Origin of the sequence: Serratia sp. CY82433 (genome assembly GCF_052166535.1) — a bacterium.
Taxonomy (GTDB): Bacteria; Pseudomonadota; Gammaproteobacteria; order Enterobacterales; family Enterobacteriaceae; genus Serratia; species Serratia sarumanii.
This window is the reverse complement of record NZ_JBJNOR010000001.1, coordinates 1,573,902-1,689,244: the sequence shown is the minus strand read 5'-3', so window position 1 is coordinate 1,689,244 and position 115,343 is coordinate 1,573,902. Positions and strand designations below refer to the sequence as shown.

The window sequence follows — 115,343 nt, the reverse complement described above, 5'->3', positions numbered from 1 at the left end:
AAAGAAGTCGGCGAGCCGATTGGTTTGCATCCGGATATTGATATGGTGAGCTTTACCGGCTCCACCGCCACCGGACGTCGCTTCCTGCACTATGCGGCGGAATCCAATCTCAAAAAGGTCGTGCTGGAGTGCGGCGGCAAAAACCCGGCGCTGGTGTTTAACGATGCCGACGATATCGCTGCGGTTGCCGAACATGTGCTTAACGGTGCGTTCTGGAACATGGGCGAGAACTGCTCCGCGACCTCGCGCCTGCTGGTGCAGGAAGATGTGAAGGAAGCGCTGTTGGCGGAGATGGCGAAGCAAATCGGTAACTGGACGATGGGTAACCCGTTCGATCCGCGCAATCGGCTGGGTGCGATGATCTCTCCTGAGCACTTTAGTAAGGTGAGCCGCTATCTTGATATCGCGCGCCAGGAAGGGTTACCTATTCTGCACGGAGGTAACACGAAGCAGGGGGCTTACGTGCAGCCGACCATCATCGATGGCGTGACGCCGGAAAGCGCGCTGTTCCGGGAGGAGATCTTCGGCCCGGTGCTGTGCGTCACCACGTTTAAAACCGAAGGCGAGGCCATCGCGCTGGCCAACGACACCCCATACGGCCTGGCGGCGTCGGTTTATACCGGCAAGCTTAATCGCGCCATCCGCGTTTCTCGCGCTATTCGCGCCGGAACAGTGACCGTGAACTGCTTCGGAGAGGGGGACGCAACCACGCCGTTTGGCGGCTACAGGCAGTCCGGTTTTGGCGGTCGCGATAAATCAGTGTTTGCGCTTGACCAGTACACCGAGCTGAAGACCATCTGGGTTGATGTTGCTGAAGACGACGCCTGAAGCCGTGCTTCGCGGCCTGGAAGACAGAATCCATTTCTATTTCTGTCTTCTGGTGGCGGTGGGGCTGTCGAAGAAGCTGGGACGCATTACCTCCAACCGGCAAAAAAATGCCTTTATTATTAAATGGCTAAAGAATGCTCGGGAGATGGGATCTTTCCATCAGCGCGCCGACAGTGAAATTGTCTGGCTGCGTGGGGAGATCCTGCGTCATTCGCCCGATCGGGACCCGGAACCGGTTCTGATGCTGATTTACCGGACAGCCAGTAAAATGCACAGAACGTGATCGCCGTTGCGGATAAATTTTGCCGTAGCTTACCTTTATCTGTAGGTTAAGCAGCATCATAGTTAAGCATCACGGGTCGATTTTCAGGAGGCGGTAATGAGAACGGGTAAGACAGCGCTGTACGAGGATCTCAAGCGGCTTATCTTAACGATGGAACTCGACCCGGATGAGCTGCTGGATGAAGCCAGTCTGACCGCTCAGTACGGCCTGTCACGGACACCGGTGCGCGAAGTGTTTCAGCGCCTGGCAGGTGAAGGGTATCTCGAGATCGTTGAAAAGCGTGGCGTACGCGTGATTCCCATGAGCCATGCCACGCTGCGCAACTTTTTCCTGGTGGCACCGATGATCTATGCGGCCACCGGGCGCCTTGCAGCTCAGCACTACAAACCCGCGCAGTTGAAGGCGCTAAAAGAAACTCAAAAGCGCTTTCGCAAAGCGGTTCAGAGCCATGATGTCGAAGCGTTGGCTCTGGAGAACAACCGCTTTCACGAGATCATGGGGGAAATGGCGGCTAACCCCTATTTGCAACCGAGCCTCGGACGCTTGCTGATCGATCATTGTCGTATCGGTCACACCTTTTTCCGTCCACGTAATGATGACATGGAGCGGCGTTTACAACTGGCTGCCGATCATCACGATGCGTTTATCGTCGCACTGGAAGCGCACGATGAGCAGGCGGTAGTAGATCTGGTGTTCGAACACTGGGAACTCTCCCGGGAAAACATGGAGATCTTTATTGCGCCGCAGGGACTCAAGGCCGATGAGCGCATCCAGTCACCTGAATAACCCCACCTGATGGCGTGCTCCCAGGCATTCGCTTGGGGGCTACTTTCAAATCGTAACACGCCCTGAGCGTTACTCGCTCGGGGTTTTTCTACGTCTAAATTAACCTGGATTTAACTATTTTTATACTTGTTGTATACATGAGATATTCATCACGTATTCATTTTTTCGACATGGATAACATGAGTTCATACCGCGCTTACTGACCTGCTAAGCGCAAAAGAAAAATAACAGCGAACCGGAGTAAACAGCGTGCAAAAGATCACTTCTCTCCCTGCTGATGACGCCCTGCCAGGGTGGTATCACACCAGCCCATCTCGCCCCCCACGGCCTGCTCACGTGGGGCAAAAACACGCTCGCTGGGCCATTGTGGGGGCCGGGTTAACCGGGCTGGCAGCCGCCCGCCAGATGGCGATCCACTTTCCTGACGATGAAATTGTACTGATTGAAGCGCAGGAAGTGGGCTATGGCCCCGCCGGGCGCAATGCGGGTTTTGCCATTGATGTGCCGCACGATATCGGCGCCAAGGACTACATCGGCGATGTCAAAACCGCCAGGCTTATCCTGCAGCTCAATACGCTGGGGCAGAACTATCTGCGTGCTATTGTGCAGGAGCACGGAATTGAGTGTCAGATGTCAGAATCCGGGAAATATCAAGCTGCCGTGGGCGAGCAGGGCGTGGCGATTCTTGAGGCCTACCGCCGCGGGCTAGAGAAGATTGGCCGCGAAACGCAGATGATAACGGGCGAGGATCTACCTGACCACATCGGCACCCGTTACTACAAACAGGCGCTTTATATTCCCGGCACCATCCTGCTGCAACCGTCGGCGCTGGTGAAAGGGCTGGCGAACAATCTGCCATCGAACGTGACGCTTTACGAGTATACGCCGATCACGGCTATTAATTATGGCGACAAAGTGACGCTGGTGCATGACAAAGGCAGCATCACGGCAGATAAGTTGATTCTGGCGAACAACGCATTTGCGTCGCACTTTGGCTTCCTGCGCGGACGCCTGCTGCCGACCTTCCTGTACGGTAGCCTGACCCGTCCGCTGACCGCCGATGAGCAGACCCGGCTGGGCGGCAAACCGGTCTGGGGCGTTATCCCCGCGCATCCGTTTGGCAGCACCGTACGCCGGACGGTAGATAACCGCATACTGGTACGCAACAGCTTCAGCTTCCACCCTGATGGTCGTCCGCGCGAGCACCATCTGAAGAACTTTATCGCTAACCACCGTAAATCCTTTGAGCGCCGTTTTCCGACGCTTGACCAGGTTGATTTCGCCTATTCCTGGAGTGGGGCTATTTGTCTGTCGGAGAATCATGAGGGTTTCTTCGGCCAGCTGGCACCCAACGTGTACGGCGCGCTGTGCTGCAACGGGTTGGGCATCACGCGCGGCACGGCTACCGGCAAACTGCTGGCGGATATGATTGCCGGTGAGCGCAATGAGTTGATCGACTTCCTTGTGGCGTCACCGGGCCCGAATAAAACCCCGCCGGAGCCGTTCCTCTCCATCGGCGTTAATTCGGTACTGAAATGGGGACAATATAGAGCAGGTTCAGAAGTTTAGTCTTTTTCACCCGAACCACCATCGTTGCCGCGCGTTTACTGGAATGCCCACGAAACCAACCAGACCGCCATGCTGCTGTATGACCAGATGGCGGAGCGCCCCGGTTTTGTGATGTACCGCAAGGCGCTTTGACGTGGGGGGAAAAAATCTCCGCACATCACCCAATCTTATTTTACTTTTTAGGAACAAGACGGCGGTTTTTGCCGGTGTCAGGCCGGCTTGGGCGTGGCTGCTTCAGCAGTTTCTGCGCCAGACGAGCAACTGCCGTCAATACATTGATACACAAATATATTTTCCCTTGATGAATAAACAGGTGCTCGGGCCGCTAAAACTGGCAATAATAGGCGGGTCGGCCGCTTATCTTCTCCTCATCGTCGACGGTTGTGACACGAACAGATTGTCACCTTACACAGCAGAAGTCTCTGGATCCAAGATGCAAACCACCTCGTTGTCCGATACCCGGAAAATCTGGCCCGCACTCACCGTCTTTTTGTTGGTGTTCGCGGCTTGCCTGCTAGGCATCGTCAGCCGTCCCGTCGGATTTTTGGCGGTATTCTGGCCGGTCAACGCCGTTCTACTGGCGGTTCTGGTGCGCTGCCCGCAGTGGGCTACGCGCGCCGGCTGGGGCATGGCGGTGCTGGGGTATCTGGCGGCGGATTTGCTGACCGGCAGCTCGCTGCAAAAGGCGTTGCTGCTGAACGCCGCCAATCTGACCGGCGTGGTGGTGGGGTATCTGCTGTTCATGCGGCTGTCGCCGCCGGCGCGCATGCTGCAGCGCGGCGCCTCCAGCATGTACCTGTTCGGTATTTGCCTGGCCGCCGCCGCCGCGACCGGTGTGGTGGGCGCGGGAGTCTCGCAGTGGCTGTTCGGCAGGCCCTATTTAACCTCGCTGGCGCTGTGGTTCTCGTCCGAATTCACCAACTACGTCACGCTGATGCCTTTCATTCTGGCGTTTCCCGCTGATTGGCGCTATCGCCTGCGCGTGGCCTGCGCCATGTTGACGCAGCGCAGCCAATGGCCGCAGGCGGGGCGAAAAATGGCGGTGTTGGCGCTGCTGGCGCTGGCGGCGGTCTGCAGCGTGCTGATCGGCGGCCCCGGCGCGGTGATCTTTCCCATGCCGGTGCTGCTGTGGCTGGCGATGTCCTTTTCGCTGTTCAGCACCATGATCGCGGTGCTGGTTTATGTGCTGTGGTGCCATCTGGCGATCGATTTCGGGTTGCTGAGCACCACGCTTGACATGAAGGTGCTGCAGAACACGGTATCGATGCGTTTGGGCATCGCGCTGCTGGCGCTGGGGCCGATTGCCGTCGCCAGCATGAACTATGCGCGCAACGCGCTGTTGCGCACGCTGGAGCACGTGGCGAGTCACGATGCGTTGACCCACGTGCTGACGCGCAATGCGTTTATGCAGCGCGGCGAGCGAGTGATAGACCAGAAAGGCGAGCTGGTGTGCGTCATGATGCTCGACATCGATTACTTCAAATCGATCAATGATCGTTTCGGCCACGCCGGTGGCGATCAGGCGCTGATGGCGTTTACCCGTGCGATTGCCGCCGATCTGAGCGTCGATGATCTGTTCGGCCGCATGGGCGGGGAAGAGTTCGCCATCGTCTCGACGCTCGGCCAGCCGCAGCAGGGGGTGCAGCTGGCCGAACGGCTGCGGCAACGCATTGAGGCGGAATCGATCACCATGCCGGCCGGCCATCCGCTGCAGATCACCGTCAGCATCGGCATGGTAACCTGCCCGGGCGGTTCCGGCCACAGCCTGGCCGACCTGCTCAAACTGGCGGATCTGGCGGTATACAAAGCGAAAAACGCCGGCCGTAACCGGGTCGCCACGCCGGAATCTTGCCCGCCGAACGATCCTGACCGCTGAACTTCCGATCCGTGCCGCACGCCCGCCGTCTAAACTGGTAGGGGGCGCGGACTACTTTGCCCGCGCTGAACCGACTGTCCTTAATCAGACAAGAGGATATCAGAATGAAATACGTAGATGGGTTTGTGGTGGCGGTGCCGGCCGCCAATAAGGAGGCATATCACCGGTTGGCGGCCGCAGCGGCGCCGCTGTTTAAAGAGTTTGGCGCCACGCGCGTCGTGGAGTGCTGGGGCGATGATGTGCCCGACGGCAAACTTACCGACTTTCGCGGCGCGGTGAAGGCGCAGGAAGGCGAAGTGGTGGTGTTCAGCTGGATAGAGTACCCCTCCAAGGCGGTGCGCGACGCCGCCAACGAGAAAATGATGAACGATCCGCGCATGAAGGCGCTGGGCGAGATGCCGTTTGACGGCAAGCGCATGATCTTTGGCGGGTTCGCGCCGATCCTCGATACCTGAAGGAGGCGCAGATGGCCAGAATTACGCAACATCTGTGGTTTGAAAAAGACATGGAGGCGGCGCTGAATTGCTATGTCGCGCTGATCCCCGGTTCGTCCGTGAACTGGTTTTCCGATCTGCCGGCGGATACGCCGAGCGGCCCGGCCGGCAGCGTGAAGCTGGCTTCCTTCACCCTGGGCGACCAGCGCTATGCGGCGATCGAAGCCGGGCCGTTGGATCCGTTCAACCACAGCTTCTCCGTGATGGTGGAATGCGACGACCAGGCGGAGGTCGACCGGCTGTGGGACGCGTTGTGCGTGGGCGGCGAGGCGGAGCAGTGCGGCTGGCTGCGCGATCGCTGGGGGTTGTGCTGGCAGATCGTGCCGCGGCGCCTGACCGAGCTGATGAACGATCCTGACGCCGCCCGCGTGCGGCGGGTCACGGAAGCGATGCTGCTGATGGGCAAAATCGACATCGCCGGCCTGGAAGCGGCGGCGCGGGGTTAGCGGATAAAAGATGCATTGAGAGCGCAGCACTTAACACATCGGCGCTGGTTTCCTTCGGCATTCCCGGCGGCACCGCCGCGAAAACCGGCGGTGCGCCGATTTTGCCGGGCGTGGCGGGTATTCTGATTTGGTTTGGCGTCGCGGCCGGGTAGCGCCGCGCTTGCATCAATCTGTTGCATCTCAAGCTCAGTATTTATCATTTGTCAGCCGCCGGCGTTCGCGGCATGGTGACGGCAACGCCAAATCAGTCAGGGACACTTATGCAAAAATCACAGATTCAACCGTGGGTTGCGCAGCATCCGCTGTTGCAACGAATGGTCGCCCTCGAGCCTATCACCTGGTTCAATCCGCGCGCGACAACGCTGGCCGCAGGCTTGCCCCATGTCGGCCTGACCGCCGCCGACGTCGCCGCCGCGGAGCAGCGCCTGGCGCGCTTTGCGCCTTATCTCGCCGTGGCCTTCCCGGAAACCCGGCCGACAAAGGGGATCATCGAATCCGAGCTGGTGGCGATCCCCGCCATGCAGCAGGCGTTGGACCGGCGCTATGGGCTGCGGCTTGGTGGGAAGCTGCTGCTGAAAAAGGACAGCCATCTGCCGATCTCCGGCTCAATTAAGGCACGCGGCGGCATTTACGAGGTGCTGACGCACGCGGAGACGCTAGCGCTGGAGGCGGGGCTGCTGCAGATCGGCGACGACTACGCCCGGCTGTTTTCCGACGAGTTTCGCCAGTTCTTCCGCCAGTACCGCATCGCCGTCGGTTCGACCGGCAACCTGGGGCTCTCTATCGGCATCATCAGCGCCCGACTGGGGTTTGACGTCAGCGTCCACATGTCGGCGGACGCGCGGGCGTGGAAGAAGCAAAAGCTGCGCGACAACGGCGTCACGGTGGTGGAGTACGCCGAAGATTACGGCGTGGCGGTCGAGCAGGGGCGCAAGCAGGCGGCGAGCGATCCGCGCTGTTTCTTTATCGATGATGAAAACTCGCAAACCCTGTTTCTCGGCTACGCGGTGGCCGGCGGCCGCCTGAAGCGGCAGTTTGACCAACAGGGCATCGTGGTGGACGCACAGCATCCGCTGTTCGTGTATCTGCCGTGCGGCGTCGGCGGTGGGCCGGGCGGCGTGGCGTTTGGCCTCAAGCTGGCCTTCGGCGACCATGTTCACTGCGTTTTCGCCGAGCCGACCCATTCGCCCTGCATGTTGCTCGGCGTTTACAGCGGGCTGCACGACGGCATTGCGGTGCAGGATCTTGGCATCGATAACCGCACCGCAGCGGACGGGCTGGCGGTGGGACGCGCCTCCGGCTTTGTCGGGCGGGCGATGGAGCGCCTGTTGAGCGCATTTTACACCCTGAGCGACGAAGAGATGTTTGCGCTGCTCGGGCTGTTGGACAAGCACGAACATCTTCAGCTGGAGCCGTCCGCGCTGGCCGGCATGGCCGGGCCGTGGCGCGTTGCGGCCCAGGCGCGGCAGCTCAGCGAGCAAGGCGTGAGCACAGAGAGCCTGGCGCAGGCGACGCACCTGGTGTGGGCGACCGGTGGCGGCATGGTGCCGCCGGCGGAAATGGCGAAGTACCTCGCCGCCGGCCAGGCGTCTCTGAGTCAATAAGGGCGTTTCTTGCGCTCGCTCCCTTTTTAGGGGGCGAGCGCCGTTCGAAAAGCGTCTGTGCCTTCAGGCCGATGGTCAGCGCCAAACAGGGTAGCGGCAATGTTTCTGAAATGTTAATTGAATCACAAACCCTCATTCTGTGGTAACGGAAAAAACAATCTCATCCCATTAATAGTAAATAAAATTATTTTATTTACCGTCCTCTGATGTTCGTTTATCGCACGCTTATTGTTTTAACAATATTGAAGCATTCGCCGTGGGGTGGTTTGATTTAATTGTCGATTAACGAACTATGTTCCGATAATCGCACAAATTAACCCTCTTGCCGGTACGCAACCGGCTGTTCTGTGCGGTGAGGGTTGCCGCACCCCCTGAGGAGCAAGCCATGCCACACGATAACAACGTAGAAATCCGAGGGTTTATCGATGACCAGCCATTTTCTCGCTACCAGTGGTTGATACTGGTTTTGTGTTTCTTGGCGGTAGCGCTGGACGGCTTCGATACCGCCATTATCGGTTTCATTGCCACGTCGCTGGTGCAGGAATGGGGAATAGAAAAAACCTCTCTGGGGCCGGTGATGAGCGCTGCTTTGGTCGGCCTGGCGGTGGGCGCGTTGGCCGCCGGGCCGTTGGCGGATCGTATCGGGCGCAAGAAAGTGCTGGTGATCTCGCTGCTGCTGTTCGGCGGCTTCAGTTTGCTGACCGCCTTCGCCGGCTCGCTGTCGACGCTGACGCTGTTGCGTTTCCTGACCGGGCTGGGATTGGGGGCGGCCATGCCCAATGCCGCCACGCTGATGTCGGAATATGCGCCTCAGCGCTGCCGGGCTCTGATGGTGAATCTGATGTTTTGCGGTTTTCCTCTCGGCTCATCGCTGGGCGGCTTTTCTTCCGCCTGGCTGATCCCGCATTTCGGCTGGCAGAGCGTGATGGTGCTGGGTGGCGTCATGCCGCTGCTGCTGGCGCTGGTCTTGATCGCCGCCTTGCCTGAATCCGCGCGCTTTATGGTTGCGCGCGGCTATGCCGCAGAACGCATCGCCAAAGTGTTGAAGCGCATTGCGCCACTCCCAAAGACGCCGCATTTCATGTTGCAGGAAGAGGGGCAAATAAAGGCGGCCTCGCCGCTGGGGATGATTTTTTCCCGTCGCTATCTGCTGGGCACCTTGATGCTGTGCCTGACTTACTTTATGGGGTTGATGATTTTCTATCTGCTGACCAGTTGGCTGCCCCTGTTGATCCGTGAAACCGGCGCTTCCGTCACGCAGGCGTCGCTGATCACCGCGCTGTTTCCGCTCGGCGGGGGGCTCGGCGTATTGATTATCGGTTGGTTGATGGATCGCATGAACCCGCACAAGGTGGTGGCCGTCGGCTATTTGCTCACCGGCCTGTTCGTCGGCATCATCGGCTTTGTCTATGCCTACCCGCCGCTGATGGCGATCACGGTGTTCATCGCCGGCACCTGCATGAACGGCGCGCAGTCATCCATGCCGGCCCTGGCGGCCGGATTTTATCCCACCCAGAGCCGGGCGACCGGCGTGGCATGGATGCTCGGTCTTGGGCGTTTTGGCGGCATTCTGGGGGCGATGAGCGGTGGTGCGCTGATGCAGATGCAGCTGTCGTTCAGCACCATATTCACACTGCTGGCCATCCCGGCGCTGATCGCGGCGCTGGCGTTGATCGCCAAGCACCTTTCCGGCTACCCGGCGCTGCCGGCGCCGCTCAATAAAAATGCTGTGAGGGAATAATACTATGCGCACACAGGTTGCGATAATCGGTGCCGGCCCGGCCGGCTTGATGTTGTCTCATCTGCTGCATCTGCATGGCGTGGAATCGGTGGTGTTGGAAACGCGCAGCCGGGCGGCGGTGGAATCGACCATTCGCGCCGGGGTGCTCGAACAAGGGACGGTCGATCTGCTCAACCAGGTCGGATTGGGAGAGCGGATGCGGCGGGAAGGGGCGCGGCATCAGGGCATCCGGCTGGCATTCGGTGGCCGTCAGCACCGCATCGATCTGGCGGGATTGACCGACCGCGCCGTCACCGTTTATGCCCAGCACGAAGTCTTGAAAGACCTGATCGCCGCGCGTGTGGCGGCGCAGGGGCAACTGTTTTTCGAGGTGGAGCAGGTTGAATTGAAGGCGCTGGACAGCGCGCAGCCCGAGGTTCACTACCGTCACGCAGACCAGCCGCGCCGGCTCCGCTGCGACTTCGTCATCGGATGCGACGGATTCCACGGCATCAGCCGCGCGGCGATGCCCGGCGGGCTGCGGCAGGATTACACCCGCATCTATCCGTTCGGCTGGTTCGGCATTCTGGTCGAAGCGCCGCCGTCCAGCGACGAGCTGATCTACGCCTGCCATCCGCGCGGCTTTGCGCTGATCAGCACCCGTTCGGCCGGTGTACAGCGCATGTATTTTCAGTGCGATCCGGCGGAACAGGTCGATCAATGGTCGGACGACCGCATCTGGCACGAACTGGAACAGCGTCTGGAAAACCATGAAGGCTGGGCGCTGAAAAAGGGCCGTATCTTCCAGAAAAACGTGGTCGGCATGCGCAGCTTCGTTACAGAGCCGATGCGCTACAGACGCCTGCTGCTGGCGGGCGACGCGGCGCATATCGTGCCGCCGACCGGCGCCAAAGGGCTGAATCTGGCGATGGCCGATGTCTGCCTGTTGTCCCAGGCGCTGGAAACGTTTTACCGGCGAGGCGACTGGCAACGGCTGGACGAGTACAGCGACACCGCCTTGCAGCGGGTCTGGCGCGCAGAGCATTTTTCCTGGTGGATGACCCACATGCTGCATACTCGTCGGGACGACACGCCTTTCGAGCATCGGCTGCAACTGTCAGAATTGCAATACACGGTGAAATCGCGCAGCGCCATGACGATGCTGGCGGAGAATTATGTCGGGGCGCCATTCCCGGCACTATAAGCGAAAATGCCCATGCCGTGAGGCATGGGCGGCGTGCGGCGAGCAGGGTCCCCTGATTGCCTGCGTGCGGTTACAGCTGTTCGCCGTTGCTGGCGATCACCCGGCGGTACCAGTCGAAGCTCTTCTTGCGCGAACGTTCGAGCGTGCCGGTGCCGTCGTCGTGTTTGTCGACGTAGATGAAGCCGTAGCGTTTGCTGTACTCGCCGGTGGTGAACGACACGCAGTCGATGCAGCCCCACGGCGTGTAGCCGATCAGGTCTACGCCGTCTTCAATCACCGCTTTCTTCATCTCTTCGATATGGGCGCGCAGATAGTCGATGCGGTAGTCATCGTTGATCTGACCGTCCGCTTCCACCTTGTCGAAGGCACCGAAGCCGTTCTCCACGATAAACAGCGGCTTCTGGTAGCGTTCATACAGCACGTTCAGCGAATAGCGCAGCCCGATCGGATCGATCTGCCAGCCCCAGTCGGAGGCTTTAACGTGCGGGTTTGGCACGTTGCCCGGGAAGCCGAACATGCCGTCGCTGCCGTCCACCGCGTTAGCCTGCAGGGCGTTGCTCATGTAATAACTGAAGCCGATGTAGTCGGTGCAGCCCTCGCGCAGGATCTGCGCGTCCTGCGGCTGCATCTCTATCTTCAGCCCTTTGCGTTCCCAATCGCGTAGCAGGTAGCTTGGGTAGTAGCCGCGCATCTGCACGTCGGTATACAGATAGCGCTGGTGCATCGCCTCGACGGCGTACATCACGTCGTCCGGCTTGCAGGAGTACGGGTAGAACGGCACGCAGGCCAGCATGCAGCCGATCTTGAATTCCGGGTTGATCTGATGGCCGAGTTTGACCACCTGCGCGCTGGCGACGAACTGGTGGTGCAGCACCTGATACAGCGCCTGTTCCGGGTTGTCTTCCCGGGTGTAATCCACACCGGAGCAGCAGTAGCCGAACAGCGGATAGCGGTAGTTGCTCTGGTTGTTGATCTCGTTGAAGGTCATCCAGTACTTCACTTTTTCGCGGTAGCGGCGCATCACCACCTCGCTGAAGCGCACGAAGAACTCCACCACCCGGCGATTTTTCCAGCCGCCGTAGGCCTTCACCAGATGGTAAGGCATTTCGAAGTGGGACAGGGTGATCACCGGCTGGATGCCGTATTTCAGCAGTTCGTCGAACAGGTCGTCGTAAAACTGCAGGCCGGCTTCGTTCGGCGCCGCTTCGTCGCCGTTCGGGAAGATGCGCGTCCAGGCGATCGAGGTGCGGAAGCATTTGAAGCCCATCTCGGCGAACAGCGCCACGTCCTGCTTATAGCGGCCGTAGAAATCCACCGCTTCGTGGTTGGGGTAGCGATAGCCGTCGAGCACGCCGTCGGTCATCACGCGATCCACGCCGTGCGAGCCGCCGGACAGCACGTCGGCGATGCTTGGCCCTTTACCGCCCCGATCCCAACCGCCTTCAACCTGGTGCGCGGCGACCGCGCCCCCCCACAGAAAATCCTTCGGCAACTGTTTCATCGTCAATGTCTCATCGGTTTATTTAATGAAGGGTAATAACGCTGCGTTGAGAATAGAGTAGCAAGAGCGAAAGAAATGTCACGATATAACAAATCACCGTGGAAAGTGATTTGTCACAATAAAAAAACAGCCTGTTTTATTTGGCCGAATTAATATGTCCAAGCCGTTTGCCGATGGTTTCAATAATGTAAAGCACGGGGATCTGCGTGGTGATATTGTGATGCCCGCCGATCAAATGCTGCGGAACGTGGTAGGAGAGGTTGAAGTCCGCCAGCCGCGCCAGTGAAGAGGTTTCGTTGTTGGTAATGCTGATGATCTTGCAGTGGTGCAGGCTGAACTGGCTGGCCAGCCGCAGGATCTCTTCGGTTTCGCCGGTAACCGACAGCACGATCGCCACCGCGTTTTTATACATGTCGCTGTTGACCGGATAATAAGGATCGTCGATGTGGGTACTGAATTTCCCGACGTTGGAAAAAAAACGCGCGCCATATTTCCCCAATGCGCCTGAGGTGCTGATGCCGACGAAAATAATTCGCTCGGCGGCGGCGATATGCTGCACCGCCTGATCGATCAGCTGATTAAACTCATCGTTGCTGACGCTTTTAAAAAAGCTGAGGATTTCGCCGATGCCGGAATCGACCGGCGGCGCATCGCTCTGTTCGAGATACAGCTTGAAACGGATGCGAAATTCCGAATAGCCATCACAGCCCATTTTCTTGCAAAACCGCAGCACGGTGGTGGTGGACACGCCGGCGGCCTCGGCCAGCTCGCGGATGGTCATGTACATCACTTGATTCTTGTGTTTGCTGACGTAGTTATAAACCATCAGCTCCAGTGCGTTGAGCTCGGCGATTGCTTTATGGGTAAACATGAGTCGGTCCGGCGGCTGAAAACGGGAAGCGTATCTGCGGCTTAACATAGCAAAATTCACCGCCGCTGGCACTGCCGGGCAAAAAGAAAAGCCGCACCAGTCAGGCGCGGCCCAGGGTTCACGACGAACAAATAAAGCAAAACGTTCCGGAAGACATGTCATGAAAACGCGTTTCATCACACCGGGTTAGCATAAGTCAGCGGATCCCGGCGGCAAAATGCCGGTTTCTGCTTTCTAAAGTGAAAGATCGGCAAAGTTATGGCGCCGAGGCCGCGTTGACGAACGCCAATAATCGCGGCGCGCAATCATAAAACCGAGCTTATCTATAGGAAATTTATAGAAAATACCCACTTTTCGTTAAAGCCATGGCGACTACATTCCCTTAACATTATCAAGTCTTTTGATGATAATTATTAGCACGCTGCGCAATTATTCGTCGCAGTGATGTTACGGATTAAATCCGTTTGTTTAAGGGATAGTTTCACCATGGAAATCAATGTTAATGGCCGGGTGGTTCCACTCGGCGATATCTCGCCCGAGACCCCGCTGCTGTACGTTTTACGCAACGATCTGCAATTGAACGGCCCCAAATACGGCTGCGGCCTGGGGGAGTGTGGCGCCTGCACGGTGCTGATCGACGGCGTCGCCGCACGCTCCTGCTCAATGCCGCTGTCCGCCGTAGGAAACAAATCCGTCACCACGCTGGAAGGCCTGGGCACCGCGGAAGCGCCGCATCCGGTACAGCAAGGGTTTATTGATGAGCAGGCGGCGCAGTGCGGTTACTGCGCCAACGGCATGATCATGACGCTGGTCGCGCTGTTCGAACGCGAGCCGCAGGCCGACGAACAAACCATCAAGAAAGAATTGGCTTACAACCTGTGCCGCTGCGGCACGCATATCGAGATCTTGCACGCCGCCGAGCGCGCCCGCGATCTGCTGGCCGCGCGGAGGCAAGCATGAGCCGCCTCGAACTGACCCGCCGCCAGCTGCTGCAGGCCGGCGGTGTGGTGATGGTCAGCAGCCTGCTGCCTGCGCCATTGAGCGCCTTCGCCGCCGAGTCGGTTGCATCGCCCGCCGATCTGCCGCTGGATCGGGTGGACAGCTTTATCAGCCTCACCGCCGACGGCCGGGTGACGGCGTTCAACGGCCACGTCGATCTGGGCACCGGCATTCGCACCGCGCTGGCGCAGATCGTCGCCGATGAAATTTGCGTGCCGTTTGATCACGTCACGATGATCCTTGGCGATACGCAACGCACGCCGGATCAGGGGCCGACCATCGCCAGCGCCACCCTTCAGGTGACCTCAGTGCCGCTGCGGCAGGCGGCGGCGCAGGTGCGGCACCTGCTGATGGCGCTGGCGGCCAAAGCCTTCGAACTGCCGGCCGAACAGCTGACGGCGGCGGCGGGGCAGGTATTTGTGACCAGGAGCCCAGGGCGATCGCTGAGCTATGCGCAGCTGGCGAGTGGGCAAAATCTGCACGTGATGCTGGATAAAAACGTGCAGCTGAACAGCGAACGGCAGAACCACTACGTGGGCCGCGCCGTGCCCCGGGTCGATATTCCGGCCAAGGTCAGCGGTGGGCTGACCTACGTCCACGACCTGCGCTTGCCCGGCATGCTGCATGGCCGCGTGGTGCGCCCGCCATACGTAGGCGCCGACAGCAGCGCGCCGTTGGGCGGCGGCCTGCTGTCGGTGGATGAAAGCTCGATCGCGCACCTGCCGGGCATCGTGAAACTGGTGGTGATCAACGATTTCATCGGCATCGTGGCCGAGCGCGAGGAGCAGGCGATCGCCGCCATGCGCCAACTGAAAACCGAATGGAAACCCTGGGCCGGGTTGCCGGATCTGTCGCCGGAAGCGCTGCCCGCCGCGCTGGAGGCCAATCCGAAAACCGACCGCGTGCTGCGCGACGACGCGGGCACGGACGCCGCGCTGGCGGCGCTGCATACCGCAGTGCAGGCCGACTATGTCTGGCCTTACCATCAGCACGCCTCGATCGGCCCTTCCTGCGCGGTGGCGGAAGTCAAAGACGGGCGGGCGCAGGTGTGGTCCGGCACGCAAAACCCGCACGATCTGCGCAAAGACATCGCCAGGCTGCTCGAGCTGCCGCCTGGGCAGGTGCACATCACCCGCATGGAGGCCTCCGGCTGCTATGGCCGCAACTGCGCCGACGACGTCTCGGCGGATGCGGCGCTGCTGGCGCGGGCCACCGGCCGGCCGGTGCGCGTGCAGCTGATGCGCGAACAGGAATCCGGCTGGGAGCCGAAGGGCACCGGCCAGCTGATTCGGGTGCGCGGTGGCCTCGACGCGCAAAACCGGGTGGCGGCCTACGAATTGAAAACCAGCTATCCCTCCAACAATGCCGTGACCTTGCCGCTGGTGCTGACCGGCAAAGTGGCCAACCGGGCCGACGTGCAGCAGATGGGCGATCGCACCGCCATTCCGCAATACGAGTATCCGCACATGCGGGTGATCTGCCAGGACGCCGCGCCGATCGTGCGGGCTTCGTGGATGCGCGGCGTTTCGGCGCTGCCCAACGTGTTCGCCCATGAGTCCTGGATCGACGAGCTGGCCTGGCGCGCCGGCGAGGATCCGATCGCGTTTCGTTTGCGCTATCTGAACGATCCGCGCGCGGTGGCCTTGATTGAAGCCCTGAAACGGCAGGCGAACTGGCAAGACGGCCCGGCGCACCGCTCGCGCGCCGCCGGCGCCGAAGTGGTTAGCGGCCGCGGCTTCGCCTATGCGCGCTATTTTCACAGCAAATTCCCCGGCTTCGGCGCCGCCTGGGCGGCCTGGGTGTGCGATCTCAGCGTCAACCGCCGCTCCGGGCAGATCACGCTCGATAAAATCTTCGTGGCGCATGACTGCGGCCGCATGATCAACCCGGCCGGGGTGCGCCATCAGGTGCACGGCAACGTCATCCAGTCCGCCAGCCGGGTGCTGAAAGAGTTCGTGACCTTCAACAAGACGGGGGTGACGTCATTGGACTGGGGCGGCTATCCGATCCTGCGTTTCGACGAGCTGCCGCAGATCGATATCCAGCTGATCGATCGCCCGGAGGAAGCGCCGATGGGCGCCGGAGAATCCGCCTCGGTGCCGAGCGCGGCGGCGATCGGCAACGCGCTGTTTGACGCGCTCGGCGTGCGGCTGCGCGAGGTGCCGTTTACGCCGGCGCGGGTGCTTGCCGCGCTGCGCGCCCAGGCCGGCCATTAATCCCCGTCACGAACAAGGACAGCAAAGATGAGTAAGATGAAAAAGATCGCCGGGTGGGGCGGGGTTACGGTGCTCGCCGTGGTGGTGGCCGGCGTTGTCGCCAGCTGGCAACCGGAAATCGCGCCGCTCGCCGCCGATGCGACGAACAGTTTTAGCGAGGCGCAGATCGCGCGCGGCAAAACGCTGGCCGATCTCGGCGATTGCGCGGTGTGCCACACCCGCTCAGGCGGCGAGCGCAACGCCGGCGGGCTGGCGATGGCGATCCCCTTCGGCACCATTTACAGCACCAACATCACGCCGGACGTGGAAACCGGCATCGGCAGCTGGAGTTACGCGGCGTTTGAACGCGCCATGCGCCACGGCGTCGATCGCCAGGGCCGCTACCTTTATCCGGCGTTTCCCTATACCGCCTTTACCCGCACGAGTGACGACGATCTGCAGGCGCTGTACGCCTACCTGATGTCGCAACCGCCGGTCAACTATCGGCCGCCGGCCACCGATCTGCACTTTCCGTTCAATATCCGCCAGGGCATCTTCGCCTGGAACCTGTTGTTCCTGACGCCGGGCGCGATGCAGGAAAACCCGGCCCAAAGCGCCGCCTGGAACCGCGGCGCTTATCTGGCCGAAGGGCTGGGGCACTGCAGCGCCTGCCACTCGCCGCGCAACGTGTTGTTCGGCGAGAAAACCGGTAGCGACCACCTGGCCGGCGGCGTGGCGGAAGGCTGGACGGCGCCGGCGTTGACCGGCCGCTCGCCCGCGCCGCTCGATTGGACGCAGCAGGATCTGGTCGATTTCATGCGTACCGGCTACTCGGCCAACCACGGCGTGGCCGCCGGCCCAATGGCGCCGGTGATCGAAGAAGGGTTGTCCCGCTTGCCGCAGGCGGATCTGCAGGCGATAGCCGTCTATCTGCGCAGCTATCATCCTGAAACGGTGGGGGGCGCGACGGCGGCCACGTTGAACGCTAAGGCGGAACGGCAGGTCGAGCCCCTGAGCTCGCAAGGCGCGCGGCTGTTTTCCGGCGCCTGCATGGCTTGTCATGCGCAGGAAAAGGGCGCGCAGATGGCGGGGGTGCGGCCTTCTCTGGCGCTGAACACCAACCTGTTCGCCGAGGCGCCGGACAACGCCATTCGCGTGGTGCTGGATGGCATACAGCGGCCGGCGAACGCCGAACTGGGCTATATGCCGAGCTTCCGCCATAACCTGGATGACGCGCAGATCGCCATCCTGCTCAACTATCTGCGGCAGCACTACGCCGGTCAGGCACCGTGGCCCGATCTGACCGCGCAGGTCAGCCGTTTGCGCGCCGAAACCGCGCAGAAATAGCCGTCGGGGGCTGGACAGCCGCGTCGCGTTGGCGACAATAGGATCTTTCACATGGACAGGGGCAGTAAAATGAATACGTTAGACGCAATCCGCCAGCGCCGCGCCACCAAACAGTTTGATGCGCAGCACGTGATGACGCTCGAAGAGAAAAAAGCGTTGCTGACTATCGCGCTGCAGGGCGCACCCAGCGCTTTTAACCTGCAGCACTGGCGCCCGCTGCTGATCGAAGATCGCGCCCAGCGCGAGAAAATTCGCGAAGCGGCGTGGGGGCAGGCACAGGTCACCGACGCGTCGATGCTGGTCGTGCTGTGCGGCGATCTGTCGAGCTGGGAGTCACAGGTAAAAAACGTCTGGGCCGAGGCGGCGGAGCCGGTTCAGCAGTTCATGATCCCGGCCGTCGATCAGTATTATCGCGGTAAGCCGCAGGTGCAGCGCGACGAAGTGATGCGCAGCAGCGGTATCTTCGCCCAGACGCTGATGCTGGCGGCCAAGGCGCAGGGCTACGACTCTTGCCCGATGGACGGGTTTGATTTCGACGCCGTGGGCGAGATCATCAACAAACCGGCGCACTATCAGATCGCGCTGATGGTCGCCATCGGCAAGGCGGCGGGGCAGCCTTATCCGCGCATCGGCAAACTGCCGTTCGACGAGGTGGTGAAAACCGATCGTTTCTGAGCTGAGCGGTGAATGACAAAAGGGAAGGCTTGCGCCTTCCCTTATTTTTTTGCGACGCACAGTTCGTTCCAGTAGCTGAAACGGATGCGCCGTTGCAGGCGGTGATACCACATGGCCAACTCCTTCTACCCTACACGGTGTAAATAAATAACACCGCGCCGGGCGCAAGACGAATGCCTTATTGTGCATAGCTTGCCCGCCGGACGGGATTAACCGGTTTTATCAGCCCGCCGGGCGACCGGCGAGAGCCGCCAGCCGAAGTTCATGCCCGCCGCGGCGCCCAGGATCGCCAGCGTGCCCAGCAGCTGTAACAGACTGAGGCGGTGGCCGAACGCCGCCCAGTCCACCACGATCGCCACCGCCGGGTAGATGAACGACAGGGCGCCGACCAGAGAGGTGGGGATCTTCTGAATGGCGCCGTACAGCAGCGTGGACATCAAGCCAGTATGCACCAGGCCGAGGGTCGCCAGCAGCAGCCAGTCGATCGGGGCCGCAGGCGGCGTGGCCAGGCCGGCGAACGGCGCCATCACCAGCGCGCCGACGGTCAGCTGAATCAACACGATCAGCTGCGGCGGCAGCGCGGCCAGCTGTTTGACGATCGCCGCCGCAATGGCGTACATCAGGGCCGCGCCCAGCGCCAGCGCCACGCCGAGCAGATAGTCATCGCCGCCGCCGTTTTGCCGGCCGGTGACGATCAACACCATTCCCGCGAACGCCAGCAGAAGCCAGCCCAGCCGATTAGCCGTCAGTTTTTCGCCGAACAGCAGCGCCCCCAGCGCCACCAACATGAACGGCTGAACGTGGTAGGTAACGGTGGCGACTGCGATCGAGGCATGTGCATAGGCGGCAAACAGCAGCGTCCAGTTGAGCACCAGGGCGATTCCCCCCAGAATGGCGAAGCTCAGCTGGCGCCGGTTGATCGCGCCTGATTTCAGCTGACCGAGTGCGGCGCAGGTCGCCAGCATGGCCAGCGCGCCGAACGCGCAGCGCCAAAACACCACCGTCGCGGGCGGCTGCCCTAAAACGAGCACCGGCCACCCCACGGTGCCGGAGATGGTCATGGCGAGGATCATTTGCACTGCGCCGCGCGTTTTCGTTTTCATGTGGTTTCCCTCGTTGCCTGCCCGCACTTGCGGCAAAGCGGTGCAATCATTAAAATGAACAATCGAACATTATGATGAACATGAATACGAGTGTTCGTCAAGTCGAACAAATGGATGGTATAACGAACAATGAGCGATAGCCTAATGCAGAACATCACGCCAATCGGCCTCTTGTCGGCGGCGATCCGCCGTGAGCGGGAGCGAGTGAACCTGTCCGTCACCGAACTGGCGAAGCGCGCGGGCATCGCCAAGTCCACGCTGTCGCAGCTGGAAGCCGGCAGTGGCAATCCCAGCCTGGAAACACTATGGGCGCTGGCGATGGCGCTGGATGTGCCGGTCAGCCGGCTGATTTCACAGCCGAGCAGGCAGGTGCAGGTGATCCGCGCCCATGAGGGAACGCCGGCACTGTCGGAGCAGGGCAACTACGCCGCCACGCTGCTGGCCACCTGCCCGCCGGGGGCGCAGCGCGACATTTACCGGCTGCGGGTGCAGCCCGGAGAAGCCAAGCTTTCCCGGCCGCATCCTCCCGGCACCGTCGAGCATGTGATTATCAGCAGCGGGCGCGCGCGCCTGGGGCCGGCAGACCAGCCGCAGGAGCTGAGCGCCGGCGATTACATCAGCTATTCCGCCGATCGCGAGCACGTTTTCGAAGCGCTGGAGCCGGAGACCACCGCCGTGATGCTGATCGAGCAGGGCTAACCCGGGCGTTGACGGTTCGTTTATTGAAAATGATTCTCAATTATATTAGTGTGCCCGCCTGTTTTGACGCCGGGACGGGCGCGTAGCCCGGCGTCGCTGTTTATTGCCCTTCAAGGACCGAAGATGAAAATCGCTATTCCTTCCCTGCTGTTATTCGCCGGTTTGACGGCGACGCACCCGGCCACCGTGTTGGCCGTCGCACCGCCCGCCGCGGCGGATCAGGGCCAGAACGACACGGCCAACAACGATTTCAGCTTCGTACGCTATCGCGCGGATTACCGCGTCAACGCCAACGCCACCAACGTGAAGACGGAAAGCTACGAAGTACTGCTGAAGACCAAGGCGGCGGTCGAGAAATTCAGCCAGATCCGCCTGAGCTACAGCGAAAAAATGGAAACGCTGGAGGTGGTCGCCGCCTACACGCTGACCGCCGACGGCCAGCGCCACGACGTGGCGCCCGATCGCATCTATACCCAGGAGAGTTACTCCAGCGCCACGGCGCCGCTGTATGCCGACCGTAAAGTGCGCGTCATCGTGTTCTCCAACCTGGCGCCGGGATCGCGCGTGGTGTATGAGCTGCGCCGCACGCAAAACACGCCGTATTTCCCCGACTATTTCGGCCTGTGGGAGACGTTCAGCGTTTTCGATCAGTTCGACGATGCCGAAGTGACCCTGCAGGCGCCGGCCAAGCTGCCGATGCATATTTTCACGCGCGGCGTGGCGGGCGGAGACCAGCCGCAGATCCGCGACGGGCAGGCGCACTGGCGCTGGCATTATTCACGCAGCGCGCCGATGAAATCGCAAAACTGGGCGGCGGACAGCTGGACCTTCAGCCCGACCATCATGGCCAGCACCTACCGCGAGTGGCCGCAGTTGGCCAAGGCCTACCAGCTGAAGGCCGGCGCGGCGGCGAAGGTGACGCCGGGCATCCAGGCGTTGGCGGACAACATCACCGCCGGCATCAGCGATCGGCGCGAGCAGGCGGAGGCCCTCTATCGCTGGGTGGCGCAAAACATTCGTTACGTGGCGGTGTATCTGGGCAACGGCGGGCTGGAGCCGAATTCGGCGCAGAGCATTCTCGACAACCACTACGGCGACTGCAAGGATCACGTGGTGATCCTGGAGGCGCTGCTCGCCGCCAAAGGCATTGCAAGCTCGCCGGTGCTGATCGGCATGGACGAAGGCCCGATACTGCCTAAGGTGCCGCTGCTCAGCCGCTTTAATCACGCCATCACCTACGTGCCGGAATTCAAACTGTACCTGGATTCCACCAATCCGTGGGCGCGCTTCGGGCAACTGCCGGAAGGCGATCTGGGGGCGCCGGTGCTGCTGACGCGCGACGCCAAACTGGCGCGCACGCCGGGCAGCGACGAGCAGCCGGTCAAGAGCGCGCTGAGCGTCGATTTCGTGTTCGACAAAGCGGGCAATCTGCACGGGCAAACCGAGCGTCGGCTGAGCGAAGTGGAAGAGATTGACCTGCGGGGCTACTTCTCGCAGATCAACCGGCAGAACCGGGCGCAGGCCGAAGCGTCGATCATGTCCGCCTCCGGCATCGACGGCAGCGGCGAGGTGGCGATGAACAGCGATCCGCTGGATCTCAAAAAACAGTTCGGTTACCGCTTCCGCTTCAAGGCGGACGACTACGTCGATTTCGGCGTGGTGGGTGGCATGACGCTGCCCAATCCGCCCGGCGGCAAATCGTTCCGCACGCTGTACACCACCACGGCGGCGCCGGGCAACGAAACGCCGTTCTACTGCAGCGCGCAGCGCTACGACGAAACCTACCGTCTGCAGCTGCCGGCCAACGTGCCGATCATCGCCATTCCGCAAGACAGGCAGTTCCGCAATGCGGCGGGCGACTATCGCGTGGCGTGGCGGCGCGACGGGCAGCAGGTGATCGTCAATCATCAGCTGCAGGTGAACGCCATTCGCGGCAAGGAGGCGCTGTGCCAGGCGCAGGATTACCCGGCGTTCCGCGAGCTGTTCCAGCAGGTGCGGCGCGGTTTCCGCGGCCAGGTGGTGTACGGCGAATTGGCCACCGGCAAGTAAGCCGATGCCCCGCCGCGCTGGGCGGCGGGGCGCACGCCTCAGTTGAACTCGCCCGCGACCTCGGACCACAGGCTGACGCGGCAGCCGCGTGCGGCGAAATAGTCCATTTCGCGCTTGATGCCGCCGCTCTCTTGCCAACCCGGCAAATCGAGCACGATCAACTCATCCATCGCCGCCATGAACAGGGCGTCGATCGGCGCCCACAGCCTGCCGATGGCGGTTTTGTCGAGCTCTTGCAAACACAGGTTGATCGGATGCGACATGCTGACCTGGCTAAAAACGGCGCTGCCGGCGCGCACGATAGCGGCGGCGACCTCGTTGCAGGCGATAAAGCGTTGCTGCACGACGTTGGCGTCGGCGTGGCTGTAGGGGCAGGCCAAAAATATCTTTCTCATTACCGTTTTCTCTCTCAATAACTAGAACGTGGGGGAAAAAAAGGGCGCAGCTTTCCCGTGAGGCGGCGCCCCGTTTATTTTTTATGGCTCAGGGATAAATTCAGCGAGCGGCGGCGGCGATGGCCGTCGCTTGCCTTTGCGTCTGTTCTTTTTCCAGCAATTCGGCTTCCGGCACCGAGATCTTGATGGCGATCAGCACGGCAATCATGCCGCCGAGGAATTTACCCATCATGATCGGCAGCACCAGCGAAGGTTGGAAGTTGGCGGTAAACGCCAGGTGATCGCCCAACGTGGCCTGCGCGCAGATGCCGAAGGCGACGCACAGCACCTTATCGCGCGCCCGCATGCCTTTGAACAGGTGATAAACCGCGATGATATTGGCCAACACCATAATAAAGCCCAGCGCGCCGGTATCTGATAAGCCGAGTTTTTTGCCGATGAAATGCATCGGCTTGCGGCAATAGCGCTGGAACAAATAACAAATGGGGAATGTGCCCGCCAACATAATGCCGATGTAACCGGCAATCTCGATGGCGCGGAATAATTCGTCTTTGTCGGCGAATAACGGATCGAATACCCAGCCGCCGAACACCTTTTTAAACACGCCGGTGAAATGCTCGATGATGCACAGCGCCAGCACCAGTTTGATAAAGGCGTCCGCCGCCTTGCCGAAGATCAGGAACCCCTTCACCATGGCCGCCGGCCGCAGCTTCAGGCCCAGCGCCAGCAGGAAACACAGGACGAACAGCGGCGACAGCAGCCGCAGCGCCTGCAGGAAGTCCAGCTGCAGATAGTGCGCGGCGGGCGAGGTGGTGGAAATGATCTCCCTGACCGGCAGGTTATTGAAGGTGATGGTCACCAGGGCGATCAACACGGCGAACGGAATGCTGATCAGGCCCGCCATCGCGCCCAGCGCCAGATATTTATGGTCGTCGCGGTTCAGCATGATAAGCCCGACCGGGATCAGGTACACGATGCTGGCGCCGGAGGTGTACCCCACCAGCATGGCGACGATCCACATGTCGCGGTTGGCGGCGATGGCGTCGGCCAGCTGATAGCCGCCCATGTCCACGGCGATCACCGCCAGCGCCGCGATTGAGGCGTCGGAGCCCAGCGCCGAGAAGAAGGGGCCGATGCTGTGCATGATCAGGTAAGAGATGATCGGGATCGCCGCCATGATACCTGCCTGGGCGAGAAACACCGGGCCGATGGCGTGAATGCCGTTGACGAACTCGCGCCCCAGTTCACCTTCCGGTTTGACGATCGACGCCAGCGCGCCGATCAGGGTGCCGGCCATGATGATATAGATGATGAAATTACCGAACTCAGCCATGGTGCTCCTCCTGCGATGAACGTAAGCCGCGCGAGCGCGCGATGATTTCCTGATAGCGGGCGAACCAGACCGCCATATCGACCTCGGCGGGCTCCGTCACTTCATAGCGGTTGAGCACCTTGAGCGGCTGTTCCATACCCAGCCCTTTACGCGCCAACTGCGCCACGCCCTGAGCGGTGATCTCTTTGTTGGCGGGCGTGACGATGCGCTTTTGGATCAGGTTGGCGAGGAACTGCGTGAAATAGCGGTTGGCGGACAGACCGCCGTCCACCGAAATGCTGTCGCCGATCGGTTTCAACTTATCCATGGCGTTGATCACCTCGGCGGAACGCATGGCGATGCCTTCGAGGATCGACTGCAGCAGATCCTTGCGTTCGGTTTCCAGCGACAGGCCGGCCCACACCCCGGCGGCGGAGCGGTCCCAATACGGGCAGGCCAGCCCGGAAAGTGCGGGCACAAAGGCCAGGCCGCGCGCGATGGCCGGCTGGGCCGGAAAATCGCCGAATTCATCGAAGTCGTTGAACAGGCCGATCTTTCTCGCCCAGTTAATGGCGGAGGCCGCGTTATAAACGCCGCCGTCCAAGCCATACACCGGCTCGCTGCCGGGCAGCTTCCAGCACAGCGTGGGCAACAGGCCGGACTCGCCGGCGTCGATCGGGCGCTGCCCGGTGATCGCCTGTAAAAAGGCGCCGGTACCGAAGGTGATCTTCATCTGCCCCGGTTGATGGCAGCCGTGGCCGTATGTGCCGGCAAACTGGTCGACGATGCAGGCCGTCAGCGGCACCGGCTTGCCGTTGAGCGCGACGTCGCCGAAGTGGCCGATGTTGTCTCTGACCTCGGGCAGGCTGTCGATCGGCACGCCGAACAAACGGCACAGCTCCTCGTCCCACTGCAGGGTATGGATGTTGAACAACGAGGTGCGCGAGGCCGAGTTATAGTCGGTGAGATGCCGGCCGCACAGGTGGAACAGGAAGAAGGCGTCCATGGTGCCGAGCCGCAGGCGGCCGCGTTGCGCCAGCTGCCTGGCCCCCGGGGCGTTGTTCATCAGCCAGCCCATCTTGCTGGCGGAGAAGTAGGTATCGAGCGGCAGGCCGGTTTTCGCCATCACCAGCGGTTCGACGCCTTCGCGTTTCAGGCGCTGGATCTCCGGCTCGGTGCGCTGATCTTGCCAAACGATGGCGTTGTACAGCGGCAGGCCGCTGTCGGCGTCCCAGGCCAGCAGGCTTTCGCCCTGATGCCCTAAACCGATGGCGTCCACCATGTCGCACTGGCTGAGACAGCGGCGGATATTCGCCAAAATCTCCAGGGCGTCGTGTTCCACCCAGCCCGGATTGGGGGTGATTTGCTTGTGCGGCATGCTGGCCGGCGAATGGTGCCTGCCGTCTTCGCCGAACACCACGACCCGGGTGCCGGTGGTTCCCTGATCAATCGCGGCATAACGTTGATTCATCATTGCTTCGCTCTCTTATAGGTTTTGTTTTTTATTGCGCCTGGTGTTGGTTGTGTGACCGTTTTAATAATCTATCTTCAATTTCACACATTAAAGCAACATAAATCACAAGATAAAATAACCCCGCGTGATCGACCTCATACTTTTTGCTTATAGCCGCATTCTGCGGCTTTTTTTTGGGAGTTGTGTTGTTTTTGTCATTCCAAATGCGGTTATTGTGTGGTTTTATTGTGGTTATCACATCAAAACGGGACATCAGCATGATGGAAGAACAAACGGGTTGGGACATTGTCGTGATTGGCGGCGGTGTGGTCGGGTGTGCGGTATTCCGCAAGTTCTGCCTGATGGGCGCCCGTACGCTGCTGTTGGAAAAGGGGGGCGATATCCTGTCCGGCGCCAGCAAAGCCAACAGCGCGCTGCTGCATACCGGCTTCGATGCGCCCAGCGGCAGCCTGGAGCTGCGTTGCATGCAGGCCGGCTACCGGGAATTTATCGCCATCCGCGAACGCATGAATCTGCCGCTGCTGCCCACCGGCGCGCTGGTCGTGGCCTGGGACGAGCAGCAGTTGGCGGCGCTGCCCGCGATCGTGCAGCAGGCGCATGACAACGGCGTGCCGGACGTGGCGCAGATCGACGCCGCCGAGCTGTATCGCCGTGAGCCGCAGCTGGCGCCCGGCGCATTGGCGGCGGTAGAGGTGCCGGGCGAGAGCGTGATCGATCCCTGGAGCACGCCGCTGGCTTACCTGACGCAGGGCGTCAAACACGGCGGCGACTATCGCTTCAATACGGAGGTGACCGGCGCCGAACGCTTGCCGACCGGCTGGCGGCTAACCAGCAACCGGGGCGAGTTTCACGGCAAAATCGTCATCAACTGCGCCGGCAATCAGGGCGACCGGGTAGAAAGTTTCTGCCATCAGCCCGAGTTTGAAATCCGCCCGCGCAAAGGGCAGTTCCTGGTGTTCGACAAGGCCGCCGCCGGGCAGGTCAACGCCATCATCTTGCCGGTACCGACGGCGATCACCAAAGGGGTACTGCTGTCGAAAACCATCTTTGGCAATCTGTTGCTGGGGCCGACCGCCGAAGAACAGCAGGATCGCGAGACGGCGACGGTGGACGAAACCAAAATGCGCGAGCTGATCGAACAGGGGACGCGGCTGCTGCCCACGCTGGCAAATTACAGCGTGACCGCCAGCTATGCCGGATTGCGCCCGGCGACAGAGCAGAAACACTATCGCATTCAGCACTATCCCGAGCGGCAGTGGATCTGCGTGGCGGGCATTCGCTCCACCGGCCTGACGGCGGCGCTCGGCATCGCGCAATATGTGGAGCAGCTTTACCGCGACCATTTTACGCCGTGCTTCACGCCGACGGCGCCACAGACCGTGCATTGGCCGCAGATGCCGATGCTTGCCGACTACGCGCTGCGCGATTACGCGCGCCCGGACAACGGCGGCATCGTTTGCCATTGCGAACTGGTGACCCAGCGGGAAATCGAGGCGGCGTTCGATTCCGCCGTGCCGCCGGAGTGCATCGGCGGGCTGCGGCGGCGCACGCGCGTGATGATGGGGCGCTGCAACGGTTTTTATTGCAGCAGCCGGGTGGCGGAAATGGTGGGCGATCGTTTTGGCCAGACGCTGGCCGTAGGGAGCATTGATGAAAACTGAGTATCAGGTGGCGATTGTCGGCGCCGGGCCGGCCGGGATCGCCGCGGCGACCGCGCTGCGGCAGGCGGGGATCGAGGATGTGGTGATCCTGGAGCGGGAGCAACAAGCGGGCGGCGTGCCAAGACACTGCCGGCACCCCACCTTCGGGCTGCAAACGTTTTACCGGCCGATGCTCGGCTCCACCTATGTCGATAAGATACTGGCGCGCGCCGGGCAGGTGGAGATCCGCACCGGCGTGACGGTGCTCGCCATCAAGCCGGACGGCGAGCTGACCATCACGGATCGCCACGGCGTCAGCACCTTGAAAGCGCAGCGGGTGATCCTGGCGACCGGCGTGCGCGAGACGCCGCGCCATCCGCGCCTGGTGAGCGGCCTGCGGCCGCAGGGCGTGCTGACCGCCGGCGCGCTGCAGCAGTTCGTCTATCTGCGCGGGCTGCAGCCGGGCAAGGCGCCGGTGGTGGTCGGCACCGAGCTGGTCAGTTTCTCCGCGCTGTGGACGCTGCGCAACGCCGGCGTGCGCGCCGTCGCCATGATTGAAAGCGGCGGCAGACCCGTCGCCTGGCGTCTGAGCGCGCTCTATGCGCGCATGATGGGGGTGCCGATTCATTATTATTCGCGGGTGACCGATATTGCCGGCCGCGATCGGGTCGAATCCATCGAGGTGGAGAACCGCCGCGGGGAGAAACGGCGCATCGCCTGCGACAGCCTGATCTTCACCGGCCGCTTCACCGGGGAGTATACGCTGATCCGCCAGAGCCACCTGGCGCAGCGGCCGGACAGCGGCTGCCCGCTGACCGATCAGTTCGGCCGCTGTTCCGACGCCGCCTATTTCGCCGTCGGCAACATGCTGCATCCGGCGGACATGGGCGACCAGTGTTATCAGGAAGGGCTGCGCGTTGGCGAAGCCGTTGCCCGTTCGCTGCGGCGCACGCTGCCGCCGGCGCGGCAAATGCTTCCGGTGCGGCACGACGAGCGGATCCGCCTGACCGCGCCTGCCAACGTGGCGCTGATCGGCAAACCCAGCACGGTCACGATCAATATGCGGGTGGAGCGGGCGGTGTCCGGTTCGGTGGTGGTGCGGCTGGGCGAGGAAGTGCTGTATCGCAAAACGCATCGCTGCCTGCCGGAACGGCGGATCCTGCTGCGCAATATCGCTTTGCCGGCCGACGGCGAGCGTGACGCGCTGCACATCAGCATCGAATCCGCCGGGTGAACGACGGCTACGGCTTGCGTCTAACGCCCTGAAACCCGTAGTATTCGGTCAGTTGACGCCGCGAGTCCGGCGGAGGCAGTCACTCTTACTTAAGGCAGCGAGTGTAATGTGAATGGATATCTCTAATTCCGTGGATAGGCGCAATGAAATACTGGCGCTGATCCAGGCCAACGGCCGGGTTTACGTGAATGAGCTGGCGGATAAATTCCAGGTTTCGCAGGAAACCATTCGGCGCGATCTGAACAAGCTGGAAGATTATCGCCTGATCAAGAAGATCCACGGCGGCGCGGTCAGCAGCCAGTTCAAATTCGAGCATGAATTCAATGAACGGGCCAAAATCGCCGAGGCCGAGAAGCGCGCCATCGCGGAGAAAGCGGTGACGCTGATCCAGCCGGGCGATACGGTGTTCGTGGATTTCGGCTCCACCACGCTGGAGTTCGCCCGGCAGCTGGCGACCGTCGATCAGCTGACGGTCATCACCAATTCGCCGCTGATCGCCAACGTCTGTCTGGAAAATGACTCCATCGACGTGGTGCTGATCGGCGGGCAGTTCATCGGCTCCAAAATGGAGTGCCTGGGGGCGATCGCGCTGAATAACATTGAGGCGTTTTTCGCCGATTACGCCATCATCGGCGCCGGCGCGGTCAATGTGCAGACCGGGGTGATGGATCAAAACGTCAATGAGGCGGCCATCGCGCGCAAAATGATTGCGCAGAGCCGCAAATGCATCGTGCTGGCGGACGAAAACAAGCTGCGCGGGCATGCGATGACCCTGGTGGCCAAATGGCCCGAGATCGATTATCTGGTGACCTCCGACAGCGGCAACGCGCTGGAGGGGCTGGTTTTCCCGGCCAACGTCAATGTGTTGGTCGCACAGGTATAAAGGGTTATGAGCAGCCTTTCTCCGGGCCGAGCAACCCGGAGAAGGCCTTCAAACCGCTTTCCTCTAGGCGATCTTGACCTCACGCACCTCTTTGGATCTCAGCGTCACGCGAACTGGCACCGATTTGTACGAAGGCGTGCCGCTCTCTTCATCGATGTAATGCAACGGCACCAGCACGTTGGCCTCCGGATAGTAGGCACCGACCGAGCCGGCCGAGATGTTGTAGGCGATCACCGTGATGCCCTCCAGGCGCTGAGTACAGCCGGGCAGCGCCGTTTCCAGGTCGACCACGTCGCCATGCTCCAGCCCCAAGCGTTGCAGATCGCTGTCATTCATGAACAAAACGTCGCGCCGGCCGAAAACCCCGCGGTAGCGATCATCCAGGGCATAGATGGTGGTGTTGTACTGATCGTGGCTGCGCAGCGTAATCAGCCGCAGCGTGTCTTTCTCTGCGATGGCCGCGTCTTCATGCAGCCCGCTGAACACGGAAAACATCGCTTTGCCCGTCGCCGTCGGCCACTGGCGTTCGGTCGGCGGCAACGGCATGCGGAAACCGCCGGGTTGACGAATGCGCGCGTTGTAATCGTCGAAGCCCGGAATGGTTTTTTCGATCAGATCGCGGATCACATCGTAATCTTCGATCAGCTCATCCCAGGGCACCTTGCTGGCGGGCATCACCGCTTTGGCCATGCCGGCCACGATGGCGGGTTCCGAACGCAGCAGTTCCGACGCCGGTTTGAGTTTACCGGACGAGGCATGCACCATCGACATCGAATCCTCCACCGTCACCGATTGCCGCCCGCCGGCCTGCATGTCCAGCTCGGTGCGCCCCAGGCAGGGCAGAATGAGGGTTTGTTTCGCCACCAACAGATGGCTGCGGTTGAGTTTGGTGCCGATATGCACGCTTAATTCCAGCGCTTTCATCGCCGGGAAGCTCTGCTCGGGATCCGGCAGCGCCACGGCGAAGTTGCCGCCCAGGCAGATCAACGCTTTCGAGGCGCCGTCGATCATCGCCTGCATGCACTTCACGGCATCATGCCCGTGGGCTTTGGGCGGCATGAAGCCAAACACCGCTTCCAGCTTCGCCAAAAAATCGGCCGAGGGCTTTTCGGTGATGCCGACGGTGCGGTTGCCCTGCACGTTGGAGTGGCCGCGCAGCGGGCAGATGCCGGCGCCCGGTTTGCCGATATTGCCGCGCAGCAGCAGCAGATCGGCGATCAGGCGCACGTTGGCGGTGCCTTTATTGTGCTGCGTAATGCCCATGCCGTAGGTCACGATGGTGGCGTTGGATTTTGCGTAGGCGGCGGCGACCTGTTCCAGATCCTGACGCGTCAGGCCGCTCTCCGCCTCGATGCCCTCCCAACGGGTGGCCGTCAGATCGGCGGCGAAAGCCGCAAATCCTTCCGTGTGCTGAGCAATAAAGGCGTGATCCACGGCATTGGCTTGTGTTTCATCCAGCTGCAGCAGCGCTTTGGCGATGCCTTTCAGCGCCGCGGCGTCGCCGCCGGCTTTGACCTGATAGTAGGTTGAAGCGATAGGAGTCGAACTGTAGGTCGCCATTTCAATGACGTTTTGCGGATCGGTGAAACGCTCGAGCGCCCGTTCGCGCAGCGGGTTGAACACGATGATCGGCACCTTTTTGCGCGCCAGCTCATGCAGCGTGCCCATCATGCGCGGGTGATTGGTGCCCGGATTGTGCCCGATGGAGATAATCAGCTCCGCGCTGTCAAAGTCGTCCAGCGAGACGGTGCCTTTGCCGATGCCAATGGACTGCGGCAGGCCAACGCTGGTCGGCTCATGACACATATTGGAACAATCGGGAAAGTTATTGCTGCCGAATTCCCGCGCAAACAGCTGGAACAGGTAGGCCGCCTCATTGGACGCCCGGCCGGAGGTATAAAACTCCACCTGCTCCGGTGGCAGCGTCTGCAACACAGCGGCGATGCGTTGAAACGCCTCGTCCCAGGCCAGCGGGCGCAGGGTGTCCGTTCCGGCGTCATAGATCAGGGGCGTGGTCAGGCGGCCATAATCCTCCAGCTCATAATCGGTTTTCTGCAGCAGCGACGTCACGGTGTTTTGCGCCAGGAATTCGGGCGTCACGCGTTTGCTGGTCGCTTCCCAGGTCACGGCTTTGGCGCCGTTTTCGCAAAACTGGAAGGTGGAGCGATGTTCTTTATCCGGCCATGCGCATCCCGGGCAATCAAACCCGTCGGGTTGATTGGTGCGCATCAGCGTCACCGGCGCTTCCAAGGTATCCATCTGCGTGCGCACGGCGATGGCCGTCGCTTTCAGCGCGCCCCAACCGCCGGCGGGCCCATCGTAAGGATGAATTCCAGGTACTGCTCGTCTTTTCGCCATGGTTGCTTGCCTCCGACATCGCTTACGATAATTACAGGTGATTGATTTATCATGAATATTATCTTTATCGTCCAAAACGGAACCCAGGCGCCGTCGCCGTTAAGCGCGGGCCTGTCGATTCAGTATAGATGAGTGAAAAAGGAGGCAGCGGCAGTCTGTTCGGGGAGAGCGGCGGCCCGTCTAACCGGAGGCGGGCCGCCGGGGCGTTACTTGTTCACCACCAGGCCGACGCCGCGGCCACGCGGATCGGACGCGGTTTCCGGCGTGCGGCCATCGATGCGGATGGCCTGAATATCCCCCATGTTCCAGCCTTGGTCTTCGAGGGTGTAGCCCATGGCTTTCAGCTCTTCCGCCGGTTTGCCGGTCAGCGGCGCAAAGCTGTCATAGTAGAGGGTGTCCTTCGGCAACAGCTGATGGTGCACGCGCTGGGCGGCCACCGCCTGCGCCAGCGGCAGGTGATAATCGTAGAGGTTGTTGATCACCTGGAAGATCGAGGTGAAGATGCGCGATCCGCCCGGCGTGCCGATCACCAGGCTGACCTCGCCGTCGCGGGTGATGATGGTCGGGCTCATCGAGGAGAGCATGCGTTTGCCCGGCTCGATGGCGTTGGCGTCGCTGCCCACCACGCCGAAGGCATTGGCGACGCCGGGTTTGGCGCTGAAGTCGTCCATCTCGTCGTTGAGCAGGAAGCCGGCGCCTTTGACCACCACGCCGCTGCCGAAGTCCCAGTTGAGCGTATAGGTGTTGCTGACCGCGTTGCCGGCGGCATCGACGATCGAGAAGTGGGTGGTTTGGTGGGTTTCCAGCCCCGGCCGCACCTGTTCAGTCGGCGAGATCGCCGTCGGGTTGATCTCGGCGGCGCGTTTCTTCAAGTAGTCGGGGGCGATCAGCTGCGCTTCCGGCACGTGAGTGAAATCCGGGTCGCCGAGGTAGTCGGCGCGATCGGCGAACACGCGTTTTTCGATTTCCGCCAGCAGGTGGATATAGCGCGCCGAGTTCAGCGGCACCCCCTTGAAATCGGCGGCGCGATCCTCTTTTATCCCCAGCAGTTGCGCCAGCGCAATGCCGCCGGAGCTGGGCAGCGGGGCGGTATATACGGTATTGCCGCGCCAGCTGATGCGCATCGGTTCACGCCATTTCACCCGATAGTCGGCCAAATCCGCCGCGCCGATCAGCCCATTGTCGCGCTGCATTTGCGCCACCAGCAGGCGCGCGGTTTCGCCGTGATAAAAATCGTCGGCGCCCGACTTGGCGATGCGCTCGAGCGTGGCCGCCAGCTCCGGCTGTTTGAACACCGCGCCGGGCTTCATGGCGCCGAAATAGTCGCCGAAGTTGGTTTTCCCGGCGAACAGCTTGTTGGCGTCTTCACGGTACTGATACTGCTGATCCGCCACGGTGAAACCTTGCCGGGCGTAGCCGATCGCCGGCGTCAGCAGTTCGGCCCACGGCAGCTTGCCGAAGCGTTTATGCGCTTCCCACAACCCCAGCACGGTGCCCGGCACGCCGGCGGCGCGGCTGCCCACCAGGCTAAGATTTTCGATCACTTCGCCTTTCTCGTTCAGATACATAGTTTTGCCGGCGGCCTTGGGCGCCACTTCGCGGTAGTCGAGGAAATAGGGTTTGCCGTCGACGTACAGCGTCATAAAGCCGCCGCCGCCGATATTGCCGGCTTCAGGGTAGGTGACCGCCAGGGTAAAGGCGGTGGCGACCGCTGCGTCGACCGCGTTGCCGCCGGCCTGCAGAATGTGCGCGGCGACGTTAGCGCCATACCGATCCGGGGCGGCGACCGCACCGGCGGTGAGATCGGCGGCAAAGGCGGCGGGAAGGGGGCAGGCCAGGGCCACGCTCAGAGCTATCGTTTTCAATAAACCGGCAGACATAGACGATCCTTTTAGCGATGTTCAGTTATCAGGTGAATTCAACTAATTATTTTGAAACAGCAGGTTAGCGCGTTTTCTTCGGGCTGTTGCGGCGCTTTATTGAAGGTAGCAGCGGTCAGGCGGGGCCGCCTGACCAGAGTAGCGAATCGTGACGTGGCGCGTTATGCGCCGGCGGGCAGCGCCGACTGCAGCCATTGGCAGAAGTGCCGGGCGAGCGGGTTGTGCTCGCTGTCGCGGTGCAGCAGCCACGCCCAGTTGGCGCCGCGCACGCGTTGCTCGGTTAACGGTTGCAGCAGCCCGGCGTCGTGCGCGTGCTGCGCCAGCAGTTGGCTGACCAACGCGATGCCGAGGCCATTGCAGGCGGCGTCCAGCAGCAGACCGGGATCGGAGAAGTTCAGCCCGCTGTCGCGCTGGCCGACGTGCGCGCCGCCCGCCACCGTCCAGTGGCTCCAGTCCATCTCCCGTTCGCCGTGCAGGGTCACGCGCTGCTCCGCCGCCAACGCCAGCAGGCTGGGGTGGCAGGCGGGATAAAGCCGGTCGCTGCAGAGCAGGTTAAAGGTGCAGTCCGCCTGCGCGCTGAGATCGTCGCGGATCGCCAGATCGATACTGTCCGTCGCCATATTCGGCGGTTCAAAGCTGGTGAACAGCCACAGGTCGACCTGCGGATGCTGCCGATTGAAGTCGCCCAGCCGCGGCGTCAGCCAGTGGCGGGCGAAAGCCGGGGTAGTGTTGACGATCAGCTGGTTGGGTTTGCGGTACTGATCCAAACGGCGAATGCCGACCGCCAGCTGTTGCAGCATCACCTGCGCGGTGCTGAACAGATCGTGGCCGGCGTCGGTCAGCGCCACGCTGCGGCCGGTGCGGAAGAACAGCGGCTGCTCCAGAAACGCTTCGAGGCTGCGGATCTGCTGGCTGATGGCCGACTGGGTAAGGTGCAGCTCTTCGGCAGCCTGATGAAAACTGCCCAGGCGCGCTGCCGCTTCGAAACCACGCAGCGCGCTCAAAGGGGGCCAGTGTTTTAACATTATCGATAAGCCTGTCTAATCAGATATCCGCTAAATATATCGTTTGTCGCGGTGCCAGGGGAAGACTAGCATAAGATTCAACCGCATAAACGTGAATTATTCGTTTAACTTTTTGAATTATAAATGATTAAAAGAGGTCTTCAATGTCAACTCGTCGCGTGTTTATTAAACAGATTTCCGCCGTTGCCGGGGTCGGTTTGACGGCCTCGTTAGGCATTCCGTTACGCAGTCACGCAGAAGCTGCGCTTAATCCGGCCTGGCGGATGCCCGACGAAGGGGAACCGCAGCAGCGGGCGTTTCTCGCCTTCGGCGCGCAGCGGGCCATCTGGGGCGAATTCACGGCGGATGTGCAGGCGGCGCAGGGGCGTATCGCCCGCGCCATCGCCGAGTTTCAGCCGGTGACGGTATTTTGCCGCGACAATGAACGGCAATTGGCCGAGGCCACCTGCGGCAGTCACAACGTCAGCTATGTCGTCACCGAGCTGGATGACATCTGGGTGCGCGATTTCGGCGCCAATTTCGTCGTCAACGGCGCCGGCGAACTCGGGGCGGTGGATTTCAACTTCAACGGCTGGGGCAATAAACAGCGACATGCCAGGGATGCGCGCCTGGCGGCGTTTGCCGCCAACCGCTACGATGCCGCTCAACTGCGCCGCAGCGCACTGACAGGCGAAGGCGGCGGTATCGAAGTGGACGGGCACGGCACCGGCATCATGACCGAAAGCAGCTGGGTGAATGCGAACCGTAATCCGGGCTGGAGCCGGGACCGGGTGGAGCAGGAGCTGAAAGCGATGCTCGGCCTGCGCAAAATTATCTGGCTGCCGGGCATTAAAGGCCGGGACATCACCGACGCCCACGTCGATTTTTACGCCCGCTTCGTGCGGCCGGGCGTGGTAGTGGCCAACCTGGACACCGATCCGGCCTCTTATGACCATGCGGTTACCCAGCAACATCTGGCGATCCTCAAGGCGGCGACCGACGCCGACGGCCGCCGGCTGCAGGTGCATACGCTTTCGCCGCCGCTGGCGCCGCGCGACAGCCGATTCAGCCGCAACAACCCGGATTTTGCGGCGGGCTACATCAACTATTTCGTCATCAACGGCGCGGTGATCGCCCCGGAGTTTGGCGATCCGCAGGCGGATCGGGCGGCGCTAGCGCTGCTGACGGCGCTCTATCCGCAGCGCAAGGTGGTGCAGTTGGAGATCGACGCCATCGCCGCCGGCGGCGGCGGCATTCACTGCGTGACCAGCCAACTGCCAAGGCACGGCCGGTAATACCGCGCAATGTTCAAAAAATGCGCACCGGGTTGTTTGTCACGATCGGCTGTGGTTGGCTTAGCGCTGACACAAGGAGAAAATCATGACCGATTCACCCTCGACCATTCCCACCTGGTATCGCGATCCGCGCGCGGAAGAGGCCATGGCCGATGGCCATGCGCCCATCTGGCGGCATCTTATCGGCCTGGTGCCGGAAAACGAACTGTCCGGCGTGAAGGTGCTGGATTTCGGCTGCAATCAGGGCGGTTTTCTACGCCTGCTGTACCAACTCCGCCCATTTCAGCAGGGGCTTGGCGTTGATATCGCTCGCCGGTCCGTCGATGAAGCCAACCGGCTGAAAGGGCATCTGCCGGTGGTTTATCAAACCGATACGCGGCTGAACGGCTGGGACGACCATTTCGATATCGCCTTCAGTCATGAAGTCATCTATCTGATCGACGATATTGCCCAGCATGCTGCCGATATACTGCGGGTGCTGAAGCCGGGCGGCGTTTACTATGCGGTGACCGGTTGCCACACCGGCAACCCGCTGTGGCCGCAGTGGCGTGAACGGGTTGCTGCAGATACCCATACCGTGGTGCAGGATCGGTCGCTGGCCGACTATGCGCGCATTTTCTCCGCCGCGGGGTTCCAGGTCTCTGCCCGCAGGCTGGGCTTTTCCGGCTTCGTGCCCTATGAGCCGGACGGGTGGATGCCGGATATCGCGGCGGCAATCGACTACTATTGGCACACCAAAACGGTGTTCAGGCTGGTTAAACCCTAAAAATCCTACGTGGCGCAGCCCCAAGCTGAAGTGGAGCGCTTTCTTGCATTGGCTAAAAACCGCTGCGCCAGTTTGCTGAAACCACGCTGAAGCGATATTGCTCCACCGTTTCCCACTTCGACAAGATTTTACCGAATCCTTACGCAACCCTTTCAGAAGCGAATGTCGGCATTCGATATATTGAGAATAGTCATTCTCAACAGGATCGTATTGCAATGCAGAGGAAAACGCTTTTGGTGCTCGGGCTGTCGCTGTTGTTGGCCGCCTGCGATGGGCAAAACGCCGGTGCGCCAGCCGGCGCGGGCGCAGAACAGGAGGTCGGCGTGGTCACGCTGCGCGGCCAGTCAGTGACCCTGAGCAGCGAGTTGACCGGCCGGGTCAACGCCACCATGACCTCCGACGTGCGGCCGCAGGTCGACGGCATCATCAAGCAGCGGCTGTTTACCGAAGGGGCCGAGGTCAAGGCCGGGCAGGTATTGTATCAAATTGACCCTGCCAGCTATCAGGCCAGCTACGATCAGGCCGCGGCCCAGCTGAAAAACGCCCAGGCCACGGTGCAATCCACCCGGCTCAAATCGCAGCGCTATGCGGCGCTGGTGAAAGAGAACGGCGTTTCTCAGCAGGATGCGGACGATGCCAAAGCCGCCTATCTGGCGGCCGTGGCGTCGGTGGCCCAATATCAGGCGGCGCTGGAGACGGCGCGCATCAACCTCGCTTATACCCAGGTGCGGGCGCCGATCGCCGGGCGTATCGGCATCTCGTCGGTGACGCCGGGCGCGCTGGTCACCGCCAGCCAAAGCGATGCGCTGGCCACCATCCGCGCGCTCGACCCGATCTATGTCGATCTGACCCAGTCCAGCGCCCAGCTGCTTAAACTGCGGCGCCAGCAGGCGGCGTTACAGCGCGGCGCGGTCACGCCGGTCGCCATCAAACTGGAGGACGGCACGCCTTATGCTCACGCCGGCAAGCTCGAGCTGACCGAAGTCGCGGTGGACGAAGCCACCGGTTCGGTCACGCTGCGCGCGGTGTTCCCCAACCCCGAACATGAGCTGCTACCCGGCATGTATGTCCATGCCACGGTGGCTAACGGCGTCGATCCCAAAGCCATTCTGGCGCCGCAGCAGGGCATAACCCGCAATGCCAAAGGGGAAGCCACCGCGTTGGTGGTGGACGAGCAAAACAAAGTGGCGCAGCGCACCGTCAGCGCCGAACGGGTGGTGGGCAGCAATTGGCTGATCGGCAGCGGGCTGAACGAAGGCGATCGCCTGATCGTCGAAGGCACCAGCAAGGTCACGATCGGCGCCGCGGTGAAGCCGGTTGAGGTTTCGGTCGACAAAACCCAACGCGGGGAGCAGTGATATGGCGCAGTTCTTTATCCGGCGGCCGGTATTCGCCTGGGTGATCGCCATCATCATCATGCTGTGCGGCCTGATGTCGATCAATTCGTTGCCCGTTTCGCAGTATCCGGACGTCTCGCCGCCGCAGATCTCCATCTCCGCCACCTACCCGGGCGCGGACGCGGAAACGCTGGAAAACAGCGTCACCCAGGTGATTGAGCAGCAGCTCACCGGCCTGGACGGCCTGCTGTATTTTTCTTCGACCAGCAGCTCCAGCGGCTCGGTCAGCATCAACGTCACCTTTGATCAGGGCACCGATCCGGATATCGCTCAGGTGCAGGTGCAAAACAAGGTGCAGCAGGCGGAAAGCCGTTTGCCGAGCGCGGTTACCGCGCAGGGCGTGACGGTCAAGAAATCCCAGAGCAGCTTCTTGCTGATCGTCGGGCTGTATGACGAAAGCGACAAGGCGACGATGGCCGATATCTCCGACTATCTGGTCAGCAACCTGCAGGATCCGCTGTCGCGCATCGAGGGCGTGGGGGACGTGCAGGTGTTCGGCTCGGAATACGCGATGCGCATCTGGCTGGATCCGACCAAGCTGGCGAGCTATGCGCTGATGCCTTCCGACGTGCAGACGGCGATCGAAGCGCAAAACACCCAGGTGTCCGCCGGCAAGATCGGCGATCTGCCGGCCGCCGCCGATCAGCAGCTGACCGCCACGGTAAAGGCGCAGTCGCGGCTGCAAACGCCGGAACAGTTTCGCAATATCATCCTGAAAAGCGACAGCAGCGGCGCGCTGGTGCGGCTGGGCGATGTGGCGCGGATTGAGCTGGGCAACGAGGACTACTCCGCCAGCGCGCGCCTCAACGGCCACCCGGCGGCGGGGATCGCGGTCAAGCTGGCGGCGGGCGCCAACGCCCTCAACACCGCCAAGCTGGTGAAGGCCAAGGTGGCGGAATACCAAAGCGCGATGCCGCAGGGCTACAAGGTGGCCTACCCGAAAGACAGCACCGACTTTATCAATATCTCGATCGAGGAGGTGGTGAAAACGCTGTTCGAAGCGGTGGCGTTAGTGGTGGTGGTGATGTTCGTGTTCCTGCAAAACCTGCGCACCACGCTGATCCCGACCATCACCGTGCCGGTAGTGTTGCTGGGCACCTTCGGCGTGCTGGCGGCGTTCGGCTATTCAATCAATACCCTGACGCTGTTCGGCATGGTGTTGGCGATCGGGCTGTTGGTGGACGACGCCATCGTGGTGGTGGAAAACGTCGAGCGCGTGATGCGCGAGGATAAGCTGCCGCCGCGCGAAGCGACGGAGAAATCGATGCGCGAAATCACCGGCGCATTGGTCGGCATTGCGCTGGTGCTGTCGGCGGTGTTTCTGCCGATGGCGTTCTTCGGCGGCTCCACCGGGGTGATCTACCGCCAGTTCTCGATCACCGTCGTCTCCTCGATGGTGCTGTCGGTGGTGCTGGCGTTGACGCTGGCGCCGGCATTGTGCGCCACGCTGCTGAAACCGGCGCACGACGCGCAGACCGACAAGGGTTGGCTGGGCAAATTCAACCGCGGCTATGACCGGCTGCAGGAGAAGTACGCCGACAAGGTCGGCGGGGTGATCCACCGGCCGACGCGCTATCTGCTGCTGTACGGCCTGCTGTTGATCGCCGCGGCCGTGATGTACCTGCGCTTGCCGACCGGCTTTCTGCCCAACGAGGATCAGGGCACGGTGATGGTGCAGTACACCTTGCCGGCCGGCGCCACCAACGCGCGCACCTCGGCGGTGAGCGAAGCGGTGACCGCCTATTTCCTCGACCAGGAAAAGGCCAACGTCAGCACCATTTTCACCATCAACGGTTTCGGCTTCAGCGGCAGCGGGCAAAACGCCGGCATGGCGTTCGTCAGCCTCAAAGACTGGAGCCAGCGCAGCGGCAGCGAGAACACCGCCGACGCCATCGCCAAACGCGCCATGGCGCACTTCGCCACGCTGCGCGACGCCCAGGTCTTCTCCATGAGCCCGCCGGCGATCGACGGTTTCGGCCAGTCCGACGGCTTCACCTTCGAGCTGCAGGCCAAAGGGGCGACCACCCGCGCCGAGCTGCAGGCGATGCGCGACCAGATCGTTGCCGCGGCCGCCGGCAATCCATCGCTGCTGGCGGTGCGCGCCAACACCTTGCCGGATACCCCGCAGCTGCAGGTGGAGATCGACAACGGCAAACTGCAGGCGCTCGGCCTGAGCGCCGCCGACGTCAACAGCACCCTCAGCAGCGCGTTCGGCAGCACCTACATCAACGACTTTATCGATCGCAACCGGGTGAAAAAAGTCTATATGCAGGGCGATGTGCAGTACCGCGCCAAGCCGGAAGATCTTGACCGCTGGTTTGTGCGCGGCACCAACGCGTCGGGTGCCAGCAGCATGACGCCGTTCTCCGCCTTCGCGTCTTCGCACTGGATCTACGGGCCGGAAAACCTGTCGCGCTATAACGGGCTGTCGTCGTTCGAGATCACCGGGCAGGGCGCCACCGGCGTCAGCTCCGGTACGGCGATGAGCGAGATGGAGAAACTGGCGGCAACATTCTCCGCCGGCAGCAGCTACTCCTGGAGCGGGCTGTCCTATCAGGAGCGGCTGACCAGCGGCCAGGCGTCGTCGCTGTACGCCATTTCGCTGATCGTGGTGTTCCTGTGCCTGGCGGCGCTGTATGAGAGTTGGTCGATTCCGTTCGCGGTGATGTTGGTGGTGCCGATGGGCGTGGTGGGATCGCTGCTGGCGATCACCCTGCGCGGGCTGGAAAACGACATCTACTTCCAGGTGGCGCTGCTCACCATCATCGGCCTGTCGGCGAAGAACGCCATTTTGATCGTCGAGTTCGCCGAGGAGATGCACCAGCGGGGCGAAACGCTGATTGGCGCGGCGGTCCACGCGGCGCGCATGCGCCTGCGGCCGATCCTGATGACCTCGCTGGCGTTTACCGCCGGGGTGCTGCCGCTGGCGGTATCCAGCGGCGCCGGCGCCAACAGCCGCATCGCCATCGGTACCGGCATCATCGGCGGCACCATCACCGCCACCGCCTTGGCGATCTTTTTCGTCCCGCTGTTTTATGTGTTGGTGCGCCGCATGTTTACCCGTCGGCCCGCCAACCCGCCGTCACAGGCAGGAGAATAACGTGTTGCAACGAGTCATGATGTTAACTTTACCGCTGCTGCTGACCGGCTGTCTGTCGCTGGATCCGCACTACCAGCGCCCGGCGGCGCCGGTGCCCGCCAACCTGCCGCAGGGCGAGGCCGGCGGCAACCGGGCGCTGAGCTACCCGGACGTCGCCTGGCGCGACTATGTCCAGGACGCCCGGCTGCGCCAGGTGGTGGCGCTGGGGCTGAACAGCAGCCGCGATCTGCGCGAGGCGATCGCCAATATCGCGTCGGCGCGCGCCCTGTACGGCGAGCAGCGCTCGGCGCTGTTCCCGACAATCAATGCCACCGCCGACGGCAGCCGCGGGCGAGCGCTGACCGGCAGCGGCAACGCCACCGCGCTGAGCCAAAGCTACGAAGCCGCGGCCGGCGTCAGCGCATTCGAGTTGGATCTGTTCGGCAAAAACGCCAGCCTGTCGCGCGCGGCGTTCGAAACCTATCTGGCGAACTCGGAGGCGGCGAAAAGCACCCGCCTGACGCTGATCGCCGATATCGTCACCGACTGGGTGGCGGTGGCGGCCGAGCGCAGCAATCTGGCGGTGGCGCAGCAGACGATGGCGAGCGCCAAACGGTCGCTGGACGTCACGCGCAACAATCAACAGCACGGGATTGCGTCGCTGGTTGACGTGGCGTCGGCGGAAACCGTCTATCAGCAGGCGCGATCGGACGCCGCCAGCTACGCTACCAGCGCCGCGCAGGCGAAAAACGCGCTGGATTTGGCGGTGGGGCAAAGCGTGCCGGAAAGCCTGCTGCCGAGCGGCATCGAGGCGCTCGGCGGGATCATGCGCGATCTGCCGGCCGGCGTCTCTTCGCAAGTGTTGCTGAAGCGGCCGGACGTGCTGCAGGCCGAGCATAACCTGAAATCCGCCAACGCCAATATCGGCTCGGCGCGGGCGGCGTTCTTCCCGTCGATCAGCCTGACCGCCAACGGCGGGGTGGGCAGCGGTGAACTCTCCTCGTTGTTCAGCCACGGAGCCGGCGTCTGGTCGTTCGCACCGAGCATCAGCCTGCCGATCTTCAGCGGCGGCTATAACACGGCTCAGTTGAATTATACCCAGGTGCAGAAAGACCTGTATGTCGCCACCTATGAGAAAGCGGTGCAGACGGCATTTCAGGAAACCGCCGACGCGCTGGCGCGCAAGGCCACGCTGCAGGAGCAGCTGGCGGCGCAGACCGGCTATGTGGCGGCGGCGCAGCAATATTATCGTCTGGCCGAGCTGCGTTACCGCCAGGGCATTGACAGCTACCTGACGCTGCTGGACGCGCAGCGCACGCTGTACACGGCGCAGCAGGCGCTGATCGCCGCGCAGCAGACCGCGTATGACAATCAGGCCACCCTTTATAAAGTGTTGGGCGGCGGCGTTGCCGCCGAGCGGCAGGGGGACGGCGTCATCGCCGACAAGACGACGCTCAGCCGCTAACCGTCAACCGCGCGCGCGCCGGGAGTGTGGCTGCGCGCGGTTTTTTTATGGAAAGTGTAAAGAAACGGAAAACCCGGCCGGCGGCCAGAACTCGCCGGGGCAGGCAGAGTCAGACAGAGAACCGCATTCCTCTTTTATTCATACCGGCTCGAGGTCGTCATGGCAGAAGACATTCAGCAACAGGTCATCGCGCTTATCGCCGCCTTCAACGCATCAGGGCGGCTGAAGAAGGGCGTGGTCATCACCCCGGAAACCGAGATCAACACCGCGCTCAACCTGTCGTTCAGCGATTCCAATACGCTGATGCGCCGCTACTTCGATACCTTCGGCGTCGACAGCGGCAACTATAACCACGAGCTGTATTTCCAGCCGCCGGCCAACACCGGCCGCTGGTTTTCCCCCTCCGCCTGCAAAGAACACCCTCGGCCGCTGTGCGTGTCGATGCTGGTGCGTTCCGCGCGCGCCAAACGCTGGCTGTACGATATCCACTTTCTTATCGAACAGCTGCGCTAGGCCTGACGCGCCGCTTAATCCGGCTCGGCCGGAGGAAAACCGGCTTCGTCCAGCGCGGCGCCGAAGGCATCGCTGTGCAACGCACTCTCGATGAGCACTTCCCGCCTGGCCGGATCGGTTTGAATGCGCGCCTGCGGGTCAACGTTCAGCAACGCCCGGGTGACGGAACTGGCGCAGCCGCCGCAGGTCATGGCTGGAATATGAAAACGAATCATTTTTACTCTCCTCGTCGATTACGGTGTTTGATAACGGTAAAGCTTGCCAGCGTGACAGGGTCAAACTCTTTTTATGACGATTCACGCGGTCGTCGTGGTTTCGGCTCGCGCATCACCCCGAAATGCGGCGTTTGGCGCGGCGCGATGAGCGCCACCGGTTGCGCTAAACCCGCCAGAATAGGGCAGTCGGGGCGCGTATTACCGTGGCAATGGCCGGCAAGGCGTTCCAGCGTTTGCGCCATCGTCTGCAGTTGCGCAATCTTGGCTTTCAGCACGGCGATGTGGGATAGCGCTACGGCTTTAACATCGGCGCTGGCGCGTTCGCGGTCGTGCCACAGCATCAGCAACGCAGCTATCTGCTCAACGGAAAAACCCAGGTCGCGTGAGCGCCGGATAAAACGCAGGCCATGCACGTCCGACATGCCGTAGTGGCGGTATCCCGCATCGGAGCGAGCCGCTCTCGGGATCAGGCCTATTTGCTCGTAATAGCGAATCATCTTCGCCGAAACGCCGGATAACCGGGCTGCTTGTCCGATGTTCATCCTGTCCTCCTGTTACGATGATGCCGATATTCCGCCGGGTTGCGCGGTTGCCGCCGCCGCTTCAGCGCGGCTCTCGACGGCCATCGGCGCCTGGAAACGTTTGAGCCGCAGCGCATTGCCAAGGACGAAAACGCTGGAAAGCGCCATCGCGGCCGCGGCGAAAATAGGCGAAAGCAGCGTGCCGTTCAGGGGATAAAGCGCGCCGGCTGCCACTGGGATCAGGACGGCGTTATAGGCGAAGGCCCAAAACAGGTTCTGCTTGATGTTGCGGATCGTCGCCTGGCTGAGCGCAATGGCGTTGGCTACGCCGCGCAGGTCGCCCGACATCAGCACCACATCGGCCGCTTCTATTGCCACATCGGTGCCTGTACCGATAGCCAGCCCAACGTCCGCTTCCGCCAGTGCCGGCGCATCGTTGATGCCGTCGCCGACGAAGGCGACTTTCGCGCCGCTGTTGCGGAAGGATTTCAACGCCGCCACCTTGCCTTCGGGAAGCACTTCGGCCGCGACTTCGTCAATCCCCAATTGCCGGGCGATCGCCGCCGCCGTCGCGGCATTGTCGCCGGTGATCATCGCAACCTTGAGCCCAAACGCATGCAGCGCAGCGATAGCTTCCGGCGTTGTTTCCTTAATCGGATCGGCAACGGCGATCACCGCAGCCAAACGGCCATCAATGGCGGCATAAAGCGGGCTTTTCCCCTGGGCGCCGAGGCGCTCGGCGACGGGCTGAAAACGTGCCACATCAAGCCCGAGCCTGGTCATGAAGCGATCTGCGCCAACGGAGATCCGGCGTTGGCCGATGCGCGCCGTTACGCCGAAACCGGGTGTGGCGTCGAAACTGTCGACAGCGGCGAGCGTAAGATTCTGCTCTCTTGCCGCCGCGACGATAGCTTCGGCGATGGGGTGTTCGGACCGTGTCTCGACCGCAGCGACCAAGGCCAGTACTTCGTGGTATTCGAAGCCGTCAGCGGGCACCAGATCGGTCAACTCGGGGCGGCCTTTGGTCAGCGTGCCGGTTTTGTCGAGGGCGATAACGCCCACATCGCGCAGGGCCTGCAACGCTTCGCCCTTGCGAAACAGCACGCCCAGCTCGGCGGCGCGCCCGGTGCCGACCATGATAGAGGTTGGCGTCGCCAGACCCATGGCGCAAGGGCAGGCAATAATCAACACGGCGACCGCATTCACCAGCGCGAAGGTCAGCGCGGGCGACGGCCCGAAGAACAGCCAAACCAGAAAGGTCAGTACCGCCGCCGCCATGACGGCCGGAACAAACCACATCGTCACCTTATCGACCAACGCCTGAATCGGCAGTTTGGAACCCTGCGCTTCCTCCACCAATCGAATGATTTGCGCCAGGACAGTATTCGCGCCGACTTTTGTCGCCCGGAAACTGAACGCGCCGGTTTTGTTGATGGTTCCGCCGACCACATCGGCCCCCACGGTTTTCTCGACCGGCACCGGTTCACCGGTGATCATGCTTTCATCGACATAAGACGCGCCTTCCAGAACTTCGCCATCCACCGCGATTTTCTCCCCCGGCCGGACGAAGACCACATCACCGGCAACCACCTGTTCGAGAGGGATTTCAACCGTTTCGCCATGCCGTTCAACGCGTGCGACCTTGGGTTGAAGGCCGACGAGCCGTTTGATGGCCTGTGAGGTGCGCCCCTTGGCGCGCGCCTCCAGCACGCGTCCGAGCAGGATCAGCGTGACGATCACGGCGGCGGCTTCGAAATAGACGTTGGCGGTGCCCTGCGGTAACACCCCGGGGGCGAAAGTGGCGACCAGCGAATAACCGTAGGCCGCCGCCGTGCCGACCGCAACCAGCGAGTTCATGTCGGGGGCGCCGCGCAGCAGCGCAGGAACGCCTTTGCGGAAGAAGCGCAGGCCGGGGCCAAATAAGACCAAGGTGGTGAGGACAAACTGGATATACCAGCTTGTCTGCACGCCCAACCCCTCCATGACCCACTCATGTATGGCGGGAATGAGGTGCGACCCCATTTCCAACAGGAATACCGGCAGGGTGAACAGGGCGGCGCCGAACAGGGCGCGCCGCAACGCGCGTGACTCATTTTCGCGCCGCTCGGCGGCCTGGTCGTCCGCGCTGGGGCTACCCGCCGTCAGGCGGCGAGGCGTATAACCGGCGCGCGTGACGGCAGCGGCGAGGTCTTCCAGGGATACGGTGCCGGCCAGATAGCGCACCCGCGCACGTTCGGTCGCCAGATTGACATTGGCTTCGGTAACGCCGGCGACCTGGCTCAACGCTTTCTCCACCCGCCCGACACAGGAGGCGCAGGTCATATTTTCGATCGCCAGCTCAGTGGTTTCTTCTCGCACGGTATAGCCGGCGCCTTCGATGGCGCGGGCCGCCGCCTGCGGATTCGCCTGGCCGGTAAACGTGATGTCGGCGCGTTCGGTGGCGAGATTGACCGTTGCCGCCTGCACGCCGGGAACCGCCGTCAAGGCCCGCTCGACGCGACCGACGCAGGAGGCGCAGGTCATGCCTTCAACCGGCAGACTCAGACGCACGGACGAAGGCTGGGGGAAGTTGGCATTGGATGAATTCATGTTATGTGCCCTTAAAGGAGTGGCTGGTATCAGCAAGGCTAGAGCTTCCCATCGGGGGAAGGTCAAGGTTCATCGCCGATTTTTGCCGTCATGAACGAACCGGTCGCGCCGCGGCAATCGTTTTTTGCCGCCGCGCACGTCTCCCAGCCGCCGCCGAGCGCTTTGTAGATGCCCACCACGGCAAGCCGCTGACGCGTGCCGGCCTGCGCCAATGCGCGCCGGCTGGCGAAGTCGGCCCGTTCTGCCTCGAGCACCTCCAGATAAATGCCTTCGCCCGCGGCAAAACGCGTCTGGGCGAGCCGGGCCGCTTCGCGATTCGCCGCCGCCTCTAGTAACCGAAGATCCAACGTGCTGACCGCCTCAGCATAGGTTTTGAAAGCATCGTCCGTTTCGCGCAGTGCGCTCAGCACCGTCCGCTCGTAAATCAACAGCGCCTGTTGTGTTCGCGCCTCGCTGGCGGCGATCCGGGCGCGTACGCGCCCGATATCGAGAAATGCCCAGCGAATCACTGGGCTGATCACAGCGGAGAACGCACCGGCGCCATTCAGCGCATCGAGGTTGCCGGCGACCAGCCCGATCGAACCTCGCGCTTCGATGCGCGGGTAGAGCGCCGCCGTTTCCACGCCAATCATGGCGGTGGCTGCCGCAAGTTCCCGTTCAGCCGCCACAATGTCGGCGCGCCGGGCGAGCAGGGCGCCGGGCGTGCCCACGGCGATCGTCCGCAGCACTGGCGGCTGGCTTCCCCATTCGGCGGAAGGGGGGCGGAATGTCTGGGGCATTTCGCCAAGCAGCGTCGCCAATGCGTTGACGGCGGCGGCTCGGCGGCGTTCCAGCTCTGGCGTCGCCGCTTCGACGTTGCGCAATAGCGCCTCGGCGCGCAATCGGTCGAATTCGCTGGCGGCGCCGGCGCTCATTTGTTTTTTTACCAGCACCAAACTTTCACGCTGGCTGTGGCTAATTTCGGCGACCATCTTAAGTTCGGCGTCTAAACCTCGCAGTTCTAGCCAGGTGGCGGCCACTTCCGCAGCGACGCCCGCCTGAACGCCACGCAGCAACGCTTCGCGGCTTCCCGCCAGCGCCTGAGCGGCCTCAATCGAGCGCCGAACGTGTCCAAAGAGATCGATTTCCCATGTCGAATCAATCGCACCGCGATAGGTTTGCGTATGGCGTGGCTGGGCGGCCAGCTTCTCCGCTTCACCCAGTCGACGCGTCTCATAACTCAGCGCGGCACCGGCGCGCGGCAGGAAATCCTGCCGTTGTTCACGCAACAGGGCTCTGGCTTCGTCTACTCGGGCGACGGCGATACCGACATCATGGTTCGCCGCCAACGCGCGCTGAACCAAATCCGTGAGAGCAGGATCGTCAAAGAGGCGCCACCAGGCGAGTTCGACATTTCCGGCACTCAGCCCCGCCGGTGGTTGGCCGAAGCCGGCAGGGTGACGGGCGACGGGCGGCGAGTAATCGGGGCCCACCGCCGCACATCCGGTTAGCAAGGCGAGCGCGCTCAGCGGCAATAACAAGGTTCTACGAAGATTTTTCATCAGACTCGCTCCTTACGGCTGGCTTTGGCTTTGGCACGATATTGCTCGAATCGGGTCGCCAGGCCGCGAATCACGACATAAAAGACCGGCGTCAGGAACAGGCCGAACAAGGTCACGCCCAGCATGCCGGCGAAGACCGCCACCCCCATGGCATGGCGCATTTCCGCCCCCGCGCCGCTGGCGAAGATCAACGGAATAACGCCGGCGATAAACGCGATTGAAGTCATCACTATCGGTCTTAATCTCAGCCGGCAGGCCTTAATCACCGCCTCGAGCGCGTTGGCGCCTTCATCCTCCAGGCTGCGGGCGAACTCGACGATCAGAATGGCGTTTTTGGCGGCCAGGCCGACCAGCACAATGAGGCCTATTTGCACGAAAACGTTGTTGTCGCCGCCCAGCAGCCAGACGCCAATCATGGCGCTCAACAGACACATCGGCACGATCAGCAGCACGGCCAAAGGCAGTAGCCAGCTGTTGTATTGCGTGGCCAGAATGAGATAGGCGAGCAGCACGCACAGCGGAAAAATGAACAGCGCCGCGTCGCCCGCGAGCTTTTGCTGATAGGTGAGATCGGTCCATTCGACGGTCATGCCTTCCGGCAGCGTCTCTTTCGCCAAGCGCTCCATCAATGCAGCCGCCTGACCGGAACTGACGCCCATCGCCGCACCGCCCGAAATATCAGCCGATGGATAGCCGTTGTAACGAATGATGCGATCCGGACCGGAGCCGGGCGTAACGGTGACAAAGGAAGACAGCGGCAGCATGTCGCCGGCCGCGTTGCGCACCTGCAGCCGGCCGATAGCTTCGGCCTGCATGCGATGGGCGGCATCGGCCTGAGCGGTGACTTTGTAGGTGCGGCCGAATCGGTTGAAATCGTTGATGTAAAGCGAGCCGAGGTAGATTTGCAGCGACTCGAACACATCCGCCAGGCTGACACCCTGACTTTGCGCCTGAGTGCGGTCGATAACCACATCGAGCTGCGGTGCGTTGATATCCAGACTGGTCATCAGACCGGCGACCTGGCCCGATTCGGTGGCTTTCATCATCAGGATCCGCGTGTGCTCAACCAGGGACTCAAGCCCCGCGCCGCTGCGATCCTCCACCTGCATCTTGAAGCCGCCGGTAGCGCCGAGACCGGGAACGGGCGGTGGCGGAAATACGCCGAGGAAACCATCGGGAATGTCGGCGAATTTCGCCTGCAGCCGACCGGCTATGGCGGAGGCAGCCAGATCGGGCGTGGCGCGATCTTTAAACGGATCGAGCATGACGAACATCACGGCGGCGTTCGGCACATTGACGAAGCCGTTAATCGACAGCCCCGGAAAGGCCACGACGCTTTCCACCCCGGGTTCCGCCAGCGCGATCTTCGACATCTGTTTAACGACCGCATCGGTGCGATCCAGCGAGGCCGAATTGGGCAGTTGGGCGATGCCGACCAGATAGTACTTATCCTGCATGGGCACGAAGCCCGGCGGAACGGCCTGGAAGCTGAAAAACGTCAGAACGAGCAGCCCGCCGTAAATAGCCAGCGCCATCCCGCGGACGCGCACCGTTTTACGCACGGCATTGGCATACGCGTCCGGCGCGCGTTGGAAAGGCCGGACAGCGGCTTGCAAGACGCGCCCAATGCGGCCGGGAGCGCGAGGTTTCGCCGGATGAGGCCGCAGCAACATGCCCGCCAGCGCCGGGCTGAGCGTAAGCGAATTGAGCGCCGACAGCAGGGTTGAAATGGCGATGGTCAGCGCGAACTGCCGGTAAAACTCGCCCTGTAAACCGCTCAGGAACGCTGTTGGAACGAAAACCGCGGCCAGCACCGAGGTGATGGCGACGATCGGCCCGGTGACTTCATTCATGGCGAGTCGCGCGGCTTGCTGCGGCGTTTTGCCGTTTTCGATGTGTCGTTCGACGTTTTCCACCACCACGATCGCGTCATCGACGACGATGCCGATAGACAATACCAAACCGAACAGGGACAGCGTATTGAGAGAGAAGCCCAGCAAGTACATGATGGCGAACGTGCCGACCAGCGAAACCGGCACCGCGAGCAGCGGAATCAGCGAGGCTCGCCAGCTGCGCAGGAACACCACTACCACGATCACCACCAGCAGGATCGCTTCCAGCAGGGTCGTCACAACCGACTCGAGCGATGCCCGCACGAAAACCGTGGGATCGTAGGCGATCCGTGAACTGAGTCCGGCAGGAAAGTTGCCCTCCAGGCGCTTGACGGTCGCTCTGACCGCCTGAGCGACGTCCAGCGCGTTGGCGCCCGGGCTCTGAATGATTTGCAGCGCGACGGCCGGCTCGCCGTCGAGCAGGCTGCGCAGCGCATACGCATCGGCGCCCATTTCTATACGGGCGACGTCGCGCAAGCGGGTCACCCGGCCGTCGCTGCCGGTGCGGATGATGATTTCGCCAAACTGTTTCTCATCGGCCAGACGGCCGAGGGTATTGACCGTAACCTGAAATGCGGCATTGGAATCGGGCGCCTGACCGACGGAACCGGCCGCCACCTGAACGTTTTGCTCGCGCACCGCAGCGATCACATCGCCGGCGGTTAGCCCGCGCGCGGCGATCAGATCCGGATCCAGCCAGAGCCGCATGCTGTATTCGCCGGCTCCCCAGACCTGGACATCGCTGACGCCCGGAATGCGGGACAGTTCATCACGAACCTGCAGATAAGCGTAATTCGAGATATAAAGCGGATCGTAGCGTTGGTCAGGCGACAGGAGATGCACCACCATCAGGATGTCCGGCGAGGTTTTCTGCGTCACCACGCCCTGGTGCTGTACCTCTGCAGGCAAGCGGGGTAACGCGCGCGCGACCCGATTTTGCACCTGGATCTGCGCCATGTCGGCATTTGTTCCCTGGGCAAAGGTGACGGTCAACGTCATTCGGCCGTCGGTCGCCGCCTGTGAAGACATGTAAAGCATGCCTTCGACGCCGGTGATGGCTTGCTCAAGCGGTGCGGCCACCGTTTCCGCGATCACTTTCGGGTTGGCGCCGGGATAAGACGCCGTCACTTGTACGGTAGGCGGCGTAACCGCAGGGTATTCGCTGAGCGGCAACTGGAATAACGCCACGGTGCCGGCGATCAGCGTCAAGATCGAGAGCACGATGGCGAAGATCGGGCGTTTAATGAAGAAACGAGGGAAAGTCATGTCGCGTCTCCCGCAGCGTTCAATTGCTCGATAGGCGCGCCGTCAATCTCGGCGGGCTGCGGCGTGATTGACATGCCGGGGCGCACCAGCCCTTTCACGACGATGCGTTCTCCCGGCCGCAGGCCGTGCTCTATCACGCGCAGTCCTTCAACGACCGGGCCAAGTTCAACGGGGCGGTATTCGGTTTTGTCATTCTCATCGACGACCAGGACATAGCGCCGGTTTTGATCGGTGCCAATCGATTGGTCGGCGATCAGGATCTTGGCCTGCGGCGCGCCGGTTTCCAGCTTGACTCTGGCGAACAACCCAGGTGACAGTCGCCCATCCGGGTTATCGATCACCGCGCGCAGGCGCACCGTTCCCGTCGTGCGGTCGGCGGTATTGGACTGGAAATCGACGCGCCCGCGCCGGGAATAGGTTTTGTCTGCAAGTAACGCCACCGATACCCGAATGTCAGGTGGCGCCGTTTTATTGCGCCACGCGGTCAACGATTGCAAATAGGTGCGTTCATCCACATCGAAATAGACGTGGAGTGGATCGACCGAGACCAGCGTGGTGAGCGGCGTGACGCCGCCGGTGACATAGTTGCCTTCGGTGACGAGCGTCTGGCCTACGCGTCCGGCAATCGGCGCGGTAACGCGGGTGAACTCCAGATCCAACTTTGCCGCCTCCCGCGCCGCTTTCGCTGCGTTGACCTGCGCATTGCTCGCTTTCATCATGGCGGTGGCCGAATCAAACCGATCGCGGGCGATAACGTTTTTATTGAACAACGTCTTAGCGCGCACATAGTCGGCCTGGGCTAGCGTTGAGGCGGCTTCCGCTTCTTGCAAACGCGCCGTCGCCTTGTTCAGCGCGGCTTGAAATGGCCGCGGATCGATGAGAAAGAGCGGGTGGCCTTTTTCTATCAGGCGACCTTCCGGCACATTTACCGCCAGCACATAACCGGCGACCCGAGGCCGCAACTCAACGTGCTTGACCGCGGCCAGCGAACCGGTGAATTCGGCAAAGGGCGTTATCGGGCGGACTAAAACATCAGCCACAGGAACACGGGGAGGCGGCGCAGGTGTCGCCGAAGACGGGTTTTCTTTGCAGCCGGCAACGGCGAAAGCGCCGTTTATGGCCGCTGCGATCAGGATTATGGTTTTGGTTTTCATCATTTGACCTTTCCTACCGAAGTCGACAGTGGAATTCACTGCGTGGAAGCAGTTCATCCCGCGTTATCCGACTTCCAACGTTGGGAAGGTCAAGCGATTTTTGGTTTATTGCAAAGGGGATGCCGCGTTGTCGCTATCTGGTGCGATCCCCTGAACGGCTATTTCTGCAGCACCTCGACGAACTTCGCCAGCCACTGCGGATGCGCCGGCCAGGCCGGGGCGGTGACCAAATTGCCGTCGACGTGCGCCTGATCGATGCCGATCTCCGCATAATGGCCGCCGCCCAGCCGCACCTCCGGCGCACAGGCCGGGTAGGCGCTGCAGGTGCGGCCTTGCAACACCCCGGCCGCCGCCAGCAGCTGCGGGCCGTGGCAAACGGCGGCGATCGGTTTTTTCGCAGCGTCAAACGCCTGCACCAGCGCGATCACGTCGGGATTCAGGCGCAGGTATTCCGGCGCCCGGCCGCCGGGGATCAAGAGCGCATCGTAGTGCTCTTCTTTGGCGGTGGCGAAGTCGGCGTTCAGGGTGAAACGGTGGCCGGGTTTCTCGCTGTAGGTTTGCGCGCCGTCAAAATCGTGGATCGCGGTCATGATGTAGTCGCCGACGGCTTTGCCGGGGCACACGGCGTCCACCCAATGGCCGATCATCTGCAACGCCTGAAACGGCACCATGGTTTCGTAATCTTCGGCATAGTCACCGACCAGCATCAGGATCTTTTTCTTGCTCATGATCACAACTCCTGCGGGATGGGGATTGCCTAAGGTATAGCCCAGCGGCCCTGGGAATGCGAACCGCGAAGCGCCTATCTATACTCGTGATACTGCGGCGCTTTTCTCGCCGCTCAACCCCAGGGAGGATCCCCGATGCTGAATCTGGCTACCTTGCTTGAAGAGAGTGCGCGCACCTGGCCGGAACGGCCGGCGGTGATACAGGACGATGTACCGCTCAGCTATCGGGCGCTGAACGAGATGGCCAACCGGGTGGCAAATCTGTTGGTCGCGCGCGGCGTGCGGCGCGGTGAACGGGTGGCGCTGGCCTGCCCGAACCGGCCGGAGTTTCCGGCTGTCTATTACGGCATTCTCAAAAGCGGCGCGGTGGTGGTGCCGCTCAATATTCTGCTTAAGAGCGCGGAGTTCGACTATTACCTGGCGGATTCAGCGGCGGTGGCGCTGTTTTGTTTCGAAGGCAGCAGCGGCCTGTCGCTGGGGGAGGAAGCGCTGCGGGCGGCGGCGAACGCGGAGCAGTGCCGCGAGGTGTTTATCATCGGCGATCGGTTGCCGCTCGAGGGGGAACGTTTCAGCGCGGCGATAGCCGCACAGGCTACCGAATTCGCTTCGGCCGCGACGCTCGAAAGCGACACCGCGGTGGTGCTTTATACCAGCGGCACCACCGGCCGCGCCAAAGGGGCGGAGTTGACCCACGCCAATCTGGTGCTCAACGCCTTGGGATCGGTGCGGCTGTTCGACGGTTCGGAGACGACCCCCGATCGTCACCTGGTCACCTTGCCGCTGTTTCATACTTTCGGCTCGACGGTGCAGATGAACGCCGGGTTCGCTTCCGCCGCCACTCTGGTGCTGGTCGAGCGCTTCGACGCGGCGCAGGCCATCGCGCTGATGCAACGGCACGGCATCACCTTTTTCGCCGGGGTGCCGACCATGTATTGGGCGCTGTTGAATGCGCTGGATGAACACACGGATATCGAAAGCTTGCGCAGCACGCTGCGTATGGCGGTGTCCGGCGGCGCCAGCCTGCCGGTGCAGATCCTGGAGGATTTTTCGCGCCGCTTCGGCGTCAACATTCTCGAAGGGTACGGGCTGTCTGAGACCAGCCCGGTCGCCACCTTTAACCATCCTCACCGCCTGACCAAGCCCGGCTCCATCGGCCAGCCGATCTGGGGCGTGGAGGTGCGCCTGCTCGACGCCACCGGGCAGCCGATCGACGCTGTCGATCAGGTAGGGGAGATCGCGGTGCGCGGCTACAACATCATGAAAGGCTATCTGAATCGCCCCGAGGCGACGGCGGAGGTGCTGGAAAACGGCTGGTTCCGCACCGGCGATCTGGCGCGCCGCGACGCCGACGGCTTCTATTTCATCGTCGATCGGGCCAAGGACATGATCATTCGCGGCGGGTTCAACGTCTACCCGCGCGAGATTGAAGAGGCGCTGATTCGCCACCCGGCGGTGTCGTTGGTGGCGGTGATCGGCGTCGAACATCCGTCGCTGGGCGAAGAGATCAAAGCGGTAGTGGTGTTGAAAGAGACGGAGGAGCCGATCGAGGAAGAAACGCTGATCGCCTGGAGCCGGGAACGGCTGGCGGCGTACAAGTATCCGCGCATCGTCGAGTTCGTCGAGCGTTTGCCGATGACCAGCACCGGTAAGGTGTTGAAGCGCTGTTTGCGCTGAGGAAAACCCGGCCTGCCGGGGCGGGCAGGCCGGGATACGGGCATCAACCTGGGTAGATGCCGCGCTCTTTACGTGCGGTCAGGATGCGCTCACAGGCCACGATATAAGCGGCGGTGCGCAGGCTGCACTCTTTCTCTGCGGCCTTGTTCCAGACGTGGACCATGGCGTCGGTCATGATCTTGTCCATACGCTCGTTGATCTCGGACTCGCTCCAGAAGTAGCTCGCCATGTCCTGCACCCACTCGAAGTAACTGACCGTTACGCCGCCGGCGTTACAGATAACGTCCGGAACCACGGTGATGTTACGGGAGCGCAGAATGTCGTCCGCCTCTGGGAAGGTCGGGCCGTTAGCGCCTTCCAGCACCAGTTTGGCGCTGAGGATTTCGGCACGCTCACGGGTGATTTGGCCTTCCAGCGCCGCAGGGATCAGGATGTCCATGTCGACCGACCAGAACGCTTCGCTTTCGATCTCGCTGGCGCCAGGGAAGCCGGCGATCTGCTTGTGCTTGGCCTGGTATTCGGTCAGCGCGGCCAGGTCGATGCCGTCGGCGTTAAACAGGGTGGCGGAGTGGTCCTGGATGGTGACGACGCGCGCGCCGACGCCAACGAACAGGCGAGCCGCTTCGCTGGCCACGTTACCGAAGCCTTGCACCGCCACTTTGGCGCCTTCGATCTGCACGCCCAGACGCTTGGCCACTTCACTGCCGGTGACGAACACGCCGCGGCCGGTCGCTTTCTCACGGCCCAGGGAGCCGCCGAGGTGGATTGGCTTGCCGGTGACCACGCCGGTGATGGTGGTGCCGTGGTTCATGGAGTAGGTGTCCATCATCCAGGCCATCACTTTGGCGTTGGTGCCGACGTCCGGCGCAGGGATGTCTTTCTGTGGCCCGATGATGAAGCCGATTTCGCTGGTGTAGCGGCGGGTCAGTCGCTCCAGTTCGCCTTCAGACAGTTTGAACGGGTCGACGCGGATGCCGCCCTTGGCGCCGCCGTACGGCAGGTTGACCGCGGCACACTTGATGGTCATCCAGGCGGACAGGGCCATCACTTCGTTCAGATCGACGTCAGGGTGGAAGCGGATACCGCCTTTGCCCGGCCCACGCGACAGGTTGTGCTGTACGCGGAAACCTTCGAAGTGACGGATGGTGCCATCGTCCATCTGCAGCGGGATATCGACAATCAAAGCGCGCTTAGGGTGACGCAGCGTATCAACCCAGCGTGACAGCTCGCCGAGGTAAGGGGCGACGCGATCGATTTGTTGCAGATATGTAGCCCAAGCGGTGGTGCTGCTGTCTGAAGCGTAGGATAGCTTTTCCATAACCAACCTTTATATATTAGAGGTATTTATTTCGTTTAACCGTGGATTAGCAAGCGCATAACACTTTGCGACGCTAAATTTACCACTAATTATGCCGGTTGTTAGCCCCCCGCTCATCGGGCCAGCGGGCGGTTTTTCGCCGCCTGCAGGGCGGTAAATGAATAGTTAATTACTTTTTGTCGGCAGTGAGCGAGCACATGCATAATTTATGCATGTAAAGCGCATAAAAACCCTTTTTATCTATTTTTCAGAAGCTTGAATGTGATCAAAAAGTTTCATTTTATTTAACAGCCATGTTGACAATGGCGTTTCCCCTCGGCAGCGTTAAAATCCTGTTAAAACGCCGTCTGCCGCCGTGTTTTACCTGGCCAAGAGGAGCATGATTCGAGGCTGTTTTAATGTGTTGCGGCAGAAGAGTGGGCTGAAAAGCGTGTTCACCTGAAACGAACGGGTGACCGATCCCCGGCAAGGACAATAAAGGCGCTTGCGGCGCAGCCGTCGGTGAAGGAGCCGCCAACGCCATCCACTCGGCAAGCGGCGGCAACTGCGGTATGCTAAGCGGCTGAACCGCAAACCAAACCGGGCTATACGGAGACCCCCCAGCGTGCCGAACTCTTCTTCTCAACTCGAACTTTTGCGCTCGGTCGCCGACGGCATCGCGGCGCTGTTTTTCCCGAATGCGGAAGTGGTGATCCACGATCTGGCCACCAACAAGATTGCCTATCTGGCCAACAACCTGTCGAAGCGCAAACCGGGCGATGACGCCGGGCTGGAGGACTTCGAGCTCGATGGCGGCGCCGGCGTGACCGGCCCCTATGAGAAGCTGAACTGGGACGGCAAAAAGATGCGTTCGGTGAGCATCGCCGCGCGCGACGAGCAGGGCAAGCCCAGCTATCTGCTGTGCATCAACCTGAGCACCGCGATGTTCGAGGACGCCCGCAACGCGCTGGACATGTTCCTGTCGGTCACGCGGCTGCAGCCACAGCCGCAACAGCTGTTCAAAGATGACTGGCAGGAGAAGATCAACACCTTCCTGCACGACTGGCTGCGGCGCGAAAACGCCGCGCTCGGCGCGCTGAGCCGCGAACAGAAACGGCGGCTGGTCAGCGATCTCTATCATCAGGGGGCGTTCAAGGCCAAAAGCGCCGCGGACTACATCGCCAACGTACTGTCGATGGGGCGCGCCACGGTGTACAAGCACTTGCGAGAATTGAAGCAGGAGTAAAGGCGGCGGGAAAGGTGGAAAAATGGGCGGCGCTGGCCGCCCATTTTGGTTACCAGCGGTAGTTGACCGAAGCGATGATGCTGCGGCCGCTGCCGTAGAAGCAGGCGTACTCGCCGCTGCAGGATGAAACGTATTTCTTGTCCGTCAGGTTCTGCACGTTGAGCTGGAGAGCCGCACCGCGCAGCGCAGACGAGGCCTGGCCAAGGTCATATTTCACCATGGCGTCGTACAGCGTGTAGTGCGGCACATCGTACTGGCCGATGGCGTCGGCCGGCGCATCGCCGATGTAACGCACGCCGCTGCCGACGGTCAGGCCGTTCAGCGCGCCGCTCAGGAAACTGTAGCTGCCCCAGGCGGAAGCCGCGTGACGCGGGATGCCCGCCGGGCTGTGGCCGATTTCGTCCGCCGAGTTGGAGTCTTTGGTCACCACGTCGGTGTAGGTATAGGCGGCGGTCAGCTTGATCTCCGGCGTCGGCTGGGCATGTACTTCCGCCTCAATCCCTTTGGATTTCACCTCGCCGATCTGCTCGTAGGCGGAGGTGAGACGGTTGTAAGACGCCACATTACGCTGGGTAATGTCGAACCAGGAGAGGGTCAGCAGGGTGTTGCCGCCCGGGATCTGGTACTTCACGCCCACCTCGGTTTGTTTGCCGGTGGTCGGCTTGAGCGGATCGGCGCCCGGCGCGCTCGGATACAGGTTAGGATCGAACGAAGTGCTGTAGCTGACATACGGCGAAATGCCGTTGTCGAAGGCGTAAAGCAGGCCCGCACGGCCGGTGAACTGGGCGTCGTTGTAGGTCTGCTCCTTACCGCCGCTGGTGCGATCGCGGGTGTTGACCTGCGACCAGTCCTGACGGCCGGACAGCAGCAGGTTCCAGTTATTCCACTCCAGCTGGTCCTGCAGATACACCCCGACCTGATTCAGCGTCTTCAAGTCGCTGGAAGCCAGCGCCAGCGTGCTGCCATCGATGCTGGGGCGAACCGGGTTGGCCCAGTCGATCGGGTAGTCGTTGCCGCGATCGCGATACATCTTCGAATCGATATGGCTGTAGCGGTAATCCAGCCCGCCCAGCACCGTGTGCTTCACCTCGCCGGTGTCGAACAGCCCCTTCAGTTGGTTATCCACGCCAAACTCGTTGGTCATCTGCGTTTCATGCTGCGCCATGCGGGTGACGGTGTGGTCATTGACGTCAGAGTTTACGTTATAAACCAGATATTTATAGTCTTCATCGCGGTGGGTGAAGCGCAGGTTCTGGGTAAACGACAGCGCATCGCTGAAGTTATGCTCGAGGCTGTAGCCGATCGACGCCTGCTCGCGCCGCGACTTGTTGAAGCTGGGTTCGCTGACGTTGAAGTCGTAGGGCACATAGCCCGCGCTGGTCGAGAACAGCGTGCCGGCGCGCGGCAGGAAGTTGCGCGACCCGGCTTTCGGATCGTTCTGGTAGCTGGTCAGCAGCGTAAAGCTGGTGTCTTCGTTCGGCAGCCAGGTGAAGGCCGGCGCGATGGCCACCCGTTGCTGCTTGCTGTCTTTGACGAACTCATGCTCGGTTCTGGCGATACCGTTCAGGCGATAGAACAGGGTGTTGTCGTCGTTGAGCTTGCCGCCGAAATCGAACGCCGTTTCCGCCAGATGGCGGTTGCCGGTGCTGAATTTGACTTCGTGAATGCTCTGGGCGGTAGGGCGCTTACTGGTCATCACCACCACGCCGCCGGGGCTGACCTGGCCGTACAGCACGCCGGCCGGGCCGTGCACCATCTCCACGCGCTCCAGCAGCCAGGGATCGATCTGCCCGGCGCCGCCGTTTTGGCTCGAAAGGCCAAAGTGCAGGCCGTCGAGCAGCTTGGGCGCATAGCGGAAGCCGCGGCTGATCACTTCGTCATTGCGGTTGGAGTTACCGCGGTAGGTGGTGATCACTCCGCTGGTGTAGTTCAGCGCGTCGGCGACCGACGCCGGTTCCTGGTCGTTCATTTGCTCGCGCGTGACCACCGAGATGGACTGCGGCGTTTTGCGCAGAGCGGCGGCGGTCTTGGTGCCGGCGGCGCTCTCTTTGGCGACGATCCCTTTGACCGGCGCGGTCACGCTGTTTTGCGCGTCGGCGGTCACCAAAATCGTCTCGTCCGCCGCGGCGGACGCGTGTGGCGCGAAGGGCAGTAAGGCCAGCGCCGAGCCCAGCAACAACCGCTTGGCGGCCGTCGCCTCCGCATTCGAATTGTCTATCCCTTTGTTTTTAATCTTCATTCTCTCTCCTGCATACCTGCGTTGTGTGTCGTGCAACCCTGATAAACCCCGAAATATCGGCGAGCGGTCTTTACCCGTCGATACGGAAACGCCGTGTGCGCACGACGGTAAAAATCCGACAAATAGTATTGAAAACGATAATGAGTATCAATACGATTGTCAGGTTTTGTAAAAATCACTCATGTTATGTAAGGGGCGCTATGGAGTTTTTGCCGGAAAAGAGGCCAGACAACGGTCATGAGGGATTGGCGGCGCAGTGGCTGCGTGAAGAGGCGGCGGGGCAGCCCGAGTGGTGGCAGAAGGTGGCCTCTCACGGCACGCCCATCGTCGAGCCGCACGATGACCGCCACGTCAAAATGACCTGGCTATGGCGCGATCCTGCCGGCGATGAACGGCGCTCGCCGATTCGCCGCGTTTATGCCGATATCAACGGCATAACCGATCACCACAGCACGTCCCCCAGCAGCCTGACCAGGCTGCCCGGCACCGACGTTTGGTACGGCGCGGCCGTTATCGATCGCCGCTGGCGCGGCAGCTACAGCCTGCTCCCCGTCACAGACCGGGATCTTCCTCCCGTCTTCAGCGACGATGAAACGCTGCGCGATCGCCAGCAGCGCGCCTGGTGGATTTCGCTGTTTCCACTGGCGATCGCCGATCCGTTGAATCGCCTCTCGCTGGGGCCTTCGCATCGTCCGCGCCCGGTTTCCCTGGCCCAGGGGCCGGATGCTGACGACCAAAGCGCCTGGCAGGCCGCCGATCGGCCGCTGGACGAGGCGCGGCTACAGCGTTTTCAGTGGCACAGCGAACGGCTCGGCACGCAGCGGCGCGTCTGGCTGTATGCCAGCGGCGACGCGGCGGTGAAAGCGAATCGCCCGCTGGTGTTATTGCTCGACGGCCAAAACTGGATCGAAAGGCACGCGCTGCTGCCGGTGATCGAGAACGAAACCGCAACAGGGCGGCTGCCGCCCGCATGCTGGCTGCTGATCGATGCGATCGACGGCGAACACCGGGAAAACGAGCTGCCCTGCAACGCCGCCTTCTGGCAGGCAATCATCGATGAGCTGTTGCCGCAGGCGCAGAAGCGCGAAGCGTTCAGCGAGGAAGGGGCGCGCACCGTCGTCGCCGGCCAGAGCTACGGCGGGCTGGCGGCGTTATATGCCGGCCTGCATTGGCCGGCGCGCTTCGGCCACGTGCTGAGCCAGTCCGGCTCCTTCTGGTGGCCTACGGTGCAATTCGTTACCCAATTCGAAAAACGCCACGAACTGGAGGAAGGCTGGCTGATACGCCAGGTTCGGCAACGCGACGCGGCGGCGCCAGCGCTCAACGTGATCCAACAGGCCGGCGATCGGGAGGCGGATATCGAATTCGTCAATCGCCAGATGCACGAGGCGCTGACGGCGGCGGGGCACCGCGCCGACTACCGCGTGTTTTCCGGCGGACATGACGCGCTCTGCTGGCGCGGCGGCCTGGTGGACGGCGTACGCCAGCTGCTTTCCGGGATGGAATAACCCACACATTTTGACAGACAGGTAATGAAAATGACTCAGGAACAACAAAACCCGTTCGATGACGAAAGCCTCCGTTTCACCGTTTTGGTCAACGCGCAGCAGCAGTATTCGCTGTGGCCGCAGTTTGCCGACGCACCGCAGGGGTGGCGCGTGCTGATGGGGCCGGCGTCGCGCGGCGAATGCATCGACTACATCGAAACGCACTGGCAGGACATGCGGCCGGCGGCCTTGAAAGCGGCGGATGCGGCGCGTTAAGCGCCAGACAGCCACATCGATACATTCCGTTTGAGGAAAAGGACAGACACCATGTCAGAAACGCTTTCTTTGCCGGATACTCAGGTCGAGTATCGGGATTATCCGCTGGTTGCGGCGCAACCGGGGATCTGGATCGCCGACCAAATCGCGCTGCGGCGCAACGGCTTCGCGGTGGCGCACTACACCGAACTGCACGGCGCTATCGACCGCTCGGCGCTGGAGCGCGCGATCCGTCAGGGGCTGGCCGAAGCGGATACGGTTCAGGCGCAGTTCTTTGAGGCGCAGGACGGCCAGCCGGTGCAGCGTTTGCCGCTGAACGCCGATCCTGCGCGCGTGCAGGCGCCGGAGTGGTTCGATTTCAGCGCGCGGCCGGACGCCGAACAGGCGGCGCTGGCGCTGATGAACGACGATCTGGCGCAGGATCTGCCGGCGGACGGCGAGCGGCCGCTCTATCGCCATGCGGTGATCCGCGTCAGCGCCGATCGCTGGTTCTGGTATCAGCGCTTTCATCATTTGACCCTGGACGGTTTCAGCTTCGAAGCCATCACCCGTCGGATCGCCGATATTTATCGCGCGCTGCGCCACGGGCTGGCGCCGGCGGCCTCGCCGTTTACCCCGTTCGGCAAGGTGGTGGAAGAGTTTCAGCAATGGCAAACCTCGCCCGCACGTGAGCGGGCGGCCGAATTCTGGCGCCAGCATCTGCGCGATTTGCCGTCGCCGCTGTCATTATCGACGGAGAGTCGGGAGGTTGAGGCGGGCGCCCGGCCGCTCAAACAGGCGCTGGTGCTGCCGGAATCGCTGTTTGACGAAGCGCTGCGCGATGGCGCGCTGCAGTCGCTGCAGCCGGCCGATATCGTCACGGCGGCGCTGGCGCTGTACCTGGCGCGCATGAGCGGCGAAACCCGCTTCTCAATCGGTTTTCCTTTCATGCGCCGGATGGGATCGCAGGCGCTGGCGGCGGTCGGCCCGGTGGTCAACGTGCTGCCGCTGCTGCTGAACGTGACGCCGGAGATGTCGCTGGCGGATGTCTGCCTGGCCACCGTGGCGCAGATCAAGCAGGCGCGCCGCCATCAACGCTATGAGGCGGAGCAGATCAAACGCGATCTCGGCCTGGTCGGCGGCCATCAGGAACTGTACGGGCCGGTGGTCAACGTCAAGGTCTACCACAGCGCCTTGTCGTTCGACGGTCAGGCGGCCACCACCCATACGCTGGCGATGGGGCCGGTCGACGACCTGGAGTTCGAGATCGGTTTTCGAAGCGGCGTATTGACGCTGTCTTTGGTCGCCAACCCGGCCAAATACTCGCCGCGCACCTTGCAGCACCACGCGGAGCGCATCGGCCATTGGCTGCAGCAGTTGGCGCGGCAGCCGCACCAGCCGAACGGTCAACTGGCGTTGATCGGCGAGGGGGAACTCAGACAACTCGCGGCCTGGGGGCGCGGCGCTGAGCTGACGCCGCCGGCGGGTATGGTTTCGATCATGGATGCGTTCCAGCGCCAGGTTGAGCGTCAGCCCGAGGCGTTGGCGGTGTCCTGCGGCGACGTGCGCCTCAGCTACCGGCAGCTCTCCGAACGGGTGATGCAGCTGGGGCGAGTGCTGATCGAAAGCGGCATCGGCGCCGAAGACGTGGTCGCCATCGGCATTCCACGCTCTGTGGACACGCTGGTCGCGCTGTTCGGCGTGCTGGCCAGCGGCGCGGCCTATATGCCGCTCGATCTGGACTATCCGCGTGAGCGCCTGGCGCTGATGTGCGACGACGCGCGGCCGGTGATGTTGCTGACCCACAGTGACACGCGGGCCAACATGCCGGATCTGCCACAGGTATTGTGCCTGGACGACGCCCCGTGCCTGGCGCGCTGCGCGGCCGCCGCGGCCACGCCGATAACGGACGACGAACGGCGTGTGCCGCTGAACGAGGCGCATCTCGCCTACATGATTTACACCTCCGGTTCGACCGGCAAACCCAAGGGCGTGATGTCCACGCACCGCGGGCTGCTGAACCTGTTCCTGTCGCACCAGGCTTCTCTGTTCGGCCCGGCGATCGAAAAATTCGAGGCCCGCCACGCGCGCCGCTTGCGCGCCGGCCATACCGCCTCGTTCTCTTTCGATTCCTCCTGGGAACCGCTGTTCTGCATGATGATGGGCAGCGAACTGGTTATCTTCGATGAGGAGCTGCGCCGCGACCCCTGGGCGCTGTTGGAACAGACCCAGCAGACGCCGATCGATCTGCTGGACATCACGCCGTCGTTCTTCTCGCAACTGGTGGACTGCGGTCTGCTGAAAGGGCAGTTCCCGCTGCCGTCGTTCGTGATGATCGGCGGCGAGGCGGCGACGCCGACGCTGTGGAACCTGATGCAGCAGCATCCGGAGGTGGAGATCCACAACTATTACGGCCCGTCCGAATACACCGTCGATACCCTCGGCGCGCCGGTCACGGCCGCAGACCAACCGGTGATCGGCCGTCCCCTCGCCAATACCTCAGTCTGGCTGCTCGACAGCCGCCTGCAGCCGGTGCCGATCGGCGCGGCGGGCGAGCTGTACATTTCCGGCAAGGGCATCGCGCGCGGTTACCTGCGGCGCCCGGATCTGACGGCGGCGCGCTTTGTCGCCAACCCGTTCGCCGAAGGCGAGGTGATGTACCGCAGCGGCGACCTGATGCGCTGGAGCGCGGAGGGCCAGCTGGTATTCATTGGCCGGACCGATCACCAAATCAAGGTGCGCGGCTTCCGCGTCGAGCTGGGTGAGGTGGAAAGCGCCTTGGCCGCCTTGCCGGACGTGGGGCGGGCGGTGGTGATCGCCGAACCGATCGGCGCCACCTATCGCCTGATTGGCTACTGCTCGGTGCAGGATGACGCGCGTCGCGCCTCGCCGGCGCTGCAAAGCGAGCTGCTGGGGCAGTTGGCGCAGCGTCTGCCGGATTATATGGTGCCGGCGATCCTGGTGGTAATGCCGGAGCTGCCGCTGAACGTCAACGGCAAGATTGACCGCCAGGCGCTGCCCAAACCGCAGGAAACGCTGGCGCAAAGCATTCGCGAACCGGCCACCGAGCAGGAGAGGCTGATTTGCCGCGCGATGGCCCAACTGTTGGGAATGGAGCGCGTCGGCGCAGACGACGATTTCTTCGCGCTCGGCGGCGACAGCATCTCGGCGATGGGGCTGGGCACCGCCCTGCGGCGCAAAGGCTATCTGCTGCGGCCGCGCGAGATCTTCGCGCTGCACACCCCCGCGCGCATGGCGCAGGCGATGCAGCCGCTGGCCGTTGGCTCTCAGACCGCACGCAGCGTGCGACAAGGCCCGATCGACGGGCTGCCGATCCTGCACTGGTTCGCCGAGACGGGCGATATGCATCGCCGCTTCGCGCACGGCGTTTTCCTGCGCGTACCCGCCGAGCTGCAACCGGAACAGCTGCGTTATGCGTTGGCACAGCTGCGCGCGGCGCACCCGGCGCTGAGCGCCAGGATCCGCGACGGCCAGTTGGTGGTCGAGGAAGCCGCTACCGCTGAGTTCATGCAGGTACAGGCCGTATCCGGCGAACTGGAACTAGCGGCGGAACAGGCGTTTGATGCCGCACTCGAGCAGCTCGATCCGGCGGCCGGCGCCATGATGCAGGCGATCCTGTTGCAGCGTGACGGGCAGAGCCTGGGGCTGGTGCTGGCGATCCACCACCTGGTGGTTGACGGCGTTTCCTGGCGCATCCTGCTCGACGAGCTGCGGCAAGTGGCCGACAGCGCCATGCAGGGGCAGCCGATCACGCTGCCGCCGGAGGAAACCTCGCTCTATGAATGGTCCGCGCGTTTACGGGCCGACGTCGAACGCCGCGAAGCCGAGCTGCCGTTCTGGCGGCAGATGCTGGCGGACGGCGTGCCGCGTTTGGGGCGGCGCGCGCTGGAACCGCAGACCGATCGCATCGCCTCGGTGAGCGAACGGCGCACGCTGCTCGACAGCCGGCTGACCGCCGCGCTGCTCGGCACATTGCCGCAGAGCTATCGCGCCCAGGTTGAAGAGATCATGCTGTGCGCGCTGGCTCAGGCCTGCCGCCGCCGTTTCCAGGCCGCTTCGCTGCGTTTCTCTCTGGAGTCGCACGGCCGCGCCGAACTGGATGACGGCCTCGATCTGGCCCGCACCGTCGGCTGGCTGACGGCGGAGTACCCGCTGCGCATCGAACTGCATGACGCCGAGCATAATGAGGCGGTGCGCGCGGTGAAACGGGCGACGCGCGCGGTGGCCGATCGCGGCGTCGGCTATGGCCAGCTGCGTTATCTGCATCCGCAGCGTGACGATCTGGCGGCGCTGGCGCAGCGCAACGCCCCGGAGATTTTATTCAACTACCTTGGGCGTTTCAGCCAGGATGAGGCGCACTGGACGCCGCAGCGCAGCCAGACCCGCTTCCGCGACGCCTTCGCCGTGGCGCAGGATGCGCAGCAGGCGCCGTCTTACGGGCTGGAAGTGAATATCTTTGTCGAGGAGCGGCGCGACGGCGCCTGCCTGGCGATTAACTGGAGCTGGCTGGAGGCAATGTTCAGCGAGAGCGACATTGCGCAGCTGCACAGCGGCATCGAGCACGCCGTGCGTTCACTGTGCGAGTTTGCCGAACGGCATCCCGAACGCGCGGCGGCGACGTTGGTGGCGGCCGAAATCGCCCAGCCGGGCGTCGATGATGAAGCGGTGCGCGCCTGGGAGCGGGAGTGCGGGCCGTTAGCCGCGGCGCTGCCGCTGTTGCCGCTGCAACACGGCCTGCTGTTCCATGCGCAGACGGCGCAGCAGGGCGGCAGCTACAACTCGCTGACGCGCCTGAGCCTCTGCGGCGAACTGGACGCGCATCAACTTCAGCAGGCGCTGAATGCAGTGATCCGCCGCCATCCGCAGCTGGCCGCCCGATTCAACCGCGAGGGTGAGCCGTTGCAGCTGATCCCGCAGGAAAGCCATTGGCCGCTGGACAGCCACGCGCTGCCGCCGCTGGCCGAAGAACAGGAGGTGCAGGCACTGCACCGGCTGGAGCAGCAGGAACTGCAGCGCGATCTGTTCAACCAGCCGGGCGCGATGCTGCATGCATTGTTGGTCAAACACGGGGATAGCGAACGCTACACGCTGTTCCTTAACGCGCATCACCTGATCGTCGACGGCTGGTCGACGCCGGTGGTGCTCAACGATCTGATGCTGGCCCTGCGTGAAGGCGAGCAGGCGTTGCCGCCGCTGCGTTCGAACTATGCCGATATCGTGCGCCGCCTGACCGCGCGGGATGCCGAAGCTTCGCGCCGCCTCTGGCGCCAGACGCTGCAGGACGTGCGGCCGACGTTGCTGTTCGGTGAAGCGCAGGACGATCGCGTGCACGAGCTGGAGATGACGCTACCGCCGGCCGAGGAAAGGCGCTTGCTGACCCTGTGTCGCGAACGCGGGTTGACGCTCAATACCGTGATGCAGGGCATTTGGGCATTGCAGTTGGCCAGCTGTTGCGGCCAGCAGGACGTGGTGTTCGGCTCGCCGGTTTCCGGCCGCTTTGGCCAGATAGAAGGGGTCGAGGAACACGTTGGCCTGTTCAGCAACACGCTGCCGGTGCGGGTGCGTCTGCAGCACGATCGTTCGCTGACGGAACAGCTGACCGAGCTGCAGCACCGGCAGATTGAACTGCTGGAGCACGACGATTTGGGGTTGGGTGAAATTCAGCACCTGGCCGGGGCGGGCACGCTGTTCGATACGCTGTTGGTGGTGGAGAACTACCCGGACAACGACGCTCTGCTGGGCGGCGCAGGGTCGCTGCGCTGCGACGCCATCCGCAACAAAGGCTATACCCACTATCCGCTGACGCTGCTGGTGCTGCCGGGCGAGCGTCTGCGCCTGCTGATGGAGTACCGCGCCTCGGTGCCGCAGCCTGAGCGCTTCGCCGCGCGGCTGATGGCGCTGTTGCAGCAGTGGATCGCCCAACCGGATTTGCCGCTGCCGCGCTGGCAGTTGCAAACGCCGCAGGAGCAGGCGCTGATCGCGGCGGTCAACCGCACCGGGCAGGCGGTGGCGGACACCACCTTGCATCAGGCGATCGCCGATCAAGCGCGGCGCACGCCGGATCGCATCGCGCTGCAGGATGCCGGGCACAGCCTCAGCTACCGTGACATGCAGCGCCAGGCCGCGCTGCTGGCCGAGCGGCTGACGGCGGCCGGCATTCAGTCGGGGGATATCGTGGCGGTGGCGTTGCCGCGTTCCGTGCGCCTCAGCCTGGCGCTGACGGCGATTGTGCAGACCGGCGCCGCCTGGCTGCCGCTGGACACCGGCTACCCGGACGAGCGGCTGGCCTACATGGTGGAGGACGCCAAGCCGCGGCTGATTATCACCGAGAGCGCGTTGGATGCCCGCTTTGCCGCGCTGGCGCCGACGCTGCTGTTCGATGCGCTGGACGACAGCGGGTGTGAACCGCCTGCGCGTCTGCCGGCGGGGAACGGCGATTATCCCGCCTACGTGCTGTATACCTCCGGCTCTACCGGGCGACCGAAAGGCGTGGTGGTGAACCACCGGGCGATCGTCAACCGCCTGTTCTGGATGCAGCACGAGTATGCGCTCGATGCGCAGGACGTGGTATTGCAGAAAACGCCGTGCAGCTTCGACGTTTCCGTCTGGGAATTCTTCTGGCCGCTGATGGTCGGCGCGCGCCTGGTGATGGCGCCGCCGGAGGCGCACCGCGATCCGCAGGCGCTGACGACGTTGATCGACGACTATGGCGTGACCACGCTGCATTTCGTTCCGTCCATGTTGGCTATCTGGGTGGAGGCGCTGAACGAGCGGGCGCCACAGCGCGCCGCCGCCAGCCTGAAACGCGTGTTCTGCAGCGGTGAGGCGCTGTCGTGTGAACTGGCTTCCCGCTATCAGGCGTTGGTTACCGCGCCGCTGCACAACCTGTATGGCCCGACGGAGGCGGCGGTCGATGTCACCTACCAACCGGCGTCCGGCGCGGCATTGGCGGCGGTGAGCGGCGCCGGCGTGCCGATCGGCAAACCGGTCTGGAACACCCAGTTGAGCATTCTCGACGCGATGCTGCGGCCGGTGCCCGTCGGCTGCGCCGGCGATCTTTACCTGCGCGGTATTCAGCTGGCCGATGGCTATCTGCATCGGCCGGGGCTGACGGCGCAGCGGTTTGTCGCCGATCCTGCCGGCAACGGCGCGCGCATGTATCGCACCGGCGATATCGCCCGCTGGCTGGAAGACGGCAGCGTCGAGTATTTAGGGCGCAGCGACGATCAGCTGAAGATCCGCGGCCAGCGCATCGAGCTGGGGGAAATCGAGCAGGCGCTGCTGGCGCAGCCGGGGGTAGCGCAAGCGGCGGTGCACGCCATCGAGCTGGGCGAGGGCGCGACGGGGCTTGGCGGCGCCGATATGCGCCAGCTGGTCGCCTGGCTGATCGCCCAACCGGGAGTGACGCTGGATACCGCCGTGCTGCATCAGGCGCTGGAGCAGCGTTTGCCGGCGCACATGATGCCGGTCAGCTATGTCATGACCGACAGCTTCCCGCTCAGCGCCAGCGGCAAGCTGGATCGCAAGGCGTTGCCACGGCCGCAGCTGAGCCACCAAAGTGGCCGCATGCCACATAGCGACAGCGAACGCCTGCTGGCGGCGCTGTTCGGGGAACTGTTGGGGCGCGAGACGGTGTATGCCGACGACGACTTCTTCGCGCTGGGCGGCCATTCGCTGCTGGCGATGCGTCTGGCGGCGGAGCTGCGTCGCCGCGTGCCTCGGCCATTGAGCGTCGGGCAGATCATGTTCGCCCGCAGCCTGGAGAAGATGGCGCACCTGCTCGATGACGCGCAGGCGGCCAACTCGGCCGAGAGCCGCGGCGTCGGCGAATGCCTGCAGCTGCGGGCCGGCCAAGGCCCGGCGCTGTTCTGCCTGCATCCGGCTTCCGGTTTCGCCTGGCAGTACTCGGGGCTGAGCCGTTATCTGCCGGGCAGCTACCCCATCATCGGCCTGCAGTCGCCAAGACCGGACGGCGCCATCGCCACCTGCGAGGATATCGAGCAGATGGTCGATCGTCATCTCGCCAATCTGCGCCGCCTGCAGCCGCAGGGGCCTTACTACCTGCTGGGCTATTCGCTCGGCGGCACGCTGGCGCACTCGATGGCCGCGCGCCTGCAGCAGCAGGGCGAAGAGGTGGCGTTCCTCGGCATGCTGGATACCTATCCGCCGGAAGGCCAGGATTGGACCGGCCCCAGCGAGGAGGACGCGCAGAAAGAGGTGGCGCAGGAGCAGGCCGAGTTTATGGCGGAAGATCATGGCGATCCGGCGCTGATGGCGGAGAAGGCGGCAATGTTCGACAGCATCGTCGCCAACTACCGCGACGCGGTGCGCATTCTGTCTCAGGCGCGCAGCCGGCGTTTCCACGGCACGGCGACGCTGTTTGTCGCCGACCAGACGCTGCCGCCGGAGATGGACATCGACGCCGTGTGGGCGCCGTATCTGGATGGGCTGATCTGCCATCACCAGCGCTGCGAACACGCGGACATTCTGTCGCCGGCTTCGCTGGAGACGCTCGGGCCGCTGTTGCATTCGTTGCTGACGCGGCAATACGGGTTGGTATAACGCAACCGGGCCGGGGGGCGTGCGTCCCGGCCCGTACTAAAACATGATATGCAGGACACTATGGCCAGACCTTCTTTTTTTCTTGATTTCAGTTTGCTGAGAAGCAATGCGCATTTCCGCGCGATTTTCTGCGCCCGCATGCTGTCGGTGTTTTCCCTCGGCATGTTGGCGGTGGGGGTGCCGATTCAGATCCAGGCGATGACCGGCTCCACGTTGCAGGTGGGCGTGGCGGTGGCGCTGGACGGGGTGGGCATGTTTATCGGCCTGATGCTGGGCGGCGTGCTCGCCGATCGCTACGATCGCCGCAAGTTGATCCTGTTCGCGCGCGGCACCTGCGGGCTGGGCTTTGTCGCCCTGAGTCTGAACGCCTTCGCCCCGGCGCCTTCGCTGTGGGCACTCTACCTGCTGGCGGCCTGGGACGGCTTCTTCGGGGCGCTGGGCATGACGGCGCTGATGGCGGTGATCCCGCTGCTGGTCGGGCGCGAAAACCTGGCGGCGGCGGGGGCCTTGAGCATGGTGACGGTGCGCATCGGCGCGATCCTGGCGCCGGCGCTGGGCGGGATCATCATCGTGTTCGGCGGCGTGGGGCTGGCGTTCGCCGTGGCCGCCGCCGGGACGCTGGGCACCCTTGTCCCACTGGTGCGCCTGCCGACGCTGTTGCCGCAGCAGCAGGAGCCGGAACACCCGCTGCGCGCGCTCGCCAGCGGCTTTCAGTTTGTCTGGCGCAATAAGGTGGTGGGGTCGGTGGTGCTGCTGGGAATGCTGATGAGCATCGTCGGCGCCGTCCGGGTGCTGTTCCCGGCGCTGGCGCAGGACGCTTACCACGTCGGCGCGTCCTCAATTGGCCTGATGTATTCCGCGGTGCCGCTCGGCGCGATGCTGGGCGCGCTGACCAGCGGCTGGGTGGGGCGTTTCTCTCGGCCCGGCGTGCTGATCCTGGTCGCCGCCATCGTCGCGTTTACCGCTATCACTTCGCTGGGGCTATTCAGCCACCTGGCGCCGGCGCTGCTGGCGCTGGTGTGCTACGGCTACGCCAACGCCATTGCTTCGCTCCTGCAGTTCATGCTGATCCAGAGCAATACGCCGGATCATCTGCTGGGGCGGGTGAACAGCCTCGGCACCGCGCAGGACGTCACCGGCGATTCGATCGGCGCGCTGGGGCTCGGCGTACTGGGCAGGGTGTTTACCCCACTAATGAGCGTGCTGTCGTTTGGCGCATTCGCCGCTGTGCTCGGCGTGCTGGTGGCCTTCAGCGTGCGCACGCTGCGCCAGTGCCGGCCGGCGGACGCGCTGGTCGAGCACGATGAGCCCGCGCCGGCAACCTCGGCGGCAGCGGACAACTAACCCCTCACGGCACCGGCTGTTCCGGCCGGTGCTGTTCCCCCCAGTTGCACATCATGTCGATCACCGGGATCAGCGAACGCCCGCGTTCGGACAGGCTGTACTCCACCTTGGGCGGGATCTGCGGATACTCCTTTCTCACCACCAACCGATCTCTTTCCAGCTCTTTCAGCGTCGAACTCAGCGTTTTGTAGGAAATGGTGCCGATGCAGCGCTGCAGCTCGTTGAACCGCAATACCGGCTTATACAACGCCAGCCAGTAGAGAATAATCATTTTATATTTGCCGTTAATCACCGACAACGTATAGCCATAGCCGGTGTCTTCGAGGCTGATGCCCGTTGGGCTGCAGTGGGATTCGGCTGTCATTGAGTGCTTTCTCCAGGGTAAGTATGTGTCGTGAGTGTGCGTATTTTACATTGTTCAAGCATAACCTATGATGCGCCGGTAGACACTTGACTGGAGAAATCGATATGAAAACCCTGGTGGTGGTGACCCATCCCGATATGGCGAACTCGGTGGTCAATAAACGCTGGCTGGAGGAGCTGCGGCGCTATCCGGAGCGGTATACCGTGCACGAACTGCATCAGGCCTACCCGGACTGGCAGATCGACGTCGCCCAAGAGCAGCGGCTGATCGAAGCCCATGACAACATCGTGCTGCAATTCCCGATTTTCTGGTTCAGCAGCCCGCCGCTGCTGAAAAAATGGCTGGACGATGTGCTGACCTACGGCTGGGCCTACGGTTCTCGCAGCGGCTACAAGATGCAAAACAAGAAGCTGGCGTTGGCGGTCACGGCTGGGGTGCGCGCAGAGGATTATGCGCGCGACGGGCGCTATCGCTACTCGCTGGAGGAAATCTTCCGGCCGTTTGAAGTCACCGCCGGTTACGTGCGGGCCGACTATGCCTCGTTCTTCGCCTTTTACGGCAGGGAGGCCGCTTCGGACGGCACGGTGGAACCGCTGCAATCCCACGAATTGGATCGCAGCGCACAGGGCTATCAGGCATTTCTCGCCGCCCTGAATTAACGGCACGTCCCGGATGCGCCAGGGCGTGCGCATCCGGCTACTTGTCGGCGGTGATTGTCAGCATCTATCGTGCGTGCTGTGTGAACGAGCGTGCAGGATGAAAACAGAGTGGGGGAATTACATGAACAGGAAGCGGTCGGCCAGCGGAACCCCACGTTCGAGACGCGGTGGCAGCGCGTCGTCGCGATCGTCAGGCTGAGCAGCCTGCGGCGCGGCGTCTTCGGCTTTTTCGATCATCAGCTCGCCGAGCAGGGCCAGAAAACGAGTGATCTTTTGCATATTCCCTCCGGATCCTTGATTACATTGAGAGTGATACTAATCGCCGCCTAACCGAATGGGAAAAACTTAAAACTCATATCCTAAGAACCGGATCGCATATCGCCTGACCGGGCGACGGTGGCCCATCGCCCGGTGAACCGCTTAGAAGGTGACGTTAACCTTGGCCCACAGGGTGCGGCCCGGTTCATTCACCGCGCTGTTGGCCGAGTACCCGAAGGCGCTGTTGCCCGCCAGGTTAAGGTGCTCGCTGTAGGTCTTGTTCAGGATGTTATCCAGACCGGCGCTCAGCTTGACGTTTTTATTCACCTTGTAGGCGGCATTGGCGGAAAGCACGCCGAAGCCGGCGCTTTCGGCAAAGTCTTTGCCCACCACGTTGCCTTCGTTGATCGCCACGCGGTGTTGGCTGCTGACCAGACGCCACAGGCCGGTGCCGCTCCAGTCGCCGTACTCATAGGTGAGCCCCAGGCGCGCCTCCAGCGGCGGGATCTGCGGCAGCGGGCGGCCGTCGCTGGTGTTTTTGCCCCAGGAGTAGGCCAGGCTGGCGTCGGTTTTCCAGTGCTCGCTCAGTTGATAACCCATGCCCATTTCGCCGCCCATGATGTTGGCGTTGACGTTATCGGCCTGGCTGAGGCGCGCGTTGTGCGGATCGTATTTGAACAGGATGAAATCATCGACGCGGCCTACATAAGCGGAAACCCAGCCGTTGAAGCGTTTGCCGTTGTACTGCGCGCCGATATCGAGCTGTGTGGTTTTCTCGCTCTTGACGCTGGAGAACGGATCCTTGCTGCCGTTCGGGCCAAGCTTCGGCGAGAACAGCTCCCAGTAATCCGGGAAGCGCTCGGTATAACCGACGCCGGCATACAGCATCAGCGGCAGGTCGGCCAGCGTATGCTCCAGGCGCATAAAGCCGCTCGGCAGGGTGTCCGAACGTTCCCCAGCGCTGCCGCTGCGGAAATTCTCCACCAGGGTGCGGTCGAGGCGCGCGCCGCCGATCAGTTTATCCTGTTCGCTGGTGGACCAGGTCAGTTCACTGAAGGCGCCGTAGCTGTTGAACTGGGCGTCTTTTTCCCAGTTGCCGCGGTTCATGCTGCGGTGGGTGTTGGTTTGGGTGTCCAGGCCGCTTTCAAGCTTCACGTCCTGCCACTGCCAGGTGCCCATCACGCGGCCGCCGACGGTGCGGCGATCGAGTTGCATCGTCATGCCGGAGGACATCATGTGCCCGCCGTGGCCGCCCATCCCCATGCTCATGCCGCCATGCCCCCCGTGCCCAGCCATGCCGCCGCTGCCCGGCGATCGCAGGGTGACGTTGTCCATCACGTGGTTGGCGTAGTTGTAGTAGACCTGCGCTTCCAGCTTATCCAGCACGTCGCCGATGTTGGATTTCTCCACCCGCATGCCCAGGCTTTCGCGTTTGAACTGCGAACCATCCATGCTGCGGCCGGCATAGCGCGCTTCGCCGTTGCCGCGGCCCATAGTTACTTCCAGCAGCGTGTCGGCGTCCGGCGTCCAGCCGAGTGCCAGATCGCCGTTCCACTTGTCCCAGCGCGATGGCACGCGCGTATTCGTGCCGTCCTGATAGTCGTTGGAACGGGATTTGTTGGCCATCACCCGCAGGTAGCCTTGTTCGGCGCCGAGGCTGGCGTCGATGTTCTCGTCCCAGCGGCCGTTGGAGCCGGTCAGCACGCTGGCGTTGCCCTTGATACCCGGCTTGTCGAAGCGCGGGCGTTCACGCTCGAAACGCACCGTGCCCGCCGACGATCCCGGCCCCCACAGCACCGTCTGCGGCCCCTTGGTAATGGTCAGCAGATCGAAGCTTTCCGGCGAGATGTAAGAGGTCGGCGCATCCATCCGCGCTGGGCAGGCGCCCAGCATTTCCGAACCGTCGGTGAGGATCTTCAACCGAGAGCCGAACATGCCGCGGAACACCGGGTCGCCGTTGGTGCCGCCGTTGCGGATCTGCGAAAAGCCGGGGATGGTTTTCAGGTAGTCCGAACCGTCGCTGGCCGGCACCGGCTGGCGTGGGGTTTTCGGCGAGGTGACGATGGTCAGCGGGGAGTAGAGCGGCGCGGTGACGGTGATCACGTCGCCATCATTAACCTGTGCGCCGGCAGGGTGTTGATGCGCCTGCGCCGCGTGGCCGGCCAGCAGAAACAGCGGCATGGCGGTGGTAATGGCGCGGTTGACGGCGTTCTTTTTATAAGTCGGTTTAAACATCATCTTTCCTTAAGCTAACTTTTTCCGTGCTTGGCCGAGGGATTATTCAGGCGTGGGGCGTCCTGGCGAAAATCACCATCGGAAAATACGGGGGTTAATTCCATCAACCTGGAAATAACCGGATTAATAATGTCGTCTCGATGATTAACCGTTGGGCGAATTAATTCCGCCGGGTTGAAACGATCAACGGCAATACAGAGAACGGCAATGGGCTTATTGTTAAATCAGAGGAAAGAGATGGGGGGCGCGCGCGGCTGTAATTCGGTGTGAACAACGTGGGCAAACAGAGGGACGAGATAGTGGATCGGCGGCGGGCGCGAAGCCAGCGACTGGGACCAGAACAGCGGGCCGTGGCTCACGTCCAGCAGCGGCGCGTGCAGCAACAGCACGCAGTAGCCGCAGGCGCTGTCGTCCATCATCATCGCCATGTTGTGGTGGCCGCCGCCGTGCTGCATCAGTGGCTGTGAGGCTTTCTCAGGCTCAGGCGGCGGCGAGTGCATCCCGTGATGCATCGGCATATCCATGCCGCAATCCGCCATGACGGTCGCTCCAGCACTTCCGGCGCGCACATGCTCCAGGGATCGCGAGACCACCGGCGCAATGAACAACATCAGAATGGCAAACACCCCTAACCAGGCGGCGGCCCGATTTCGCGATGTAGAGCGCTGAATTAACGACACAATCAACCTAAAAAAAGGGTTAACACAGGGTAGGGAATTGTACTGGTTTATGTCGAAATGTTAAAACCTTTTATTTCCGGCCAACGATCTGTTGATGAAAATGAGATCAAAACAGTGATTCAAATTTAAGCGGAATTATATGCAAAGCGGCCAAGGGATACGCAGCCAGTTATAAATTCCAAAGATATGTCGAGAATGGAACCCGCAAAAATATACTCAATAACAAGGGCGTGCTAGGCTTTTATTTTTCGCTTGATAAGGGGAACCAACGATGGATTTGACCACTCAGGACGCACTGGACTGGCTTAATGACGGTATTGAAACGCTCAAAACCGGTGAGATCAACCGTTACAGTGCAGAGGGCTACGCGCGGGGGTATGAGCTCGGTTTTCTGTACGGAACCTTGCGCACCTTACTGGCCACGCAAAAAATTACCCGTGAAGAGTACGATAAGTTACACAGTACACTGAGCCATACCCGCCACGCTTGCATGCGAGAATGACAAGCTGGCTTTCACGCGGCGTTGCCTGCCGACAACGCCTTGAGCTTATTTCGATTTAACGCGCCAAACGGTGTTGCCGACGTCATCAGCAATCAGCAGGGCGCCGGTCTTGTCGACCGCCAATCCTACCGGTGCGCCATAGAGTTCCTTCTCGTCGTCGGAGACAAAGCCGGTGACCACCGCTTTGAGTTTGCCGACCGGCTTACCTTGCTCAAACGCCACGTAGCTGACCCGGTAGCCGTTCAGCGGCGAGCGATCCCAGCTGCCGTGTTCGCTGACGAAGGCGCCGCCGCGATACTCGGCCGGCAGAGCGTCCGCCGTGTAGAACAGCAGCCCCAGCGGCGCGACGTGGGAGCTGAGGGCGTAGTCCGGCTTGATGGCTTTCGCCACCAGATCCGGCCGCGCCGGCTGCACCCGCCGATCGACGTGCTGGCCGAAATAGCTGTAAGGCCAGCCGTAGAAGCCGCCGTCCTGCACCGAGGTCAGGTAGTCCGGCACCAGATCGGCGCCGATCTCGTCACGCTCGTTGACGATGGCCCATAGCTTGCCGCTGTGCGGTTCCCACTGCAGCCCGGTCGGATTGCGCAGGCCGCTGGCGAAGATGCGGCTGGCACCGGAGGCGGTGTCCACTTCCAGCACGGCGGCGCGGCGGTACTCTACGGCCAGGCCGTTTTCGGTGATGTTGCTGTTTGAACCGACGCCGACATACAGCTTTTTACCGTCCGGGCTGGCCAGCAGGGCCTTGGTCCAATGATGGTTGATGGTGTCCGGCAGGTCGGCCAGCTCTTTACCCGCATCGCTGATGCGCGTTTCGCCCGGCTGATAGGCGTACTGCATGATGTTGCCGGTGTTGGCCACATACAGGGTGTTGCCAATCAGCTGGACGCCGAACGGCGAATCGAGCCCTTCGAGGAAGACATGCTTTTCCCAGCTGCCATCGGCGGTTGGGCGCAGCAGGGTAATCCGGTTGCCCCCTTTGCCGCCTTTACCGGACTGGCCCTTCACCAAACCGGCGATCATCTGCTTGGGCGTGCTCACCGCTTCGGTGCCCGGCCCGTTGGCTTCCACCACCAAAACATCGCCGTTGGGCAGGGTAAGCAGCTGGCGCGGGTGCAGCAAACCGTCCGCCACCTTATCGATTTTCAAGCCTTCGGCCACTTTCGGCATCTGATTTTGCTGCCAGCCGACGCCCTTTGGCACCTGCATCGGCGGCATCAGGAAGTCTTGCGCCGCCGGCAACGTCGGATCCGGCCCCATTTGTTGTTCCGGTGAAATGACGGCGCTGTTATCGCAGCCGGCCAGCGCCAGCACGGCCGAAAGCGCAATCGCGATCGATGATAGCTTCATGAAAACCTCCTTATTATTTTGCGCGGGCGCCCACGGCCAGCAGAATGTTGGCGAGGCTCAGCAGCGCGACCACGATCGCAGACAGCACCAGACCTTGCGGCACCACGGCATACGCATCCCGGCTATGCACGAAAGCGTTGATGATGGCGAGAACGATGGCCAGCAAGTTCAGCCAGAAATGGAGCTTGACCGATGGCCCCTGCAGCCGGCCGCTGCCGAACCACACCTGCACCAGGTTAATCAGACGGGGAATAATGGCAAAAATCAGGCCGATGGCGATCAGCCAGCTGGCACCGTTGACCCACTGAATATTCGCCGTGCAGGCATAGATAATGTCGAAAATCAGCGCAGCGGTGAAAAATCCGTAGGGTATCGGATTGAGCCATTCATAGACGGCCACCGCGACCGCTGAAGGCCTTGCTGTCGTTTGCGTGGTCATGCAGGTATCTCCATGAAAAATGATAGGTAAAAAAGGGCGTTGGCCCCTTAAAGCTTTGTTCAGATTCACCGATTTGAACAATTTTGATTCTCATTTTTAGCATGCGATGTTAAAACCGAAACCCTCACTGCGGCATTATCAATGGCTTAGCAACATCGGGAGGAAGGGCATGAGTATAGAGCGCGTTCAGCGATTTCTGGCCGAGCACGCGCCGGAAACGGCGGTGACGGTGCTGGCAAAGAATACCGCTACGGTGGCGCTGGCGGCGGAAGCCTTTGGCGTGGAGAGCGGGCAGATCGCCAAGACGCTGTCGTTTCGCGTGAACGACGGCGTAGTGCTGTTGGTGATGGCGGGAACCGCCAGAATCGATAACAAGAAGTACAAACAATTCTTCGGCATAAAGGCGCGCATGCTGCCGGCGGAGGAGGTGGAGGCGCTGACCGGCTATCCACCGGGCGGCGTTTGCCCCTTCGCCGCACCGGCAGCGGTAAGAATTTACTGCGATCGCAGCCTGTGCTGCTATGGTGAAGTGCTTCCGGCAGGCGGCAGCGATAACTCAGGCGTGAGAATTGCGCCACAACGCCTGGCCAGCATTACCGGAGCAGAGTGGATTGACGTGACGGGGTAACGTTAAGTGACCACGTCACAATTGCGTTATGTTAAATAGCGTGCATCATCTCGTGATTAATGTGCTGTTTTAGCTGGAAAAATTACTAGTTCATCGGGTTATGGCACACCGCTTCGATATTGTGGCCATCCGGGCCGATCACAAATGCCGCATAGTAGTGGGCATGGTAATTGGGCCGTAAACCGGGTGCGCCATTGTCTTTGCCGCCGGCATTTAGCGCGGCGTGGTAGAACGCATCGACCTGTTCACGGCTGCTTGCGGCAAATGCCAGGTGCAGATGCGCCGGTTTTTCATCGGTTTGAAACAGGCACAATGACACGTTAGCCCGATCGTGACAAAGTTCGACGCCATAGCCGGGTTCGCCTTCGGCAACGATCTTTACGCCCAGCGGCGCGAGTGCATTGAGGAAAAACGCTTTACTAAGGGCAAAGTCGCTGACGCCAAATTTCACATGGTCAAACATGGGGAGGCTCCTGGAATGTGTCCCCATTCAGTATAGCCAACGCCGTGGTGGGCGCCGAAAACGATGAAAACGGACACCAATGCGCATTTAGCGTACAAATAGTGCCCGTTGTAATGACGCGTTTTGGAGAAATCTGCAGTCGTAGCAGCCACGTTTTGCCAGATTTTACGTAGCGCGATCAAAAAAGCAGGGGATTTTTACTCCTTATCGGCGGAAATGCGCCATTGAAATCATGTCCGGTCATCATTATTGGAGCGGAAAATGACAGAGCGCATCATCACGGTCGAGCCTTATGATCCGCGTTATAAAGATGCAGCGCTGAAACTACGCGAGATATTGGCTGGCGTATTAACGGCAATTCATCATATCGGCAGTACAGCAGTGCCAAACCAACGATTGATATCTTGCTGAAGATTGAAAGCCTGGCGGCGTTGGATGGTATGAATGACAAGATGCATGACATGAGATCTACGCCGCGTGGCGAGAACGGCATTACCGGCAGGCGTTACTACAAGGGAAACATCAATCATATGTATCATGCGCAGGCATTTACTGCAGGAAGAGAACAGGCGAGCAGACAGTTGGCGTTCAGACATTCTCTGCGCAAGCATCATGGTGTTGCTGAGCAACACAAACACCAGACAGCAGAAGACCGCCGGGCTTATGGCCGGTTGAAAAACGAATTAGTTCAGCGGCATGAGCAGCCGGCGCAGGCATGAATCAGGCCTGGACGGCAGAATCCACATATCGTCACCTTGGTGCGCATAATGTATATTATGTTAAATTGAATTGCTGGATACGCACCAGGGTCATCCCTGAGCATCTTCTCTCCTCACCTGCAGCTTTATCCCTCCGACATCTGTCTTCTGCCTGGCTTGTTGTCATTCCATTAGATCGGCTTTTAAACCTGGCTCAATCATCAGTCGGCGTGCCTTGATGAAATCGCATTTGCCAACCCGCCTTGGCTGTCAGAAGCCAAATCGACGAACGCTCTGTGCAACGCACGGCGTGGCCCTGCGCGTCACGCTGAAAACTTTTATACGTCAGCAATATGGCGCTATCACTGATTTGCGCCAGCTTAAAACCTTCGGCGAAAATCTGCGGATAATCCGTTTCCATCTCCAGCGCCGCAACGGTCTGGCGTTTGTCATAACGTAGGCCTGAGCGGCCAATCTCTTCAAAGTCTTCATGCAGCAATGCCGCGACACGCTTCGGATCGCAGCGCGTTGTTGGCTGGTGCAGTTCAACCTCAAGCGCCTGGATGTGGCTAAGCCGCTCTGCAAAATGGGTCAAAATGCCCTCCTTTTTGATCGCGCTACGTGAAATCTGGCAAACTTCGGCAGTCTATCTACACCAGAATGACACTCGTGAAACCTGACTATTCCCAGGATTCCTTCTCTCATCAAGCCTCAATAGTGACATCGTCACATAAAAAGGAAGCCTTACGCCTGTTTCCCAGCCAAATGCGACCGCCGAACCCGCAATTCCCCGTGCCGCCAAGCGCCGTCTACCGTGGCGCGATTGTCGATCAGGCGATTCAAGGCCTCTTCGACCAGCCGGTCGATTCGTTGGCTGTAGCTGGTCAGCGCCCAGTTGGCTGAGCCGGCCTCGTCGATATCGTCGAAACCTACCACGGCCATCGCAGACGACGGCGCCGTTTGCCTGAGCGCTTCGAGCGCCCCCAGCGCCAACACGTCGTTCTCGCAGAACAGCGCCTCAACCCGCTCGCTTTCCGGCGTTGCCTGCAGGTATTCGCTCATCAGCTGGAAACCGCGTTGGCGATCGTAATGGCCGGCGGTGAGCACCCGATCCAACTGAAAGCCGGCGGCCATCAGTTTGTCGCGGTAGCCTTCCATGCGCAGCAAATGGCTGCTTTGCGTGTCCGGCCCCTTCATGTAACCAAAGCGCCGATGCCCTTGCTCTATCAGCAGCGCGGCGATCTCTTCGCCGGCGCGGTAGCCGTCGATATTGACCACATCAATGTGTTCGCTTTCCGTATTGCGGCATACCTGCACCAGCGGTATCTGATGCAGATCTTGCGCGATCGCTGCCCACTCTTGGGTTAACACCGTCGCCAGAAACAAAATGCCGTCGACCTGCAGTTGATCGGCCATCGCCATCACCGCCCGGTAGTTTTCCCCGGCGGTGATGTTCAGCAACAGCGCCATATAACCGCGGGTTTGCAGCTGTTTGGTCACCATATCGAGCATCATCATTGAATGCGGGTTCTTCATCTCGTCGATGGCCACGCCAATGATGTGCGTGCGTTTTTGCGACAGGCTGCGCGCCAGCAGATTTGGCCGATAGCCCAGCTCGGCCGCCGCCGCCAGCACGCTTTCACGCGCGCTGTCCGAGATCGAGGCGCCGGGCGTAAAGGCACGCGATACCGTCCATTTAGAGACGCCGGCCTTTTCGGCGACGTCGCTGGCGGTGGCTTTGTGGTGTTTCATCATGGTTGCGTCGATCCCTGCTTCGGTGAAGTCAAACTATACCCCGCTCGCTCAGATCCCCTAAGCGCCCGCCGGCATTTCTGCTGCAATTATGTCCTGTTTTTGCACCCGATTGCAAATCGTTATGCAACCGGGTGCAAAACGTAAACAGTTTGTGATCGCCAGCGCTGTTTTCACCTTTCCCCTGTTGACCAAATTTTATTCATGGCCGACATTCACGGTGGCATTCAGAGACGCATCGCCGTTTTGTCTCCTGTTTTGCACCCGGTTGCAAATACACTGTTTTTACACAACGCCTCTCTTCTCAACAGGATACCGTAATGAAAAAAACCAGACTGTTGTTGATGTTAGCCTGCTCGCTGTTTGTGGTGACCGCCCAGGCCAAGACCTACCAGGTCGGCGTGGCGCTAGCCAACTTCGATCTCAACTTCGTCTCCATCCTGCGCAGCCAAATGGCGCGGGAACTGGCTGCGCAGCAGCTGCAAGGCCAGTTCGTCGATGCCAAAGGCGATGTCGCCCTGCAGGTGCAACAGGTGGACGATCTGATTAATCAGGGCGTGGACGCCATTATCCTCAACCCGGTTGATACGCAAGGCGTCCAGCCGATGATAGCGGCCGCCAAACGCGCCGCGATCCCCCTGATCTTCGTCAACCGCAAACCCGAAGTGCCGCTGAGCGGCGCGACGGCCTACGTCGGCTCCGATTCGGCGCTCAGCGGCCGCCTGCAGATGGAGGCTCTGGCGAAAAAAATGAATTACCGCGGCAACGTGGCGATCCTGATGGGCGCCCTCTCCAACGAAGAAACCCGCGAACGCACCCGCGCGGTTGAAGCGGTGATCGCCAAACACAAAGACCTCAAAGTGGTAGAGAAACAGACCGCAAAATGGCAGCGCAATGAAGCGGTCGATGTGGTTTCCGGCTGGTTGCTGAACGGCGTAGCGATCGATGCGATCGCCGCCAACAACGATGAGATGGCTATCGGCGCGATCATGGCGCTGAAGCAGGCCAAAAAGAATGGCGTGCTGGTTGCCGGTATCGACGGCACGCCCGACGGCCTGCAATTTATCAAAACCGGCGACCTGGCGGTGACCATTTTCCAGGATGCCAAAGCCCAGGCGATCGGCGCGGTGCAAGTGACTCGCGCCCTGTTGGATCACGCCAAAACCGAGCCTTACAACTGGGTGCCTTACGCCACCGTAACGCGAGAAAACTACCCGGAATTTGCGCAGATGAACCAGAAATAAACCGTTGCCACTCTCTTTTTCAACCTATTTTGCACCCGAGTGCAAAGCCACAATATCAGGAGTCAGCATGTTAAATGGTGAAAGAAGCATCCCTCGCCCGCTGCGTTGGGCGATGATCGGCGGCGGCCGCCTCAGCCAGGTGGGCTACAAGCACCGTTCCGGCGCACTGCGCGACAACACCGCCTATCGGTTGGTTGCCGGCGCCTTTGATATCGACGCGGCGCGCGGACGCGAGTTTGGCGTCAACCTCGGCGTGCCCGCCGAACGCTGTTATGACGACTATCAACAGCTGCTGGATCAAGAAGCCGACCGCGAAGATGGCGCTGAGGTGGTGACCATCGCCACCCCTAACGGCACCCACTATGAAATTACGCGCGCCGCGCTGAATGCCGGCCTGCATGTCATCTGCGAAAAGCCGCTGTTCTTCACCACGGCGGAGGCGAGAGAAATCAAGGCGTTGGCGGCGGAGAAAGGCCTGATCGTCGGCGTAACCTACGGCTTCTCCGGCCATCCGCTGCTGATGCAGATGCGCGCCATGATCGCGAACGGCGACATCGGCGAAATACGCATGGTCGAATTGCAATACACCCACGGCTTCAATGCCAACGAAAGCGCAGACAAGTTCGAGGCGCAAAAGTGGCGCGTCGATCCGAAAATCGCCGGCCCCTCTTTTGTGCTGGGCGACATCTCCACCCACACCTTCTACATCTCGCAGCTGGTGATGCCCGACATGAAGATTACCTCCCTGCTGTGCGATCGCCAGAGTTTTATTCCTTCCCGCGCCCCGCTGGAAGACAACGCCATGGTGCTGATGCACTACGAAAACGGCGCCGTCGGCCGCATGTGGGCCTCCGCCGTCAACGCCGGCGCGATGGACAGCCAAAGCATCCGCGTGGTCGGCTCGCTCGCCAGCCTGCAGTGGAGCGACGCTGCCCCCGGCGAATTGCGCTATGAGATCCAGGGGCAGCCCAACCAGATCCTGCACCACGGCATGCCCTATCTGGACGACAGCGCCCTGGCCGAAGAGCGGCTCGGCGCGCTGCACACCGAAGGCCTGGCCGAATCCTGGGCCAATATTTACCTCAAGTTCGCCATCGCCATCAGCGCCAGCCAGCGCGGCGATCGGCAGACGCTGGCCACGCTGATCTACCCGGATATCGACGCCGGGCTGGAAGGCGTGCGCTGGATTGAAAACTGCGTTCGTTCCGCCGACAACGGCGCCACCTGGGTTAATTACCAATAAGGAAAGCACCATGAAACTTTCATTCTGTACCGATAGCCTGGGCCATTTACCCTTCGAGCAGATGCTGGACCGGCTGCTGGAGCTGGGGGTGCGCGGCGTGGAAATGACCACCGGCGGCTGGTCTCCGGCGCCCCATCTGGATGCCGACGATCTGCTGGCCAACCCCGCCAAACGCCGGCAGCTGCTGCAGGCGCTGGCCAGCCGCGGCATGGAGATCGCCGCGCTCAACGTCTCCGGCAATCCGCTCGATCCGGGCGAACTGGGGCAACGCCATCAGCGCCAAACCGACAATACGCTGGAGCTGGCCGGGCTGCTGGGAGTGAAAAAGATCGTTATGATGAGCGGCCTGCCGCCGGCCAGCCCGCATGACACCATCCCCAACTGGATCACCTATACCGTCAGCTGGCCGCCCACGGTGAAAAACTGCCTGGACTATCAATGGAATGAAGTGGCGATCCCCTATTGGCAGGCGCTGGTCGCCCGAGCCAAAGCGTGCGGCGTCGAGCGCTTTGCGCTGGAAAACTTCAGCGCCATGCTGGTGTGGAACCCGGAAACGCTGTTCCGGCTGCGCGAGGCCGTTGGCCCGATGGTGGGCCTGAACCTCGATCCCAGTCACTTGCTCTGGATGGGGGCAGATCCCATCGCGGTGGCCCGCGCCCTTGGCCCCGCCATTCACCATGTGCATGGCAAAGACGTGCGCCTTGAGCGCGGCGTCGTCGAGGTTAACGGGCTGCTGGAGACCAAACCGATAGATGACGTGGCCGGCCGCGCCTGGAACTATGTCGCCGTCGGCTGCGGGCGGGATCTGCAGTGGTGGAAGGAATTCTTCTCGGTGGTGCGCATGATGGGCTACAACGACTGGGTGTCGCTGGAAATGGAAGACCTGACCATGTCGGTCGATGCCGGCATCGTTTCTTCCGTTCAGGCGCTGCAGCAATCGATTAGCCAATAACACCCTGCGCGGCGGCCATGGCCGCTGCGCCTCTTTCTCACCACAAACACGGGGATTAACCATCCCCGTGTCCTTGGTTCGATTAGATGTTTTAGCTATTGTGACCGTCTCTTGCGTGCCAGATATGCTCATAGGATGATTCCAGAATAACGCTTATGCTATCCATTTTCGCCGGCCACTTCAGACTGGCTGGCAAAGCCGGTTCAGAACGGCCCATCTGCGGAAAAATCTTCTCAGGCAGTTCGGCAATCGGCCGGTACATTCCCACCACCTCACCAATAATTACCAGGGCTGGTGATTCGACCTGCTCCTCTGCAACGATCTTTCCTAATGCATCCAGAGTGCCCACCAGCACGCGCTGCTGAGGCTGAGTGCCGCGTTCAATCACCGCCACGGGCGTTGAGCCGGGTAAGCCATGGGCAATCAAGCGCTGGCTGATAACAGGGCTGTTGGCAATCCCCATATAGAAGACCAGCGTCTGGCGCGCGGCGGCCAGTACGGACCAGTCAACGTCCGGTTCCCCTTCCGGGCCATGTCCGGTGACAAACCTGACGGACTGTGCCAGGTTTCGGTGCGTCAGCGGGATCCCGCTGGCTGCGGCACAGCCCATTGCCGCCGTGATACCGGGCACAACATTGCACACAATCCCCTTCTGCTGGCAGCAGGCCATTTCTTCCCCACCCCGGCCAAAGATGAACGGGTCGCCGCCCTTCAGGCGCACTACACGGTGCCCCGCCAGCGCCAGATCAACCAGCAACATATTGATTTCATGCTGTTCAAGGCGATGATTGCGCGGGGATTTGCCGACATCGATCCGCAGTGCAGTGTCCGGCGCCAGCGCCAGCACCGCATCGGACACCAGCCGGTCAAAGACCACGACATCGGCCTGCAGGATAACGCGCAGCGCTTTCAGGGTCAGCAGTTCAGTATCACCCGGCCCTGCGCCCACCAGCCAGACGTCACCCCGGCGCACCGGGCTGCGTTGGTCTGCCAGGGCCATAATCTGCGCTATCGGCAACATGTTGCTAGTTTTCATGGGCGTTCTTCCATCGTCAGGGCGGCCAGCTGGCCGGCAATAAACGTTTTCAGCTCCGGCACGCAGGAGCCGCAGTTAGTGCCACATTTCAGCTTTGAGCCGAGCTGTTGCACGCTGTGGCATCCCTGCCGCACAGCGTCGACAATCTGCGCTTCGCCAACAGAAAAACAGCTGCAAATCATTTTGCCGGTGGCGGCCTTATGGCTGCCGGCCTGGCCCGCCAGTAACGCCAGCCGCTGCGGTGCCGTGTCCGGCGGGGTGATAAAGGCAGACAATATCGCTTGCCTGTCCGGCAGCAGTGGGCTTCGGCGCGCGTAAAATGCCAGCTGCAGTTCGCCCTGCGCCCACACCAGCAGGTTGAAGCCCTCATCCCCCATCCGGGCGCTCTGGCAGGTTTTCCCCTCCAGCGGATAATGTTCATTCAGCCACGCCATCCACTCCTCCTGGAGCGAAGAATCCGCTAACGTAAAATGCGTGACGCCCGGTTGGGTGATGCGGCTCCAGTAGGCGGTGGCAGGCGCGGCGATCCCCTCTCCCCGAATAAACAGCTCTGCATACCAAGCCGCTTTCCATTTCGTCAGATTGACCGGCATATGCTTACTTTCCGGTTGCCCGGAAAGAGGATCGGTAACGGGAGCTATCAGCGCATCGACCCGGGCCTGCCGGCTAAAATGGCTGTTCCAATGGATCGGCACGAAAATACTGCCGCGAGGCTGAAGATGATCGGGTTGCGCGCGTAACAGCAGCCAGCCATGGGATGAGGTTACACGCAGCAACTCACCCGCCTGAATGCCCGGCGCATCATCCGGATGAAACTGACAGTACGGCTCGCTGATATGCTGCATCAGGCGAGCAGACTTGCCGGTTCGCGTCATGGTGTGCCACTGGTCGCGCACCCTTCCGGTGTTCATGATCAGCGGATAAGCCGCAGTGGGCTGGCTGGCGGGCAGCGCCGGGGTGACGGCGATCAACCGCGCTTTACCGTCAGGGTGAAAAAAGGTTTTATTTGTAAATAGTCGCGGCGTACCCTGCGGCCGTGCGGCATTAACCGGCCACTGGATCGGCTGCAGGGTATCCCATTCTTCATTGGACAACTGCGCCAGCCCGCTGATGTCAAACGCCCGAGTGCCTGCATTTTCAAAGCCGGACAAGGCCGCATGTTCGCGGAAAATATCTGCCGGATGCTGCCAGGCAAAGGCCTCCGCAAACCCCAGCCGCTGCGCAACCTGGCTGAGGATCCACCAGTCAGGTTTGGCCTCCCCAGGTGCAGCCAGAAACGCGCGTTGCCGGGAGATACAGCGTTCCGAATTGGTCACCGTGCCATTTTTCTCCCCCCAGCCCAGGGCGGGCAGCAGAATATGCGCGGCGCGGGTGGTGTCCGTGTCACGCAGAATGTCGGACACAATAACCAGAGGACAACGCGCCAGACCGGCCCGCACGCGATCGGCATCCGGAAGTGACACCAGCGGATTGGTGCCCATGATCCAGACGGCTTTTATCTCTCCCTTCTCGATAGCGCGGAAGAGATCGATGGCATTGAGTCCAGGGCTCTGCGCGACGTTATCGCTGTGCCAGAAACGCCCGACCCGTGTAATCTCTTCGGCGGTAAATCCCATATGGCAGGCCAGCTGGTTTGCCAGCCCGCCGACTTCACGTCCGCCCATCGCATTCGGCTGGCCCGTTATCGAAAATGGCCCGCTGCCAGCGTGTCCAATCTGGCCGGTTGCCAGATGCAGGTTAATTATCGCGTTGCATTTGTCGACGCCCGAACTGGACTGGTTGATCCCCATCGAATACAGCGTGACCAGCCGCTGGCTCCGGGCTATCCGTTGATAAAACGCCTGTAATTGCGAGGAGGCGATCCCGCAATAGTCCGCCGTCTTCTCCAGGCTCCACGCTTTTGCTGTCTGTAAGGTTTCTTCTGCCCCGCTCGTGTGGTGCTGCAGAAAAGCGGTATCCAGTTTTCCGCGCGCTGCCATCTCGTTCAGTGCGCCGCAGAACAGCGCCGCATCGCTGCTCGGACGCAGTGCCAGATGCAGATCGGCAATATCACAGGTGGCGGTCTTACGCGGATCAACGACGATAATCTGCATCTCCGGCCTCTCCGCTTTGGCTTTCGCCAGCCGCTGATACACCACCGGATGCGCCCAGGCGGTGTTCGAACCTACCAGAATAACGCAGTCTGCCTGCTCCAGATCATCATAATTGCAGGGGACGGCATCGGCGCCGAACGCCCGCTTGTAGCCCACCACGGCGGAGGCCATGCACAACCTGGAGTTGGTATCCATGTTGCCCGCCCCGATAAACCCTTTCATCAGCTTGTTGGCGACGTAGTAATCCTCCGTCAGCAGTTGGCCCGAGCCATAAAACGCGACCGATTGCGGTCCATGCTCGTCAATCGTCGCCTGTAGCCCTTGTGCGACAGCGTCTAACGCCTGCGGCCAGCTCACGGGTTGATGATGGATTTCAGGCTGGAGCAGACGCCCCTGTAAGCCCAACGTTTCACCCAGCGCGCTGCCCTTCACGCACAGCCTTCCGCGATTCGCCGGATGTGCCGGGTCGCCGCTGGCGGCGAAGCCATCAGCCTGTGGCTGCATACTGACGCCGCAGCCCACGCCGCAATAGGCGCAGGTGGTTTTCACGACCGGAGACGCTGTTTTCATAGGTTGACCGTTTCAATGATTTTGGCGGACGCAACGCCCTGCGTTCGTGCCTGAACCCAGACGCGGCCATCTTCCACTTTCACCGCCCAGCTTCGCAGCGCATGCGGCGAATTGTCCAGGCTGCGGCCGTCCCGTAAGCTGAAGCGCTGTTTATAGAGCGGGGAAATCACCACCGGTTCGCCTTTGACATCGCCCACGAGCCCGCGCGCCAGCACATTGGCGTCGCTGTCTGGTTCATGATTGCTCAGCGCAAAAACCTGCTGTGGATGACCGGGCAGATAGAACAGCGCAATCTGCTGGCTCGCCAGGCGCGCCGCCATTCCCGCATTCGCCGGGATGGCGCTCAGGCTGCACACTTCCACCCAGCCCGGTGCGGGCTCCTGCGTATTTTCTGCGGCAGGCACGGCGAGCATGCTGCGCTCCTCATGCGTTGCAGGCCGCAGTTGTTGACGTTCGCTCACCATCACGACCCCTTCGTCAGGGACTTCGCTGTTTACAAACGGTCTGAACAGCGCCAGGCGATCCGGCGAGGCCAGAGTGGTCTGCCATTCACACTGGTACGTCGCTACCACCGCAGACATTTCACGATCCAGTTCATCCGCAATTTGCAGGCTGTCGTCCAGAATCACCTGGCGCAGGTAGTCGATGCCCCCTTCGAGGTTATCCATCCAAGTGCTGGTGCGCTGCAGCCGGTCAGCGGTGCGGATGTAGAACATCAGTAAGCGGTCAACGGTACGAATGAGCTGCTCTGTGCTCATGTCCTGCGCCAGCAAATCAGCATGGCGGGGCTTCATTCCCCCGTTGCCGCAGACATACAGGTTCCAGCCCTTATCCGTGGCAATTACCCCCACATCTTTACTTTGGGCTTCGGCACACTCGCGGGTACAACCCGAGACGGCCATTTTGATTTTGTGAGGCGAACGCAGCCCTTTGTAGCGGTGCTCTAATTGCAGCGCGAGCGAGGTGGAGTCCTGTACGCCGTAGCGACACCAGCTCGACCCGACGCAGGATTTCACCGTACGCAGAGATTTGCCGTAGGCATGACCGGTTTCAAAACCGGCATCAACCAGTTGCTGCCAGATCTCCGGCAGTTGCTCCAGACGCGCGCCGAACAGGTCGATTCGCTGCCCTCCGGTAATTTTGGTGTAGAGCTTGTAACGCCTGGCGACTTCGCCGATGGCGATAAGCCCTTCGGGGGTTATCTCTCCCGCCGGAACGCGCGGTACGATGGAATAGGTCCCGTCCTTCTGGATATTGGCGAAATAACGATCGTTGGTGTCCTGCAGTGGCAAATGCTGCGGTTTCAACAGGTAGTCGTTCCAGCATGATGCCAGTATCGATCCGACCAGCGGCTTGCAGATTTCACACCCGCTGCCGTGGCCGTGCTTTTCAATCAGTTCCCCGAACGTGCGGATATTGCCCACCCGAACCAGGTGATAAATCTCCTGGCGCGAATACGCGAAATGCTCACAGATGTCTTTTTTCACCTCGACGCCCATGTCGGACAGCGCATATTCCATCACCTGCTTGGTGAGTGCGGCGCAGCCCCCACAGCCCGTCGCCGCTTTGGTGCAGGCTTTTATCGCCGCCATATCGTGGCAGCCGTTCTTCACGGCGTTACGGACATCGCCTTTACTGACGTTGTGGCAGGAACAAATTTGCGCGCTATCGGGCAGGGCTGCGATGCCCAGCACGGGTTTGTCTGCGCCCGACCCGGCAGGCAAAATGAGGGATTCAGGTTTGGCTGGCAGCGGCATATCGTTGAGCATCATTTGCAGCAACGTGCTGTATTCCGCGCTGTCGCCCACCAGCACCGCCCCCAGCAGCCGTTTGCGATCCTGCGATACCACGATTTTCTTATACACTTCCGCCGGACCGTCTACCCAGCTGTAGTTCTGGCTACCTGGGGTACGCCCATGCGCGTCACCAATCGATGCCACCTCAACACCAAGAAGCTTAAGTTTGGTGCTCATGTCCGCGCCCTTAAAGACGGCGTCGCCGCCCGTCAGGGTATCCGCCAGCGCACGAGCCATCTGATAACCCGGCGCCACCAGGCCGAAGATCTGCCCGTTCCACAGCGCACATTCGCCGATCGCATAAATAGCCGGGTCGGACGTCTGGCAGCGATCGTCAATCACAATGCCGCCGCGCGGCCCCACTTCAAGCCCGCACGCTCTCGCAAGCTGATCGCGTGGGCGGATCCCTGCGGAAAATAGCACCAGATCGGTTTCCAGATAGCTGCCATCGGCAAACACCATCCGGTAATGGCTCTCCTCGCCCGCAGTAATGGCCTGGGTTTCTTTCCCGGTATGCACCTTCACGTCCAGCGCTTCAATTTTACGGCGCAGCATCGCGGCACCGCCGTCGTCGAGCTGAACCCCCATCAGCCGCGGTGCAAACTCCACCACGTGCGTATCCAGCCCGAGCTGTTTCAGCGCGTTGGCCGCCTCCAGCCCCAGTAATCCCCCGCCGACAACCACGCCCGTTTTGCCGTTTGCCGCGCAGGCCTGAATGGCCGCAAGATCGTCAAGCGTGCGGTAAACCAGGCAGCCCGGCGCATCATTGCCAGGGATCGGCGGCACAAACGGATAGGATCCTGTTGCCAGCACCAGTACATCGTAAGCCGTCTGCCGCCCCTGGTGATCGACCACAAAACGGTGTTTTGTATCAACGAGCCCGATGCTGTGCCCCAGACGCAGTTCAATCCCGGTCGATTCGAAAAATCCCTTTTCAACCATTGAGAGGGATTCCGCCGTGCGGCCAGAGAAGTATTCGGACAAATGCACACGGTCGTAGGCGGGCGAGGCCTCTTCGGCAAACACAATCACCTGGTATTGCAGATGCAGCTCACGCGCAACCAACTGCTCTAAAAAATGATGGCCCACCATGCCGTGTCCGGCCATAACCAATACGGGTTTCGACATTGAATGACTCCTCGCCACCTCGACGGGTAACGGTTCTGATTTAACAGGCTGTAAGCCAGAGGCATCCGGCTCATTACCGGGACTGAAGACGCTGAAGGGCAACGGTTGACCAGCGGGCGTGCCGATCCGCTGGAGGTATTGCGGGCCATCGCTGATATCGCCCCACAGCAACACCCCTTTCAGTTGGTTGTCGCAGAGCACCAGCCTTCGATAATGCCCGTCAAACGGGTCAAAGGTGGTATGGGTCTGAGCGCCATCGCGGCTGTGTAATTCACCGGCGCAGAACAAATTCAGGCCCGTGACCTTAAGGCGCAGCGGGACATTCTGCACCTCGAATGAAGTGGCTTTGTCGCCCCCCGCCAGCCGCGAGGCCAGCGTTTCAGCCTGCTGCCAGCACGGGGCCACCAGGCCAAAAGTGAGTTCGCCCCACTGGCAACATTCTCCAATTGCCGAGATGTGCGGGTCAGCGGTTTGCAGCTGCGGGTTCACCAGAATACCGCGATCGCACGGCAAGCCGGACCGTTGTGCCAGCGCGATGTTCGGCCGCACGCCCACAGAGAGCACGACCCGCTCCGCCGCTATTCCGCGCCCATCATTAAGATTCACCCTGCTGACGTTGCCAGCGGCATCAGCGCTGAATGACACCGTTTCAGCCTGCAAAATGACGTTGATGCCGCGTAATGAGAGCCCCTCGTGCAACAGTTTTCCGGCGTGTTCATCCAGCTGCTGATCCATCAGATGTGTGCCGCGATGTAGCAGGCTCACCCGCATTCCACGCCGCGCCAGGGCCGCCGCCGCCTCCACGCCCAGCACGCCGCCGCCGATCACCGCAACCGGTTGGCCTGCGTAGGTTCCCTGCAGAATATTTTCGACATCCTGCTGAGTGCGGAACCCGTAGATACCCGGCAATTCGACCCCAGGCAGGGGGGGCAGAAATGGCCGTGAGCCAGTGGCCAGAACCAAATGATCGTATGAATAGATCTGCCCGGCGGCCGTGACGGTGCAAGCGTGACGGTCGATTGCCGTCGCCGCCGTGCCTGCGATCAATGTGATGTTGTGATGCTCATACCACTGCGCGTCATGCGTGACTATCTGGCCAAAATCTTTCTCACCGGAAAGCACCGGCGTCAGCTGGATACGGTTGTACGCACTGTGCTTTTCATCGCCGATGATCATGATACGGTAACGATCTGGTGCGAGCTCACAGAGATATTCCACCAGTCGCACGCCTGCCATACCATTGCCGATAACGATTAGAGTCGGTTTAGCCATTGCACAACTCCCCTCATGGAATCAGGCCACTGCCCGGTGTTTTGCATAGAGAAAATGCAGCACCTGCTGACGATACTGGTGGAACAGAGGATCGTTCGACAAAGCCAGTCGACTGCGGGGGCGTGACAGCTCAACCTGTAACACTTCACCGACTTTCGCCGCCGGACCATTAGTCATCATCATCACGCGGTCAGACAGCAGCACCGCTTCATCAACGTCGTGGGTGATCAGCAAAATGGTGGTTTTCAGACGCGCCTGAATGTCCATAACGGCGTCCTGAAGATGCGCCCGCGTCAGCGCATCCAGCGCCCCGAAAGGTTCATCCATCAGCAAAACTTTCGGTTTCATCGCCAAGGCACGGGCGATACCGACACGCTGCTTCATGCCGCCTGAAATGGCGCCCGGACGCTTATCGGCCGCATGCTCCATGTGCACCAGTTCGAGGTTGTGCAAAATCCAGTCGTGCATTTCGTTTTTGTTCATCTGGTCTTTAAAGACCTGCCGCACCGCCAGTTCGACATTCTCAAAAGCGGTTAACCATGGCAGCAGCGAATGGTTCTGGAAGACGACCCCGCGCTCTGGCCCCGGCCCGGAAATCTCTTTGTTGTCGCACAGCAGCACGCCTTCCGTCGGGCGACTCAGCCCGGCAATCAAATTCAGCAGGGTCGATTTTCCGCAGCCTGAGTGGCCAATCAGGCTGACCGTTTCACCTTCTGCGATATCAAAGCTGACGTTATCGAGCGCCAGAAAAGTGGTTTTCGCTGAAGGAAAACGTTGAGTGACGCTCTGGACGCTGATAATCGATTTTTCTTTTTTCATCGCGGGCTCCTAGTGATTGTCGTAACTTAAGCGACGGGCAACGGCCATCAGCCCCTGCTCCAGTAACATCCCCACGGCACCAATCAGCAGAATGGCGACGATAATGTTTTCCACGTTGAGGTTGTTCCATTCGTTCCAGATCCAAAAACCGATGCCCACGCCGCCGGTCAGCATTTCAGCCGCAACAATCACCAGCCAGGCGATACCGATGGACAACCGCATCCCGGTCAGAATGTACGGCAGCACGGCAGGAAACAGGATCTTGCGCATTACGGTGAATTCGCTGAGTTTCAGCACCCGCGCAACGTTGAGATAGTCCTGCGGAATGCGCATCACCCCTTCTGCGGTATTGCGGATCATCGGCCAGATAGAACAGATGAAAATGGTCCAGGACGAGGCGGGCTCCGCGCGCTGGAACAACAGCAATCCAATCGGCAACCACGCCAGCGGGCTGACCGGGCGCAGCAGCGAGATAATGGCGTTGAACATGCTGGCGATGAAGCTGAAGCGGCCAATCAGAAACCCGGCCGGGATGCCGACCAGCGCGGCAAGCCCGAAACCAATCGCAACTCGCTGTAGCGAGGCCAGGACATTCCAGCCAATGCCCATATCGTTTGGCCCGTTGATATAGAACGGATCGGCAAAAATCACCTTCGCCGCCTCCCAGGTCTGAGCGGGCGTCGGGAAGCCTTTACTGCTACTGGCGGCGATTTGCCACAGGAGCAGCAGCACGACGGCCCCGAGAATGGCGGGGATCATTTTCTGCATGAAGCGGCGAATGCTCGCGCGAAGCCGGACAATAAAGGTATCCGTTCTGGCTACCGGGGCGGCTCTCTCGATCGTGATCACTTCTGCGCTGGCGGGCGATTCAACGCTGACCGCGGCAGGCTCCGTCAACGTGACGACATTGGTTTTCAAATTTACGGACATCTGTGGCCTCACTTAGCGTTTCATTGCAAAACTGTTGGCGTAGTCAGCAGGGTTGCTGCCGTCCCAGACTTTGCCGTCAATCAACGTGCTGCTTCGCATGTCGCTGGATGGCAAATTGATCCCGCCAACCGCGGCGGCAGCTTGTTTGTAGACGTCAATGCGGTTAATTTTTTGGGCGATACCGAGGTAGTCAGGATCGCTGTCCAGCAATCCCCAGCGCTTCTGCTGAGTCAGGAACCACATGCCATCGGAGAGATACGGATAATTGACCGCGCCATCGTTGAAGAAGCGCATGCGGTGGGCATCTTTCCACGTTTTCCCCAGCCCATTTTCGTAGTCGCCGAGCATCCGCCCCTGAATCGTCTTGAGTGGCGTGTTGATGTACGCCCGCGCCGCAACGACCTGAGCGGTTTCACTACGATTGGCATCAGAGGTGTCTATCCAGCGGGAGGCATCCAGCACCGCGGCGGTCAGCGCGCGAGCCGCATTCGGGTTTTCAGTCACCCAGGCAGAGGTTGTGCCGAGCACTTTTTCCGGATGATCCGGCCAGATTTCCTGTGAGGTGACAGCAGTGAAACCAATGCCGTCCTGAATCGCGCGCTGGTTCCAGGGTTCCCCCACGCAAAAACCGCTCATATTGCCGATTTTCATGTTCATGACCATTTGCGGCGGAGGCACCACGACATTGCGCACGTCGTTAAAGGGATGGATACCGGCGTTTGCCAGCCAGTAGTAAAGCCACATCGCGTGCGTGCCGGTCGGGAACGTCTGCGCAAAGCTATAGGTCCCCTTCGCACTGGCCTGGACCACTTTTTGTAGCGATGCAGCATCCGTCACGCCCGCCTGCTTTAACTGCTCAGAGAGCGTAATGGCCTGCCCGTTCTGGTTGAGAGACATCAGCATCGCCATCTCATGCTGCGGGCCGGACACGCCAAGCTGCAGGCCATAGAGCATCCCATACAGAACATGCGCCGCATCCAACTCGCCAGACACCAGTTTGTCGCGTACTGACGCCCAGCTCGACTCCTTGCTCGGGATGATTTTAATGCCGTACTTCTCATCAAATTTCTTTACCGCCGCCATCACCACTGAGGAGCAGTCGGTCAGGGGAATGAACCCGACGCGAATCTCTTTCTTCTCTGGCGTGTCGGAACCGGCAGCCCAGACCCGGTTCATGAATCCTGACATCAACATGCTGCCGCCGAGCACCGCACTCCCCGCAAGAAAGCAGCGGCGGGAGAGTTGTCCCGGAGTCTTTTTGTCGTCTTGTGTCATCAGGGCTTTCCGTTAGGTTGAAAAATGGAAAAAAAAAAGCGTCCAGTTAGCGCTCAGTTCCCTGAACGCTAACGGACGCCTTTATCCGTAATGCTGACTAAACCGCCATTGGTTTAGTGCTGTTGCTATTAAAAAGAATGCAGCTTGTGTGCCAACCTGCGGTATCAAAAAAAATCAGAGGGTTAGCCTTATTCTGTCGCTTTGACGCCCTTTCTGGTGCACCGGAACTGCACATCCTGCACAGCGTAATTGCACACAGAAGGTGCAGTTATTGGCCCGGTTTGTGCCCGTTTTTGCCTAACAGCGCAGACACGGCAAGCATCGCGTCAGCAATTTCCGAAAGTTTCTTATTCTGATTCATTGCCATCTCAAGCAGTGCCTTATGCGCCTGGGGTTCCGTTAAGCCCTGATGCTGCATCAGCAGGCCCTTTGCCCGCTCAACCAGCTTGCGCTCGGTCAGCGTGACGCGAAGTTGAGAAAGTTCGGCATCGAGCGCCTGCAGCTGGCGGGACTGCTGTTCAACAAGCTCAAGAACCGAACGACTAAGCTGCGGCGAGAGTAGCGCGGCGTAATGGCTTTCAGACTGTGGGATTTGGTCAATATTCTGCTGCTGAAGCGCAAGGGCGGCCTGTGCTTCACGGATACGCTGGCGGCAGGAGGCCATCAGAGCAGCTTGCAGCTCATCCTCCACCACTTTCATTCCATCGATTCGCGCCGTCGCAACGTCAAACCAGCGTAATGCGGTATCCGTCGTCTCACCGCCAGGCCTGACGCGCGTGCAGGCAATTCGCCTGAAACGTTCAAATTCACTGCAGTCCTGGTTCATCTGCTGCCGCCACATTGCCAGACAGCGGGGAGCCGCGAATTCCATGAAGGTCTGAAAGCAGCGCTCCTGGCTCTCGATTAAGCCTGTGAATTGCTGTTGCGCGATGACATCAAAATGCCCTGCCGCAAAACCGGCGGCGGCCGTGGCCCGCTCCTGTGCGGCCAGCTCTTTTCCCTGCATAAAACTGAACATCGCCAGCAATGCCCGTGAAATTGACGGATCGCCGGAGATATCCGCCGTTTCGAAGACCAGTGACAAATGCGAGCGAATCACCTCGTTGTAGGCATTCATGGCATCAGGCTGACTGATAGACAGTCCAAGAACCTGCTGACGCAGTTGCGGTAACGTACTGAGGCTATGCAACACCGAGGCAATGCGGCTGAGTAATCGCGGTGCATTCGCCAGGTTGGGGCCGGTAAGATCCTGAGACGCAAGCCACTGACTGACGGCCTCCTCTGCCTTCCGGACCTCCAGTGCCCGCTCACTCAGTTGCTTTCCCCAGGTGTTCCCATGAGAACATAAGAAGATGTTCGAGGTGCCTCGTTCCCGTTGCAGTGCGTGGATCATCAGGCTGACCGCACCAACCAGTTCACCCAGCTGCAACAGCTGTTGCAAACCCGCGATTTCGCTTTTTTTCGACGCCTGTACAAAGCTCAGAGCAGAAAGGGCCATGGAGTAACCTGCTGATAAGAGGAGACTCCTGGATAAAGCAAGAAACGTGCCTGAGACAGGGGCACTTTTCCCTACCGCCGCGCCGTTACAGCATCCATTCGATCGGCAGCCAGCCGGCCACGATGAGAACGATGCGTTTTACCCAGCCGGCGCCGGGCTCTTGCTGATGTATCTCGGTGTGGCCGTCTTCGAAGGCTTCGTTCCAGACCATTTTGCCCGCGGGCGTCAGCGCCGGGCGGTAGGCGGCGTATTCGAGCGGGCCATCAAACAGCTGGCGGGTGTCGGCCGCCAGCGTCGGGCTGTCGATCAAGAAGCCCATTTCGCAGTTCAGGTGCGCCGATCGCGGATCGAAATTGAACGAGCCGATAAATACCCGTTTATCGTCGATGGCGAAGGTTTTCGCGTGCAGCGCCGCACCGGACAGCCCCAGCGGTTTGAGTTCCTGCCGCCCCGTCGGCTGGCCGGCGCGCAGCTTCAGCTCAAACAGCTCCACGCCCGCCTGCAGCAGTTCACGCCGGTATTTGGCGTAGCCGGCATGCACCACCAGCACGTCGGTGGTGTTCATCGCGTTGGTCAGCACGCGAATGGATTTTCCCTGTTTGGCGAGCGATTCAAAAAAGCTCGCCCCTTCCCGGCCCGGCACGAAATAGGCGGAGACCAGATCCAATTGCCGGCCGACGCCGCCGATAATCTTGCTCAGCTGCGTCACCATCAAACGATCGCGCGAAGCCTTGCCCAGCCCTTTCGCCGGATCGTCGGCCACCAGCTCTACCTGGGTGAATTCCGGCTGGACGACGCCATCGCGAAAGCGCACCGCGCTGGTTTCCAGCTGCACCGCCAGTTTGCGGGCCCGTTCGCTGCTTTCGGTCGCGGTGGCCTGCGCCAGGAAGGCGGAAAGGTCGCCTTTGCCCCGGATAATCTGCTCAACGCCAAACACCGACGCGCTGTTCCAGTAGCGATCGAAGACCTCGGCGGTCTCCGCCACCACGTTGCCGACGCTCAGCACGTCGAGATCGAGGAAATAGTTTTCGTCGCCGACCTGGAAATACTCGTCGCCGATATTGCGGCCGCCGATGATCGCCACGGCGCCGTCGACGATGTAAGACTTGTTATGCATGCGCCGGTTCATGCGCATAAAGTCAAAGGCGTAGCCGGCCAGCTTCGGCGTGCGCACGGTTGACGGGTTAAACAGGCGGATCTCGACGTTTTCCTGGGCGTTCAGCGCCGCCAGGGTCTCGTCCATGGCGACGCCGTTATCGTCCAGCAACAGCCGCACGCGCACGCCGCGTTGAGCCGCGTCATACAGGGTTTTCAGCAGGATCTGCCCGGAGGTGTCGTTATGCCAGATGTAGTACTGGGCGTCGATCGACCTTTCCGCCATCCGCGCCAGCGCCAGGCGGCTGGCGAACGCATCGTGCCCGCTGGCCAGCGGCACCACGCCGCTCAGGCCCGGATGCGCCGCTATTAGTTCGGCGGCGCGCGCCGGCAGCTGGGCGGCAGGATCCACCGGCAATGCCGCCTGCGGCAGACGCTGGGAGATATTCGGCAAACGAAAGATGACTCTGGCCGCAATAATGGCGATCGTCACGGCGAGAATCAGATACACGACAATTTTTATCACGGGAAGCGGCCTCGGAGGTTGACTGCTTTGCTTTATACGTCATTAGGTTGCTTCAATCTATAGGAGAAGCGCGCTATGCCATAAGGCTATAGCGTAAAGCGCGAAGGCGAAACACCAAACAGTTTTTTGAACGCCACCGAATAGGCGCTGTGGCTCTCGTAACCGCTTTCGAAGGCGGCGTGGATGATCGAGTTGCCGGCCAGCAGCAACGGAATGGACGACAGCAGCCGCAGGCGCTGTTTCCACTGGCCGAAGGTGATGCCGGTTTGTTGGCTGAAATGGCGTTGAAAAGTCTTTGCGCTGATCGACAGTGAATCGGCCCAGGCTTCAATGCCGCGATCGTCGGCCGGCGTGATGACCAACTGCCGGCAAATTTCGGCCATTCTCGCCTCTGCCGGCCAAGGCAGGTGCAGCGCCAGCTGCGGCTGCAGGCTCAACTCCTCAAGGAACAACGCTCTGAGCAGCGCATTGCGTTGGGTCTCCGCCCCTTCGGGCGCCAGCGTCGCCAGCTGAGCGATCAGCTCTCGCAACAGCGGTGAGACCTGCAAGACGCCGTCGCGCAGCGGCAAACGCGCGGCGGTGATTTCATCGACCAAAATCCCGTAAACGCAGATGTTGCTCTGCATGACGATCTGATGCTCTACCCCCGGCCGCAGCCAGACTGCGGTGGTGGGCGGCACGATCCAGCGCCCGCTGCTCGCCTCGACCGCCATAACGCCCTGCTGCGAATAGAGCAAATGGCAGCGCCTATGCGAGTGGTAAGGAATGACGAAGCCCGCCGGATAGTGTTTCACCAGCCCCGTCACCTCGAACGAGGAGTTTTCGTGGCTGCTGAGGTCGATGCGTTTCGTTTCGGCGTTGTCGACTTCGAATCCCATGGCCTTTGTCCCTTTTGATAACGCGAATGTCTTTTATTTGATAGAGAGGCCGCATGATCCTCCATATAGTGACGCTGTCGCAAGCCACACCAGGGGCCTTATGCGAAGAAACTCACTATTTACACCAAAATTTCATCGTTCTGCGTAAAACGCAGGCGTTGCGCATGCGCTGCGCAATGGCGGCTCGTTGCGGGGGCGACGTGGCCGAAAGTGATGGATAGGGAAAGCGCGGTGGCATAATCAGGAGGTATACGCATCAATCAGCAGGCAGCTCAGCCCGGGGGGGCGGCTTAATGCTGAAGGGATAGGGAGAGCGCCTAGGCTCTCCTCCATCCAGAGTTGTTATTTCATCAACGGGCCAGCTCGGCACCGTCCAGCTCGGAAATCGCCAGACAAATCACTTCCGTAATGGCCTGTACCGTATAGGCGGTATTGGCAGGAATGATTAACATCTCATGGGGTTGCAACGTCTGATCGTCAACCTTCAGTTCACCGCTCAGCACCATCAGTTTCACCCAGCCCGGATGAAAACGCGCCGGTTGCCGGCTGCCCGCATCCAGCTTCAGCAACGCCGTATGGCCAGGCGTTTCCCGTTTCAAAATATGAAAGTGTACCCCATCGTAAGGCATGTTTTCGTAATGCAGTGACGCCAGTGTTCTCTTATGCATGGTAAGTGTCCTCGTGACCTGTGAGTAGCTGCTCCGCCTTCGGTCGCCGTAAAAACGATTGGCGGCTGTCCCTACCGAAAGCACAGGCTCGCAGCCTCTTGGCGAACGGATTAACTGTCGTACTTGCAGCGGCCCGACCGACCGCCGTTTCATGCCTAACCTGCCTCAGGCATGCTACTAAATATATAAGAGCCTCGCCGACGGCGCAAAAAACCGCGGTTCTTATCATTTAATGATGCCCGAACCTCATTCAAGTGTTGCCGCCAAAGCCACCATGCCGCCATTCAGACGGCATGGGGCTGGCCCCCTGCTTTCGCCGCCGGGCGGCGCACTTTCCAGCCCTAGCCGTGGAGCGCCAGGCCTTTTATCGCCTTATCCACCGCTTTCTTCGGCCCGCGCAGCGCCAGGCCGACCAAATCCAGATTGTCCGCGTCTTCAGCGAGAAAAACCTGGCGGTTGGCTTCATCGTGCCCGGTCGCGAACATGGCGTGCACATAGGGGATCAGCGTTAATTCCCGCTCCAATCCTTTGCGATGCACATTTTGCAGGCCCGGCAGATCCGCGGCGAAAATCAGCATCGGCTGCCCGGAAATGGCGCCGTAGCGTCTGCCCTGCGCATCCACGTAACGCTCGCCGATGATTTCCGGAGCCGCGGCGGCGATGCCCGTCGCCAGAAAGGCCACCACGTTCAGCCGCTGCCAGGTCGGCAGATCGTCACGCACGATAAACGCTATCTTGGTATCAAACATATTTCGCTCTACTCCGTTGTGCTGTTAAACGCGCATCATCGGAGATGGCATGTCAACGGTATAGAACGTTTGTGCACTGGCGTTGATAGGCCGCCGGCGATAATCGGTAGGCGCGCTGGAACCAGCGGCCCAAATGGCTCTGATCGGCAAAACCCACCTGCATGGCGACCTGCGCCGGTTCTTCCCCCTGCGCCAACAGCAAGCGTGCGGCCCGCAGCCTCAACCGAACCAAATAAGCGTGCGGCGACTGGCCGAAAGCCCGGGTGAACTGGCGGGTCAGGCGGAAACGGTCCAGGCCGCACTGAAGAGCAAGTTCATCCAGGCTGGGGTTATCCGCCATGTGCTCGTGCAAATAGTCCCTCAAGCGATTCATCTCAATTAAAGCGTCATCGCTTTGGGAAGTTGGCCGAACGCGAATATGCCGTGCCAAAAGCGTCAGCAGTTGATCCAGGCTTTGATCGCGCGCCAGCCGGCCTTCCCCCTGATGCAACGCAAAAAACGCCTGGTGGATCGCGGTCGCCAGCATCGGATCGTCGGTCAACGTGCTGTGGAAGGCGCCTTCCAGCACCGAAGCGTCCCCCAATCCGCGGCGGCTCATCGCGTCGGAGACCCAGCGCTGCGGCAGATAAAGCATCGCATAGGTAAACCCCTCGGCCTGCGGCGCATGGCCATCGTGCACCGCGCCCGGCTCGATCAGCATGGCGCGCCCCGGCCGGCTGGTATGCAGCGAGCGGTGGCAATGGAAACGCTGCAAGCCCTGCTGCGTGACGCCCACCAGCATTTCATCATGATCGTGAGGATCGTAGGCATGCCCCTGAAAGTGAGCGTTGACGCTCTCAATACCGGTTTCGTCATCGCGTCGCAATTCGAGCCAGTCTTTATGTTGATGATTTGACGCCATGCAATCAGTCCGGAGTTCTGCTCACAGGAAAAGAAAAAACAGCTTACCCTGACACCGCCGCGGTTGCACGCTCACAGCTCGCAGATGGCGTAAGTGCCCTTTCCGGCCGATTTCGCCTGATACATCGCGCCGTCGGCGCGGGTCAGCAGCATCTCCTCCGTCACATCGCCGCGTGGGGAAATGGCCGCGCCGATGCTGGCGGAAAGCCGTACCTTCTGCGGCCCGATCTGCGTAATTGTGGCCAGTTGCGCCAACACGTTTTCGCAAAACTCGCTGACCTCGCGCCGCGGATCCGTCAACGGCCACAGGATCACCGTGAACTCGTCACCGGCCAGACGCGAGACGCTGTGGCGCTCGCCGGCGCAAGCGCTGAGCAACGTGGCGAAGGTTTTCAGGATCGCGTCGCCGAAATCATGGCCATAGCTGTCGTTAAGGGTTTTGAAGCCGTCGAGATCGATAAACAGCAGCGCCATCTGCCGCTGATGGCAACAGGCCTGCAGCGTGCCCGACAACCGGCGCAGAAACGCGCGGCGGTTGGTCAATCCGGTCAGCATGTCGTGGGTCGCGTCATATTCCAGCCGCTGCTGCAGCCGCTTCAGTTCGGTGATGTCCATGGCGAGAATGTAAAAGCCCTGCGCTTCGCACGGCACCAGCGTGGTGTGGATCATCAGCAGCCCCTGCCGGGTCTGCAGCTCATTCTCAAAACTCACCATTTCGCCCGCGAGGGCCCGTTCGATCATCGGTTTTGCTATCCGATAAACGCTTTCCCCCATGAAATCGCGCACCGTCATCCCCCTGAGGCTGGACTCCTCCAGACCGAACCAGGTTTTGTAGGCGCTGTTGGCGAACAGGTAGCGTTCATTGCCGTCGATCTGGCTGATTAAGGCCGGCATGTTGTCGGTAATGGCGCGCAGACGCTCCTTCTCCGCACTGAGCTGATATTCGGCGAGCACGCGGGTTTCAATCTCTTCGTTGAGTTTTTTGACCACCACGTTCAGCTCCCGCGTGCGGGTTTCGACGCGTTCCTCCAGCTCATGCTGCAACGCGAACAGATCGGCCTCGGCCGCCTTGCGCTCGCTGATATCGACGATAACCGAGATGAAATGGTCCGGTTTGCCGTTCGGCAAGCGATTGAGCGCCACCGTCAGCTGCACCCAAACGATCGAGCCGTCGGCGCGGAAATAGCGTTTTTCCATCGAGTAGGTGCTGATTTCATTTTTCAACAGCTGCTGCAGCTTTTCCAGGTCGGTATTGAGATCGAGCGGATAGGTAATGTCCTGGAAGGTGCGATCCATCAGTTCGCGCTCGGAATAGTGCAGCATTTCGCAGATGCGCGGGTTCACCCGCAGCCAATACCCCTGCAGCGAAACCAGCGCCATCCCTACCGCCGCCTGGGCGAAGGTCTGTTCGAACAGGGCCTCCGTGCGCTGCAGGTCGGACTTCAGGTTTTCGGTATAGACGTGGCGCTCAATACTTTGCAGATACTCCTCCACCACGGCGGCGAAATCATGCAGATCGGCCAGTTGTTCCGGGGAAAACGGCTGCGGGTGGCTGTCGATAATGCACAGGGTGCCGAGCGGCAGCCCGTCGAGCGACAGCAGCGGCTGCCCGACGTAGAAACCGATCCTCGGCCCGCCGATCACCAGCGGATTATCGAAAAAGCGCGGGTCGTTGGCGGTATCGGGCACCACCAGCGCTTCGCGTTGCAAGATCGCATGGCCGCAAAACGAGACATTGCGCGGCGTTTCCCGGGCATCCAGACCGTAGCGCGATAAAAACCATTGGCGATCCCGGTCGATCAGCGACACCAGCGCAATGGTCACGCCGAAGTATTTCGCCGCCAGCCGCGTGATGCGATCCAGTTTTTCCACCGAGTTTGAATCCAGCACGTTCAGCGAATTCAATACCGACAGGCGTTCGGCTTCGTTTTCGGGGAAGCAGGGTTCGAGCATGTTGTCTCCCATTGTGTCACCCACGGATCCGGCGCAGCCAGCCGGCGTGAGTCCGTTCGCCCTATCCGTCGGTCAGCGACAAATATCCTTGTCCATCATAGACTCACTCAGTATCAATCCGATTGCGCATTCTCGCCAGCTTTGCCGGACGTTGCGTTTACCCCCGCGCTGCGCTACAGTCGTTCACAAGGTGATGGTGTTCCACCTTTCCCAACCGCCGCGTTCACTCGAACCGGATGATGACGCCTGATATACAACTTCGCTTTATTTTTTAGGCAGGTATGTCAGGAGTCGCTATGAATGAAATCTCACGTCTTACCCCTTTTCCGTTCCAGCCCGATGCCGTCGCGCGGGAAATGCCCCTGTACGTTTTCGGCCATAAAAATCCCGACAGCGACAGCATCTGCAGCGCGCTGGTGGTCGCGGACTGGCTCAATCACCTAGGCAAACCGGCCGTGGCTTTCCGCCTAGGCGACCTCACGCCGGAAACCCGCTACATACTGGCTGCCGCCGGCGTACAAGCACCTGCGCTGCTGACAGACGATCTCCGTGACCGCAAAGTCTGGCTGGTCGACTTTACCGATATCGAACAAGGCCCGGCCTCATTGCCCGACAGCGACGTGGTCGGCGTTATCGACCATCACCGGCTGGGCACGTTAGTCACCCGCAACCCGCCCGATGTCTGGGTGCGCGCCGTCGGCTGTTGCGCCACCGTGATCCTGCAGATCCTGACGGCAGAAAGGCCGATGCCACTTAGCGCCGCGCAGGCCACTCTGCTGCTGGGAGCTATCCTGAGCGACACCGTCGCGCTCAGTGCGCCGACCACCACGGAACAGGATCGGCTGGCGGTCACCCGGTTGCGCGCAATCTCTCACATCGACTATGACGCTTTCATCGCCGGGCTGCTGGCCGCCAAAACCGATCTCTCCGGGCAATCCGCCCCGCAGTTGCTGCAGCGCGACGCCAAGAATTACCGCATCCATACCGTTTCGCTGCTGCTGTCGCAGATAGAAGTGCGGGCCATGAGCGACATCGATCCGCTGTTGCCCGCACTGCAACAGGCGCTTGAACAAGCGAAGCAGGAAGCCGGGCTGGAGATGGCTGCACTATTGGTCACCGATATCACCCGCCGCCGCTCCACCCTGTATTTCTCGTCGAACCGGGTGCTCGGCATTCGTCAGGTATCGCTGCCCGATATGACGAGCCGAAAAAAAGAGGTTTTACCGTGGTTAACCCTCCAGATCGCTAACGCAGGGAGATAAGTCATGCCGCTCTATCAACACGCTTTACTGCTGGTACAGGATGAACGCGACGGCCGGCTGCTGTTGCGCCATGCCGAACGCCTCAATCAGCAGATGAATACGCGCATTACCGTGGCGCACATCAGCGCCGACTATGCCGAGCTGGACTACCTCAGCGATGCGCAAACCAAAGATCGCCAGTCCAGCGAGGTGATCGCCGCCAAAGCCATGCTCAGCCGCCTGGTGGAAGACTGCTCAATCCCCCTGGAGGTGCGCGCAATCGTCAGCATCCATCGCTTCAAAGACGTCGAAGCCCTGATTGCCCGTGAAGGCGTCGATCTTTTGTTGCTCGGCCATCAGAACCGTCCGTTTGGCGTCTTTGCCTCCTTCGGTTTCGAATTCATCAACCATTTATCCATCGACGTGCTGATAAAACACGTTCCCACTCCCTAGAACGAGGTGACTACCCATGAGCTATGAGATTGAAAGCGTAACCGCCAGAGAGATCCTGGATTCGCGCGGCAACCCGACCGTCGAAGTCGACATGAGCGCGGCGGGCGTCGTGGCCCGGGCTTCGGTGCCTTCGGGAGCCAGCACCGGGTCGCGCGAGGCGGTGGAGCACCGCGACGGCGATCCGCACCGTTTCGGCGGCAAAGGCGTACTGGAGGCGGTGCACAGCGTCAAAACGGCGATCAATGAGGCGCTACTCGGGGTGGATGTGCGCCAACAGGCGGAGATTGACCGCCGGCTGATCGCGCTGGACGGCAGCGAGAACAAGAGCCGATTGGGGGCCAACGCCCTGCTCGGCGTTTCTCTGGCCGCCGCCCGCCTCGCGGCGCAATTGTCGCAGCTGCCGCTGTATCGTTATCTGGGCGGCATCGGCGCCAACCTGCTGCCGGTGCCCTGCATGAATATCATCAACGGCGGCGTGCACGCCCGGTGGCAAGGGGCGGACTTTCAGGAGTTTATGATAGCTCCCCTGGGCGCGCCGTCGCTGCGCGAGGCCGTGCGCTGGGGTAGTGAAGTTTATCAGGCGCTACGCCAAATCCTGTTGGAAAAAGGCCTGTCGGTCGGCGTCGGTGACGAAGGCGGTTTCGCGCCGGCGGTCGCCTCAAATCGCCAGCCGCTCGAGCTGATCGTGCAGGCGATAGAAAAAGCCGGCTACCGGCCGGGAGAAGATATCGCGATCTGCATGGATCCGGCCTCGAGCGAATTCTACGCAGACGGCAAGTACCGTCTGCGCAGCGAGAACCTCGAGTTGGACGCAGCCCAGATGACGGCCTATTACCAACGGCTGGTGCAGGACTTCCCCATCGTGCTGATTGAAGACGGCTTGGCCGAAGACGATTGGGCCGGCTGGCGTATTCTGAGCGATGCCCTGGGCGACCAGGTGGAGCTGGTCGGCGACGATCTGTTCGTCACCAACGTGAAATACATCCAGCGCGGGATTGATGAACGGTTGGCCAATGCGGCGCTGATCAAGCTGAACCAGATCGGCACGCTGAGCGAAACCTTCGCCGCCGTACAGCTCTGCCAGGCGAACGGCTGGGGCACCTTTATCTCGCACCGCAGCGGTGAAACCGTCGACAGCTTTATCGCCGACATGACGATCGCGATGCGAGCCGGCCATCTGAAAACCGGCGCGCCGAGCCGCGGCGAGCGCATCGAAAAATACAATCAGCTGATGCGCATCGAAGACCAGTTGGGCGCCGCGGCGGTGTATGCCGGGCGTTCCGCCTTTAAACGCCGCTAAGCTTTGCCGGCCGGGCCGGCGATGCGTCGGCCTGTTTTTCGCCCTTGGTTTGGCACAGCCCTGCCACACCGGACGCCAATAAGGTCAGCCGGGTCGTCAGCAAGGTTTCTCGTTGTTCATTCAGCGTGGCCATCATCAGCTCGATCTCCGCCAGCCGTTCATCGACGCCACGTATCAACCCATCCTGATAAGCGCTGCCCTGCAGCGCCAGCACCCGTTGGATCGCCTGCAGCGAAAAACCCAGATTCTGGCCGATTTGGATCAGGTGCAAACGCTCCAGCGCGCTGTCGCCGTACACCCGATAGCCGTTGACGCCGCGCACCGGTTTCGGCAACAACCCCAACTGCTCGTAGTAGCGTATCGCCGAGGCGGCCATGCCGGCGCGCTGCGCCAATTCTCCGATCTTCATGCCCTATTGACCTTAAAGTTAACTTTAAACCTAGTATAGCGCCATTCCCCGTACGACAGGAGCGCAAACCGATGTTTACCCCACTGACACTGCCCAACGGCAGCCGTTTATCCAACCGTCTGGCCAAGGCGGCGATGGAAGAAAATCTGGCCGCCCCGGGCCAATTGCCCGGCCCGGCGCTGTGGCGCTTATACCGCTACTGGGCCGAAGGCGGCGCCGGCTTGATCATCACCGGCAACGTGATGATCGACGGCCGCGCCATGACCGGCCCCGGCGGCGTGGTGCTGGAACAGGACACGCCGCTCGCCCCGTTCGAAACCTGGGCCAAGGCCGCGCGCCAGGGCGGCGCGCAGGTGTGGATGCAGCTTAACCACCCGGGCCGGCAGGTGATGGCGAACATGGGCGGTAACGCGTGGGCGCCCTCCGCCATCCCGCTGGCGATGGGCAAGCACAGCAAGCTGTTCGCCCAGCCGCAGGCGATGGATGCAGCGCAGATTGCCGAGGTGATCGCGCGCTTCGCCGCCAGCGCGCACGCCGCCGAACAGGCCGGTTTTACCGGCGTGGAGATCCACGCGGCGCACGGCTATCTGATTTCCCAGTTTCTCTCGCCGCTGACCAACCAGCGCAACGATCGCTGGGGCGGCGAGTTGGCGAACCGCGCCCGGTTGCTGCTGGAGGTAGTGCGTGCGGTGCGCGAGCGCGTCTCGCCGGAATTTTGCGTGGCGGTCAAACTGAACTCCGCCGATTTCCAGCGCGGCGGTTTTTCATCGGACGATGCCCGCCAGGTGGTGCTGATGTTGAACGAGTTGCCGGTCGATCTGATCGAACTGTCCGGCGGCAGCTACGAAAGCCCGGCGATGCAAGGCGACACGGCGGACGGCCGCACTCTGGCGCGCGAAGCCTATTTTCTGACCTTCGCCCGCGATCTTGCCGCCGTCGCGCGCATGCCGGTGATGACCACCGGCGGCATCGCCCGCCCGTCGGTGGCGCAGCGGGTGCTGGACAGCGGCGTCGCGGTCGTCGGCATCGCTACCGCCATGGCGGAAGTGCCCGATCTGCCGCGGCACTGGCAAACCGGCGCGGCCCCCCATGCGCTGCCTGCCCCGATCACCTGGCGCAGCAAGGTGATGGCGTCGCTCGCCCGCATGGCGTTGGTCAAGCGCCGGATGCGCGCGTTGAGTGACGATCGGCCGCGCAATGTGCGCTACTCGCCGCTGTTCACGCTGGTCGTCGATCACTGGCGTACCCGCCGTATCCTGCAGCGTTACCACGCCTGGTTACGGCAACGTTAATGACCGCGGCGCCGGCAGACACGCCGGCGGCCGCACAAAAATCCCGCTTTTTTGATCGCGCTACGTAAAATCTGCAAGAAATCACCGCTCTGGATACTGCGCTTTTAACGCTCGGCTGCTTATATTCATCACAAATTTTGTGTATATAACCGCTTTAGGACTTAAGGTGGTGAATAGATGAAAATAAGCCGCTATTTTCTATTTATGTTATTAATCGGAAATTCACCTTAATAATAAATGCATTAAAGAAGCAGCCAAAGGAAAGCAGAAAAGCATTTTTACGTAATGTTAAAGAAATGTTGTTTTTTGCCGGCAAAACCAACGGTCAACAAATCAACAACATATTGATGAGCCTAAGAAAAAACTAAACAATTCAAAACAAAATCGGCTATTGAGTCCCAGGCGAAAAAGCCATATATTGGTCGCGCTTTTCACAAGGCAGTTACTTTTCTAATTCATTAATTCAATCGTTGCGTCTTGAGACCTTCGGTTGTAGGAGAGATATGATGACGGATAAAGTCCGTATTGATACTTTAGTTGCAAACTCATTAAACGGAAACAATGAAACCTATTTGGCGCGCCAAGCCGAATTTGAGTCGAATGTTAGGAGTTATCCGCGCAAATTGCCGTTGGCAATTGCGAAAGCCCAGGGCGTTTGGATCACTGATGTTGAGAATAATCAATATCTTGATTGCCTGGCCGGGGCGGGAACGTTGGCTCTTGGACATAATCACCCCGACGTCCTGCAAAGCATCCAAAATGTCATTACCAGCGGCTTGCCGTTACATACTCTCGATCTCACGACCCCGTTAAAAGATCGTTTCTCCGATTACCTGCTCTCTCTGTTGCCGGGCGAAGGCAAAGAATATTGCCTGCAGTTCTGCGGCCCGTCCGGCGCCGATGCGGTGGAAGCCGCGCTGAAGTTGGCGAAAAAGCACACCGGCCGTTCTGGCGTGATCAGCTTCTCCGGCGGCTATCACGGCATGACCCACGGCGCGCTGTCGGTCACCGGCAACCTGTCGCCGAAGGCGGCGATCAACGGCATGATGCCGGAAGTGCAGTTCATGCCTTACCCGCATGAATACCGCTGCCCGCTGGGCATCGGCGGCGAAGCCGGCGTCAAGGCGCTGACCTACTACTTCGACAACCTGATCAACGACGTGGAAAGCGGCGTGCGCAAACCGGCGGCGGTGATCCTGGAAGCCGTTCAGGGCGAAGGCGGCGTTAACCCGGCGCCGGCCGAGTGGCTGCAGCGCATCCGCAAAGTGACGCAGGATCATGGCATTCTGCTGATCATCGACGAAGTTCAGGCCGGTTTCGCCCGTACGGGCAAGCTGTTCGCCTTCGAACACGCGGGCATCGAGCCGGACATCATCGTGATGTCGAAAGCGGTCGGCGGCGGCTTGCCGCTCGCGGTGCTGGGCATCAAGAAAGAGTTCGACGCCTGGGAACCGGGTCACCACACCGGCACCTTCCGCGGCAACCAGCTGGCGATGGCCACCGGCCTGACCACCCTGCAATACCTGAAAGAGCACCAGGTCGCCGACAAAGTGGCCGCGCAGGGCGAGTGGCTGAAAGGCAAACTGGCCGAGCTGCAGAAACGTTATCCGGTGATCGGTCACGTCCGCGGCCTGGGCCTGATGATCGGCATCGAGATCGTCAAGCCGAACGAAGCGCAGGATCACATGGGCTGCTACCCGGCCGATGGCGAGCTGTCCGCGTTGCTGCAGAAAAAGTGCTTCGAATCCGGTCTGATCCTGGAGCGCGGCGGGCGCAATGGCTGCGTGCTGCGTCTGCTGCCTTCCCTGCTGATCACCAACGATGAGCTGGGTATTTTCCTCGATAAATTTGAGCAGGCGCTGTTGGCCGCCGGCGTCAAGCCAGTCTGATTGGAGCGAATGACCGCGATGTCCAAGTTAAACCCGATTCTGGCTTCCTCGGCGCACAGCGCCGAGGCTTACCGCCAGGCGATCGCGCAGAGCAGTGAAGCCGTCGTGCAGTGGCTGCAACAGCCCGAGATGTATCAGGGCAAAAGCGTTGCCGAACTGCGCGAGCGCATCAAGCTCGACTTCACCCCGCAAGGCCTGGGCAACCAGGCGGCGATCGATCGCGCCATCGAGTACTTTTTGAAAGACAGCCTGTCGGTTCACCACCCGCAGTGCGTGGCGCACCTGCACTGCCCAAGCCTGGTGATAAGCCAGGCCGCCGAAGTGCTGATCAACGCCACCAACCAGAGCATGGATTCCTGGGATCAGAGCCCGTCGGCCACGCTGATCGAAATGAAGCTGATCGAATGGCTGCGCGCCCAGGTTGGTTACCAGCCCGGCGACGCCGGGGTGTTCACCAGCGGCGGCACCCAGAGCAACCTGATGGGGCTGATGCTGGCGCGCGATGCATTCTTCGCGCGTCAGGGCCACTCCGTGCAGCAGGACGGCCTGGTGGGCGATCTGCGCAAGCTGAAGGTGTTCTGTTCTGAAAATGCCCACTTCTCGGTGCAGAAGAACATGGCGCTGATGGGCCTCGGCTATCAATCCGTCACCCTGGTGAAAACCGATCGCTTCGCCCGCATGGACGTGAACGATCTGACGGAAAAACTGGCGCAGGCCAAGGCCAACGGCGAGCAGGTGATGGCGATTGTCGCCACCGCCGGCACCACCGACGCCGGTGCCATTGACCCGCTGCGCGACATCGCGCGGCTGGCGGCGCAGCAGCAGATTTGGGTACACGTGGATGCGGCCTGGGGCGGCGCGCTGCTGCTTTCCGAGCAGTACCGCGACTACCTGGACGGCTTGGAACTGGTGGACTCCATTACCCTGGACTTCCACAAGCAGTTCTTCCAGACCATCAGCTGCGGCGCCTTCCTGCTGAAAGACGAGCGTCACTATGAGCTGATGCGCTATCAGGCGGCCTACCTGAACTCCGAGTTCGACGAAGCGCAAGGCGTGCCGAACCTGGTGTCCAAGTCGCTGCAAACCACCCGCCGCTTCGATGCGTTGAAGCTGTGGATGGGGCTGGAGGCGCTGGGGCAGAAGCAATACGCCGAGATCATCGATCATGGCGTGACGCTGGCGCAACAGGTGGCGCGTTACATCGCCGATCAGGAATCGCTGGAACTGGTGATGCAGCCGCAGCTGGCCAGCGTGCTGTTCCGCTACCGTCCGGCGCAGCTGGCGGCGAACGGCGACGCGGCCGTCGCCTTGTTCAACCAGCGCATCGGCGACGCCCTGCTGGAATCGGGCCGCGCCAACGTCGGCGTGACCGAGTTCGATGGCGTAACCTGCCTGAAGATGACGTTGCTGAACCCGATCGTGACGCTGGAAGACATCAAGCTGTTGCTGGCGCTGGTCGAGAAAACCGCGCAGCAGCTGCCGGCGTAACGTCGCGCAGTCTGCCACTCAAGCCGATAACATGCGTTATCGGCTTTTTTATTGCTCATCAGATCGCAGGAGGCGCAGCGTTTACGCTGATATACTGCATCAAACGCCTTCTCTCTTGCCAGCCCACAGGATATGCACGCATGACCGACCCTGATTTCAACCTGTTGATCGCGCTCGATGCCCTGCTGACGGCGGGCAGCGTCGTCGGCGCCGCACGGCGTCTCGGTTTAAGCGCTTCGGCGATGAGCCGCACCCTCAGCCGATTGCGCGCGGCCACCGGCGATCCCCTGCTGGTGCGCGCCGGCCGTCATATGGTGCTGACGCCCTATGCCGAAACGCTGCGCGAGCGGACGCGAAATACGGCATTCGAAGCCCGTGCGCTGCTGCGCCCGGCGCACGGAGCATTAGATCCCGCCGAGCTGGATCGTACCTTCACGCTGCGTGCCAACGACGGCTTCGTCGAAGCCTTCGGCCCGGCGCTGATCGCCGCCGCTGCCGAACAGGCGCCACGGGTGCGGCTGCGCTTTGCGCCCAAGCCGGAGAAAAGCGACCGCCCGCTGCGTGAAGGGCTGGTCGATCTGGAGATAGGCGTGCTGGGTGACATGGGCCCGGAAATCCGCCTGCAGGCGCTGTTCCGCGATCGCTTCGTCGGCGTGATGAGAACCTCGCACCCGCTTGCGCAGCAGCCGGAGATCGGCGCCGCCGACTACGCCGCCTGCGGCCACGTGGTGGCCTCGCGCAGCGGGCGCATTCTCGGGCCGGTAGACGCCGCGCTGGCGGAGCTGGGGCTGACGCGCCAGATTGCCGCCGTGGTGCCGAGTTTTCCGGCCGCGCTGGCGGTGGCGCAGGCCTCGAACCTGCTGGCGCTGTTGCCCGCCTCCTTCCTGCACGCTCAACCGGCCGACGGCCCGCTGCGCGTCTTTGAGCTGCCGGTGAAAACGCCGCCTATCACCGTGTCGCAAATGTGGCACCCGCGCCTGGACGCCGAGGCGGATCACCGCTGGCTGCGGCAATTGGTGCTGTCGGTCTGTCGCCAGCGCGTGCAGGAACCGTTTCGCGAATAGTGACAATGTCACTAGATTTGCATTACTGACGTCGAGTGATCCAGCCAACGGCAAAGCCCCCATACCCTGAGGGTTGTTCCCCCTCGCGCGATGGGAGAACATAGCGTTCACGATGCCTGACTCAGTGAAACGCTCATGACGCTTCCCCCTCTCTGGCCGGTATTCGACGGCCATAACGACCTGCTGCTCAACCTGTGGCTGCAGCACGACGACGATCCGGCCGCCGCCTTCTATTCCCGCGTCACGCCGGGCCACCTCGATTTCTCCCGCATGCGGCGCGGCGGATTTTTCGGCGGACTGTTCGCGGTATTTATTCCCCCGGTCAGCTATATCGCCCAGATGCGCAACCAAACGCAGGACGAGGCACAGGCCGCCTTCGATCCGCTGGCGATCGCCGAACGGCAGATCGCCATCCTGCAGCAGTTGGAGCAGGCTTCTCAGGGGCGGCTGCGCATCTGCCGCACCGCCACCGAGATAGAACAGTGCCGCCTCAACCGGCAAATTGCCGCGGTGCTGCATATCGAAGGTGCCGGCATGATCGACGCGGAGCTGACGCAGCTGGAGGCCTTCTACCGGCTGGGCGTGCGCAGCATCGGGCCATTCTGGAATCTGCCGAACGCCTTCGGCACCGGCGTCAGCGGGCCGTTCCCGGGCTCACCCGATACCGGCCCCGGCCTGACGCCGGCCGGCGAGGCGCTGATCCGCGCCTGCAACCGCCGCCGCATCATGATCGACGTCTCGCACATGAACGAGAAAACCTTCTGGCAAACCGCCGCGCTGAGCAACGCGCCGCTGGTCGCCACCCACTCCAACGCCCACGCCCTCTGCCCCCAGCCGCGCAACCTGACCGACGCACAGCTGGGCGCCATCGCCCAGAGCGGCGGGATGGTCGGCGTCAATTTCGGCACCGCCTTCCTGCGTACGGACGGTAAACGTGACAGTGCAACAACCGGCTTAACAGAAATTGTTAAACACGTTGAGTATTTGATCGCTAAACTTGGTGAAGATCGCGTGGGATTTGGCTCTGATTTTGACGGGGTCAACGTACCGCAACCGCTGGAGGACGCCGCTGGCCTGCCGCGCCTGACGCAAGCGCTGGCGCAGGCCGGGTTCGATAACCGGTTGCTGGAGAAGCTGACCTGGCGCAACTGGCTGAACGCGCTCACCGCCGCCTGGGGTGAATAACCCGGTTACGCTTTAAAGGTTGCGATCTCCGTCACATTTCGCCAACATTGGGCCGGCCGAATGCGAACGTTTCTCATTGGGTTCGACTTATTACGATGCATGCAAAGGAGCACCGCTATGACTACCTGGACTAAACCTGAGTTTGTTGATCTGCGTCTGGGGCTGGAAGTGACGCTGTACATTTCCAACCGTTAATCGCCCGTCTGCCCGCCTTTCGCGCGGGCATTTCTTTCCTTCTTTTCTGGTTTAGACATGCAGATAAAAGTTCTCGGCTCGGCGGCGGGCGGCGGCTTTCCCCAGTGGAATTGCAACTGCGACAACTGTCGGGGCGTTCGCGACCACAGCATCAGCGCCACGCGCCGCACGCAGTCCTCCATCGCCGTCAGCGACGACGGTAAAAACTGGGTGCTGTGCAACGTTTCCCCGGACATTTGCCATCAGCTGCTGGCCTCGCCCGAATTGAATAATCCCGAGGTGCTGCGCGGCACCGGCATCGGCGCGATCGTGTTGACCGACAGCCAGATCGATCACAGCGCGGGCTTGCTCAATTTGCGCGAGGGCTGCCCGCATCACGTCTGGTGCACCCCTGAAGTGCATGACGATCTCAGCACCGGTTTCCCGGTATTTCCCATGCTCTCACACTGGAACGGCGGCCTGATTCACCACCCGGTGACGCCCGGCGAGCCGTTCCGCACGATGGTCTGCCCGAACGTGCGCTTTACCGCCATTCCGCTGCTCAGCAACGCGCCGCCCTATTCGCCGTTCCGCGATCGCCCGATGCCGGGCCACAACGTGGCGCTGTTTATCGAAGATACCGCGCGCGGGGTCGGGCTGCTGTACGCGCCGGGCCTGGGTGAGCCGGACGAGGCGCTGCTGCCGTGGCTGCGCCGCGCGGACTGCCTGCTGATCGACGGCACGCTGTGGCGCGACAACGAGCTGGCCAACGCCGGCGTGGGCCGCAATACCGGCAAGGACATGGGGCATCTGGCGCTGGCGGAAGAACACGGGCTGGCGGCCCTGCTCGCCACCTTGCCCGCCAGGCGCAAAATCCTGATCCACATTAACAATACCAACCCTATCCTCAATGAAGACTCGGTAGAGCGGCAAAGCCTGACCGCCGCCGGCATTGAAGTGAGCTGGGACGGCATGAATATCGAACTGTAGGGAACCGCCATGACGCAACCACTGCCCCTTGACCCACAGGCGTTTGAAGCGGCGCTGCGCGCCAAAGGCGCTTATTACCATATTCACCACCCGTACCACATCGCGATGCACAACGGCGAAGCGACCCGCGAACAGATCCAGGGCTGGGTGGCCAACCGGTTCTACTACCAGACCAGCATTCCGATCAAAGACGCGGCGATCATGGCCAACTGCCCACAGCCGGAAACCCGCCG

Annotated in this window: 90 protein-coding genes, 1 pseudogene and 1 riboswitch (2 of these 92 cut by a window edge); of the genes and pseudogenes, 49 read left to right on the top strand and 42 right to left on the bottom strand. The window is 61.4% G+C overall.

Annotation, left to right across the window (positions count from 1 at the left end; translation table 11 throughout):
• The 7 genes from ACJ8PI_RS08260 to ACJ8PI_RS08230 all read left to right on the top strand — a co-directional run.
• A protein-coding gene (locus ACJ8PI_RS08260) for an aldehyde dehydrogenase (RefSeq protein ID WP_049233238.1) crosses the window boundary here: on the top strand, positions 1–828 show its 3' portion. Its footprint begins 675 nt before the window's first position; only the last 828 of its 1,503 coding nucleotides appear in the window; its start codon lies beyond the left edge, outside the window; it ends in the stop codon at positions 826–828.
• On the top strand, positions 806–1,111 hold the full coding sequence (locus ACJ8PI_RS08255) for a hypothetical protein (RefSeq protein ID WP_049233240.1): 306 nt from the start codon (positions 806–808) through the stop codon (positions 1,109–1,111). Before ACJ8PI_RS08260 ends, ACJ8PI_RS08255 begins: the two co-directional genes overlap by 23 nt.
• A 96-nt stretch (positions 1,112–1,207) precedes the next feature.
• Complete coding sequence (locus tag ACJ8PI_RS08250; protein WP_033648377.1) at positions 1,208–1,897, top strand: GntR family transcriptional regulator; 690 nt, start codon at positions 1,208–1,210, stop codon at positions 1,895–1,897.
• A gap of 249 nt (positions 1,898–2,146) precedes the next feature.
• A complete protein-coding gene (locus ACJ8PI_RS08245; RefSeq protein ID WP_089187239.1) occupies positions 2,147–3,466 on the top strand; it encodes an NAD(P)/FAD-dependent oxidoreductase in 1,320 nt (439 codons plus the stop codon).
• Positions 3,467–3,899: 433 nt separating this feature from the next.
• Positions 3,900–5,342, top strand: coding sequence for a GGDEF domain-containing protein (locus ACJ8PI_RS08240; RefSeq protein WP_039566034.1), 1,443 nt, complete (start codon positions 3,900–3,902; stop codon positions 5,340–5,342).
• A 104-nt stretch (positions 5,343–5,446) separates the two neighbouring features.
• Positions 5,447–5,797, top strand: a complete 351-nt coding sequence (locus ACJ8PI_RS08235) for a DUF1428 domain-containing protein (RefSeq protein ID WP_033634599.1) — start codon at positions 5,447–5,449, stop codon at positions 5,795–5,797.
• Positions 5,798–5,808: 11 nt separating this feature from the next.
• The gene (locus ACJ8PI_RS08230; RefSeq protein WP_033634598.1) at positions 5,809–6,282 is read left to right on the top strand and encodes a VOC family protein; all 474 of its coding nucleotides are present in this window, start codon (positions 5,809–5,811) and stop codon (positions 6,280–6,282) included.
• Here ACJ8PI_RS08230 and ACJ8PI_RS08225 read toward each other — a convergent pair.
• Positions 6,279–6,461 carry a hypothetical protein gene (locus tag ACJ8PI_RS08225; protein WP_164134206.1) on the bottom strand — a complete coding sequence of 61 codons (183 nt, stop codon included), beginning with the start codon at positions 6,459–6,461 and terminating at the stop codon, positions 6,279–6,281. The two genes, ACJ8PI_RS08230 and ACJ8PI_RS08225, sit on opposite strands and share 4 nt — an antisense overlap.
• 81 nt (positions 6,462–6,542) lie before the next feature.
• On the opposite strand from ACJ8PI_RS08225, the gene ACJ8PI_RS08220 reads away from it, so the two are divergent.
• From ACJ8PI_RS08220 to ACJ8PI_RS08210, 3 genes are all read left to right on the top strand, one after another.
• Complete coding sequence (locus ACJ8PI_RS08220; RefSeq protein ID WP_128884759.1) at positions 6,543–7,886, top strand: D-serine ammonia-lyase; 1,344 nt, start codon at positions 6,543–6,545, stop codon at positions 7,884–7,886.
• Between the two features lie 385 nt (positions 7,887–8,271).
• Positions 8,272–9,627, top strand: a complete 1,356-nt coding sequence (locus ACJ8PI_RS08215; RefSeq protein ID WP_164134207.1) for an MFS transporter — start codon at positions 8,272–8,274, stop codon at positions 9,625–9,627.
• Between the two features lie 4 nt (positions 9,628–9,631).
• A complete protein-coding gene (locus tag ACJ8PI_RS08210) occupies positions 9,632–10,810 on the top strand; it encodes a 4-hydroxybenzoate 3-monooxygenase (protein ID WP_033653116.1) in 1,179 nt (392 codons plus the stop codon).
• A 70-nt stretch (positions 10,811–10,880) separates the two neighbouring features.
• Here the strand turns inward: ACJ8PI_RS08210 and ACJ8PI_RS08205 are convergent, their stop codons facing one another.
• Both ACJ8PI_RS08205 and ACJ8PI_RS08200 read right to left on the bottom strand, forming a co-directional pair.
• Positions 10,881–12,317 carry a 6-phospho-beta-glucosidase gene (locus tag ACJ8PI_RS08205; RefSeq protein WP_164134208.1) on the bottom strand — a complete coding sequence of 479 codons (1,437 nt, stop codon included), beginning with the start codon at positions 12,315–12,317 and terminating at the stop codon, positions 10,881–10,883.
• Positions 12,318–12,447: 130 nt separating this feature from the next.
• Positions 12,448–13,182, bottom strand: a complete 735-nt coding sequence (locus ACJ8PI_RS08200; protein ID WP_033648369.1) for a MurR/RpiR family transcriptional regulator — start codon at positions 13,180–13,182, stop codon at positions 12,448–12,450.
• A gap of 486 nt (positions 13,183–13,668) precedes the next feature.
• On the opposite strand from ACJ8PI_RS08200, the gene ACJ8PI_RS08195 reads away from it, so the two are divergent.
• The 4 genes from ACJ8PI_RS08195 to ACJ8PI_RS08180 all read left to right on the top strand — a co-directional run bounded on the left by ACJ8PI_RS08195 (position 13,669) and on the right by ACJ8PI_RS08180 (position 18,398).
• The gene (locus ACJ8PI_RS08195; RefSeq protein ID WP_033634592.1) at positions 13,669–14,142 is read left to right on the top strand and encodes a (2Fe-2S)-binding protein; all 474 of its coding nucleotides are present in this window, start codon (positions 13,669–13,671) and stop codon (positions 14,140–14,142) included.
• Complete coding sequence (locus tag ACJ8PI_RS08190) at positions 14,139–16,397, top strand: xanthine dehydrogenase family protein molybdopterin-binding subunit (RefSeq protein WP_164039241.1); 2,259 nt, start codon at positions 14,139–14,141, stop codon at positions 16,395–16,397. The genes ACJ8PI_RS08195 and ACJ8PI_RS08190 overlap by 4 nt, the downstream gene beginning before the upstream one ends.
• A gap of 27 nt (positions 16,398–16,424) precedes the next feature.
• Positions 16,425–17,723: a c-type cytochrome gene (locus tag ACJ8PI_RS08185; protein ID WP_164097675.1), complete on the top strand. Its 1,299-nt coding sequence runs from the start codon at positions 16,425–16,427 to the stop codon at positions 17,721–17,723.
• Positions 17,724–17,792: 69 nt separating this feature from the next.
• On the top strand, positions 17,793–18,398 hold the full coding sequence (locus ACJ8PI_RS08180) for a nitroreductase family protein (RefSeq protein ID WP_033632999.1): 606 nt from the start codon (positions 17,793–17,795) through the stop codon (positions 18,396–18,398).
• Between the two features lie 209 nt (positions 18,399–18,607).
• Here ACJ8PI_RS08180 and ACJ8PI_RS08175 read toward each other — a convergent pair whose 3' ends face one another.
• A complete protein-coding gene (locus ACJ8PI_RS08175; RefSeq protein WP_039566050.1) occupies positions 18,608–19,501 on the bottom strand; it encodes a DMT family transporter in 894 nt (297 codons plus the stop codon).
• Positions 19,502–19,630: 129 nt separating this feature from the next.
• Here ACJ8PI_RS08175 and ACJ8PI_RS08170 point away from each other — a divergent pair, with 129 nt between their 5' ends.
• Positions 19,631–20,200, top strand: a complete 570-nt coding sequence (locus tag ACJ8PI_RS08170) for a helix-turn-helix domain-containing protein (RefSeq protein WP_033634588.1) — start codon at positions 19,631–19,633, stop codon at positions 20,198–20,200.
• A gap of 123 nt (positions 20,201–20,323) precedes the next feature.
• Positions 20,324–22,249: a DUF3857 domain-containing protein gene (locus tag ACJ8PI_RS08165; protein WP_103829543.1), complete on the top strand. Its 1,926-nt coding sequence runs from the start codon at positions 20,324–20,326 to the stop codon at positions 22,247–22,249.
• 38 nt (positions 22,250–22,287) lie between these two features.
• Here the strand turns inward: ACJ8PI_RS08165 and ACJ8PI_RS08160 are convergent, their stop codons facing one another.
• The 3 genes from ACJ8PI_RS08160 to ACJ8PI_RS08150 all read right to left on the bottom strand — a co-directional run bounded on the left by ACJ8PI_RS08160 (position 22,288) and on the right by ACJ8PI_RS08150 (position 25,430).
• Entirely contained in the window at positions 22,288–22,644 is a 357-nt protein-coding gene (locus ACJ8PI_RS08160) for a DUF1937 family protein (protein WP_039566053.1), read from the bottom strand.
• 100 nt (positions 22,645–22,744) lie between these two features.
• The gene (eutH, locus tag ACJ8PI_RS08155; RefSeq protein WP_039566054.1) at positions 22,745–23,977 is read right to left on the bottom strand and encodes an ethanolamine utilization protein EutH; all 1,233 of its coding nucleotides are present in this window, start codon (positions 23,975–23,977) and stop codon (positions 22,745–22,747) included.
• Positions 23,970–25,430, bottom strand: coding sequence for an FGGY-family carbohydrate kinase (locus ACJ8PI_RS08150; protein ID WP_164134209.1), 1,461 nt, complete (start codon positions 25,428–25,430; stop codon positions 23,970–23,972). Before ACJ8PI_RS08150 ends, eutH begins: the two co-directional genes overlap by 8 nt.
• Before the next feature lie 257 nt (positions 25,431–25,687).
• On the opposite strand from ACJ8PI_RS08150, the gene ACJ8PI_RS08145 reads away from it, so the two are divergent.
• The 3 genes from ACJ8PI_RS08145 to ACJ8PI_RS08135 all read left to right on the top strand — a co-directional run bounded on the left by ACJ8PI_RS08145 (position 25,688) and on the right by ACJ8PI_RS08135 (position 29,187).
• Positions 25,688–27,091 carry an NAD(P)/FAD-dependent oxidoreductase gene (locus ACJ8PI_RS08145; protein ID WP_039566058.1) on the top strand — a complete coding sequence of 468 codons (1,404 nt, stop codon included), beginning with the start codon at positions 25,688–25,690 and terminating at the stop codon, positions 27,089–27,091.
• Positions 27,081–28,304 carry an FAD-dependent oxidoreductase gene (locus tag ACJ8PI_RS08140; RefSeq protein WP_060451585.1) on the top strand — a complete coding sequence of 408 codons (1,224 nt, stop codon included), beginning with the start codon at positions 27,081–27,083 and terminating at the stop codon, positions 28,302–28,304. The genes ACJ8PI_RS08145 and ACJ8PI_RS08140 overlap by 11 nt, the downstream gene beginning before the upstream one ends.
• Before the next feature lie 112 nt (positions 28,305–28,416).
• Positions 28,417–29,187, top strand: coding sequence for a DeoR/GlpR family DNA-binding transcription regulator (locus ACJ8PI_RS08135; RefSeq protein WP_039566063.1), 771 nt, complete (start codon positions 28,417–28,419; stop codon positions 29,185–29,187).
• Positions 29,188–29,250: 63 nt separating this feature from the next.
• Here the strand turns inward: ACJ8PI_RS08135 and ACJ8PI_RS08130 are convergent, their stop codons facing one another.
• The 3 genes from ACJ8PI_RS08130 to ACJ8PI_RS08120 all read right to left on the bottom strand — a co-directional run bounded on the left by ACJ8PI_RS08130 (position 29,251) and on the right by ACJ8PI_RS08120 (position 34,450).
• A complete protein-coding gene (locus tag ACJ8PI_RS08130) occupies positions 29,251–31,545 on the bottom strand; it encodes an FdhF/YdeP family oxidoreductase (protein WP_164134210.1) in 2,295 nt (764 codons plus the stop codon).
• A gap of 206 nt (positions 31,546–31,751) precedes the next feature.
• Positions 31,752–33,425, bottom strand: a complete 1,674-nt coding sequence (ggt, locus tag ACJ8PI_RS08125; RefSeq protein ID WP_039566069.1) for a gamma-glutamyltransferase — start codon at positions 33,423–33,425, stop codon at positions 31,752–31,754.
• Between the two features lie 161 nt (positions 33,426–33,586).
• Positions 33,587–34,450 (bottom strand): LysR substrate-binding domain-containing protein, encoded by an 864-nt coding sequence (locus ACJ8PI_RS08120; protein WP_033634584.1) that lies wholly within the window; start codon positions 34,448–34,450, stop codon positions 33,587–33,589.
• Between the two features lie 143 nt (positions 34,451–34,593).
• Here ACJ8PI_RS08120 and ACJ8PI_RS08115 point away from each other — a divergent pair, with 143 nt between their 5' ends.
• The 6 genes from ACJ8PI_RS08115 (at position 34,594) to ACJ8PI_RS08090 (ending at position 42,944) form a co-directional block, all read left to right on the top strand.
• Positions 34,594–35,724: an agmatine deiminase family protein gene (locus ACJ8PI_RS08115; protein WP_164134211.1), complete on the top strand. Its 1,131-nt coding sequence runs from the start codon at positions 34,594–34,596 to the stop codon at positions 35,722–35,724.
• 85 nt (positions 35,725–35,809) lie between these two features.
• Positions 35,810–36,490, top strand: a complete 681-nt coding sequence (locus ACJ8PI_RS08110) for a class I SAM-dependent methyltransferase (RefSeq protein ID WP_033634582.1) — start codon at positions 35,810–35,812, stop codon at positions 36,488–36,490.
• Between the two features lie 215 nt (positions 36,491–36,705).
• Entirely contained in the window at positions 36,706–37,848 is a 1,143-nt protein-coding gene (locus tag ACJ8PI_RS08105; RefSeq protein WP_033634581.1) for an efflux RND transporter periplasmic adaptor subunit, read from the top strand.
• Between the two features lies 1 nt (position 37,849).
• Positions 37,850–40,987: an efflux RND transporter permease subunit gene (locus tag ACJ8PI_RS08100; protein WP_151264579.1), complete on the top strand. Its 3,138-nt coding sequence runs from the start codon at positions 37,850–37,852 to the stop codon at positions 40,985–40,987.
• Position 40,988: 1 nt separating this feature from the next.
• Entirely contained in the window at positions 40,989–42,431 is a 1,443-nt protein-coding gene (locus tag ACJ8PI_RS08095) for an efflux transporter outer membrane subunit (protein ID WP_164134213.1), read from the top strand.
• A gap of 159 nt (positions 42,432–42,590) precedes the next feature.
• Positions 42,591–42,944 carry a DUF1493 family protein gene (locus ACJ8PI_RS08090; protein WP_164134214.1) on the top strand — a complete coding sequence of 118 codons (354 nt, stop codon included), beginning with the start codon at positions 42,591–42,593 and terminating at the stop codon, positions 42,942–42,944.
• Positions 42,945–42,958: 14 nt separating this feature from the next.
• Here the strand turns inward: ACJ8PI_RS08090 and ACJ8PI_RS08085 are convergent, their stop codons facing one another.
• The 7 genes from ACJ8PI_RS08085 to ACJ8PI_RS08055 all read right to left on the bottom strand — a co-directional run bounded on the left by ACJ8PI_RS08085 (position 42,959) and on the right by ACJ8PI_RS08055 (position 52,850).
• Positions 42,959–43,156 carry a heavy-metal-associated domain-containing protein gene (locus ACJ8PI_RS08085; protein ID WP_165790338.1) on the bottom strand — a complete coding sequence of 66 codons (198 nt, stop codon included), beginning with the start codon at positions 43,154–43,156 and terminating at the stop codon, positions 42,959–42,961.
• Positions 43,157–43,230: 74 nt separating this feature from the next.
• A complete protein-coding gene (gene cueR / locus ACJ8PI_RS08080; protein ID WP_164134215.1) occupies positions 43,231–43,701 on the bottom strand; it encodes a Cu(I)-responsive transcriptional regulator in 471 nt (156 codons plus the stop codon).
• A gap of 12 nt (positions 43,702–43,713) precedes the next feature.
• Positions 43,714–46,269 carry a heavy metal translocating P-type ATPase gene (locus ACJ8PI_RS08075; protein WP_164134216.1) on the bottom strand — a complete coding sequence of 852 codons (2,556 nt, stop codon included), beginning with the start codon at positions 46,267–46,269 and terminating at the stop codon, positions 43,714–43,716.
• Positions 46,270–46,331: 62 nt separating this feature from the next.
• Positions 46,332–47,810, bottom strand: a complete 1,479-nt coding sequence (locus ACJ8PI_RS08070) for an efflux transporter outer membrane subunit (RefSeq protein WP_164134217.1) — start codon at positions 47,808–47,810, stop codon at positions 46,332–46,334.
• Positions 47,810–50,968, bottom strand: a complete 3,159-nt coding sequence (locus ACJ8PI_RS08065; protein WP_164134218.1) for an efflux RND transporter permease subunit — start codon at positions 50,966–50,968, stop codon at positions 47,810–47,812. Before ACJ8PI_RS08065 ends, ACJ8PI_RS08070 begins: the two co-directional genes overlap by 1 nt.
• Positions 50,965–52,125 carry an efflux RND transporter periplasmic adaptor subunit gene (locus ACJ8PI_RS08060; protein ID WP_275428455.1) on the bottom strand — a complete coding sequence of 387 codons (1,161 nt, stop codon included), beginning with the start codon at positions 52,123–52,125 and terminating at the stop codon, positions 50,965–50,967. Before ACJ8PI_RS08060 ends, ACJ8PI_RS08065 begins: the two co-directional genes overlap by 4 nt.
• Before the next feature lie 155 nt (positions 52,126–52,280).
• Positions 52,281–52,850 (bottom strand): DJ-1/PfpI family protein, encoded by a 570-nt coding sequence (locus ACJ8PI_RS08055; RefSeq protein ID WP_033634573.1) that lies wholly within the window; start codon positions 52,848–52,850, stop codon positions 52,281–52,283.
• Positions 52,851–52,985: 135 nt separating this feature from the next.
• On the opposite strand from ACJ8PI_RS08055, the gene ACJ8PI_RS08050 reads away from it, so the two are divergent.
• A complete protein-coding gene (locus ACJ8PI_RS08050; protein ID WP_164134219.1) occupies positions 52,986–54,524 on the top strand; it encodes a long-chain-fatty-acid--CoA ligase in 1,539 nt (512 codons plus the stop codon).
• A gap of 43 nt (positions 54,525–54,567) precedes the next feature.
• On the opposite strand, the gene ACJ8PI_RS08045 is transcribed toward ACJ8PI_RS08050, so the two are convergent.
• Positions 54,568–55,842, bottom strand: a complete 1,275-nt coding sequence (locus ACJ8PI_RS08045; protein ID WP_442528105.1) for a Glu/Leu/Phe/Val family dehydrogenase — start codon at positions 55,840–55,842, stop codon at positions 54,568–54,570.
• 604 nt (positions 55,843–56,446) lie between these two features.
• On the opposite strand from ACJ8PI_RS08045, the gene ACJ8PI_RS08040 reads away from it, so the two are divergent.
• Positions 56,447–57,067, top strand: a complete 621-nt coding sequence (locus ACJ8PI_RS08040; protein ID WP_033648347.1) for a helix-turn-helix transcriptional regulator — start codon at positions 56,447–56,449, stop codon at positions 57,065–57,067.
• A gap of 49 nt (positions 57,068–57,116) precedes the next feature.
• On the opposite strand, the gene ACJ8PI_RS08035 is transcribed toward ACJ8PI_RS08040, so the two are convergent.
• Complete coding sequence (locus ACJ8PI_RS08035) at positions 57,117–59,306, bottom strand: TonB-dependent siderophore receptor (RefSeq protein ID WP_164134220.1); 2,190 nt, start codon at positions 59,304–59,306, stop codon at positions 57,117–57,119.
• A gap of 200 nt (positions 59,307–59,506) precedes the next feature.
• On the opposite strand from ACJ8PI_RS08035, the gene fes reads away from it, so the two are divergent.
• From fes to entS, 4 genes are read left to right on the top strand one after another with little or no spacing between them, the layout of a single operon-like run.
• A complete protein-coding gene (fes, locus tag ACJ8PI_RS08030) occupies positions 59,507–60,814 on the top strand; it encodes an enterochelin esterase (protein ID WP_223307153.1) in 1,308 nt (435 codons plus the stop codon).
• 30 nt (positions 60,815–60,844) lie between these two features.
• Positions 60,845–61,069 (top strand): MbtH family protein, encoded by a 225-nt coding sequence (locus ACJ8PI_RS08025; protein WP_033638494.1) that lies wholly within the window; start codon positions 60,845–60,847, stop codon positions 61,067–61,069.
• 51 nt (positions 61,070–61,120) lie between these two features.
• On the top strand, positions 61,121–69,631 hold the full coding sequence (locus ACJ8PI_RS08020; protein ID WP_164134221.1) for a non-ribosomal peptide synthetase: 8,511 nt from the start codon (positions 61,121–61,123) through the stop codon (positions 69,629–69,631).
• A gap of 60 nt (positions 69,632–69,691) precedes the next feature.
• Entirely contained in the window at positions 69,692–70,975 is a 1,284-nt protein-coding gene (gene entS, locus ACJ8PI_RS08015) for an enterobactin transporter EntS (RefSeq protein WP_161726572.1), read from the top strand.
• Positions 70,976–70,979: 4 nt separating this feature from the next.
• Here entS and ACJ8PI_RS08010 read toward each other — a convergent pair whose 3' ends face one another.
• Positions 70,980–71,339 carry a winged helix-turn-helix transcriptional regulator gene (locus tag ACJ8PI_RS08010; protein ID WP_049196948.1) on the bottom strand — a complete coding sequence of 120 codons (360 nt, stop codon included), beginning with the start codon at positions 71,337–71,339 and terminating at the stop codon, positions 70,980–70,982.
• Positions 71,340–71,443: 104 nt separating this feature from the next.
• Between ACJ8PI_RS08010 and ACJ8PI_RS08005 the strand changes: the two genes are divergently transcribed.
• The gene (locus ACJ8PI_RS08005; protein WP_033634565.1) at positions 71,444–71,998 is read left to right on the top strand and encodes an NAD(P)H-dependent oxidoreductase; all 555 of its coding nucleotides are present in this window, start codon (positions 71,444–71,446) and stop codon (positions 71,996–71,998) included.
• Between the two features lie 117 nt (positions 71,999–72,115).
• Here the strand turns inward: ACJ8PI_RS08005 and ACJ8PI_RS08000 are convergent, their stop codons facing one another.
• The 3 genes from ACJ8PI_RS08000 to ACJ8PI_RS07990 form a co-directional block, all read right to left on the bottom strand.
• Complete coding sequence (locus ACJ8PI_RS08000) at positions 72,116–72,277, bottom strand: hypothetical protein (RefSeq protein ID WP_016927696.1); 162 nt, start codon at positions 72,275–72,277, stop codon at positions 72,116–72,118.
• Positions 72,278–72,418: 141 nt separating this feature from the next.
• A complete protein-coding gene (locus ACJ8PI_RS07995) occupies positions 72,419–74,491 on the bottom strand; it encodes a TonB-dependent copper receptor (RefSeq protein ID WP_164134222.1) in 2,073 nt (690 codons plus the stop codon).
• Between the two features lie 224 nt (positions 74,492–74,715).
• Positions 74,716–75,102: a DUF2946 domain-containing protein gene (locus tag ACJ8PI_RS07990; protein WP_230122172.1), complete on the bottom strand. Its 387-nt coding sequence runs from the start codon at positions 75,100–75,102 to the stop codon at positions 74,716–74,718.
• Positions 75,103–75,442: 340 nt separating this feature from the next.
• On the opposite strand from ACJ8PI_RS07990, the gene ACJ8PI_RS07985 reads away from it, so the two are divergent.
• The gene (locus tag ACJ8PI_RS07985) at positions 75,443–75,673 is read left to right on the top strand and encodes a hypothetical protein (RefSeq protein ID WP_033653148.1); all 231 of its coding nucleotides are present in this window, start codon (positions 75,443–75,445) and stop codon (positions 75,671–75,673) included.
• A gap of 45 nt (positions 75,674–75,718) precedes the next feature.
• Here the strand turns inward: ACJ8PI_RS07985 and ACJ8PI_RS07980 are convergent, their stop codons facing one another.
• Together ACJ8PI_RS07980 and ACJ8PI_RS07975 are read right to left on the bottom strand one after the other, a co-directional pair.
• Positions 75,719–77,020 carry a PQQ-dependent sugar dehydrogenase gene (locus ACJ8PI_RS07980; protein ID WP_164134223.1) on the bottom strand — a complete coding sequence of 434 codons (1,302 nt, stop codon included), beginning with the start codon at positions 77,018–77,020 and terminating at the stop codon, positions 75,719–75,721.
• Positions 77,021–77,033: 13 nt separating this feature from the next.
• On the bottom strand, positions 77,034–77,459 hold the full coding sequence (locus ACJ8PI_RS07975) for a DUF2231 domain-containing protein (RefSeq protein ID WP_033648337.1): 426 nt from the start codon (positions 77,457–77,459) through the stop codon (positions 77,034–77,036).
• A 169-nt stretch (positions 77,460–77,628) separates the two neighbouring features.
• Between ACJ8PI_RS07975 and ACJ8PI_RS07970 the strand changes: the two genes are divergently transcribed.
• A complete protein-coding gene (locus ACJ8PI_RS07970) occupies positions 77,629–78,087 on the top strand; it encodes a YbaK/EbsC family protein (RefSeq protein WP_164134224.1) in 459 nt (152 codons plus the stop codon).
• An 85-nt stretch (positions 78,088–78,172) separates the two neighbouring features.
• On the opposite strand, the gene ACJ8PI_RS07965 is transcribed toward ACJ8PI_RS07970, so the two are convergent.
• Positions 78,173–78,550 (bottom strand): VOC family protein, encoded by a 378-nt coding sequence (locus ACJ8PI_RS07965; protein WP_060430223.1) that lies wholly within the window; start codon positions 78,548–78,550, stop codon positions 78,173–78,175.
• A gap of 261 nt (positions 78,551–78,811) precedes the next feature.
• Between ACJ8PI_RS07965 and ACJ8PI_RS07960 the strand changes: the two are divergent.
• Positions 78,812–79,269 (top strand): annotated as a pseudogene (locus ACJ8PI_RS07960) (GrpB family protein).
• A gap of 193 nt (positions 79,270–79,462) precedes the next feature.
• Here ACJ8PI_RS07960 and ACJ8PI_RS07955 read toward each other — a convergent pair.
• Both ACJ8PI_RS07955 and ACJ8PI_RS07950 read right to left on the bottom strand, forming a co-directional pair.
• On the bottom strand, positions 79,463–79,843 hold the full coding sequence (locus tag ACJ8PI_RS07955) for a nuclear transport factor 2 family protein (protein ID WP_074027019.1): 381 nt from the start codon (positions 79,841–79,843) through the stop codon (positions 79,463–79,465).
• A gap of 149 nt (positions 79,844–79,992) precedes the next feature.
• On the bottom strand, positions 79,993–81,003 hold the full coding sequence (locus ACJ8PI_RS07950) for a LacI family DNA-binding transcriptional regulator (RefSeq protein WP_074027018.1): 1,011 nt from the start codon (positions 81,001–81,003) through the stop codon (positions 79,993–79,995).
• Positions 81,004–81,320: 317 nt separating this feature from the next.
• Between ACJ8PI_RS07950 and ACJ8PI_RS07945 the strand changes: the two genes are divergently transcribed.
• From ACJ8PI_RS07945 to ACJ8PI_RS07935, 3 genes are all read left to right on the top strand, one after another.
• Positions 81,321–82,244, top strand: a complete 924-nt coding sequence (locus tag ACJ8PI_RS07945; protein WP_033634555.1) for a substrate-binding domain-containing protein — start codon at positions 81,321–81,323, stop codon at positions 82,242–82,244.
• Positions 82,245–82,311: 67 nt separating this feature from the next.
• On the top strand, positions 82,312–83,487 hold the full coding sequence (locus ACJ8PI_RS07940) for a Gfo/Idh/MocA family protein (protein ID WP_164134226.1): 1,176 nt from the start codon (positions 82,312–82,314) through the stop codon (positions 83,485–83,487).
• A gap of 10 nt (positions 83,488–83,497) precedes the next feature.
• Positions 83,498–84,439, top strand: coding sequence for a sugar phosphate isomerase/epimerase family protein (locus ACJ8PI_RS07935; protein WP_103772399.1), 942 nt, complete (start codon positions 83,498–83,500; stop codon positions 84,437–84,439).
• A gap of 91 nt (positions 84,440–84,530) precedes the next feature.
• Here the strand turns inward: ACJ8PI_RS07935 and cobA are convergent, their stop codons facing one another.
• The 13 genes from cobA to ACJ8PI_RS07870 form a co-directional block, all read right to left on the bottom strand.
• Entirely contained in the window at positions 84,531–85,460 is a 930-nt protein-coding gene (gene cobA / locus ACJ8PI_RS07930; RefSeq protein WP_164097696.1) for a uroporphyrinogen-III C-methyltransferase, read from the bottom strand.
• A gap of 11 nt (positions 85,461–85,471) precedes the next feature.
• Positions 85,472–88,138, bottom strand: a complete 2,667-nt coding sequence (locus ACJ8PI_RS07925) for a nitrate reductase (RefSeq protein WP_164134227.1) — start codon at positions 88,136–88,138, stop codon at positions 85,472–85,474.
• Positions 88,135–92,334, bottom strand: coding sequence for a nitrite reductase large subunit NirB (gene nirB, locus ACJ8PI_RS07920; RefSeq protein ID WP_164134228.1), 4,200 nt, complete (start codon positions 92,332–92,334; stop codon positions 88,135–88,137). The genes ACJ8PI_RS07925 and nirB overlap by 4 nt, the downstream gene beginning before the upstream one ends.
• Before the next feature lie 21 nt (positions 92,335–92,355).
• Positions 92,356–93,153 (bottom strand): ABC transporter ATP-binding protein, encoded by a 798-nt coding sequence (locus ACJ8PI_RS07915; protein ID WP_130042739.1) that lies wholly within the window; start codon positions 93,151–93,153, stop codon positions 92,356–92,358.
• A 9-nt stretch (positions 93,154–93,162) separates the two neighbouring features.
• The gene (gene ntrB, locus ACJ8PI_RS07910) at positions 93,163–94,083 is read right to left on the bottom strand and encodes a nitrate ABC transporter permease (RefSeq protein ID WP_442528101.1); all 921 of its coding nucleotides are present in this window, start codon (positions 94,081–94,083) and stop codon (positions 93,163–93,165) included.
• A gap of 12 nt (positions 94,084–94,095) precedes the next feature.
• Positions 94,096–95,358, bottom strand: coding sequence for a CmpA/NrtA family ABC transporter substrate-binding protein (locus ACJ8PI_RS07905; RefSeq protein ID WP_164134230.1), 1,263 nt, complete (start codon positions 95,356–95,358; stop codon positions 94,096–94,098).
• Positions 95,359–95,626: 268 nt separating this feature from the next.
• Entirely contained in the window at positions 95,627–96,856 is a 1,230-nt protein-coding gene (locus ACJ8PI_RS07900; protein ID WP_164134231.1) for a nitrate regulatory protein, read from the bottom strand.
• 85 nt (positions 96,857–96,941) lie between these two features.
• On the bottom strand, positions 96,942–98,477 hold the full coding sequence (locus tag ACJ8PI_RS07895) for a phospholipase D family protein (RefSeq protein WP_164134232.1): 1,536 nt from the start codon (positions 98,475–98,477) through the stop codon (positions 96,942–96,944).
• 86 nt (positions 98,478–98,563) lie between these two features.
• Positions 98,564–99,355, bottom strand: a complete 792-nt coding sequence (locus ACJ8PI_RS07890; protein WP_060420732.1) for an AraC family transcriptional regulator — start codon at positions 99,353–99,355, stop codon at positions 98,564–98,566.
• A gap of 350 nt (positions 99,356–99,705) precedes the next feature.
• The gene (locus ACJ8PI_RS07885) at positions 99,706–100,023 is read right to left on the bottom strand and encodes a cupin domain-containing protein (RefSeq protein WP_015377878.1); all 318 of its coding nucleotides are present in this window, start codon (positions 100,021–100,023) and stop codon (positions 99,706–99,708) included.
• A gap of 341 nt (positions 100,024–100,364) precedes the next feature.
• Positions 100,365–100,772 (bottom strand): DUF2000 domain-containing protein, encoded by a 408-nt coding sequence (locus ACJ8PI_RS07880; RefSeq protein ID WP_033634544.1) that lies wholly within the window; start codon positions 100,770–100,772, stop codon positions 100,365–100,367.
• Positions 100,773–100,824: 52 nt separating this feature from the next.
• Positions 100,825–101,673, bottom strand: a complete 849-nt coding sequence (locus ACJ8PI_RS07875) for an AraC family transcriptional regulator (protein WP_033648316.1) — start codon at positions 101,671–101,673, stop codon at positions 100,825–100,827.
• A 71-nt stretch (positions 101,674–101,744) separates the two neighbouring features.
• On the bottom strand, positions 101,745–103,625 hold the full coding sequence (locus ACJ8PI_RS07870; protein ID WP_164134233.1) for a diguanylate cyclase domain-containing protein: 1,881 nt from the start codon (positions 103,623–103,625) through the stop codon (positions 101,745–101,747).
• A gap of 180 nt (positions 103,626–103,805) precedes the next feature.
• A riboswitch (Fluoride riboswitch) is annotated at positions 103,806–103,881 on the top strand.
• 40 nt (positions 103,882–103,921) lie between these two features.
• Here ACJ8PI_RS07870 and ACJ8PI_RS07865 point away from each other — a divergent pair.
• Genes ACJ8PI_RS07865 through eno form a run of 3 tightly spaced genes read left to right on the top strand, consistent with a single transcriptional unit; the run spans position 103,922 to position 106,619 of the window.
• On the top strand, positions 103,922–104,887 hold the full coding sequence (locus ACJ8PI_RS07865; protein ID WP_089187188.1) for a DHHA2 domain-containing protein: 966 nt from the start codon (positions 103,922–103,924) through the stop codon (positions 104,885–104,887).
• Between the two features lie 3 nt (positions 104,888–104,890).
• On the top strand, positions 104,891–105,319 hold the full coding sequence (locus ACJ8PI_RS07860; protein WP_033648314.1) for a universal stress protein: 429 nt from the start codon (positions 104,891–104,893) through the stop codon (positions 105,317–105,319).
• Between the two features lie 16 nt (positions 105,320–105,335).
• On the top strand, positions 105,336–106,619 hold the full coding sequence (gene eno, locus ACJ8PI_RS07855) for a phosphopyruvate hydratase (protein WP_060436315.1): 1,284 nt from the start codon (positions 105,336–105,338) through the stop codon (positions 106,617–106,619).
• Here the strand turns inward: eno and ACJ8PI_RS07850 are convergent.
• Complete coding sequence (locus ACJ8PI_RS07850) at positions 106,606–107,028, bottom strand: MerR family transcriptional regulator (RefSeq protein WP_049196976.1); 423 nt, start codon at positions 107,026–107,028, stop codon at positions 106,606–106,608. The two genes, eno and ACJ8PI_RS07850, sit on opposite strands and share 14 nt — an antisense overlap.
• Before the next feature lie 71 nt (positions 107,029–107,099).
• On the opposite strand from ACJ8PI_RS07850, the gene ACJ8PI_RS07845 reads away from it, so the two are divergent.
• The 8 genes from ACJ8PI_RS07845 to pqqC form a co-directional block, all read left to right on the top strand.
• Complete coding sequence (locus ACJ8PI_RS07845; RefSeq protein ID WP_164134234.1) at positions 107,100–108,320, top strand: NADH:flavin oxidoreductase/NADH oxidase family protein; 1,221 nt, start codon at positions 107,100–107,102, stop codon at positions 108,318–108,320.
• 506 nt (positions 108,321–108,826) lie between these two features.
• The gene (locus ACJ8PI_RS07840; RefSeq protein ID WP_072269732.1) at positions 108,827–110,209 is read left to right on the top strand and encodes a diaminobutyrate--2-oxoglutarate transaminase; all 1,383 of its coding nucleotides are present in this window, start codon (positions 108,827–108,829) and stop codon (positions 110,207–110,209) included.
• Between the two features lie 18 nt (positions 110,210–110,227).
• Positions 110,228–111,697 (top strand): pyridoxal phosphate-dependent decarboxylase family protein, encoded by a 1,470-nt coding sequence (locus ACJ8PI_RS07835; protein ID WP_049235091.1) that lies wholly within the window; start codon positions 110,228–110,230, stop codon positions 111,695–111,697.
• 140 nt (positions 111,698–111,837) lie between these two features.
• Positions 111,838–112,761, top strand: coding sequence for a LysR family transcriptional regulator (locus tag ACJ8PI_RS07830; protein WP_164134235.1), 924 nt, complete (start codon positions 111,838–111,840; stop codon positions 112,759–112,761).
• A gap of 135 nt (positions 112,762–112,896) precedes the next feature.
• Positions 112,897–113,946, top strand: a complete 1,050-nt coding sequence (locus ACJ8PI_RS07825) for a dipeptidase (RefSeq protein ID WP_060438660.1) — start codon at positions 112,897–112,899, stop codon at positions 113,944–113,946.
• Between the two features lie 117 nt (positions 113,947–114,063).
• A complete protein-coding gene (pqqA, locus tag ACJ8PI_RS07820; protein WP_004937827.1) occupies positions 114,064–114,141 on the top strand; it encodes a pyrroloquinoline quinone precursor peptide PqqA in 78 nt (25 codons plus the stop codon).
• A 57-nt stretch (positions 114,142–114,198) separates the two neighbouring features.
• Positions 114,199–115,110 carry a pyrroloquinoline quinone biosynthesis protein PqqB gene (pqqB, locus tag ACJ8PI_RS07815; protein ID WP_164097693.1) on the top strand — a complete coding sequence of 304 codons (912 nt, stop codon included), beginning with the start codon at positions 114,199–114,201 and terminating at the stop codon, positions 115,108–115,110.
• A gap of 9 nt (positions 115,111–115,119) precedes the next feature.
• Positions 115,120–115,343, top strand: partial view of a pyrroloquinoline-quinone synthase PqqC gene (gene pqqC / locus ACJ8PI_RS07810; protein WP_047567496.1) — the beginning only. The gene runs 532 nt beyond the window's last position; the window shows 224 of its 756 coding nt (coding positions 1–224); it begins with the start codon at positions 115,120–115,122; its stop codon lies off the right edge, out of view.

Excerpts from the sequence above, each read along its gene's own strand:
- ACJ8PI_RS08255 (WP_049233240.1), top strand. The coding sequence starts at position 806 with ATGTTGCTGAAGACGACGCCTGAAGCCGTGCTTCGCGGCCTGGAAGAC.
- ACJ8PI_RS08250 (WP_033648377.1), top strand. The coding sequence starts at position 1,208 with ATGAGAACGGGTAAGACAGCGCTGTACGAGGATCTCAAGCGGCTTATC.
- ACJ8PI_RS08240 (WP_039566034.1), top strand. The coding sequence starts at position 3,900 with ATGCAAACCACCTCGTTGTCCGATACCCGGAAAATCTGGCCCGCACTC.
- ACJ8PI_RS08235 (WP_033634599.1), top strand. The coding sequence starts at position 5,447 with ATGAAATACGTAGATGGGTTTGTGGTGGCGGTGCCGGCCGCCAATAAG.
- ACJ8PI_RS08230 (WP_033634598.1), top strand. The coding sequence starts at position 5,809 with ATGGCCAGAATTACGCAACATCTGTGGTTTGAAAAAGACATGGAGGCG.
- ACJ8PI_RS08225 (WP_164134206.1), bottom strand. The coding sequence starts at position 6,461 with ATGCAACAGATTGATGCAAGCGCGGCGCTACCCGGCCGCGACGCCAAA.
- ACJ8PI_RS08220 (WP_128884759.1), top strand. The coding sequence starts at position 6,543 with ATGCAAAAATCACAGATTCAACCGTGGGTTGCGCAGCATCCGCTGTTG.
- ACJ8PI_RS08215 (WP_164134207.1), top strand. The coding sequence starts at position 8,272 with ATGCCACACGATAACAACGTAGAAATCCGAGGGTTTATCGATGACCAG.
- ACJ8PI_RS08210 (WP_033653116.1), top strand. The coding sequence starts at position 9,632 with ATGCGCACACAGGTTGCGATAATCGGTGCCGGCCCGGCCGGCTTGATG.
- ACJ8PI_RS08200 (WP_033648369.1), bottom strand. The coding sequence starts at position 13,182 with ATGTTTACCCATAAAGCAATCGCCGAGCTCAACGCACTGGAGCTGATG.
- ACJ8PI_RS08195 (WP_033634592.1), top strand. The coding sequence starts at position 13,669 with ATGGAAATCAATGTTAATGGCCGGGTGGTTCCACTCGGCGATATCTCG.
- ACJ8PI_RS08190 (WP_164039241.1), top strand. The coding sequence starts at position 14,139 with ATGAGCCGCCTCGAACTGACCCGCCGCCAGCTGCTGCAGGCCGGCGGT.
- ACJ8PI_RS08185 (WP_164097675.1), top strand. The coding sequence starts at position 16,425 with ATGAGTAAGATGAAAAAGATCGCCGGGTGGGGCGGGGTTACGGTGCTC.
- ACJ8PI_RS08180 (WP_033632999.1), top strand. The coding sequence starts at position 17,793 with ATGAATACGTTAGACGCAATCCGCCAGCGCCGCGCCACCAAACAGTTT.
- ACJ8PI_RS08175 (WP_039566050.1), bottom strand. The coding sequence starts at position 19,501 with ATGAAAACGAAAACGCGCGGCGCAGTGCAAATGATCCTCGCCATGACC.
- ACJ8PI_RS08170 (WP_033634588.1), top strand. The coding sequence starts at position 19,631 with ATGAGCGATAGCCTAATGCAGAACATCACGCCAATCGGCCTCTTGTCG.
- ACJ8PI_RS08165 (WP_103829543.1), top strand. The coding sequence starts at position 20,324 with ATGAAAATCGCTATTCCTTCCCTGCTGTTATTCGCCGGTTTGACGGCG.
- ACJ8PI_RS08160 (WP_039566053.1), bottom strand. The coding sequence starts at position 22,644 with ATGAGAAAGATATTTTTGGCCTGCCCCTACAGCCACGCCGACGCCAAC.
- eutH (WP_039566054.1), bottom strand. The coding sequence starts at position 23,977 with ATGGCTGAGTTCGGTAATTTCATCATCTATATCATCATGGCCGGCACC.
- ACJ8PI_RS08150 (WP_164134209.1), bottom strand. The coding sequence starts at position 25,430 with ATGATGAATCAACGTTATGCCGCGATTGATCAGGGAACCACCGGCACC.
- ACJ8PI_RS08145 (WP_039566058.1), top strand. The coding sequence starts at position 25,688 with ATGATGGAAGAACAAACGGGTTGGGACATTGTCGTGATTGGCGGCGGT.
- ACJ8PI_RS08140 (WP_060451585.1), top strand. The coding sequence starts at position 27,081 with ATGAAAACTGAGTATCAGGTGGCGATTGTCGGCGCCGGGCCGGCCGGG.
- ACJ8PI_RS08135 (WP_039566063.1), top strand. The coding sequence starts at position 28,417 with ATGGATATCTCTAATTCCGTGGATAGGCGCAATGAAATACTGGCGCTG.
- ACJ8PI_RS08130 (WP_164134210.1), bottom strand. The coding sequence starts at position 31,545 with ATGGCGAAAAGACGAGCAGTACCTGGAATTCATCCTTACGATGGGCCC.
- ggt (WP_039566069.1), bottom strand. The coding sequence starts at position 33,425 with ATGTCTGCCGGTTTATTGAAAACGATAGCTCTGAGCGTGGCCCTGGCC.
- ACJ8PI_RS08120 (WP_033634584.1), bottom strand. The coding sequence starts at position 34,450 with ATGTTAAAACACTGGCCCCCTTTGAGCGCGCTGCGTGGTTTCGAAGCG.
- ACJ8PI_RS08115 (WP_164134211.1), top strand. The coding sequence starts at position 34,594 with ATGTCAACTCGTCGCGTGTTTATTAAACAGATTTCCGCCGTTGCCGGG.
- ACJ8PI_RS08110 (WP_033634582.1), top strand. The coding sequence starts at position 35,810 with ATGACCGATTCACCCTCGACCATTCCCACCTGGTATCGCGATCCGCGC.
- ACJ8PI_RS08105 (WP_033634581.1), top strand. The coding sequence starts at position 36,706 with ATGCAGAGGAAAACGCTTTTGGTGCTCGGGCTGTCGCTGTTGTTGGCC.
- ACJ8PI_RS08100 (WP_151264579.1), top strand. The coding sequence starts at position 37,850 with ATGGCGCAGTTCTTTATCCGGCGGCCGGTATTCGCCTGGGTGATCGCC.
- ACJ8PI_RS08090 (WP_164134214.1), top strand. The coding sequence starts at position 42,591 with ATGGCAGAAGACATTCAGCAACAGGTCATCGCGCTTATCGCCGCCTTC.
- cueR (WP_164134215.1), bottom strand. The coding sequence starts at position 43,701 with ATGAACATCGGACAAGCAGCCCGGTTATCCGGCGTTTCGGCGAAGATG.
- ACJ8PI_RS08075 (WP_164134216.1), bottom strand. The coding sequence starts at position 46,269 with ATGAATTCATCCAATGCCAACTTCCCCCAGCCTTCGTCCGTGCGTCTG.
- ACJ8PI_RS08070 (WP_164134217.1), bottom strand. The coding sequence starts at position 47,810 with ATGAAAAATCTTCGTAGAACCTTGTTATTGCCGCTGAGCGCGCTCGCC.
- ACJ8PI_RS08065 (WP_164134218.1), bottom strand. The coding sequence starts at position 50,968 with ATGACTTTCCCTCGTTTCTTCATTAAACGCCCGATCTTCGCCATCGTG.
- ACJ8PI_RS08060 (WP_275428455.1), bottom strand. The coding sequence starts at position 52,125 with ATGATGAAAACCAAAACCATAATCCTGATCGCAGCGGCCATAAACGGC.
- ACJ8PI_RS08055 (WP_033634573.1), bottom strand. The coding sequence starts at position 52,850 with ATGAGCAAGAAAAAGATCCTGATGCTGGTCGGTGACTATGCCGAAGAT.
- ACJ8PI_RS08050 (WP_164134219.1), top strand. The coding sequence starts at position 52,986 with ATGCTGAATCTGGCTACCTTGCTTGAAGAGAGTGCGCGCACCTGGCCG.
- ACJ8PI_RS08045 (WP_442528105.1), bottom strand. The coding sequence starts at position 55,842 with ATGGAAAAGCTATCCTACGCTTCAGACAGCAGCACCACCGCTTGGGCT.
- ACJ8PI_RS08035 (WP_164134220.1), bottom strand. The coding sequence starts at position 59,306 with ATGAAGATTAAAAACAAAGGGATAGACAATTCGAATGCGGAGGCGACG.
- fes (WP_223307153.1), top strand. The coding sequence starts at position 59,507 with ATGGAGTTTTTGCCGGAAAAGAGGCCAGACAACGGTCATGAGGGATTG.
- ACJ8PI_RS08025 (WP_033638494.1), top strand. The coding sequence starts at position 60,845 with ATGACTCAGGAACAACAAAACCCGTTCGATGACGAAAGCCTCCGTTTC.
- ACJ8PI_RS08020 (WP_164134221.1), top strand. The coding sequence starts at position 61,121 with ATGTCAGAAACGCTTTCTTTGCCGGATACTCAGGTCGAGTATCGGGAT.
- entS (WP_161726572.1), top strand. The coding sequence starts at position 69,692 with ATGGCCAGACCTTCTTTTTTTCTTGATTTCAGTTTGCTGAGAAGCAAT.
- ACJ8PI_RS08010 (WP_049196948.1), bottom strand. The coding sequence starts at position 71,339 with ATGACAGCCGAATCCCACTGCAGCCCAACGGGCATCAGCCTCGAAGAC.
- ACJ8PI_RS08005 (WP_033634565.1), top strand. The coding sequence starts at position 71,444 with ATGAAAACCCTGGTGGTGGTGACCCATCCCGATATGGCGAACTCGGTG.
- ACJ8PI_RS08000 (WP_016927696.1), bottom strand. The coding sequence starts at position 72,277 with ATGCAAAAGATCACTCGTTTTCTGGCCCTGCTCGGCGAGCTGATGATC.
- ACJ8PI_RS07995 (WP_164134222.1), bottom strand. The coding sequence starts at position 74,491 with ATGTTTAAACCGACTTATAAAAAGAACGCCGTCAACCGCGCCATTACC.
- ACJ8PI_RS07990 (WP_230122172.1), bottom strand. The coding sequence starts at position 75,102 with ATGTTGTTCATTGCGCCGGTGGTCTCGCGATCCCTGGAGCATGTGCGC.
- ACJ8PI_RS07985 (WP_033653148.1), top strand. The coding sequence starts at position 75,443 with ATGGATTTGACCACTCAGGACGCACTGGACTGGCTTAATGACGGTATT.
- ACJ8PI_RS07980 (WP_164134223.1), bottom strand. The coding sequence starts at position 77,020 with ATGAAGCTATCATCGATCGCGATTGCGCTTTCGGCCGTGCTGGCGCTG.
- ACJ8PI_RS07975 (WP_033648337.1), bottom strand. The coding sequence starts at position 77,459 with ATGACCACGCAAACGACAGCAAGGCCTTCAGCGGTCGCGGTGGCCGTC.
- ACJ8PI_RS07970 (WP_164134224.1), top strand. The coding sequence starts at position 77,629 with ATGAGTATAGAGCGCGTTCAGCGATTTCTGGCCGAGCACGCGCCGGAA.
- ACJ8PI_RS07965 (WP_060430223.1), bottom strand. The coding sequence starts at position 78,550 with ATGTTTGACCATGTGAAATTTGGCGTCAGCGACTTTGCCCTTAGTAAA.
- ACJ8PI_RS07950 (WP_074027018.1), bottom strand. The coding sequence starts at position 81,003 with ATGATGAAACACCACAAAGCCACCGCCAGCGACGTCGCCGAAAAGGCC.
- ACJ8PI_RS07945 (WP_033634555.1), top strand. The coding sequence starts at position 81,321 with ATGAAAAAAACCAGACTGTTGTTGATGTTAGCCTGCTCGCTGTTTGTG.
- ACJ8PI_RS07940 (WP_164134226.1), top strand. The coding sequence starts at position 82,312 with ATGTTAAATGGTGAAAGAAGCATCCCTCGCCCGCTGCGTTGGGCGATG.
- ACJ8PI_RS07935 (WP_103772399.1), top strand. The coding sequence starts at position 83,498 with ATGAAACTTTCATTCTGTACCGATAGCCTGGGCCATTTACCCTTCGAG.
- cobA (WP_164097696.1), bottom strand. The coding sequence starts at position 85,460 with ATGTTGCCGATAGCGCAGATTATGGCCCTGGCAGACCAACGCAGCCCG.
- ACJ8PI_RS07925 (WP_164134227.1), bottom strand. The coding sequence starts at position 88,138 with ATGAAAACAGCGTCTCCGGTCGTGAAAACCACCTGCGCCTATTGCGGC.
- nirB (WP_164134228.1), bottom strand. The coding sequence starts at position 92,334 with ATGGCTAAACCGACTCTAATCGTTATCGGCAATGGTATGGCAGGCGTG.
- ACJ8PI_RS07915 (WP_130042739.1), bottom strand. The coding sequence starts at position 93,153 with ATGAAAAAAGAAAAATCGATTATCAGCGTCCAGAGCGTCACTCAACGT.
- ntrB (WP_442528101.1), bottom strand. The coding sequence starts at position 94,083 with ATGTCCGTAAATTTGAAAACCAATGTCGTCACGTTGACGGAGCCTGCC.
- ACJ8PI_RS07905 (WP_164134230.1), bottom strand. The coding sequence starts at position 95,358 with ATGACACAAGACGACAAAAAGACTCCGGGACAACTCTCCCGCCGCTGC.
- ACJ8PI_RS07900 (WP_164134231.1), bottom strand. The coding sequence starts at position 96,856 with ATGGCCCTTTCTGCTCTGAGCTTTGTACAGGCGTCGAAAAAAAGCGAA.
- ACJ8PI_RS07890 (WP_060420732.1), bottom strand. The coding sequence starts at position 99,355 with ATGGGATTCGAAGTCGACAACGCCGAAACGAAACGCATCGACCTCAGC.
- ACJ8PI_RS07885 (WP_015377878.1), bottom strand. The coding sequence starts at position 100,023 with ATGCATAAGAGAACACTGGCGTCACTGCATTACGAAAACATGCCTTAC.
- ACJ8PI_RS07880 (WP_033634544.1), bottom strand. The coding sequence starts at position 100,772 with ATGTTTGATACCAAGATAGCGTTTATCGTGCGTGACGATCTGCCGACC.
- ACJ8PI_RS07875 (WP_033648316.1), bottom strand. The coding sequence starts at position 101,673 with ATGGCGTCAAATCATCAACATAAAGACTGGCTCGAATTGCGACGCGAT.
- ACJ8PI_RS07870 (WP_164134233.1), bottom strand. The coding sequence starts at position 103,625 with ATGCTCGAACCCTGCTTCCCCGAAAACGAAGCCGAACGCCTGTCGGTA.
- ACJ8PI_RS07865 (WP_089187188.1), top strand. The coding sequence starts at position 103,922 with ATGAATGAAATCTCACGTCTTACCCCTTTTCCGTTCCAGCCCGATGCC.
- ACJ8PI_RS07860 (WP_033648314.1), top strand. The coding sequence starts at position 104,891 with ATGCCGCTCTATCAACACGCTTTACTGCTGGTACAGGATGAACGCGAC.
- eno (WP_060436315.1), top strand. The coding sequence starts at position 105,336 with ATGAGCTATGAGATTGAAAGCGTAACCGCCAGAGAGATCCTGGATTCG.
- ACJ8PI_RS07850 (WP_049196976.1), bottom strand. The coding sequence starts at position 107,028 with ATGAAGATCGGAGAATTGGCGCAGCGCGCCGGCATGGCCGCCTCGGCG.
- ACJ8PI_RS07845 (WP_164134234.1), top strand. The coding sequence starts at position 107,100 with ATGTTTACCCCACTGACACTGCCCAACGGCAGCCGTTTATCCAACCGT.
- ACJ8PI_RS07840 (WP_072269732.1), top strand. The coding sequence starts at position 108,827 with ATGACGGATAAAGTCCGTATTGATACTTTAGTTGCAAACTCATTAAAC.
- ACJ8PI_RS07835 (WP_049235091.1), top strand. The coding sequence starts at position 110,228 with ATGTCCAAGTTAAACCCGATTCTGGCTTCCTCGGCGCACAGCGCCGAG.
- ACJ8PI_RS07830 (WP_164134235.1), top strand. The coding sequence starts at position 111,838 with ATGACCGACCCTGATTTCAACCTGTTGATCGCGCTCGATGCCCTGCTG.
- ACJ8PI_RS07825 (WP_060438660.1), top strand. The coding sequence starts at position 112,897 with ATGACGCTTCCCCCTCTCTGGCCGGTATTCGACGGCCATAACGACCTG.
- pqqA (WP_004937827.1), top strand. The coding sequence starts at position 114,064 with ATGACTACCTGGACTAAACCTGAGTTTGTTGATCTGCGTCTGGGGCTG.
- pqqB (WP_164097693.1), top strand. The coding sequence starts at position 114,199 with ATGCAGATAAAAGTTCTCGGCTCGGCGGCGGGCGGCGGCTTTCCCCAG.